At 70.0% G+C, this 110430-nt stretch carries 104 protein-coding genes and 2 tRNA genes (2 of these 106 cut by a window edge); 51 read left to right on the top strand and 55 right to left on the bottom strand.

The features are described from left to right. From V5F67_RS10455 to V5F67_RS10425, 7 genes are all read left to right on the top strand, one after another. Nucleotides 1-317 carry the 3' end of an ABC transporter permease gene (locus tag V5F67_RS10455; protein WP_394019462.1) on the top strand. The gene continues 505 nt to the left of window position 1, outside the view, so 317 of the gene's 822 nt are visible here — the last part of the coding sequence; the start codon falls outside the window, past its left edge; it ends in the stop codon at nt 315-317. After that, entirely contained in the window at nt 314-1396 is a 1083-nt protein-coding gene (locus tag V5F67_RS10450; RefSeq protein ID WP_394019464.1) for an ABC transporter ATP-binding protein, read from the top strand. Before V5F67_RS10455 ends, V5F67_RS10450 begins: the two co-directional genes overlap by 4 nt. Beyond that, the gene (locus V5F67_RS10445; RefSeq protein WP_394019466.1) at nt 1393-2886 is read left to right on the top strand and encodes an amidohydrolase family protein; all 1494 of its coding nucleotides are present in this window, start codon (nt 1393-1395) and stop codon (nt 2884-2886) included. The genes V5F67_RS10450 and V5F67_RS10445 overlap by 4 nt, the downstream gene beginning before the upstream one ends. Beyond that, complete coding sequence (locus V5F67_RS10440; RefSeq protein ID WP_394019468.1) at nt 2883-3353, top strand: GAF domain-containing protein; 471 nt, start codon at nt 2883-2885, stop codon at nt 3351-3353. The genes V5F67_RS10445 and V5F67_RS10440 overlap by 4 nt, the downstream gene beginning before the upstream one ends. A gap of 66 nt (nt 3354-3419) precedes the next feature. After that, nucleotides 3420-4652 carry an amidohydrolase family protein gene (locus V5F67_RS10435; RefSeq protein WP_394019470.1) on the top strand — a complete coding sequence of 411 codons (1233 nt, stop codon included), beginning with the start codon at nt 3420-3422 and terminating at the stop codon, nt 4650-4652. A gap of 10 nt (nt 4653-4662) precedes the next feature. Beyond that, nucleotides 4663-5892: an amidase gene (locus V5F67_RS10430; protein ID WP_394019472.1), complete on the top strand. Its 1230-nt coding sequence runs from the start codon at nt 4663-4665 to the stop codon at nt 5890-5892. Beyond that, nucleotides 5889-6719 (top strand): TetR family transcriptional regulator, encoded by an 831-nt coding sequence (locus V5F67_RS10425; RefSeq protein ID WP_394019474.1) that lies wholly within the window; start codon nt 5889-5891, stop codon nt 6717-6719. Before V5F67_RS10430 ends, V5F67_RS10425 begins: the two co-directional genes overlap by 4 nt. Nucleotides 6720-6778: 59 nt before the next feature. Here V5F67_RS10425 and V5F67_RS10420 read toward each other — a convergent pair. After that, nucleotides 6779-6863, bottom strand: a tRNA-Leu gene (locus V5F67_RS10420). Between the two features lie 241 nt (nt 6864-7104). Then, entirely contained in the window at nt 7105-7512 is a 408-nt protein-coding gene (locus V5F67_RS10415; protein WP_394019476.1) for a HesB/IscA family protein, read from the bottom strand. Between the two features lie 265 nt (nt 7513-7777). On the opposite strand from V5F67_RS10415, the gene V5F67_RS10410 reads away from it, so the two are divergent. Continuing rightward, nucleotides 7778-11434, top strand: a complete 3657-nt coding sequence (locus V5F67_RS10410; RefSeq protein WP_394019478.1) for a sensor domain-containing protein — start codon at nt 7778-7780, stop codon at nt 11432-11434. A gap of 110 nt (nt 11435-11544) precedes the next feature. Here the strand turns inward: V5F67_RS10410 and V5F67_RS10405 are convergent, their stop codons facing one another. The 7 genes from V5F67_RS10405 to V5F67_RS10375 all read right to left on the bottom strand — a co-directional run bounded on the left by V5F67_RS10405 (nt 11545) and on the right by V5F67_RS10375 (nt 19095). Then, on the bottom strand, nt 11545-11985 hold the full coding sequence (locus tag V5F67_RS10405; protein WP_394019480.1) for a VOC family protein: 441 nt from the start codon (nt 11983-11985) through the stop codon (nt 11545-11547). A gap of 7 nt (nt 11986-11992) precedes the next feature. Then, nucleotides 11993-12364 (bottom strand): SUF system Fe-S cluster assembly protein, encoded by a 372-nt coding sequence (locus V5F67_RS10400; RefSeq protein ID WP_394019482.1) that lies wholly within the window; start codon nt 12362-12364, stop codon nt 11993-11995. Further along, nucleotides 12361-13614 (bottom strand): cysteine desulfurase, encoded by a 1254-nt coding sequence (locus V5F67_RS10395; RefSeq protein WP_394019484.1) that lies wholly within the window; start codon nt 13612-13614, stop codon nt 12361-12363. The genes V5F67_RS10400 and V5F67_RS10395 overlap by 4 nt, the downstream gene beginning before the upstream one ends. A 395-nt stretch (nt 13615-14009) precedes the next feature. Beyond that, nucleotides 14010-15335, bottom strand: a complete 1326-nt coding sequence (sufD, locus tag V5F67_RS10390) for a Fe-S cluster assembly protein SufD (RefSeq protein ID WP_394019486.1) — start codon at nt 15333-15335, stop codon at nt 14010-14012. Between the two features lie 11 nt (nt 15336-15346). Further along, nucleotides 15347-16093: a Fe-S cluster assembly ATPase SufC gene (gene sufC / locus V5F67_RS10385; RefSeq protein ID WP_394019488.1), complete on the bottom strand. Its 747-nt coding sequence runs from the start codon at nt 16091-16093 to the stop codon at nt 15347-15349. Nucleotides 16094-16303: 210 nt separating this feature from the next. Next, nucleotides 16304-17782: a Fe-S cluster assembly protein SufB gene (gene sufB, locus V5F67_RS10380; protein ID WP_394019490.1), complete on the bottom strand. Its 1479-nt coding sequence runs from the start codon at nt 17780-17782 to the stop codon at nt 16304-16306. Between the two features lie 101 nt (nt 17783-17883). Beyond that, nucleotides 17884-19095 carry a cysteine desulfurase family protein gene (locus V5F67_RS10375; protein ID WP_394019492.1) on the bottom strand — a complete coding sequence of 404 codons (1212 nt, stop codon included), beginning with the start codon at nt 19093-19095 and terminating at the stop codon, nt 17884-17886. Between the two features lie 408 nt (nt 19096-19503). On the opposite strand from V5F67_RS10375, the gene V5F67_RS10370 reads away from it, so the two are divergent. After that, complete coding sequence (locus V5F67_RS10370; RefSeq protein ID WP_394019494.1) at nt 19504-20166, top strand: alpha/beta hydrolase; 663 nt, start codon at nt 19504-19506, stop codon at nt 20164-20166. A 347-nt stretch (nt 20167-20513) separates the two neighbouring features. Here V5F67_RS10370 and V5F67_RS10365 read toward each other — a convergent pair whose 3' ends face one another. Further along, complete coding sequence (locus V5F67_RS10365) at nt 20514-21746, bottom strand: class I SAM-dependent RNA methyltransferase (RefSeq protein ID WP_394019496.1); 1233 nt, start codon at nt 21744-21746, stop codon at nt 20514-20516. Next, nucleotides 21746-22504 (bottom strand): TlyA family RNA methyltransferase, encoded by a 759-nt coding sequence (locus V5F67_RS10360; RefSeq protein ID WP_394019498.1) that lies wholly within the window; start codon nt 22502-22504, stop codon nt 21746-21748. Before V5F67_RS10360 ends, V5F67_RS10365 begins: the two co-directional genes overlap by 1 nt. 360 nt (nt 22505-22864) lie before the next feature. On the opposite strand from V5F67_RS10360, the gene V5F67_RS10355 reads away from it, so the two are divergent. Both V5F67_RS10355 and V5F67_RS10350 read left to right on the top strand, forming a co-directional pair. Continuing rightward, nucleotides 22865-23368, top strand: a complete 504-nt coding sequence (locus V5F67_RS10355) for a hypothetical protein (RefSeq protein ID WP_394019500.1) — start codon at nt 22865-22867, stop codon at nt 23366-23368. Between the two features lie 142 nt (nt 23369-23510). Beyond that, nucleotides 23511-23972, top strand: a complete 462-nt coding sequence (locus V5F67_RS10350; protein WP_394019502.1) for a hypothetical protein — start codon at nt 23511-23513, stop codon at nt 23970-23972. A 145-nt stretch (nt 23973-24117) separates the two neighbouring features. Here V5F67_RS10350 and V5F67_RS10345 read toward each other — a convergent pair whose 3' ends face one another. The 6 genes from V5F67_RS10345 to urtA all read right to left on the bottom strand — a co-directional run bounded on the left by V5F67_RS10345 (nt 24118) and on the right by urtA (nt 31168). Continuing rightward, nucleotides 24118-24828, bottom strand: coding sequence for an urease accessory protein UreE (locus V5F67_RS10345; protein ID WP_394019504.1), 711 nt, complete (start codon nt 24826-24828; stop codon nt 24118-24120). 121 nt (nt 24829-24949) lie between these two features. After that, a complete protein-coding gene (urtE, locus tag V5F67_RS10340) occupies nt 24950-25645 on the bottom strand; it encodes an urea ABC transporter ATP-binding subunit UrtE (protein ID WP_394019506.1) in 696 nt (231 codons plus the stop codon). 171 nt (nt 25646-25816) lie between these two features. Continuing rightward, complete coding sequence (gene urtD / locus V5F67_RS10335) at nt 25817-26557, bottom strand: urea ABC transporter ATP-binding protein UrtD (protein ID WP_394019700.1); 741 nt, start codon at nt 26555-26557, stop codon at nt 25817-25819. Nucleotides 26558-26691: 134 nt separating this feature from the next. Then, nucleotides 26692-27819: an urea ABC transporter permease subunit UrtC gene (gene urtC, locus V5F67_RS10330; protein WP_394019508.1), complete on the bottom strand. Its 1128-nt coding sequence runs from the start codon at nt 27817-27819 to the stop codon at nt 26692-26694. 190 nt (nt 27820-28009) lie between these two features. Continuing rightward, nucleotides 28010-29665: an urea ABC transporter permease subunit UrtB gene (gene urtB / locus V5F67_RS10325; protein WP_394019510.1), complete on the bottom strand. Its 1656-nt coding sequence runs from the start codon at nt 29663-29665 to the stop codon at nt 28010-28012. A 264-nt stretch (nt 29666-29929) separates the two neighbouring features. After that, the gene (gene urtA / locus V5F67_RS10320) at nt 29930-31168 is read right to left on the bottom strand and encodes an urea ABC transporter substrate-binding protein (RefSeq protein ID WP_394019702.1); all 1239 of its coding nucleotides are present in this window, start codon (nt 31166-31168) and stop codon (nt 29930-29932) included. 889 nt (nt 31169-32057) lie between these two features. Here urtA and V5F67_RS10315 point away from each other — a divergent pair. Both V5F67_RS10315 and mgtE read left to right on the top strand, forming a co-directional pair. Beyond that, entirely contained in the window at nt 32058-32669 is a 612-nt protein-coding gene (locus tag V5F67_RS10315) for a carbonic anhydrase (protein ID WP_394019512.1), read from the top strand. Between the two features lie 404 nt (nt 32670-33073). After that, nucleotides 33074-34441, top strand: a complete 1368-nt coding sequence (gene mgtE / locus V5F67_RS10310; protein WP_394019514.1) for a magnesium transporter — start codon at nt 33074-33076, stop codon at nt 34439-34441. Nucleotides 34442-34449: 8 nt separating this feature from the next. Here mgtE and V5F67_RS10305 read toward each other — a convergent pair whose 3' ends face one another. From V5F67_RS10305 to aroC, 4 genes are all read right to left on the bottom strand, one after another. After that, a complete protein-coding gene (locus V5F67_RS10305) occupies nt 34450-34692 on the bottom strand; it encodes a hypothetical protein (protein ID WP_394019516.1) in 243 nt (80 codons plus the stop codon). 79 nt (nt 34693-34771) lie between these two features. After that, entirely contained in the window at nt 34772-36085 is a 1314-nt protein-coding gene (ribB, locus tag V5F67_RS10300) for a 3,4-dihydroxy-2-butanone-4-phosphate synthase (protein ID WP_394019518.1), read from the bottom strand. Between the two features lie 146 nt (nt 36086-36231). Beyond that, on the bottom strand, nt 36232-36621 hold the full coding sequence (locus V5F67_RS10295) for a PRC-barrel domain-containing protein (RefSeq protein ID WP_394019520.1): 390 nt from the start codon (nt 36619-36621) through the stop codon (nt 36232-36234). Between the two features lie 98 nt (nt 36622-36719). Further along, entirely contained in the window at nt 36720-37832 is a 1113-nt protein-coding gene (gene aroC, locus V5F67_RS10290) for a chorismate synthase (RefSeq protein ID WP_394019522.1), read from the bottom strand. 192 nt (nt 37833-38024) lie between these two features. Here aroC and V5F67_RS10285 point away from each other — a divergent pair, with 192 nt between their 5' ends. After that, nucleotides 38025-39338, top strand: coding sequence for a hemolysin family protein (locus V5F67_RS10285; RefSeq protein WP_394019524.1), 1314 nt, complete (start codon nt 38025-38027; stop codon nt 39336-39338). Nucleotides 39339-39422: 84 nt separating this feature from the next. Here V5F67_RS10285 and V5F67_RS10280 read toward each other — a convergent pair whose 3' ends face one another. The 4 genes from V5F67_RS10280 to fabI form a co-directional block, all read right to left on the bottom strand. After that, nucleotides 39423-40175 (bottom strand): hypothetical protein, encoded by a 753-nt coding sequence (locus V5F67_RS10280; RefSeq protein WP_394019526.1) that lies wholly within the window; start codon nt 40173-40175, stop codon nt 39423-39425. A gap of 381 nt (nt 40176-40556) precedes the next feature. After that, nucleotides 40557-41186 (bottom strand): histidine phosphatase family protein, encoded by a 630-nt coding sequence (locus tag V5F67_RS10275; RefSeq protein WP_394019528.1) that lies wholly within the window; start codon nt 41184-41186, stop codon nt 40557-40559. Between the two features lie 68 nt (nt 41187-41254). Continuing rightward, entirely contained in the window at nt 41255-41752 is a 498-nt protein-coding gene (locus tag V5F67_RS10270) for a hypothetical protein (protein ID WP_394019530.1), read from the bottom strand. A 77-nt stretch (nt 41753-41829) separates the two neighbouring features. Continuing rightward, complete coding sequence (fabI, locus tag V5F67_RS10265; protein ID WP_394019532.1) at nt 41830-42657, bottom strand: enoyl-ACP reductase FabI; 828 nt, start codon at nt 42655-42657, stop codon at nt 41830-41832. Nucleotides 42658-42809: 152 nt separating this feature from the next. On the opposite strand from fabI, the gene V5F67_RS10260 reads away from it, so the two are divergent. Further along, a tRNA-Pro gene (locus tag V5F67_RS10260) sits at nt 42810-42886 on the top strand. Between the two features lie 475 nt (nt 42887-43361). Next, entirely contained in the window at nt 43362-44177 is an 816-nt protein-coding gene (locus tag V5F67_RS10255) for a DUF1194 domain-containing protein (protein WP_394019534.1), read from the top strand. A gap of 19 nt (nt 44178-44196) precedes the next feature. Here the strand turns inward: V5F67_RS10255 and fni are convergent, their stop codons facing one another. Beyond that, the gene (gene fni, locus V5F67_RS10250; RefSeq protein ID WP_394019536.1) at nt 44197-45246 is read right to left on the bottom strand and encodes a type 2 isopentenyl-diphosphate Delta-isomerase; all 1050 of its coding nucleotides are present in this window, start codon (nt 45244-45246) and stop codon (nt 44197-44199) included. A gap of 199 nt (nt 45247-45445) precedes the next feature. On the opposite strand from fni, the gene V5F67_RS10245 reads away from it, so the two are divergent. From V5F67_RS10245 to V5F67_RS10230, 4 genes are all read left to right on the top strand, one after another. Continuing rightward, nucleotides 45446-46423: a polyprenyl synthetase family protein gene (locus V5F67_RS10245; RefSeq protein ID WP_394019539.1), complete on the top strand. Its 978-nt coding sequence runs from the start codon at nt 45446-45448 to the stop codon at nt 46421-46423. Continuing rightward, nucleotides 46420-47394, top strand: a complete 975-nt coding sequence (locus tag V5F67_RS10240) for an ABC transporter ATP-binding protein (RefSeq protein ID WP_394019541.1) — start codon at nt 46420-46422, stop codon at nt 47392-47394. The genes V5F67_RS10245 and V5F67_RS10240 overlap by 4 nt, the downstream gene beginning before the upstream one ends. Then, nucleotides 47391-48581 (top strand): ABC transporter permease, encoded by a 1191-nt coding sequence (locus V5F67_RS10235; protein ID WP_394019543.1) that lies wholly within the window; start codon nt 47391-47393, stop codon nt 48579-48581. Before V5F67_RS10240 ends, V5F67_RS10235 begins: the two co-directional genes overlap by 4 nt. 124 nt (nt 48582-48705) lie before the next feature. Further along, complete coding sequence (locus V5F67_RS10230; protein WP_394019545.1) at nt 48706-49215, top strand: sterol desaturase family protein; 510 nt, start codon at nt 48706-48708, stop codon at nt 49213-49215. A 3-nt stretch (nt 49216-49218) separates the two neighbouring features. Here the strand turns inward: V5F67_RS10230 and V5F67_RS10225 are convergent, their stop codons facing one another. From V5F67_RS10225 to crtY, 4 genes are read right to left on the bottom strand one after another with little or no spacing between them, the layout of a single operon-like run. After that, nucleotides 49219-50472 carry a glycosyltransferase gene (locus V5F67_RS10225; protein ID WP_394019547.1) on the bottom strand — a complete coding sequence of 418 codons (1254 nt, stop codon included), beginning with the start codon at nt 50470-50472 and terminating at the stop codon, nt 49219-49221. Continuing rightward, nucleotides 50469-51404 carry a phytoene/squalene synthase family protein gene (locus tag V5F67_RS10220; RefSeq protein ID WP_394019549.1) on the bottom strand — a complete coding sequence of 312 codons (936 nt, stop codon included), beginning with the start codon at nt 51402-51404 and terminating at the stop codon, nt 50469-50471. Before V5F67_RS10220 ends, V5F67_RS10225 begins: the two co-directional genes overlap by 4 nt. After that, nucleotides 51401-52918, bottom strand: a complete 1518-nt coding sequence (locus V5F67_RS10215) for a phytoene desaturase (protein ID WP_394019551.1) — start codon at nt 52916-52918, stop codon at nt 51401-51403. Before V5F67_RS10215 ends, V5F67_RS10220 begins: the two co-directional genes overlap by 4 nt. Next, nucleotides 52915-54072: a lycopene beta-cyclase CrtY gene (gene crtY, locus V5F67_RS10210; RefSeq protein ID WP_394019553.1), complete on the bottom strand. Its 1158-nt coding sequence runs from the start codon at nt 54070-54072 to the stop codon at nt 52915-52917. The genes V5F67_RS10215 and crtY overlap by 4 nt, the downstream gene beginning before the upstream one ends. A gap of 334 nt (nt 54073-54406) precedes the next feature. Here crtY and uxuA point away from each other — a divergent pair, with 334 nt between their 5' ends. From uxuA to V5F67_RS10185, 5 genes are all read left to right on the top strand, one after another. Next, nucleotides 54407-55627 (top strand): mannonate dehydratase, encoded by a 1221-nt coding sequence (uxuA, locus tag V5F67_RS10205; RefSeq protein WP_394019555.1) that lies wholly within the window; start codon nt 54407-54409, stop codon nt 55625-55627. Nucleotides 55628-55849: 222 nt separating this feature from the next. Beyond that, on the top strand, nt 55850-58480 hold the full coding sequence (pepN, locus tag V5F67_RS10200) for an aminopeptidase N (RefSeq protein ID WP_394019557.1): 2631 nt from the start codon (nt 55850-55852) through the stop codon (nt 58478-58480). Nucleotides 58481-58812: 332 nt separating this feature from the next. Then, nucleotides 58813-59739, top strand: coding sequence for an AAA family ATPase (locus tag V5F67_RS10195; RefSeq protein ID WP_394019559.1), 927 nt, complete (start codon nt 58813-58815; stop codon nt 59737-59739). A 76-nt stretch (nt 59740-59815) separates the two neighbouring features. Next, nucleotides 59816-60997 carry a vWA domain-containing protein gene (locus V5F67_RS10190; RefSeq protein ID WP_394019561.1) on the top strand — a complete coding sequence of 394 codons (1182 nt, stop codon included), beginning with the start codon at nt 59816-59818 and terminating at the stop codon, nt 60995-60997. A gap of 59 nt (nt 60998-61056) precedes the next feature. After that, nucleotides 61057-61251, top strand: a complete 195-nt coding sequence (locus V5F67_RS10185) for a hypothetical protein (protein ID WP_394019563.1) — start codon at nt 61057-61059, stop codon at nt 61249-61251. A gap of 81 nt (nt 61252-61332) precedes the next feature. Here V5F67_RS10185 and V5F67_RS10180 read toward each other — a convergent pair whose 3' ends face one another. The 7 genes from V5F67_RS10180 to V5F67_RS10150 form a co-directional block, all read right to left on the bottom strand. Beyond that, entirely contained in the window at nt 61333-62742 is a 1410-nt protein-coding gene (locus tag V5F67_RS10180) for an amidase (RefSeq protein ID WP_394019565.1), read from the bottom strand. 98 nt (nt 62743-62840) lie between these two features. After that, nucleotides 62841-63536, bottom strand: coding sequence for a cyclase family protein (locus tag V5F67_RS10175; protein ID WP_394019567.1), 696 nt, complete (start codon nt 63534-63536; stop codon nt 62841-62843). Nucleotides 63537-63580: 44 nt separating this feature from the next. Next, nucleotides 63581-64288 (bottom strand): ABC transporter ATP-binding protein, encoded by a 708-nt coding sequence (locus V5F67_RS10170; protein WP_394019704.1) that lies wholly within the window; start codon nt 64286-64288, stop codon nt 63581-63583. A 74-nt stretch (nt 64289-64362) separates the two neighbouring features. Beyond that, nucleotides 64363-66159 carry a branched-chain amino acid ABC transporter ATP-binding protein/permease gene (locus V5F67_RS10165; protein ID WP_394019569.1) on the bottom strand — a complete coding sequence of 599 codons (1797 nt, stop codon included), beginning with the start codon at nt 66157-66159 and terminating at the stop codon, nt 64363-64365. Next, nucleotides 66156-67031, bottom strand: a complete 876-nt coding sequence (locus V5F67_RS10160) for a branched-chain amino acid ABC transporter permease (protein WP_394019571.1) — start codon at nt 67029-67031, stop codon at nt 66156-66158. The genes V5F67_RS10165 and V5F67_RS10160 overlap by 4 nt, the downstream gene beginning before the upstream one ends. Nucleotides 67032-67155: 124 nt before the next feature. Further along, the gene (locus tag V5F67_RS10155; RefSeq protein ID WP_394019573.1) at nt 67156-68346 is read right to left on the bottom strand and encodes an ABC transporter substrate-binding protein; all 1191 of its coding nucleotides are present in this window, start codon (nt 68344-68346) and stop codon (nt 67156-67158) included. Between the two features lie 191 nt (nt 68347-68537). Continuing rightward, a complete protein-coding gene (locus V5F67_RS10150; protein ID WP_394019718.1) occupies nt 68538-68798 on the bottom strand; it encodes a hypothetical protein in 261 nt (86 codons plus the stop codon). Here V5F67_RS10150 and V5F67_RS10145 point away from each other — a divergent pair. Together V5F67_RS10145 and V5F67_RS10140 are read left to right on the top strand one after the other, a co-directional pair. Next, nucleotides 68679-69605: a LysR family transcriptional regulator gene (locus tag V5F67_RS10145; protein ID WP_394019706.1), complete on the top strand. Its 927-nt coding sequence runs from the start codon at nt 68679-68681 to the stop codon at nt 69603-69605. The two genes, V5F67_RS10150 and V5F67_RS10145, sit on opposite strands and share 120 nt — an antisense overlap. A gap of 97 nt (nt 69606-69702) precedes the next feature. Next, nucleotides 69703-70647, top strand: a complete 945-nt coding sequence (locus tag V5F67_RS10140) for a LysR family transcriptional regulator (protein ID WP_394019575.1) — start codon at nt 69703-69705, stop codon at nt 70645-70647. Nucleotides 70648-70669: 22 nt separating this feature from the next. Here the strand turns inward: V5F67_RS10140 and V5F67_RS10135 are convergent, their stop codons facing one another. From V5F67_RS10135 to V5F67_RS10120, 4 genes are read right to left on the bottom strand one after another with little or no spacing between them, the layout of a single operon-like run. Then, nucleotides 70670-71335, bottom strand: a complete 666-nt coding sequence (locus V5F67_RS10135; protein WP_394019577.1) for a nitrile hydratase subunit alpha — start codon at nt 71333-71335, stop codon at nt 70670-70672. 20 nt (nt 71336-71355) lie between these two features. Beyond that, complete coding sequence (locus V5F67_RS10130) at nt 71356-71658, bottom strand: SH3-like domain-containing protein (protein WP_394019579.1); 303 nt, start codon at nt 71656-71658, stop codon at nt 71356-71358. Next, complete coding sequence (locus V5F67_RS10125; RefSeq protein ID WP_394019581.1) at nt 71655-71984, bottom strand: nitrile hydratase; 330 nt, start codon at nt 71982-71984, stop codon at nt 71655-71657. Before V5F67_RS10125 ends, V5F67_RS10130 begins: the two co-directional genes overlap by 4 nt. Before the next feature lie 11 nt (nt 71985-71995). Further along, nucleotides 71996-73369: a CmpA/NrtA family ABC transporter substrate-binding protein gene (locus tag V5F67_RS10120; RefSeq protein ID WP_394019583.1), complete on the bottom strand. Its 1374-nt coding sequence runs from the start codon at nt 73367-73369 to the stop codon at nt 71996-71998. A 259-nt stretch (nt 73370-73628) separates the two neighbouring features. Here V5F67_RS10120 and V5F67_RS10115 point away from each other — a divergent pair, with 259 nt between their 5' ends. Beyond that, the gene (locus V5F67_RS10115; protein ID WP_394019585.1) at nt 73629-74630 is read left to right on the top strand and encodes a formamidase; all 1002 of its coding nucleotides are present in this window, start codon (nt 73629-73631) and stop codon (nt 74628-74630) included. Nucleotides 74631-74724: 94 nt separating this feature from the next. Continuing rightward, on the top strand, nt 74725-75825 hold the full coding sequence (locus tag V5F67_RS10110; protein WP_394019587.1) for an NAD(P)/FAD-dependent oxidoreductase: 1101 nt from the start codon (nt 74725-74727) through the stop codon (nt 75823-75825). Nucleotides 75826-75832: 7 nt separating this feature from the next. Here V5F67_RS10110 and V5F67_RS10105 read toward each other — a convergent pair whose 3' ends face one another. Next, nucleotides 75833-76726 carry a LysR substrate-binding domain-containing protein gene (locus tag V5F67_RS10105; RefSeq protein WP_394019589.1) on the bottom strand — a complete coding sequence of 298 codons (894 nt, stop codon included), beginning with the start codon at nt 76724-76726 and terminating at the stop codon, nt 75833-75835. A gap of 150 nt (nt 76727-76876) precedes the next feature. Between V5F67_RS10105 and V5F67_RS10100 the strand changes: the two genes are divergently transcribed. The 8 genes from V5F67_RS10100 to V5F67_RS10065 all read left to right on the top strand — a co-directional run bounded on the left by V5F67_RS10100 (nt 76877) and on the right by V5F67_RS10065 (nt 86252). Next, nucleotides 76877-77677, top strand: a complete 801-nt coding sequence (locus V5F67_RS10100) for a transporter substrate-binding domain-containing protein (protein WP_394019591.1) — start codon at nt 76877-76879, stop codon at nt 77675-77677. Nucleotides 77678-77732: 55 nt separating this feature from the next. Continuing rightward, complete coding sequence (locus V5F67_RS10095) at nt 77733-78395, top strand: amino acid ABC transporter permease (protein WP_394019593.1); 663 nt, start codon at nt 77733-77735, stop codon at nt 78393-78395. 3 nt (nt 78396-78398) lie between these two features. Next, complete coding sequence (locus V5F67_RS10090) at nt 78399-79049, top strand: amino acid ABC transporter permease (protein ID WP_394019595.1); 651 nt, start codon at nt 78399-78401, stop codon at nt 79047-79049. Continuing rightward, the gene (locus tag V5F67_RS10085; protein WP_394019597.1) at nt 79036-79764 is read left to right on the top strand and encodes an amino acid ABC transporter ATP-binding protein; all 729 of its coding nucleotides are present in this window, start codon (nt 79036-79038) and stop codon (nt 79762-79764) included. Before V5F67_RS10090 ends, V5F67_RS10085 begins: the two co-directional genes overlap by 14 nt. 14 nt (nt 79765-79778) lie before the next feature. Beyond that, nucleotides 79779-81164 (top strand): allantoate amidohydrolase, encoded by a 1386-nt coding sequence (locus V5F67_RS10080; RefSeq protein WP_509210649.1) that lies wholly within the window; start codon nt 79779-79781, stop codon nt 81162-81164. Continuing rightward, nucleotides 81161-82429 (top strand): M20/M25/M40 family metallo-hydrolase, encoded by a 1269-nt coding sequence (locus V5F67_RS10075; protein ID WP_394019599.1) that lies wholly within the window; start codon nt 81161-81163, stop codon nt 82427-82429. The genes V5F67_RS10080 and V5F67_RS10075 overlap by 4 nt, the downstream gene beginning before the upstream one ends. A gap of 125 nt (nt 82430-82554) precedes the next feature. After that, on the top strand, nt 82555-85191 hold the full coding sequence (locus V5F67_RS10070) for a LodA/GoxA family CTQ-dependent oxidase (RefSeq protein ID WP_394019601.1): 2637 nt from the start codon (nt 82555-82557) through the stop codon (nt 85189-85191). After that, nucleotides 85188-86252, top strand: coding sequence for a tryptophan 7-halogenase (locus V5F67_RS10065; RefSeq protein WP_509210648.1), 1065 nt, complete (start codon nt 85188-85190; stop codon nt 86250-86252). The genes V5F67_RS10070 and V5F67_RS10065 overlap by 4 nt, the downstream gene beginning before the upstream one ends. On the opposite strand, the gene V5F67_RS10060 is transcribed toward V5F67_RS10065, so the two are convergent. Further along, nucleotides 86237-86923 carry an outer membrane protein gene (locus V5F67_RS10060; protein WP_394019605.1) on the bottom strand — a complete coding sequence of 229 codons (687 nt, stop codon included), beginning with the start codon at nt 86921-86923 and terminating at the stop codon, nt 86237-86239. The two genes, V5F67_RS10065 and V5F67_RS10060, sit on opposite strands and share 16 nt — an antisense overlap. 207 nt (nt 86924-87130) lie before the next feature. On the opposite strand from V5F67_RS10060, the gene V5F67_RS10055 reads away from it, so the two are divergent. Next, nucleotides 87131-87529, top strand: coding sequence for a DUF930 domain-containing protein (locus V5F67_RS10055; RefSeq protein WP_394019607.1), 399 nt, complete (start codon nt 87131-87133; stop codon nt 87527-87529). 79 nt (nt 87530-87608) lie between these two features. Here V5F67_RS10055 and V5F67_RS10050 read toward each other — a convergent pair whose 3' ends face one another. Continuing rightward, nucleotides 87609-88499 carry an alpha/beta fold hydrolase gene (locus V5F67_RS10050; RefSeq protein ID WP_394019609.1) on the bottom strand — a complete coding sequence of 297 codons (891 nt, stop codon included), beginning with the start codon at nt 88497-88499 and terminating at the stop codon, nt 87609-87611. A gap of 295 nt (nt 88500-88794) precedes the next feature. Here V5F67_RS10050 and V5F67_RS10045 point away from each other — a divergent pair, with 295 nt between their 5' ends. Continuing rightward, on the top strand, nt 88795-89040 hold the full coding sequence (locus V5F67_RS10045; protein WP_394019611.1) for a hypothetical protein: 246 nt from the start codon (nt 88795-88797) through the stop codon (nt 89038-89040). 172 nt (nt 89041-89212) lie between these two features. On the opposite strand, the gene uvrB is transcribed toward V5F67_RS10045, so the two are convergent. Beyond that, entirely contained in the window at nt 89213-91813 is a 2601-nt protein-coding gene (uvrB, locus tag V5F67_RS10040; protein WP_394019613.1) for an excinuclease ABC subunit UvrB, read from the bottom strand. 139 nt (nt 91814-91952) lie between these two features. Between uvrB and V5F67_RS10035 the strand changes: the two genes are divergently transcribed. The 3 genes from V5F67_RS10035 (at nt 91953) to V5F67_RS10025 (ending at nt 93795) form a co-directional block, all read left to right on the top strand. Continuing rightward, nucleotides 91953-92216, top strand: a complete 264-nt coding sequence (locus V5F67_RS10035; RefSeq protein ID WP_394019615.1) for a hypothetical protein — start codon at nt 91953-91955, stop codon at nt 92214-92216. Between the two features lie 6 nt (nt 92217-92222). Then, the gene (locus V5F67_RS10030) at nt 92223-93146 is read left to right on the top strand and encodes a C1 family peptidase (protein WP_394019617.1); all 924 of its coding nucleotides are present in this window, start codon (nt 92223-92225) and stop codon (nt 93144-93146) included. A gap of 286 nt (nt 93147-93432) precedes the next feature. Then, nucleotides 93433-93795, top strand: a complete 363-nt coding sequence (locus V5F67_RS10025; protein ID WP_394019619.1) for a DMT family protein — start codon at nt 93433-93435, stop codon at nt 93793-93795. 22 nt (nt 93796-93817) lie between these two features. Here V5F67_RS10025 and V5F67_RS10020 read toward each other — a convergent pair whose 3' ends face one another. The 3 genes from V5F67_RS10020 to V5F67_RS10010 form a co-directional block, all read right to left on the bottom strand. Then, nucleotides 93818-94963: a PQQ-dependent sugar dehydrogenase gene (locus V5F67_RS10020; RefSeq protein ID WP_394019621.1), complete on the bottom strand. Its 1146-nt coding sequence runs from the start codon at nt 94961-94963 to the stop codon at nt 93818-93820. Beyond that, the gene (locus V5F67_RS10015; RefSeq protein ID WP_394019623.1) at nt 94963-95313 is read right to left on the bottom strand and encodes a hypothetical protein; all 351 of its coding nucleotides are present in this window, start codon (nt 95311-95313) and stop codon (nt 94963-94965) included. Before V5F67_RS10015 ends, V5F67_RS10020 begins: the two co-directional genes overlap by 1 nt. A 252-nt stretch (nt 95314-95565) precedes the next feature. Beyond that, nucleotides 95566-96201, bottom strand: a complete 636-nt coding sequence (locus V5F67_RS10010) for a glutathione S-transferase family protein (RefSeq protein WP_394019625.1) — start codon at nt 96199-96201, stop codon at nt 95566-95568. A gap of 358 nt (nt 96202-96559) precedes the next feature. On the opposite strand from V5F67_RS10010, the gene V5F67_RS10005 reads away from it, so the two are divergent. The 5 genes from V5F67_RS10005 (at nt 96560) to msrP (ending at nt 101197) form a co-directional block, all read left to right on the top strand. Beyond that, complete coding sequence (locus tag V5F67_RS10005) at nt 96560-97762, top strand: pyridoxal phosphate-dependent aminotransferase (protein WP_394019627.1); 1203 nt, start codon at nt 96560-96562, stop codon at nt 97760-97762. 130 nt (nt 97763-97892) lie between these two features. After that, the gene (locus V5F67_RS10000; RefSeq protein ID WP_394019629.1) at nt 97893-98366 is read left to right on the top strand and encodes a DUF992 domain-containing protein; all 474 of its coding nucleotides are present in this window, start codon (nt 97893-97895) and stop codon (nt 98364-98366) included. A gap of 212 nt (nt 98367-98578) precedes the next feature. Next, nucleotides 98579-99070: a DUF992 domain-containing protein gene (locus V5F67_RS09995; RefSeq protein ID WP_394019631.1), complete on the top strand. Its 492-nt coding sequence runs from the start codon at nt 98579-98581 to the stop codon at nt 99068-99070. A 547-nt stretch (nt 99071-99617) separates the two neighbouring features. Beyond that, nucleotides 99618-100115, top strand: a complete 498-nt coding sequence (locus tag V5F67_RS09990) for a DUF992 domain-containing protein (protein ID WP_394019633.1) — start codon at nt 99618-99620, stop codon at nt 100113-100115. Nucleotides 100116-100216: 101 nt separating this feature from the next. After that, the gene (gene msrP, locus V5F67_RS09985) at nt 100217-101197 is read left to right on the top strand and encodes a protein-methionine-sulfoxide reductase catalytic subunit MsrP (protein WP_394019635.1); all 981 of its coding nucleotides are present in this window, start codon (nt 100217-100219) and stop codon (nt 101195-101197) included. Between the two features lie 139 nt (nt 101198-101336). On the opposite strand, the gene V5F67_RS09980 is transcribed toward msrP, so the two are convergent. Next, nucleotides 101337-102305, bottom strand: coding sequence for a tripartite tricarboxylate transporter substrate-binding protein (locus V5F67_RS09980; RefSeq protein WP_394019710.1), 969 nt, complete (start codon nt 102303-102305; stop codon nt 101337-101339). 185 nt (nt 102306-102490) lie between these two features. Between V5F67_RS09980 and V5F67_RS09975 the strand changes: the two genes are divergently transcribed. Both V5F67_RS09975 and V5F67_RS09970 read left to right on the top strand, forming a co-directional pair. After that, nucleotides 102491-102778, top strand: a complete 288-nt coding sequence (locus tag V5F67_RS09975; RefSeq protein ID WP_394019637.1) for a UxaA family hydrolase — start codon at nt 102491-102493, stop codon at nt 102776-102778. Between the two features lie 9 nt (nt 102779-102787). Beyond that, nucleotides 102788-104068 carry a UxaA family hydrolase gene (locus V5F67_RS09970; protein ID WP_394019639.1) on the top strand — a complete coding sequence of 427 codons (1281 nt, stop codon included), beginning with the start codon at nt 102788-102790 and terminating at the stop codon, nt 104066-104068. A 54-nt stretch (nt 104069-104122) separates the two neighbouring features. Here the strand turns inward: V5F67_RS09970 and V5F67_RS09965 are convergent, their stop codons facing one another. The 4 genes from V5F67_RS09965 to V5F67_RS09950 form a co-directional block, all read right to left on the bottom strand. Then, complete coding sequence (locus V5F67_RS09965) at nt 104123-104605, bottom strand: RES family NAD+ phosphorylase (protein WP_394019641.1); 483 nt, start codon at nt 104603-104605, stop codon at nt 104123-104125. Then, complete coding sequence (locus V5F67_RS09960; protein ID WP_394019643.1) at nt 104602-105033, bottom strand: antitoxin Xre-like helix-turn-helix domain-containing protein; 432 nt, start codon at nt 105031-105033, stop codon at nt 104602-104604. Before V5F67_RS09960 ends, V5F67_RS09965 begins: the two co-directional genes overlap by 4 nt. Before the next feature lie 83 nt (nt 105034-105116). After that, the gene (locus V5F67_RS09955) at nt 105117-106121 is read right to left on the bottom strand and encodes an Ldh family oxidoreductase (RefSeq protein WP_394019645.1); all 1005 of its coding nucleotides are present in this window, start codon (nt 106119-106121) and stop codon (nt 105117-105119) included. Beyond that, complete coding sequence (locus tag V5F67_RS09950; RefSeq protein ID WP_394019712.1) at nt 106118-107029, bottom strand: hydroxyacid dehydrogenase; 912 nt, start codon at nt 107027-107029, stop codon at nt 106118-106120. Before V5F67_RS09950 ends, V5F67_RS09955 begins: the two co-directional genes overlap by 4 nt. 181 nt (nt 107030-107210) lie before the next feature. Between V5F67_RS09950 and V5F67_RS09945 the strand changes: the two genes are divergently transcribed. Continuing rightward, nucleotides 107211-108041, top strand: a complete 831-nt coding sequence (locus V5F67_RS09945; protein ID WP_394019647.1) for a GntR family transcriptional regulator — start codon at nt 107211-107213, stop codon at nt 108039-108041. 244 nt (nt 108042-108285) lie between these two features. After that, nucleotides 108286-108600 (top strand): divalent-cation tolerance protein CutA, encoded by a 315-nt coding sequence (gene cutA / locus V5F67_RS09940; RefSeq protein ID WP_394019649.1) that lies wholly within the window; start codon nt 108286-108288, stop codon nt 108598-108600. A gap of 4 nt (nt 108601-108604) precedes the next feature. Here the strand turns inward: cutA and V5F67_RS09935 are convergent, their stop codons facing one another. Beyond that, the gene (locus tag V5F67_RS09935; protein ID WP_394019651.1) at nt 108605-109393 is read right to left on the bottom strand and encodes an inositol monophosphatase family protein; all 789 of its coding nucleotides are present in this window, start codon (nt 109391-109393) and stop codon (nt 108605-108607) included. A gap of 137 nt (nt 109394-109530) precedes the next feature. After that, nucleotides 109531-110430: the 3' portion of a tetratricopeptide repeat protein gene (locus V5F67_RS09930; protein ID WP_394019653.1), read on the bottom strand. Its footprint extends 195 nt past the window's final position; 900 of the gene's 1095 nt are visible here — the last part of the coding sequence; its start codon lies off the right edge, out of view; it ends in the stop codon at nt 109531-109533.

Below are 110430 nucleotides of genomic sequence, written 5' to 3'. Positions count from 1 at the left end.
CGGCGCTGAGCCTCGGCGCGAAGCCCTGGCGCGCGCTGTGGCAGGTGACGCTGCCCTTGGCGCGCACCGGCATCATCGCCGGCGCGGTGTTCGGCTTCGTCACCTCGTTCGACGACGTGGGGGTGAGCCTGTTCCTCACCGACGCCTTCACCTTCACCCTGCCGGTCGCCATCCTCGCCCAGATGCGCGCCAACCTCGATCTCACCATCGCGGCCCTGTCGGTGATGTTCATCGTCGCCACCGTGCTCATCATCGTCATCCTCGACCGCGTCGCCGGGCTCGACGCCATCACCGGGCGCGGAGTGTACGGGCGATGATCCAGTCGGTTCTCGATCTCCAGCACGTCACCAAGCGCTTCGGCGACACGGCGGCGGTGGACAACGTGACCTTCGAGGTGGCGCGCGGCGAGATCGTCGCCTTGCTCGGCCCGAGCGGCTGCGGCAAGACCACGACGCTGCGCATGATCGCCGGCTTCGAGCAGCCGGACGAGGGGCGCGTCTTCATCTCCGGCGCCGACGTCGCCCGCAAGGCGCCCTACGAGCGCAATGTGGGCCTCGTGTTCCAGGACTACGCGCTGTTCCCGCACATGAGCGTGGCGCAGAACATCGCCTTCGGCATGAAGAACCGCGGCGTGCCGCGGGCCGAGATCGGCCCGCGCATCGCCGAGGTGCTGGAGCAGGTGCGCCTGCCGGGCATCGAGAAGCGGCGCCCGTCCCAGCTCTCCGGCGGCCAGCAGCAGCGCGTGGCGCTCGCCCGCGCGCTCGTCACCCGCCCGGACGTGATGCTGCTGGACGAGCCGCTCTCGAACCTCGACGCCAAGCTGCGCCTCCAGCTCCGGCACGAGATCCGCGCCATCCTCTCGACCTTCGACTGCACCTCCATCATCGTCACCCACGACCAGGAGGAGGCCATGGGCCTCGCCGACCGCATCGTGCTGATGAACAAAGGCCGCATCGAGCAGGTGGACACCCCGGCCGCGCTCTACCAGCGGCCGCAGACCCTGTTCGCCGCCGACTTCATCGGCCACGCCAACTGGCTGTCCGGCACGCTGGCGCGCCGGGCGGCGGAGGCGGGCATGGTGGAGACCAGGGTCGGCGGCGTCGCCGTGGCGCCGGGCGCGGTCGCGGACGGGCCGGTGACCTTGTGCATCCGCCCCGAGCGGCTCGCCCTCCTCGCCGAGGGCGCGGCGGCCGACACGCGGCTTCCGGCGGTGGTGGAGCGGCTCGACCCGGTGGGCGCGGACCTGCGCATCTGGTCGCGCCTCGGCGACGGCACGCTGGTGCAGTCGCTGGAGAAGAATGTGGGCCGCGAGCTGCCGGCGCCCGGCGCCGGCGTGACGCTCGGCTTCCGGGTGGCCGACTGCATCGTGCTGCCGGACGAGGGAGCCGGCCGATGAGCGCCCGTCCCCTCGCCATTCGCGGCGGCCTCGTCGGCTTCCCCGCCGAGGGCGCGGTGCGGGCGGCCGACCTGCTGGTGGTGGACGGGCGCATCGCCGACATCGCCGCGCCGGGCACGCCCTTCCCCGACGAGGCGGAGGCGATGGACGCCGCCGACCGCCTGATCATCCCCGGGCTGATCAACGCCCACACCCACAGCCACCTCGCCATCGCCAGGGGCGTCTCACGCTCCTGGACCCTGGAGCTGCACCTCCACAACGGGCCGTGGACCGGCGGCGGCCAGGCCTTCGCGGACCGGCACCTGCTCGCCCAGGCGAGCGCCGCCGAGATGCTGCTGAAGGGCTGCACCGCCTGCTACGACCTCGTGCTGGAGCTGCCGGCGCCGACGCCGGAGGGGCTCTACGCCACCGCCGCCGGCTATGCGGACGCCGGCATGCGCGCCGTGGTGGCGCCGATGATGGCCGACCGCACCTTCTGGCAGGCGATCCCCGGCCTGATGGCGGCGATCCCGCAAAGCCTGCGGCCGGCGGTGGAAGAGATCCGCCTGTCGAGCGCCGAGGCCGCGCTCGCCGCCTGCGGGCGGATGCTGGAGGCGTGGCCCCACGACCGCGCCTTCGTGCGCCCGGCGCTCGCCCCCACCATCCCGCACCATTGCTCGGACGATTTCTGGACCGGCTGCCGCGCGCTCGCCGATCGGCACGGCGCCGGCATCCACGCCCATCTCGCGGAATCGAAGATCCAGGCGCTCGTGGGCGTCGCGCGCTATGGCGAGAGCCTGACCGCCCATCTCGACCGGCTCGGCATCCTCGGGCCGGACTTCACCGCCGCCCACGGCATCTGGCTCGATGGCGACGACATCGCCTTGCTCGCCCGCCGGGGCGCCTCGGTGGCCCACAATCCGTCGAGCAACTTCCGGCTCGGCAGCGGCATCGCCCAGGTCCCGGCCATGCGCGCCGCCGGCATCAATGTCGGCATCGGCTCGGATGCCTGCAGCTGCTCGGACCACCAGAACCTGTTCGAGACCATGCGGCTCGCCTCGTACCTGTCGCGCACCGCCTCCTTCGATCCCGACGACTGGCTGACCCCTCAGGACGTGTTCGCCATGGCCACCACCGGCAGCGCCAAGGCGCTGGGCCTCGACGGCCTCACCGGCGACATCGAGACCGGCCTCGCCGCCGACCTCGTCTTCCTTGACCTTGGCACGGTGAACTTCACGCCGCTGAACGACGCGCTCTACCAGCTCGTCTTCGCCGAGGAGGGCCGCAGCGTGCGCCGGGTGATGGTCGGCGGGCGCGTGGTGGTGGAGGACGGCGCCCTCGTCACCATCGACTATCCCGCCTTGCGCACCCGCCTCAACGACCGGGCGCGCGAGATCTTCGCCGCCAACGGTCCGCGCCGGGAGGAGCTGGCGGCGCTCGAGCCGTTCGTGAAGCATTTCTGCGCCGGCCTCGCGGAGGGCCGGTTCGCCCTGGAGAGAGAGACGGCATGACGGCGAGGAGTTTCGCGGCAGCGTTCGAGCCCATTCTGAGCACGCTCATGGACCGCACCGGCGCCATGCGCTGCACCGTGCGCATGGATTTCCCGGCCCTCGGCCTCAGCGTGAACGTGCCCTGCGCCGAGGTGCTGGCGCTCGGCGCCGCCTCCATGATGGAGAGCCGCTCGGTGGACCACCGCCGCGCCCGCACCGTGCGCTGGGTCGAGGCCAGCCGCCGCACGCTGGTGCAGGGCGACGTGTTCGCCGACCCCGCCCTCGCCCCGCCGCCGGCCTTGGTGCGCCAGTTCGGCACCACGGCGCAGATGGTGGCCCCGCTCATCGGCACCGACGGCTATCTGCTGGGCTGGGTCTCGGCCCATTTCGCCGGCGGCCCGCGCGACTTCGGACCGGGCGAGATCGCCGCCATCGAGGCGGCGAGCGTCGCCGTGCTCGCCGTGCCCGGCATGCCGCTCGACATCTGACATGATCCGCCTCCCCTTCCCCCCGGCCGCGGTCCGGCCGCCTAGCGCCGCCAGGAGCCCCGATCCATGGACCTGATCGTCAAGCACGCCCGCCTGCCCCACGATCCGGGGCGCCAGGTGGACATCGGCATCGAGGGCGGCCGCTTCGCCGCCATCGAGCCGTCGCTGGCCGCCGACGCCGAGGTGCTGGACGTCGCCGGCCGCCTGGTCTCCCCGGGCTTCGTCGAGACCCACATCCACCTCGACAAGTCCTGCATCCTGGAGCGCTGCCACGCCCAGCGCGGCGACCTCGCCGAGGCCATCGGCGAGGTGGCGAAGGCCAAGGCCAAGTTCACGCCGGAGGACGTCTACGAACGCGGCAAGCGCACGCTGGAGAAGTGCATCCTCAACGGCACGACCCGCATGCGCACCCAGCTGGAGGTGGACCCCGGCATCGGGCTGCGGGGCCTGGAGGGCATCCTGCCGCTGATCGACGAATACAAGTGGGCCATCGACATCGAGATCTGCGTGTTCCCGCAGGAGGGTCTGCTCAACAATCCCGGCACCGACGACCTGATGGTGGAGGCGCTGAAGCGCGGCGCCCGCGTGGTGGGCGCGGCGCCCTACACGGATTCCAGCCCGCACGGCCAGATCGACCGGGTGTTCGAGATGGCGCGCGAATTCGATGCCGACATCGACATGCATCTCGACTTCGGCCCCACCGCCGAGACGCTCGACCTCGACTATGTCTGCGCGCTCGCGAACACGTATCGCTGGGGCGGGCGCACCGCCATCGGCCACGTCACCAAGCTCGCGGCCGCTGGGCCGGAGCGCTTCAGGGCGGCGGCGCAGTGCATGTGCGACGCCGGCGTCGCGCTCACCGTGCTGCCCTCCACGGACCTGTTCCTGATGGGCCGCGATGCGGAGGCGAACCAGCCGCGCGGCGTCACCCACACCCACAAGCTGCTGCACCACGGCGTGAACTGCTCGCTCTCCACCAACAACGTGCTGAACCCGTTCACGCCGTTCGGCGACTGCTCGCTGATCCGGATGGCGAACCTCAACGCCAACATCTGCCATATCGGCGCCACCTCGGACATCCGCGAGTGCTTCAACATGATCACCGAGCGCTCGGCGCGGCTCCTCAATGCCCGCGACTACGGCCTGGAGGTGGGCAAGGCGGCGGACTTCGTGGTGCTGGACTGCCAGACGCCGGAAGCCGCCGTCGCCGAGCTCGCCCCGGTGCTGTTCGCCTACAAGCGCGGGCGCCGCACCGTGACCCGCCCGGCGGCGTCCCTGCATCGCCCGACTTCGCACTGAGCACGCCCGGATGACCGACAGCACCCTGCCCTTCTTCCGCCCGCCGGCCGATCCCTACGGCGCCTTCTGCCTGGACAATCACGTGGCGGTGGCGGCGACCGCGCCAGGCCCGCTCGAAGGCCTCTCCTTCGCCATCAAGGACGTGTTCGACGTCGCCGGCAGCCGCACCGGCTTCGGCCATCCGCGATGGCTCGCCACCCACGGCCCGGCCGCCGAGACGGCGCCGGCGGTGAGCGCGCTGCTCGATGCCGGCGCGGACCTCGTCGGGCGCACCATCAGCGACGAGCTGTGCTACTCCATCGCCGGCGAGAACCTGCACTACGGCACGCCCACCAACCCGCGGGCGCCGGACCGCATTCCCGGCGGCTCCTCCTCGGGCTCCGCGGTGGCGGTGGCGGGGGGCATGGCCGACTTCGCCATCGGCACCGACTGCGGCGGCTCGGTGCGGGTGCCGGCGGCCTATTGCGGCATCTACGGCATCCGCCCCAGCCACGGCCGGATCTCGCTCGACGGCATCTCGCGCTTCGCCCCGCGCTTCGACACGGTGGGCTGGTTCGCGCGCGATCCCGGCATCCTTCGGCGCGTGGGCGAGGTGCTGCTCGGCGCCGGGCGCGGCGGCGGCTTCACCCGACTGGTGATCGCCACGGACGCCTTCGCGCGCTGCGACGAGGCCACCCGCGCGGCGCTGGAGGGCGCCGTCGCGCGCCTCGCGGCGCTCTTTCCGTCCCGCGCCGCCACCGATCTGTGCCCCGGCGACCTCGCGGCGTGGTTCGAGACCTTTCGCCTCATCCAGGCGGGCGAGATCTGGGCCTCGCTCGGGGCGTGGATCGAGGCGGAGCGGCCGGTGTTCGGCGACGGCGTCGGCGAGCGCTTCGCCACCGCCGCGAAGGTGGACCCGGCCGTTTCCGGGGCCGCCCGCGTCCGCGGCGAAGCCATCGCGGAGACGCTCGCCGCGCGCATCGGCGAAGGCGATCTCGTGGTGATGCCCACCACGCCCGGCCCGGCGCCGCTGCGCACCACCTCTTCGCGCGAGGTGGAGACCGACTACCGGCGCCGCGCCATGGAGATGCTCTGCGTCGCCGGCCTCGGCCGCCTGCCCCAGGTCACGCTGCCGGCCGGCGCGGTGGACGGCGCGCCGGTGGGATTGTCGATCCTCGCCCGGCGCGGCAAGGATATGGACCTCTTGGATATCGCGGCGCGGGCCGGCTTCGGCGTCCCGGCGCCGCCGGAGCGCCGATGAAAGCCGGAAAACCAGAGCGCACACCCGCGCTGAAGCGCGCGGCCAAGCCGAGGGCGTCCGACGCCCGCAAGGACGCCGGCACGCCCATGGCCGCCGCCGCGCGGCCCGAGCCCGCGAACGGCGCCCGGCAGAAACGCATCGCGACCCCCCCGGCCGCGCCCCCGGCTGCGATGCCGGCGCAGGCCGCGCCCGCGCGACCGCCCGCCCGGCGCAACGCCGCAGCGACGCGCCAGCGCATCCTCGAGGCGGCCATGGCGGAGTTCTCCGACCACGGCTTCAGCGGCAGCCGCATCGACCGCATCTGCGCCACCGCCGACGTGAACGTGGGGATGATCTACCACTACTTCGGCAACAAGGACGATCTCTACCTCGCGGCGCTGGAAGCGTCGTACCGGATCATCCGCGACCTGGAGCAGACGCTCGACGTGAACGGGCTCGACCCGGCCACGGCGATGCGGCGGCTGATCGAGATGACCTTCGACTTCCTCGCCGGCGATCCGCACTTCGTGCGCCTGATCATGAACGAGAACCTGATGATGGGGCGCACCGCGCGCCGCTCGCAGACCATCCCGCATCTGACGCAGCCGCTGCTCTCCTCGCTGCGCACCATCCTGAAGCGCGGCCAGGCGGCGAAGGTGTTCCACAAGGATATCGACGCCGAGAACGTCTATGTCTCGATCCTCGGGCTCAGCTTCATCCACGTCTCCAACCGCCACACGCTCGGCACCATGTTCCAGCACGACTTCGCCGCGCCGGCGTGGCTCGCCCGGCGGCGGGCGATCGTGGTGGACATCATGGCGAGCTACCTGGCGGCCGACCAGGGCTGAGCGGGCGGCCCCCGGCCAAGAGCGGCCGGCACGGGCCTGGTCGATATTGACGATGTCTCTGGTGCGGACGGCGGGACTCGAACCCGCATGCCTTGCGGCGCAAGATTTTAAGTCTCGTGCGTCTACCGGTTTCGCCACGTCCGCGCCGATGGGGCGGTGTCTGAGCCACGCGCCCGAATCCGGTGAACCATACCGGAGCAACGCCCGCGATCAATGCGGAAGAGTAACAAATTACCATGCACCGCAACCGGAACGTGATGCGTCGCGCTGCGCCGCAACACCGGATCGGAACGCGGTGGCCATCGGCGCGTCCGGTCGGCCGTGCCGCCGCGACGGAACCGGCGCGGGTTTCAAATCCCGGTGAGGACGCCCGGCGCGCCGCGCCTCAGGACACGGCCTCGCCGCCATCGCGCGCGGCGGCGGGCGTGATGGCGACCGATTCGCCGCAGCCGCAGGCTGAGGTCTGGTTCGGGTTGTTGAACACGAATTGAGCGGACATCTTGTCCGCCTTGTAGTCCATCTCGGTGCCGAGAAGGAACAGCACCGCCTTCGGATCGACGATGACCTTCACGCCCTTGTCCTCCACCACTTCATCGCCCGGGGCGATCTCGGCCGCGTAGTCCATGGTGTAGGACATGCCCGCGCAGCCGCCGTTCTTCACGCCGACCCGGACCGCGGCGATGGGCTCGCGCGCACGGGACATGATCTGGCGGATGCGCGCGGCAGCGGCGTCGGTGATGCGCATCACCGGGGGGCGGGCTCGGGCCGGCCTGACGCTGGAAGCAGCGTTCATGTCTGAAAGCCTCCGACGGTTCCGGCCGAGGCCGGATGGTCTTATTATCCCCTAAATGGATGACGACGGACCCTTTCACAAGGCGTTCCATGGCATCCGGCCATGCCGCGCCCTGTCGCCGGTCGCTTGACCAAGGCCAATGCGACCAGGATAAGTTCACCATAGCGGTATTATAATATTTCAGATTTTATGGTTTGAAAGGAAAAATGGCTAGAACGCGCCGGTAAGCCTCTGGCCCACCACAGTCCCACGAACGGACGACGCCGTGACTCCCCAGGCCTTCATCATCCGCGCGACACTCGCCTATGCGATGGGCGCGCTTGGCTGGGTGTACCTGTCGGACTGGCTGATCGAGAAGGTCGGCGGCGCGTCCGAGCTCGCCGCCTTGTCCACCTTCAAGGGCATCGCCTTCGTCGCCATCACCACCGCCCTGCTCGCCATGGCGCTGGCGCGGGTGGCGGCCATGGCGCGGAACGATCGGCGGGGTGCGCAGCCGTTCGGCCTGCTGCCGACCGCGGCGATCATCCTCGCCATCGTCGCCCCCACACTGATCGTCGGCGCCCTTGTGTACAACTCCGCATCGCGGGCGCTGATGCGAGAGAGAGAGGCCGACCTCAAGGCCACCATGGACCTGCAGATCGAGGCGCTCACACGGCACCGGCAGGAGAGCCTCACCTCCGCGTCCGCGCTCGCCGGCAGCGCCTTCATCCGCGACATCGTCGCCGACCTCCTGGCGCCGCATGCCCCCGGCAGTGACAAGCACCTGCGCGCGGTCCTCAGCGACGCCGCGCAAACCCTCGGCTTCGGCGCCGTGGAGCTGTGGAGCGCCGAGGGCCGCCGGCTGCTGCGGGAAGGCGACGACTGGCCGCCGCGCGACGCGGTTCGCAACCTGATCGCCCGGGCGCAAGGGTCCGAGGGGATCATGGTCGTCGTTCGTGACCGGAGCCGGGACCGCTACGGCTATGTGGTTTCGGTCGCCGGCGCCGATGGCGCAAGGGCGCAGGCATCGCTCTATCTGGAGATGGATCCCGCAAGGTTCCTCTATCCCTATCTGGCGCGACCGGTGACGATCGGCGCCGCCACCCAGTCGTTCCTTGCACGCAAGGAGGCCGACGGCGTCTGGTACTTCGGTTCGGTGCAGGCCGATGTTTCAGGTCCCTTGCTGACGCGGCCGCTGCCGGCCGATCTCGCCGCGCTCGCCGACGATGCCCAGCGCGCGCCCGGGATCGCCGCGGTAACCGGAACCTCTCGAAACGACATGCTCGCGGTCGCCAGGACGATCCCCCTCTGGCAGAGCGTCATCATCGCCACCATGAAGCACCGGCAGGCGCTGGGCGGCGCACGCGGGCTGATGCTGTTCGCCAGCCTGACAACCGCGGCCGTGATGGTGGTGGCGGTCGCCATCGGGCTCCTGTTCGCCGAGCGCCAGAAGCTGCGGGCGGCGCTGCGCGAGGTGGATCAGGCGCGCGCGCTCGCTTCCGCGGAGGAGCGATTCCGGGCCACCTTCGAGCAGGCGGCCGTCGGCATCATCCACATCGCGCTCGACGGCCGGATCTTACGCGCGAACCAGACCTTCTGCGCCTTCGTCGGCTACAGCCGCGAGGAGCTCCTGGGGCAGCACTACACCTTCCTCACCTACCCCGCCGACCAGGCGAAGGACGCGCGCGACATCGCCGCGCTGTCCGAAGGCCAGACCACCAACATCAAGGAAAGCGAGAAGCGTTTCCGCCGCAAGGACGGCTCCGATATCTGGCTCGATTGCTCGGTCTCGCTGGCGCGCGAGGATGACGGCGCGCCGAGCTACCTCATCGTGGTGTCGCAGGATGCCTCGGAACGACGGGCCGCATCGCGCGCCCTGAAGGAGAGCGAGGAGCGGTTCGAGCTCGCCGTGCGCGCCACCGAGCAGGGCGTCTGGGACATCGACCTCGTCACCGGTCAAAGCTACGTATCCCGTCGCTGGAGGGAAATGCTCGGGATTTCGCCGGACGCGCCGGTGGACCTGCGGACCCTGTGGCAGGACCGGGCGCACCCGGCTGACGCGCACCGCATGGCGGGGCTCTGGCAGGATGCGCTGGCCACCGACGGCGCCACATTCGCCGCCGAATACCGCATGCGCCACGAGGACGGGTCCTACCACGACTTCGTCTCGCAGGGCTTCGCCATCCGCGGCCCCTCGGGCGCGCCTGCGCGCATCGTCGGGCTGACCGAGGACATCACCGAGCGAAGGCAGACCGAGCGCCGCATCCAGCTCGCGGGCGCCGTGTTCTCCGGCACCGACGAAGGCATCGTCGTGACCGACGCCAAGGGGGTCATCTCCGCCGTCAATCCAGCCTTCACGGCCATCACCGGCTACGAGGAGGCGGAGGCGGTCGGAAAAAGCATGCGCCTGCTGCAGTCGGGCCGCCACGACCGCAATTTCTTCCGCCAGATGTGGGAGGAAATTCGCGCCGCCGGCTCCTGGCGCGGCGAGATCTGGAACCGGCGCAAGGACGGCGAGGTGTTCCTCCAGCATCTCATCATCAGCACGGTGCCCAGCGGCAACGGCGACGCGCCCCGCTACGTGGGGGTGTTCCACGACATCACCCAGGCGCGGCGCTCGCAATCGGAGCTCGACCGGCTGACCCACTACGACGTGCTCACCGGCCTGCCGAACCGCTCGCTGCTGTTCTCCCTCATCGACCATGCGGTGAGCCGCTCCAAGGCGCGCTGCGCCGTACTGTTCATCGACCTCGACCACTTCAAGACCATCAACGAGACCCTCGGCCTGACCTCCGGCGATGCCATGCTGCAGGCCGTCGGGCAGCGCCTGCGCTCCAGGCTGTCCGCCGACACCACGATCGGGCGCTATGGCGGCGACGAGTTCGTGGTTCTGCTCGAGAACATCAAGGGGTCCGAGGACGCCGCGGCCGAGGCCACGCGCATCATCGACGCCTTCACCGATCCGTTCACGGAGCCCGGAGGCGAGGACATCTATCTCGGCGCCAGCGTCGGCATCAGCCTGTTCCCGGACGACGACCCGGACGGAGGCCAGCTGCTCCAGCACGCCGGGTCCGCCTTGTTCCAGGCCAAGGCGAACGGGCGCGGGACCTACAGCTTCTATACCGGCGCCATGACGGCGGCCGCGCGGGCCCGGGTGGGCATGGAGGCGGAGCTGCGCCGCGCCCTCACCCGCGAGGAGCTGGTCGTCTACTTCCAGCCCATCATCTCGCTGTCCACCGGCCTGCTCACCGGCGCCGAGGCCCTGGTGCGCTGGATGAGCCCGCGCGGCCTCGTGACGCCGGACCAGTTCATTCCCGTGGCCGAGGAGACCGGCCTGATCGTGCCGCTCGGCGAGTACGTCGCCCAGCGCGCCTGCCGCCAGGTGGTGCAATGGGACGCCGAGGGCGTGACCTGCGGCACCATCTCGGTCAACCTCTCCCCGCGCCAGTTCAAGCAGGCGGACCTGTGCGCGCATTACGCCCAGATCCTGCGGGAGACCGGCCTCTCCCCGGAGCGCCTGGAGGTGGAGATCACCGAGAGCCTGCTCATCACCGAGGGGGTGGAGGCGAAGACCAAGCTCAATGAGCTCGCGGCGCTGGGGGTGAGGGTGGCGGTGGACGACTTTGGCACCGGCTACTCCTCGCTCTCCTACCTCAAGCGCTTTCCGATCGGAAAGCTCAAGATCGACAAGAGCTTCGTGCGCGACCTGCCAGGCTCGGCGGTGGACGGGGAGATCGTGCGCGCGGTCATCGCCATCGGCCGGGCGCTCAATCTCGCCATTCTCGCCGAGGGCGTGGAGACCGAGGCGCAGCGCGACTTCCTGAAGGAGAACGGCTGCGCCCTCGGCCAGGGCTTCCTCTGGAGCCGTCCGGTGCCGGCGGACAGCTTCGCGGCGTTCGCGCGCGCGCTGAGCCAGGACGGCGGCGCCCCGCCCGCCGCGTAGAGTCCGCGCCGCAGGCGCGGATGCCTTGGCCTCGGCGCCTCCCCCGGCCCGCGACCCGGATGCACCCGGACGAACCAGGGCATGACATCGCCCATGATGCGATGGCCGCCTCAGTAATTGGCCCAGAGGCCCGGCGTCGCGATCTCGGCGAGGTTGCCGTCCGGGTCGCGGAAATAGAGGCTGGTGCCACCCTTGGGCCAGCGCGCCTCGCCTTCGATGGCGACGCCGTGGGCGGCGAGATGCGCGCGCCAGCGGTCGATATCCGCCGCCGCCGCCGCGAAGGCGAAGTGCAGCCGGCCCGCCCCGTCATGGGGCGGGATGGTGCCGAACGGCATGGCGATGGTCTCGTGCGTGCTGCCGCGCTTGAACAGCAGCAGCACCGTCGCCCCCACCGGATAGGCGATGAAGCGCTCGTCCGCGAGCATGGGGACAAGGCCCATCACGCCTTCGTAGAAGGCGGCGGCGCGGGCGAGGTCGTCCACATAGAGGCCGGTCTCCAGCACACCGCCGAGCGGCGGCGCGGCATGGGCATCCGGCCCCGGCCCGCTCACCGGCGGCTCACCACAGATTGAGGGTGGCGCGCGCCTCTTCCGACATGCGGCCCTGGTCCCACGGGGGATCGAAGGTGATGTCCACCTTCACGTCGGCGACGCCGGGAACGGCGGCGACCGCGCTCTCCACCATGCCGGGAAGCTCGGCGGCGGCGGGGCAGTTGGGGGTGGTGAGCGTCATCTCCACCGCCACGGTGCGGTCGTCGGCGATGTCCACCTTGTAGATCAGGCCGAGCTCGTAGATGTCCACCGGGATCTCGGGATCGTAGACGCTCTTCAGCGCGCCGACGATCTCGTCGGTCAGGCGCGTGAGCTCCGCGTCCGGAATGGCGGAGGAGATCTTCGGCAAATGCGCCGTATCGGTCGCGTTATCGGTCATGCAAATAAATCCTGCGCCTTGACGAGGGCGTCGGCAAGCCGGTCCACCTCGGCGCGCGTGTTGTAGAGCGCGAACGACGCGCGGCAGGTGGCCGTTGCTCCATATCGTGCCAAAAGCGGCTGGGCGCAATGGGTTCCCGCGCGCACCGCGACGCCGTAGCGGTCCAGCACCGTGGCGACGTCGTGCGGATGGGCCCCCTTCATCTCGAACGAGACGATGGCGCCCTTGTCCGGAGCGCGCCCGACAATGCGCAGGGAATTGAGCGCTCCCAAGCGTTCCTGGGCATAGAGCGCGAGGTCGTGCTCGTGCGCGGCGATGGCCTCGCGGCCGACGGCGGTGACATAGTCCATCGCCGCGCCGAGGCCGATGGCCTGGACGATTGGAGGCGTTCCAGCCTCGAACCTGTGCGGCGGAACGCCGTAGGTGACGGTATCTTCCGTCACCTCGCGGATCATCTCGCCGCCGCCCTCATAGGGCGGCATCCCGGCGAGCAGGTGGTGCTTGCCGTAGAGCAGGCCGATGCCGGTGGGGCCGTAGAGCTTGTGGCCGGTGACGGCATAGAAGTCGACGTCGAGGTCCCGCACGTCCACCGGCATGTGGACGATGGCCTGGCAGCCGTCCACCAGCACCTTGGCGCCCACCGCATGGGCCGCCTGGACGATCTCCTTCACCGGCGTCACCGTGCCGAGCACGTTCGACATGTGGGTGATGGCGACGATCCGGGTGCGCTCGGTGAGCAGCGCCTTGAAGGCGTCGAGGTCGAAGCTGTCGTCCTCGCGCAGCGGCGCCCACTTGATCACCGCGCCCTTCCTCTCGCGCAGGAAATGCCAGGGCACGATGTTGGAATGGTGCTCCATGATGGAGAGCACGATCTCGTCGCCCGGCCGGATCGACTGGCCGAGCGAGTTGGCGACGAGGTTGATGGAGCCGGTGCCCGAGCGGGTGAAGATGACCTCGTCCGCCGAGCCCGCGTTCAGGAACGCGCGGGCGGTCTCGCGGGCGTGCTCGAACGCTTCCGTCGCGGCGTTGGCGAGATAGTGCAGGCCCCGGTGGACGTTGGAATATTCGCTCTCATAGGCGCGGGCGATGCGCTCGATCACCTGGCGCGGCTTCTGGGCCGAGGCGGCGTTGTCGAGATAGGTGAGCGGGTGGCCGTTCACGGTCATCGCGAGGGCGGGAAAGTCCGCGCGCACCGCCGCGACGTCGTAGGCACCGGTGGCCGGATGGGAAGCGATGCGGGTGGCGGTCATGGGTGGTCCTCGATCAGCGTGCTTCAGTCGTAAACGCCCTCTCCCGTCTCGGAAAGGATCGGGAGGATAACGCCCCTCGCTACCGTCGCCCTCCGGCTCGACCGGACGGCCCGTGGTCCTCGGGCCTTCCCGGCCCGCCCGTGGATGCTCCGGTCGAGCCGGAGCATGACGGCGGCGGGGCGTCGGCCTTTCCCCTCTCCCCCACGGGGAGAGGGATGGGGTGAGGGGGAAGGACGGCGGAGGGCTTGCGGGCACGAGGTTTTCCCGCGTGCCGTTCCCTTCATTGCCGTCGCCCTCCGGCTCGACCGGAGGGCCTATGTCCCTCCCTCGGGCCAGGCCCAGCCCGTGGATGCTCCGGTCAAGCCGGAGCATGACGGGGGTTGGGACCGAGCCCCTCAGCCCACCTTGCCGAGCCGCTCGACGATGCGCGCCATCAGCGCCTCGCGCAGCGGCTCCTGCTCCACATATTCCACCGCCTCGCCCACGAACGCCTGCACCAGCAGCACCTGAGCCTCCGCGCGCGGGATGCCGCGGGAGAGCAGGTAGAACAGAAGGTCGTCGTCGAGCGCCCCGGCGGTGGCGCCGTGGCCGCACTGGACATCGTCGGCGAAGATCTCCAGCTCCGGCTTGTTGTCCATCTGCGCGAACTCGCCGAGCAGCAGCGACTGGCTCATCATGCGCCCGTCGGTCTTCTGCGCGTCGGGACGCACGATGATCTTGCCCTGGAACACGCCGTGGCTCTCGTCCTTGAGCACGGTCTTGAACAGCTCGCGGCTCTCGCAATGGGGCACCGCGTGGTCCATCACCATGGTCACGTCGCCGTGCTGGCGGTTGGCGAGCAGGTTCACGCCGCGGATGCCGGCATGGCTGCCGGAGCCCGAGAACCGGCCATAGAGGCTGAGGCGGGCGGTGGCGGCGCCGGTGGCGAGCTGGAAGGCGTGGAAGGCCACGTCGCGGCCCATGTCCACCACCAGCGTGCCGAGATGGAGCGCCTTGTCGCCCTCCTCCTGCACCCGGATCAGGTCCACATGGGCGCCGTCGCCCAGGTAGAACTCGCTCGCGGCGTTGGCCTGGTAGGCGATGCCGTCCGGCCCCTGGTGGCTCTCGATGAAGGCCACCTGCGCGCCCTCCTCCACCACCACCAGCGCGCGGGTGAAGGTGGCGAGCGGCGCGTCCGCGGTGAAGACGTGGGCGATGTGGATCGGCGTCTCCACCTTGGCGCCGGCGGCGACGTGGACCACCAGCCCCTCGTGCAGCATGGCGGTGTTGAGCGCCAGAGCCGCGTCGTAGCGCTGCGGCGCCAGCGCGCCGATGCGCTCCAGCAGCGGGCTGCCGGAAGCGAGCGCGGCGGCGAGCGGCACGGCGGAGACGCCGGCCGGGAGCCTGCCGAGATGGGAGGCGCCGCGCGCGTAGCCGCCATTCACGAACAGCACGCGCTCGGCGCCGGGGAAGGCGATGGCGCGCAGGCTCGCCTCCGCCTCGGCGGCGGCGGTGACCTCGCCGGCGAGCGGCGGCGCCTCGCGCACGGCGGCGCGCAGGTCGGTGTACTTCCACTCCTCCACCCGGCGGGTGGGAAGGCCGTGCTCGGCGAAGGCGGCGGCGGCGGCGCGGCGCAGCTCGCTGATGCGGCCCGCCGTGGGCTCGGCGGCGATGCGCGCCTCGGCCGCCTTGGCGAAGGCCTCCTCGCCGGCCGTGCGCAGGGTGCGGATCTCGGTGTTCATCTCGCCCGCCTTCACGCCGCGTCGCCATAGGCGGCGTAGCCGGAAGCCTCCAGCTCCAGCGCCAGCTCCTTGCCGCCCGAGCGCACGATGCGGCCCTGGTGCATCACGTGCACCACGTCCGGCACGATATGGTCGAGCAGGCGCTGGTAATGGGTGATGACCAGCATGGCGCGCTTCGGCGAGCGCAGCGCGTTCACGCCCTGGGCGACGACCTTGAGCGCGTCGATGTCGAGGCCGGAATCGGTCTCGTCGAGGATGCAGAGCTTCGGCTCCAGGATCGACATCTGGAGGATCTCGTTGCGCTTCTTCTCGCCGCCGGAGAAGCCCACGTTCACGCCGCGCCGGAGCATCTCCTGGGAGATGCCGAGGGCCCCGGCCTTGTCCTTCACGAGGCGCAGGAAGTCGGGGGTGGAGATTTCCGCTTCCCCGCGCGCCTTGCGCTGGGCGTTCAGCGCCGTGCGCAGGAACGTCATGTTGGCGACGCCGGGAATCTCGATCGGGTACTGGAAGGCGAGGAAGAGGCCCGCGGCCGCGCGCGCGTCGGGCTCCATGGCGAGCAGGTCCTCGCCGTCGAGGGTGGCGGTGCCGTCCGTGACCTCGTAGTCGTCCTTGCCGGCGAGCACGTAGGAGAGCGTGGACTTGCCGGAGCCGTTCGGCCCCATGATGGCGTGCACCTCGCCGGCATTGATGGTGAGGTCCAGGCCCTTGAGGATCTCGCGGTCGTCGATGCGGGCGTGCAGGTTGCGGATGTCGAGCATGTCTTCGTGTTCCGTTGGTGCGCCGGCCGGGCCGGGCGTAAATTCCGCGGCGCCGGCGCTGACGCGCCTTCGCCGCTTGTCGCTCCCGTCATGCCCGGCCTCGTGCCGGGCATCCACGCCTTTGGGCTCGCGCAACGCTCTGGATGCTGCGCCGAGCCGCAGGCCGTGGATGGCCGGGTCGAGCCCGGCCATGACGGCGTGGGAATGAGGTCAGCCGACGCTGCCCTCCAGGCTCACGGCGATGAGCTTCTGCGCCTCCACGGCGAACTCCATGGGCAGCTGCTGGAGCACGTCCTTGACGAAGCCGTTGACGATGAGGGCCACCGCCTCCTCGTCGGAGAGACCGCGCTGGAGGCAGTAGAACATCTGGTCCTCGGAGATCTTCGAGGTGGTGGCCTCGTGCTCGAACTGGGCCGAGGAATTGTTCGCCTCGATGTAGGGCACGGTGTGGGCGCCGCACTTGTCGCCGATCAGCAGCGAGTCGCAATTGGTGAAGTTGCGCGCGCCGCTCGCCTTGCGGTGGGCGGAGACGAGGCCCCGGTAGGTGTTCTCCGAGTGGCCGGCGGCGATGCCCTTGGAGATGATCCGGCTCGCGGTGTTCTTGCCGAGATGGATCATCTTGGTGCCCGAATCCACCTGCTGGTGGCCGTTCGAGATGGCGATGGAATAGAACTCGCCCTGGGAATTGTCGCCGCGCAGGATGCAGCTCGGATACTTCCAGGTGATGGCCGAGCCGGTCTCCACCTGGGTCCAGGAGATCTTGGAATTGTCGCCCCGGCAGTCGCCGCGCTTGGTGACGAAATTGTAGATGCCGCCCTTGCCCTCGGCGTCGCCCGGATACCAGTTCTGGACCGTGGAGTACTTGATCTCCGCATCCTTCAGCGCGATCAGCTCGACCACCGCCGCGTGCAGCTGGTTCTCGTCGCGCTGGGGCGCGGTGCAGCCTTCGAGATAGCTCACATAGGCGCCCTCGTCGGCGATGATGAGGGTGCGCTCGAACTGGCCGGTGTTCTTCTCGTTGATGCGGAAGTAGGTGGACAGCTCCATCGGGCAGCGCACGCCCTTCGGCACGTAGACGAACGAGCCGTCGGAGAACACCGCGCTGTTGAGCGTGGCGTAGAAGTTGTCCGACACCGGCACCACCGAGCCGAGATACTGGCGCACCAGCTCGGGGTGCTCGCGGATCGCCTCCGAGATCGAGCAGAAGATGACGCCGGCCTTCGCCAGCTCGGCCTTGAAGGTGGTGGCGACCGAGACCGAATCGAACACCGCGTCCACCGCCACCTTGGAGCCGCCCGAGCTCTCGATGCCGAGCAGCGCGTCGCGCTCGCGCAGCGGGATGCCGAGCTTCTCGTAGGTCTTGAGGATCTCGGGGTCGATCTCGTCGATGGACTTCGGCCCCGCCTTGGCCTTCGGGGCGGCGTAGTAATAGAGGTCCTGGAAGTCGATCCTGGGATAGCTCACCCGCGCCCAGGTGGGCTCGCGCATGGTGAGCCAGCGCCGGAAGGCGTCGAGGCGCCATTCCAGCATCCATTCGGGCTCGTTCTTCTTGGCGGAGATGAAGCGCACCGTGCCTTCGTCGAGGCCCTTCGGCGCCTTCTCGGATTCGATGTCGGTGGTGAAACCGTACTTGTACTGATCGACGTCGATCGCGCGGACGCGCTCGACGGTCTCCTGGACCGCAGGCATCTTCTCGTCTCCTCTCCCGCGCGGGGTCAAGGCCCGCGGGTCAAGTCCCACTCCGCCCCTGAAAGGCGGAAATCCATGTCACCCGCCCGGCCGGGCGGGCCTCACGCCGCGCGGACCGGGCGACCGCCGGTCTGCGGCACGGCCTTCTGAAGGGCGTCCACGACGCGCGCCACATCCTCTTCGGTGGACGACCAGCCGAGGGACAGGCGCACGGTGCCGGACGCCAGATCCCCGTCGACGCCCATGGCGGTCAGGACGTGGGACGCGCCCACCTTCCCCGAGGCGCAGGCCGATCCGGCACTGACACTTACGTAGGAAAGGTCGAGGGCGATCACCAGGGTTTCGGCCTTCGCGCCGGAAAAAGCAATAAGGCTGGTGTTGGGAATCCGCGCCGCGCCGGAACCCACCACCACCGCGCCGGGAATGCGGGCGGCGATCTCCGCCTCCATCCGGTCGCGCAGGCCGGCGAGGCGCTCGCGCTCGCCGCCGGTCTCGTAGCCGGCGCGCGCCGCCTCCGCCGCCGCGCCGAAGCCGGCGATGAGCGCGACCGCCTCGGTGCCGCCGCGCTGCCCGCGCTCCTGGCCGCCGCCGGTCATGAGCGGCGTGACGCGGCTGTCCGCATGCCCGGCGATGAGCGCGCCGATGCCCTGCGGGCCGCCCAGCTTGTGGGCGGACAAAGCGAGGAAATCCACCGCCAGCGTGCCCATGTGGAACGGCATGCGGCCCGCCACCTGCACCGCGTCGCACACCAGCACGCCGTCATGGGTGTGGACCAGGCGCGCCGCCTCGGTCACGGGCTGGAGCACGCCGGTCTCGTTGTTGGCCGCCATGAGCGCCACCATGGCGCGGCGGCCGGCCCCCGCATGGCGCTGGAGCGCCGCATCGAGGGCGTCGAGGTCGATGCGCCCGTCGCGGCCCACGGCAATGGTCTCCAGCGCCCCGGCGGGAAAGCGGTGGCCGCGCGTCACGGCGGGATGCTCCACCGCGCTCGCCAGCAGCACGTCGCAGGGCATCGGCCGGCCGGCCACCTCCACCTGCGGATGCAGGACGGTGGCCAGCGCCTCGGTGGCGCCGGAGGTGAAGGTCACCTGGCGCGCCATGGCGCCCGCCAGCGCCGCCACCTGGCCCCGCGCCCGCTCGACGCGCGCGCGCGCCGCGCGCCCCGGCCCGTGCACGGACGAGGCGTTGCCGCCGGCGTCGAGCGCCTCGACGATGGCGGCCCGCGCCTCCGGCCGCAGGGGGCTCGACGCATTGTGATCGAGATAGGCGCGCGCCGCCTTGGCGCCGGCCGCGTTCATGCCGGCGGCGCTCATCGCGGCAGCCGTCCGCACCCGGACGCGGGGCGGCGCCGAGGGTTGCATTTGCCGGCGATCTCGGTCATAGGTCAAACTCCACCCGTTCCCGCAATGCAGCGCCCTTCGGTTTGCGCAGCCGGCGGGAATAGATTAGAATTATTCTAAATTGATAAGGCGCGTCGTGCTCTAAGTCAAGTCATTACCGCCGCTCCGTCAAGCCTCGGACCGGTCGGCGACAGGACTTTCGGGCGGACGCGGGCCCCATGGTTCTTTCGCGGGGAGAGCGATCCGTGCCCCAAGCCGCCTCTGCCTCCCTGTCCAGAGGACAAGCCCCGCGGCACCGGCCGGGCGACGCCCGCATCCGCGGCGTCCTCGCTCACCTCCCGTCCGCAGGCGCGCGGCACTTTCAAGAGGTTGTCCAGACCCATGCCTGAAGTGATCTTCCCCGGTGAGAAGGGGCGGCTCGAAGGCCGCTATCAGCCCGCCAAGAGCCGCAACGCGCCGATCGCGGTAATCCTGCACCCGCACCCGCAGTTCGGCGGGACCATGAACAACCCGGTGGTCTACAACCTCTACTACCAGTTCGTGAATCGCGGCTTCTCGGTGCTGCGCTTCAACTTCCGCGGCGTCGGCCGCTCCCAGGGCTCGTTCGACCACGGCCAGGGCGAGCTGTCGGACGCCGCCGCCGCGCTCGACTGGGCGCAGTCGGTGAATCCGGACGCGCGCGCCTGCTGGATCGCCGGCTTCTCGTTCGGCGCCTGGATCGGCATGCAGCTGCTCATGCGCCGGCCGGAGGTCGAGGGCTTCATCTCGGTGGCGGCGCCCGCGAACCTCTACGACTTCTCGTTCCTCGCCCCCTGCCCGTCCTCCGGCCTGTTCGTGCACGGCGACAAGGACGCGGTGGTTCCCACCTCGGCGGTGGCGACGCTGGTGGAGAAGCTGAAGACCCAGAAGGGCATCGTCATCGAGCAGCAGGTGGTGCCCGGCGCCAACCACTTCTTCGACGGCAAGACCGACGAATTGATGGAAGTGGTGGGCACCTATCTCGACAAGCGCCTCCCCGGCGCCCGCACCGACAGCGCCGCCTGAGCAAGGCGGCGCTGGGCGCATGACGGCCGCTTCCGCGCCCTGTCCGCACACCCGCCGTCGCCCTCCGGCTTGACCGGAGGGCCCAGGGGCCTTTCCGCAAGCACCCGCGCCGCGTGGATGCTCCGGTCAAGCCGGAGCATGACGGCGGTTGGGGGCGGTTGGAGGCGGTTGGAGGCGGTTGGAGGCGTGGATGCTCCGGTCGAGCCGGAGCATCACGGCGGTTTGGGACATGACGGCGGTTGAAGGATAACGACGGTTGAAAAATACCGGCGGCTGGGAGCGTGGAGGCTTCCGGAGAGCCGGGGCATGATTGCGCTCGGCGCCGGGCGCCGGCCGGCCCGCGCCTCCTACCGCTCGAAGACCCCCACCAGCTCCACGTGCGGGCTGTAGCGGAACTGGTCGAGCGGCGTGACCCCGCCGAGCCGGAACCCGCCATCGATCAGTGCCCGCGCGTCGCGCGCGAAGGTGGTGGCGCTGCACGACACATAGACCACGCGCCCCACCTTCGCCGCCGCAAGCTGGCGCGCCTGCGCCTCGGCTCCCTGGCGCGGCGGATCGATGACCACGGCGTCGAAGGCCGAAAGCTCCTCCGGCAGCAGCGGGCGCCGGAACAGGTCGCGCGCCTCGCCCTCCACGCCCTTCAGCCCCGCCGTGGCGCGCGCCGCCTTGAGCAACGCCGCCACCGCCGGCGCATTGCCCTCCACCGCATGCACCCGCGCGCCCTCCGCGAGGCGCAGCGCGAAGGTGCCGATGCCGGCGAACAGGTCCGCCACCCGCTTCGCCCCCGCCACCCCGTCGGCCACGGCGGCGGCAAGGCGCGCCTCGCCCTCGGCGGTGGCCTGGAGGAAGGCGGCCGGCGGCAGCTCCACCCGCGCCCGGCCCATCATCAGCACCGGCGCCACGCGCTGGAGCACCAGCTCGCCATGGCGGGTGACGCGGGCGAGGCCGAAGCGCTCGGCGAGCTGCGCCAGATCCATGAGCAGCGCCGGCGGCAGCGGCCCGGAGCCGCGCACGTCGAGGTCGAGCCCGGTGGCGCTGGCGATGACCTGGATGTCGAGCGGCTTGTTGCGCGGCGCCAGCGCCTGCGCCACCGCCCGCGCCGCCGGCAGGGCCTGGGCGAGGTCCGGCGCCAGAACCGGGCATTCGGCGAGATCCACCATGGCGTGCGACTTGCGCTCGGCGAAGCCCACCACGGTCTTCGCGCCATTCTTGGCGCCATATTGCCGGGCATGGAAGATGACGCGCCGCCGGCCCGCCCCATGGGCGTCCGCCACCGGCGCCACATCGGCGGCGATCCGCTCGCGCGACAGCGCCTCGGCGACGAGGCCGCGCTTCCAGGCGAGATAGGGCGCAAGCTCCCAGTGCTGGAGCAGGCAGCCGCCGCAGCGGCCGAAATGGCGGCAGGCCGGCGCCGCCCGCTCCGGGCTCGCCTCCAGCACCGCGTCGAGCCGCGCCCGCTCGCCCTCGATGGTGGCGGCGACGCGCTCGCCCGGCAGCGCGTAGGGCACGAAGAGCGGGCCGGACGGCCCCTCGGCGACGGCGTCGCCCTGGGCGCCCATGCGGGTGAGGCGCAGCTCCATCACAAGCGCTCCGCGCCGAGCAGGAACTCGCGGTTGCCGTCGCCGCCGGCGATGGGCGACGGCACGAGGCCGAGCCCGCGCCAGCCCAGGGTCTCCACCAGCGCCAGCGCCCTGGCGCACACCTCCTCGTGCACCGCCGCATCGCGCACCACGCCTTTCTTGAGCGCGGCGCGGCCGGCCTCGAACTGCGGCTTCACCAGCGCCACCAGCCGCGCGCGGGGCGCGGCGAAGGCGAGCGCGGGCGGCAGAACCAGGGCCAGCGAGATGAAGCTCGCGTCCACCACCACCAGATCGACGGGCGGCAGCGCACCGGCGGCGAGGGCGCGGATGTCGGTTCCCTCCAGCGAGGTGACAGCCGGATGCCTCCGGAGGCGGGCATGAAGCTGGTCGCGCCCCACGTCCACGGCGAACACATGGGCGGCGCCCCGGCGCAGCAGCAGCTCGGTGAAGCCGCCGGTGGAGGCGCCCACATCGAGCGCCGCCTGCCCGGCGGGGTCGATGGCGAAGGCGTCGAGGGCCGCCTCCAGCTTGAGCGCCCCGCGCGAGACGAAGTCGTGCGCCGCCTGCGCCGCGATCTCCGCGTCCGGCGCCACCTCGGTGGCGGGCTTGGTGACGACGACGCCGGACACCCGCACCAGCCCCTGGGCGATGGCGGCCTGGGCGCGGGCGCGGCTCTCGAACAGGCCGCGCTCCACCAGGAGGCGATCAAGGCGCTGGCGCGCGGAACTCGGGGGATGGATCGGGAATGCGTTCGTCATCGTCGGGAGGCCCGCGCCGGGGCTGGTTCAGTCCAAAGGTCGCTGCGGGACCGGGCCGCGAGCCATCGCGGAAGCCCGTCGCGAGCCGGTCCGGGCCGTGATATGCGATGCGGGTGGGTGGCGCAAACCATCTGCCGATTCCCGTCCGGGCGCCGGCATGGTACCACCCCTGAGTGCGGGCGGCCGGCATCCTGTGGGGGGATGCAATGGTCCACGCCCGCATTGCCCGCGTATCCGAACCAGGGCAGCGCCCGATCAGATCGCCCCGATCCGACCGGCGCGCGCCCGGGAATATCTTACGGGAAGGCCATCCGGACCGATCCGGGTCCGGCCTGAACCCGTTCTTCGGCTGGAGACCCCATGCGCCGCGCCTTCCTCCTCGGCCTGCTTTTTTCATTGGCCGTGCTCGATCATTCCGCAGCCGCCCCGGCCAAGCCCGCAGCCAAGCCCGCCGCTGCCGACGCCCGGACCTGGGCCATCGTCAAGGCCGAGGATTCCTACGTCATGCGCTACGGCGCCTCGCGCGTGCCCGACCCGCTGTTCGCGGTCGCCTGCCAGCCGGCCGCCGCGCTGCTCCAGTTCACCGTCGACGTGCCCGCCGGCCGCATCAAGGCGGGCGACGGCGTCGCGGTCTCGCTGGCGGCGGGCAAGCGGCGCATGCAGCTCGCCGCCACCGCCTTCCGCGGCGCCGGCGACCGGCTGGTGGTGGAGGCGGCGGTGACGCTGGAGGCCAACGTGCTCGATCTCTTCGCCTCCGGCGACCAGCTCACCGTGTCCATGGACGGCACCCGGGAGGCCATTCCGCTCGCGGGCGCCAAGGCCAAGCTCGCGGACTTCCGGCGCGCCTGCCTCGGCGCATCCTGACGCCCGCGCGCCTGTGGACGATGCCGGTGGAGGGCGCTTCTCCTGCCTGCGGGACGCCTTAATATGCGCGCCGATGCAATTTAGGAAATGCCGCACGGCGGCTACATGCCCGCCGACGTGCGCATCACAGGAAGATCATCCCATGACCCGCCTGCTTTTCCCGCTGCTTGCCTTGCTCGCCCTCACCTTGCCGGCGGCGGCCCAGCAGAAGATGACCTGGCATGCCTCCGAGACCGACCAGGGCGGCGCGCTGGTGTTCGGCGTGCCGGAGACCGAGGAAGTGGCCATCTTCTTCCTCTGCGACAAGGGCTCCGAGGACATCATCGTCCAGCCCATGATCGGCACCAAGGGCCTCGCCAAGGACGCCGCCGCCCGCGCCATCCTCACCGCCGGCGCGGTGAGCCGCACCTTCACCGGCAAGGCGGTGGCGGACGAGGACGGCGGCGCCATCAACGTGGAGGCCAAGGGCAAGATGGCCGACCTCAAGGCCCTGGCGAAGGGCAAGCAGCTCACCATCGAGACCAAGGGCGCCAAGCGCCAGATCACCCTCGACGGCGCCGCCGCCGCGGTGGCGCAGTTCGAGGCCGCCTGCAAGGCCAAGTAGACCGGTTCAGAGGCCGGTTCAGGCCGGCCCGGCGCAAATCGGGGCGGATCGGCAGCGATCCCGGCCGCGCCCAAGGCGGCCGCTCCGTTCCGCTAGGGCGGTCGCCTGCGGCCCGAGGCGAGCGCCCGCCCACCGGCCGCGACGCTCAGTCGTGCTTGTGCCCGTGATGATGGCCCTCGCCGTGGTGCTCGTGCCCGCAGCCGCCCCCGTGCTCATGCGCGTGCTCGTGAGCACGGGCGGCCGAGCCGTGGTCATGTGAATGCCCGTGCTCATGGTGATGCCCGTGCTCATGGCCGTGCTCATGGCCGCAGCCGCAGCCATCCCCGTGCGCATGGCCACGATGATCGTGGTCATGATGAGAATGGTCATGATGCCCATGGTCGTGGTGGCCGTGGTCGTGGTGGCCGTGGGCATGCGCCTCGGCCGCCTCGAAGGCGCCCTTCTCCGGGCGGAACGGCCGCCGCACCTCCTGAACCGCCGCGCCGAGGCCGCGCACCAGCTCGGCGACGGCGCCGTCGCGCGCCACGTAGACCGCGCCCTCGGCGATCTCGACCGGAACATGGCGGCCGCCCAGATGCCAGGCCGCCTTCAGGAGCCGCGCCGGGCTCGGCGAGGTCACCTCCAGGAGGTCCTCCGCCGCCGCCCTGACGCGCACCAGGCGCCCGTCCTCCAGCCTCACCGCATCGCCGTCGTCGAGCAGGGCCGCCTTGTCGAGATCGAGCACGATCCGGAGGCCTCCGGCGGTGGTGAAGGCGAAGCTGCGGCCGTAGCGGGCGCGATGGTCGAGGACCACTTCGTCCGCGACCTTGTCGTCCTTGACGGCGGGGCGGCGGACCATGGCGATGGCGCGGTTCATGTGACTGTCCCTCAAGCTCTCTCGGGCGCCGGGCGGGGTCGGCGCGTGCCGACAGGACTAGAGCAGGATTTCCCTTCGCGCCATGGTGTCGTCCCGGTGGTCCGGCAACGCCTCCGCCGCCTCAGATCGCCATCAGGCGGCGCACCTCGTCGCCGTCGAGGCCGCTCCGGTCGCCCTTGGCCACCACCTCGCCGCGCTCCATGAGGATGAAGCTGTCGGCCAGTTCCTTGGCGAAGTCGAAATACTGCTCCACCAGCACGATGGCCATGTCGCCGCGGTCGCGCAGATAGGCGATGGCACGGCCGATGTCCTTGATAATAGAGGGCTGGATGCCCTCGGTCGGCTCGTCCAGAACCAGAAGGCGCGGCCTCGTGGTGAGCGCGCGGCCGATGGCGAGCTGCTGCTGCTGGCCGCCGGAGAGGTCGCCGCCGCGCCGCTTCAGCATGGAGTTCAGCACCGGGAAGAGCTGGAACACCTCCTCCGGCACGTACTTCTCCTTCGCGGGCAGGCGGGCGAAGCCGGTCTCCAGGTTCTCCTTCACGGTGAGGAGGGGAAACACCTCGCGCCCCTGCGGCACGAAGCCGATGCCCAGCGCCGCGCGCTCCACCGTGGGCAGGCGGGAAATCTCCTTTCCGTCCAGCATGATCGAGCCGCCGGCGATGGGCCGCTGGCCGACGATGGCGCGCAGCAGCGAGGTCTTGCCGACGCCGTTGCGCCCGAGCACGCAGGTGACCTCGCCGGTCCTCGCCTCCACCGAGACCTTCTTGAGAATCTGGGCGGCGCCGTAATAGAGGTCGAGATTGTCCACCTTCAGCATGGCGCGCGCTCCTCCGGGCACAGGGCACCATTCCCTCTCCCCCACGGGGAGAGGGCCAGGGTGAGGGGCCAGAAAGGCGGGGAATCGTGCGCGACGCCCAGGCGGCGCGCCCCCTCACCCCATCCCTCTCCCCGTGGGGGAGAGGGAGCCACCTCGCGTCCCGTCATTCCCTCACCTCCCGAGATAGACTTCGATGACACGCTCGTTGGCGCTCACCTGGTCGAGCGAGCCCTCGGCGAGCACCGAGCCCTCGTGCAGCACCGTCACCTTCACGTCGAGGTCGCGCACGAACTGCATGTCGTGCTCCACCACCACCACGGCGCGGGTCTTGGCGATCTCCTTGAGCAGCACCGCCGTGTCCGCCGTCTCCTGGTCGGTCATGCCTGCGGCGGGCTCGTCCACCAGCAGCAGGCGCGGCTCCTGGGCCAGCAGCATGCCGATCTCCAGCCACTGCTTCTGGCCGTGGGAGAGCTCGGAGGCGCTGCGCTTCCTGTGGTCGGTCATGCGGATGCGCTCCAGGAGCTCGTCCGTCCGCTCGCGCTCGAAGGGGGTGCGCTGCCAGTAGAAGTTCGCGAACGGCGCGCGGCTCTCCTTGATGGCCAGCAGCAGGTTGTCCTCCACCGTGTGCATGTCGAACACGGTCGGGGTCTGGAACTTGCGGCCGATGCCGAGCTGGGCGATGGCCGCCTCGTCGAGGCGGGTGAGGTCGTTGACGCCGGCGAACAGCGCGACGCCCTCATTGGGCCGCGTCTTGCCGGTGATGACGTCCATCATGGTGGTCTTGCCGGCGCCGTTGGGGCCGATGATGGCGCGCATCTCCGCCTCGTCGATGGCGAGCGACAAGGCGTTGAGCGCCCGGAAGCCGTCGAACGAGACCGTGATGTTGTCGAGATAGAGCAGCGCCGACGTCATGGCGAGCGGGTCGCGCACGCGGTTCTGCGCGCGCGCCACGTCGGCAAGCTCCGCCTCCAGCGAGTAGACGCCGGGCGACTTCACCGCATAGGGATCGGCGGAGGAGATGGGCAGATGCGGGGACGCCATGGCGCTCACTCCGCCGGCTCGGGACGGGGGACGGGCGGCGCGGCCGCCGCCCTGCGGCGCGCCCAGATGCTGGACCACAGGCCGAGCACGCCCTTGGGCAGGAACAGCGTCACCACCACGAACAGCGCGCCGAGCGCATAGAGCCACGCCTCCGGCAGGGCGCCGGTGAACCAGGTCTTGCCGGCGTTGACGATCACCGCGCCGAGCGCCGCGCCCACCAGCGTGCCGCGCCCGCCCACCGCCACCCAGATCACCATCTCGATGGACTGGGCGGGGGCGAACTCGGACGGGTTGATGATGCCCACCTGCGGCACGTAGAGCGCCCCGGCGACGCCCGCCAGCATGGCCGAGAGCACCCAGGCGACGAGCTTGTAGTTCTCCACCCGGTAGCCGAGGAACCGCGTGCGGCTCTCCGCGTCGCGCACCGCCACCAGCACCTTGCCGTATTTGGAGGTGACCACCGCCCGGCACAGGACGTAGCCGCCGGCGAGCGCCGCCACGGTGGCGAGGAACAGCGCCATGCGGGTGGAGGCCGCCTGCACCGGGAAGCCGAGGATGTCCTTGAAGTCGGTGAGGCCGTTGTTGCCGCCGAAGCCCATGTCGTTGCGGAAGAAGGCCAGCATCAGCGCGAACGTCATGGCCTGGGTGATGATGGAGAGGTACACGCCCGTCACCCGCGAGCGGAAGGCGAACCAGCCGAACACGAAGGCGAGCGCGCCGGGCACCAGCAGCACCATCAGCATGGCGAACGGGAACATGTCGAAGCCCCACCAGAACCAGGGCAGCTCCTTGTAGTTCAGGAACACCATGAAGTCGGGCAGCACCGGGTTGCCGTAGACCCCGCGCGCGCCGATCTGGCGCATCAGGTACATGCCCATGGCATAGCCGCCGAGCGCGAAGAAGGCGCCGTGGCCGAGCGAGAGCACGCCGCAATAGCCCCACACCAGGTCCACCGAGACCGCGAGCAGCGCGAAGGCGAGATACTTGCCCAACAGCGGGATCATGTAGTCCGGCACGTGGAAGGGGTTGCCGGGCGGAACCAGCAGGTTCAGCACCGGCACCAGCACCGCCACGGCGAGCAGCACCACGAGGAACACCGCCCCGGTGCGGTCGATGATGCGCGCGCCGGTCATGTGCGGATGCTCCCTTCTGCCTCAGCCGCCCCGAGGGAGGCGTCATGCCCGGTCTTGTCCCGGCCATCCGCGCCGAGCCGGCAGCGCGACGCCCGATCGAATGCGCCCGGCCGCGGGGCGTGGATGGCCGGGACAAGTCCGGCCATGACGGCCGCCGACGCTCGGTGCCGCAGGGAGGGGTGAGCGCCCCTCACGATTCCACCGCCCGGCCCTTGAGCGCGAACAGGCCGCGCGGGCGCTTCTGGATGAACAGGATGATGAAGACCAGGAGCAGAATCTTGCCCAGCACCGCGCCGGCCACCGGCTCCAGGAGCTTGTTGGCGACGCCCAGCGTGAAGGCGCCCACCAGCGTGCCCCAGAGGTTCCCCACCCCGCCAAACACCACCACCATGAAGCTGTCGATGATGTAGCCCTGGCCGAGGTTCGGGCTCACATTGTCGATCTGCGACAGCGCCACCCCGGCGATGCCGGCGATGCCGGAGCCGAGCCCGAAGGTGAGGGCATCGATGCGGCCGGTGCGGATGCCCATGGCCGCCGCCATGCGCCGGTTCTGCGTCACCGCCCGCACATAGAGGCCGAGCGAGGTGCGTTTCAGGATCAGCAGCAAGGCGAAGAACACCATGAGCGAGAAGACGATGATCCACAGGCGGTTGTAGGTGATGGACATCTGCCCCACCTGGAACGCGCCGCTCATCCAGGAGGGGGCGCCCACCTCCTGGTTGGTGGGGCCGAACACGGTGCGCACCGCCTGCTGCAGGATCAGCGACACGCCCCAGGTGGCGAGCAGGGTCTCCAGCGGGCGCCCGTAGAGGAAGCGGATGACCGTGCGCTCGATCAGGATGCCGACGAGGCCGGTGAAGACGAAGGCCAGCGGCAGGGCGATGGTGAGCGACCAGTCGAACAGCCAGGGCGCCGAATTGCGGATGATCTCCTGCACCACGAAGGTGGTGTAGGCGCCGAGCATCACCATCTCGCCATGGGCCATGTTGATGACGCCCATGACGCCGAAGGTGATGGCGAGGCCGATGGCGGCGAGCAGCAGCACGGAGCCGAGCGAGAGGCCGTACCAGATATTCTGCGCCACGTTCCAGAAGGCGAGGTTGCGCTCGACCGCGGCGATGCCGGCCGCGGCCGCCGCCTTCACCGGCGCAGGCGCGTCGGCGGGCACCGCGCGCAGCATGGCGAGGGATTCCTGGTCGCCACGGGCGGCGATGCGCTTGACCGCCGCGAGCCGGTCGGCCTCCGAGGCGGAGGGCGCGTTGATGAGGATGGCGGCGCGGGCGTCCTCGAACGCCGCCTTCACGTCCGGCACCTGCTCCTTGGCGATGGCGGTGTCGAGCGTCTCCAGAGCCGCGGCATCGCGCGACTTGAACACCGCGGCGGCGGCGGCGCGGCGCTTGCCGGCGTCGGGGTTGAGCAGCGAGAGCGCACCGGACGCCGCCTCGATGGCCCGGCGCACGCGGTTGTTGGCGCGCACCGCAGTGAGGGCGGCGGGCGGTCTCGCGACGGCGGCGCCGGTGGCAGCGTCGGTCACGGCGCCGGACGGCGTGCGGATGAATACCGCCTTGGTGGAGGGATCGAACACCAGCCGGCCCTCGGCCAGCGCCGCGACGATGGCCGCCGCCTGGTCCGAGCCGGTGGCGGAGAGCGCCGCGAGCGCATCCGCCGTGTCGCCGTAGCTGTCATTGGCGAACTTCGCGACGATCGGCGCGAGGTCGGCGCCCTGGGCGCGGGCGGGCGCCGGGCCGACGGCCGCGAGGATGAGAAGGAGCGCCGGGAGAAGAAGCGGCAGCAGGAACAGGCGGCGGCGAAGCTGCGGGGACATCTTCATGGGCAGCATCTTCATGGGATCTCGGGCGTCCTTGATCGCGCGGCGGGAGAGCTGCCGCCGGAGCGGCGGAGGGACGCGGACTTGCGGAACGGGCACGTCCTCCGGGGATCGGGCCCTGCCGCACGCCGGGCGCGGCAGGGGATCGGGTCCAACCGGCCGCGCCGGGCACGGCGACGTCTCGGGAAAGCCGGCCGGCGGTCCCTCGGATGAACCCGGCGGCGTTCGTGCCGCCGGATGTCCTCGGGTGCGGGTCAGGCCCGGCTGGTCACGCCACAGCCCTCACTTGGCGGCGGTGGCGCCCAGGCACTTCTTCTGGACGGTGTCGTAGTTGCCGCAATTGTACTTCACCCAGTCGGCCTCCAGGGTCTTGGAGCCGTCGAGGAAGTCCGACCAGGCGTCGCCCGGCACCAGCTCCTTGGTCTTCCACACCACGTCGAACTGGCCGTCGCCCTCGATCTCGCCGATGAAGACCGGCTTGGTGATGTGGTGGTTCGGGAGCATCTCGGAGATGCCGCCGGTGAGGTTGGCCTGCTTGATGCCCGGCAGCGCCGCGATCACCTTGTCCGGATCGGTCGTGCCGGCCTTCTCCACCGCCTTCACCCACATGTTGAAGCCGATGTAATGGGCCTCCATGGGATCGTTGGTGACGCGCTTCTTGTCCTTGGTGAAGGCGTGCCACTTGTCGATGAACGCCTTGTTCTCGGGCGTGTCGATGGACATGAAGTAGTTCCAGGCGGCCAGATGGCCCACCAGCGGCTTGGTGTCGATGCCGGCGAGCTCTTCCTCGCCCACCGAGAACGCCACCACCGGAATGTCGGTAGCCTTGATGCCCTGGTTCGCCAGCTCCTTGTAGAACGGCACGTTGGCGTCACCGTTGATGGTGGAGACCACGGCGGTCTTCTTGCCCTGCGAGCCGAACTTCTTGATGTCGGCGACGATGGTCTGCCAGTCGGAATGACCGAATGGCGTGTAGTTGATCATGATGTCCTCGGCCTTCACGCCGCGGGACTTCAGGTAGGCCTCCAGGATCTTGTTGGTGGTGCGCGGGTAGACGTAGTCGGTCCCCGCGAGCACCCAGCGCTCGACCTTCTCGTCGTTGGCGAGATAGTCCACCGCCGGGATCGCCTGCTGGTTCGGCGCGGCGCCGGTGTAGAACACGTTGCGCTCGCTCTCCTCTCCCTCGTACTGGACCGGGTAGAAGAGGATGTTGTTCAGCTCCTTGAACACCGGCAGCACCGACTTGCGCGACACCGAGGTCCAGCAGCCGAACACCGCCGCCACCTTGTCCTTGGTGATCAGCTCGCGCGCCTTCTCGGCGAACAGCGGCCAGTTGGACGCGGGGTCCACCACCACGGCCTCGAGCTTCTTGCCCAGGAGGCCGCCCTTCTTGTTCTGCTCCTCGATGAGCATGAGCATCGCGTCCTTCAGCGTGGTCTCGCTGATGGCCATGGTGCCCGACAGTGAATGCAGGATGCCGACCTTGATGGTCTCCTGCGCCTTGGCCGCGCCGATCCCCATCGTCCCTGCGATGACGGCGGCGGCAGCAAGCGCCCCCACTCCCTTGGTCGCCTGTCCCAGCAAACCGAGCATTCGCTCTCTCCCCTGTTGTGCGGCCGGTGCGACCCAGCCCGCGGCAGAGGTGAGCAAGCCGCGTGCCACCCGCCCGGGGGCGGCCCGGCAAACGTCCGCCCCGGCGCGCACCGAAAGGGGGCGCAAGGAAGAAGATGCTTGGCTGACGTTGCGAAAAGAACCGATTCCGCAGCCTGGAACGCCGGAGTCAGCCCACAAATTGCATATAAATTAGTCATACTCGACGATCGAGGGGGTCAGCAGGTCGATTTCTGGGCATCACGCCCATCCGAATTGTGTGCAATCGCCCGCGAACTGGTCTGCGCATAATCAGGGCATAGCAGGCCGTGAAGGCTGTCTCCGATCAGGATCGTTAAGCGGAAACGCGGCCGTGAAGTGATGGCGCCTTCGTCCGCGCCGTTCACTTTGCACACTTTCAAGGCAGAGATTGTCGAAAGCCGGCCCGGCGGGGAGCGCGGCTGCGCGCTCCCGCATTGGCGATATTCATCCGGGCGCTATGGCACGTCAGAGAACGTTGAAGAGATAGAGCAGGACGATCACAGAAAGAGGAACGCCCATGATCCACAAGAGCAAACCGCGCATGTGTCTTCCTCCTGAAGCATGATGAAGACTGAACTCCTCTTCATTTCGAGACGTTCCGAAGCTTGAGCGAAAGAAATTCTTCTGCCCTTCGGGAACCTTGAGCGCATCCGCTACCAAGAGCTGGACCGCAACGCCCGAACCGGCATGCCCGAACCTGCGGACGAGGCGTGATCGACGCTTGACGCCGGCAACAAACTCCCCTTTCCCTGCTGCGCCGCAAAACGAGGGGACGCCCGTGGACGATCTGATCTCCGGCTACAGACGGTTTCGTGAGTTGGCCTGGCCTGAGCGCAAGCAGACCTTCGAGCGCCTCGCCGCACGCGGACAGAGCCCGCAGACCATGGTCATCGCCTGCTCGGACAGCCGCGTCGACCCGCAGATGATCTTCGATGCCGGTCCGGGCGAGATGTTCATCGTGCGCAACGTGGCGAACCTCGTGCCGCCCTATCTGCCAGACGCCAACTATCACGGCACCTCGGCCGCCATCGAGTTCGCGGTGCGGGTCCTGAAGGTGAACCACGTGGTGGTGCTCGGCCACGCCCAGTGCGGCGGCGTCCAGGCGCTGCTCGACGGCGCCCCGCCCGGCGCGGAAGACTTCGTCGCCGGCTGGATGACGATCGCCGAGCCGGCGCGGCGCCTGGCGCAGGACGCGAACCTGCCGCCGGAAGAGCGCCAGCGCTTCTGCGAGCATTGCTGCGTGAAGCTCTCGCTCTCCAACCTCGGCAGCTTCCCCTGGGTGTCCGAGCGTGTGGCCGAGGGGGCGCTGCAGCTCCACGGCGCCTATTTCGGCGTCGCCACCGGCCGGCTCGAACTGCTCGGACCCGACGGCGCGTTCGAACCCGTCTAGAGCGCGATCCGATCAAGTTGAACCAATTTGATCGGTGAATCGCCCTCTAACTTAATGATGGAGCGCGGGCCGGAAGAGCTCCCACGCCCCGCCTTGCGCACCGATAGCCTCATCGCGAGTCGATCGGCCGGGATAGGTCATCAAGGGCGACGCGGCCGGCGCCCCGGTGTATGGGAAGTCGGCCGGCGCCGGCCGCCGAAGCCCATGCCCGCCGGGCCGTCGCGTCCGGGGCGGAATCCGGCTCCGGATCGCGTTAATCCTGTCATGACCTTGGGACATATCAACCTGGACCTTCGCGATCCGGCACGCTGGGCGGAGGCTTCGTCGGAGGATGGCACGGGACCCGCGCGCGGGGCGCGGCGCCCCCGTCAAACGCGGCCGTGCAAGCGGCAAGGAGAACCGAGATGAACGTCGACCGGATCCTCCAGGCCACCGAGCCGTCCGCCCTCGCCTCCAGCCTCGGCCGGGAGCACGTCGCCGACATCGTCGAGTTCCTGAATGGAAAGAGCGTCGAGGAGGCAACCGAGATCGTCGCCCACATGCCGCTGCAATGGGGCGTGGAGGTGCTGGACCAGCCTCCCTTCCGCAACGCCTGCGAGGTGATCGAGACATTGCCCGAGGAGAAGGCGGCGGCGTTCCTCGAAGGGATGTCCTCCGACCGCGCGGCGGACGTGCTGCGCTGGATCGAGGAGCCGAAGAAATCCGCCCTGCGCGAGGGCCTCACGGCGGAGGCGCGGGCGGCCATCGACCACCTGCTCACCTATCCCGAGGACTCGGCGGGCGCGCTGATGACCACCGAGTTCGTCTCGGTGCCCTCCGACTGGAGCGTGAAGCAGACCCTCGACCACATCCGCGAGGTGGAGCGCACCCGCGAGACCGTCTACGCCATCTACGTCCTCGACCCGGCGAGCCGGCGCCTGACAAACGTCGTGACGCTGCGGCGCCTGATCTTCGGGGCGCCGGACGACAACATCCTGACGGTGGCACAGCCCTACGCCCCCATCACGGTCGCCCCCAACGCCACCCGCGAGGACGTGGCCCGCACCATCCGCAAGTACGATCTGCTCGCCGTTCCGGTGGTGGACACCACCGGGCACGTGCTGGGCATCGCCACCGTGGACGACGTGATCGACGCCATCATCACGGAGCAGACCGAGGACGTGCAGCGCATGGGCGGCATGGAGGCCATCGACGAGCCCTATCTCGACATCGGCTTCTTCCAGATGATCAAGAAGCGCGCCGGCTGGCTGTGCGTGCTGTTCCTCTCCGAAATGCTCACCACCTCGGCCATGCAGGTGTTCGCCGACGAGCTGGAGAAGGCCATCGTGCTGGCGCTCTTCATCCCCCTCGTCATGAGCTCGGGCGGCAATTCCGGCTCGCAGGCCACCTCGCTCATCATCCGCGCGCTGGCGCTGCAGGAGGTGAGGCTGCGCGACTGGTGGCGCGTGGCGGTGCGCGAACTGCCGACCGGCATCGTGCTCGGGGCCATCCTCGGCGTCATCGGCATCATCCGCATCGCCGTCTGGCAGGAGGCCGGCATCTTCGATTACGGCGAGTACTGGAAGCTGCTCGCCGCCACCATCGGCGCGGCGCTGATCGGCATCGTCACCTTCGGCTCGCTCGCCGGCTCGCTGCTGCCGTTCGCGCTGAAGCGGCTCGGCTTCGATCCCGCCACGGCCTCGGCGCCGTTCATCGCCACGCTGGTCGACGTGACCGGCATCGTCATCTACTTCTCGGTGGCGTGGATGTTCCTCCACGGCACCATCCTGTGAGGGGCCCCTCAGGCAAGCCGGCGCTCGGCGATGAAGCGCATCAGCGCGCCATAGCCGCCCTCCCCTTCCGCCGGCGCGGCGCGCGCCTCGCTCGCGAGCGCCTCGGGCGGGATGTGGAAGCCGCGGGCGGCGAGGAAGTCGAGCGCCTCGCGCTGGTCGGAGAAGCCGCCCACCGCCAGTTCCAGCGCTTCCGACAGACCGGTATTGCCGGAGGCGTCGGCCTTCAGGCGGTCGAGGTCCGAGTGGCTCATGAAACGTCTCCCTGCGTCGGCCAGCCTTCAGGGAAAACGGCGGCGCGGCCGGGAGGGTTCCCTTGCCGACCGCAAGGGCTCACGCCTCCAGCGTCTCGGTCTCGACGATCTCGATGCCGAAGCCGGCGAGGCCCACATAGGTCCGCGCCTTGGAGGCGAGCAGGCGAATCGACTGGATGCCGAGGTCGCGCAGGATCTGGGCGCCGAGGCCGACCTCGCGCCACTGGCGGTCGCGGGCAAGCTCGCTCGCGCTCTTCTCGCCCGGCCCCATGGCGGAGGGCGGCACGCCCATGGTGCCGTCGCGCAGATAGACCAGGACGCCGCGCCCCTCGTCGCGGATGCGCTCCAGCGACTTCTGGATCACCTTGCCGCCGGTGAAAACGTCGGTGATGGGATCGGCGCGATGCAGGCGCACCAGCACCTTCTCGCCGTCGCCGATGCGCCCATGCACCAGAGCGAGATGGTTCACGGTGTCGAACGGGGTGACATAGGAGAAGCCGTGCAGCTCGCCGATGGAGGTGGGCACCGGGAAGTCCGCCGCCCGCGTCACCAGCTTCTCGCGCGCCTGGCGGTAGGCGATGAGGTCGGCCACCGAGATGCGCAGAAGATTGTGCTTGTCGGCGAAGGCGGCCACCTGCGGCCCGCGCTGGACCGTGCCGTCGTCGTTCACCAGCTCGGCGATCACGCCCACCGGCGGCACGCCGGAGAGCCGGCACAGATCCACCGCCGCCTCGGTGTGGCCGGAGCGGATCAGCACCCCGCCCTCCTTGGCGATCAGCGGGAAGACATGGCCCGGCCGCACGAAGTCGGCGGCGCCCATGTTGGGATTGGCGAGCGCGCGCACGGTGTTGGTGCGCTCCTCGGCGGAGATGCCGGTGGTGGTGCCGTGCTTCAGGTCCACCGAGATGGTGAAGGCGGTGCCCATGGGCGCGTCGTTGTTCGACACCATGGGATCTAGCCGCAGGCGCCGCGCCTCGGAGGGCGGCAGCGGCGTGCAGACGATGCCCGAGGTGTTGCGGATGATGAAGGCCATCTTCTCCGGCGTCGCCAGCGAGGCGGCGACGATGAGATCGCCCTCGTTCTCCCGGTCGTCGTCGTCAGTGACGACGATGATCTCGCCGCGGGCGAAGGCTTCGATGGCGGACTGGACGCGGGCCTGGGTGGTGTCGGTCACGGGCAAACCTCGGATGAGCGGCGGCACGGATACGCCGAGGAAGTCGTTCGGGGTGACCTGGTGGCCGGTGGCCTCGGCGATCTTCTCGGCGGTCTCGCGGGAGATCCAGGCGCGGTCGTCGTTGCACAGCGCCGTGACGGAGGCGGGCGAGAGCCCCACCTGCCGCGCGAAGGCGCTGCGCTTGGTGCCGGTCGACGTGAGCCAGTCCGCGAGCTTCATGCGGGGAGCATAGACGGCGCTAATTTCAGTGACAATGAAATTTAAGGCACATTCGCTATGAATAAAAATCATCGTAAAGCCAAGCAAAAACAACGGGCGGAGCCGGCATGCCTGCGGGCCCCGCCCGCCGCGACGACCCGAGGACGTCACATCACCGAGCGCCAGTAGGGCGGCACGCCGTAATAGTCGTGGATGCGCTGGCCGTTCTCGCGCGACCAGTCATACTCCTCGTTGGCGCCATACTTCGGCGCCTTCTCCACCTGCTCCTTGGTGATCGAGACGCGGAAGCCGCCCAGGCCCTCGTCGTAGGTCAGCATGGACCAGGGCACGGGGTAGTAGTCCGTGCCGATGCCGAGGAAGCCGCCGAAGCTCAGCACGGCGTAGGACACCTGCCCGCTCTCCTTCTCCAGGATCAGCCGCTCCACCGAGCCGATATGCTCGCCGCGCGGGTCATAGACGGAGGTCCCCACCACCATGTCGCTGGCGACGAGGGAGTGGGTCTCCTTGATGTTGGGATTGCGCACGTCGGTATGCATGAAGCTGTCTCCTCCGCGTGGTTGCCATGCGGGGAAAACGAGCCGGAGGCGCGGGCGTTCCCGCCGCGCCACGGAAAATATCAAAGCGTAGCCTTGGCTTAGACCTCGAATGGCCACCGCACGAAGCCACCCACCTGGCCGCGATGGCGCAGGAGGTGGTCGGCGAGCACGCACCACATCATGGCCTCGCCCACCGGCACGGCGCGGATGCCGACGCAAGGGTCGTGGCGGCCCTTGGTGGCGATCTCGGTCTCCTGGCCGAGCCGGTCCACCGTGCGGCGCGGCGTGAGGATGGAGGAGGTAGGCTTCACAGCGAAGCGCACCACCACCGGCGCCCCGGTGGAGATGCCCCCGAGGATGCCACCCGCATGGTTGGAGAGGAAGTGCGGGCGCCCCTCATTGCCGAGGCGCATCTCGTCGGCATTCTCCTCGCCGGTGAGGCGGGCGGTGGCGAAGCCGTCGCCGATCTCCACGCCCTTCACCGCGTTGATGCTCATCATGGCGCCCGCGAGGTCGGCGTCGAGCTTGCCGTAGACCGGCGCGCCGAGGCCCGCGGGCACGCCTTCGGCCACCACCTCCACCACCGCGCCGATGGAGGAGCCGGCCTTGCGGACGCGGTCGAGCTCGGCCTCCCACAGCGGCACCGTGCCGGCGTCGGGACAGAAGAAGGCATTGTTCGGCACCTCGTTCCAGTCCCAGCGGGCGCGGTCCACCGCGATGTCGCCGATCTGAACCAGCGCCCCGCGCACCGTGGCTTCCGGCAGCACCTTGGCCGCCACCGCGCCGGCCGCCACCCGCGCCGCGGTCTCGCGCGCCGAGGAGCGGCCACCGCCGCGATGGTCCCTGAGGCCATACTTGATGTCGTAGGTGAAGTCCGCATGGCCCGGCCGGTAGGCGCCGGCGATGGCGGCATAGTCCTTGGACCTCTGGTCCACGTTCTCGATCAGGAGCGCGATCGGCGTGCCGGTGGCGACGAGGCCACCCTCCGGATGGTCGATGACCCCCGAGAGCACCTTCACCTCGTCCGGCTCGCGGCGCTGGGTGGTGAAGCGCGACTGGCCGGGCCGGCGCCGGTCGAGCGCGGCCTGGATGTCATCGCGCGTGAAGCGCACGCCGGGCGGGCAGCCGTCCACCACGCAACCGAGGGCCACCCCGTGGCTCTCGCCGAAGGTGGTGAAGCGGAACATCTGGCCGAAAGTGTTGAACGACATGGCGGACGCGATCCCGTGACGCAGGCTCAATAGGACGAGGCGCGCGCCCATGCAAACCGCATGACCGCGGCATCGGCGGCCCCGGCCGCGGGACCACCTGCGGGCTCCGCTACCATTCATCCGACCTTCCCATCGCGCAGAACCCTTGGTCTGTGCTATGGAGAACGCTGACGGAGACCAATTGCCCCCGCCATGCCCTTTCTCGAAATCCTCATCGTTCTCGTCCTGGTGTTGCTGAACGCCGTTCTCGCCGCCGCCGAGCTATCCATCGTCTCATCCCGCCCTGCCCGCCTCAAATCCATGGCGGAGAAGGGAAAAAGCGGAGCCCGCGCGGCGCTTCACCTGGCCGCCGATCCGGGACGCTTCCTGTCCACGGTGCAGATCGGCATCACCCTCATCGGCATCCTGGCCGGTGCCTTCTCCGGCGCCAGCCTCGGCACCCAGCTCGGCGACGCGCTGCGCGAAGCCGGCATGCCCGCTGGCGCCGCCGCCGCGGTGGGCTATACGGTGGTGGTGGCCGCCATCACCTATGTCTCGCTGATCGTCGGCGAGCTCGTGCCCAAGCGGCTGGCGCTGCAGAATCCCGAGCCCCTCGCCTGCCTCGTGGCGCCGCTGATGATGACCCTCTCGAAGGTGTCGGCCCCGGCGGTCTGGCTGCTCGATGCTTCGACCCGGCTGTCGCTGCGCCTCCTGGGCGCGGGCGGCGACCGGTCGAGCGGCGTCACCGACGAGGAGATCCGCGCCATCATCACCGAGGCCGAATCCGCCGGCGTCATCGATCCCGCCGAGCGGCGCATGATATCGGGCGTGATGCGCCTCGCCGACCGTCCCGTGACGGCGATCATGACGCCGCGCACGGATGTGGAATGGGTGGACATCTCGAAGTCCGCCGAGGAGGTGCGCGCCGAGTTGCTGGAGACGCCGCACAGCCGCCTGCCCGCGTGCGAGGGCTCGCCCGAGGAGACCATCGGCGTGATCCAGGCCAAGCGCCTGCTCAACGCCTATCTCAAGGGCGAGACCCCGGACCCGCGCGACTTCGTGGAGACCGTGCCCTTCCTCGTGGAGGGCGTCGGCGCGCTCGAGGCCATGCGCATCCTGCGCGGGGCCGACGTGCCTATGGGCATCGTCGTGGACGAGTACGGCGACATGTCCGGCATCGTCACCGGCTACGACCTCCTGGCTGCCATCACCGGCTCGGTGGCCACCGAGACCCACGTCGCGCGCAACGTGGTGGAGCGGCAGGACGGCTCGTTCCTGGTGGCCGGCGACACCCCCATCGACGAGCTGCGCGAGCTGCTGGACGTGGACCTGCCGCTGGAGGAGGGCTTCCACACGGTCGCCGGCTTCGCGCTCTCGCGCATGAAGGAGCTGCCGGAAGAGGGCGCGGTGTTCGATGCGCTCGGCTGGCGCTTCGAGATCGTCGACATGGACGGCCGGCGCATCGACAAAATGCTGGTGTCGCGCCCGCACATCCTGCACCGGCAGAAGGTCGCGGAGGGCAGCTGAGGCCGTCGCAGTGGCCGGCGGCGGCTGCCGCCCGCCCCCCTCGAAGCGGCGCGCCCCCTGCTCCGTCCCGCCTTCGGGTTCGGCTCAGTTGCGCCGCGCCAGCGAGCGCAGGAAGCCTTGATATTCGTCGGTCAGTTCCATGTCGACGCCGGGCGCCATGCGCAGCAGCAGGTTGGCGACGAACGGCTCGTCGTTGCGCGCGTCGGCCAGCACTTCCCGCAGCACCGGCAGGTTGTCCTCGATATGGGCGAGGAAGGAGACTCCCTTCTCCTCGGTCTCGCTCCAGCGGGCACGGGTCCACAGCGCGAGCGGATACATGATCTCGTGCACGAAGTTGGATTTCCGCGCCTTCTCGAAGAAGCGCAGGCCCGTGTTCCAGTTCTCCCGCGCCCGCATGGGCGGCGGCGGGATGTCGCCCGTCAACATCTTCTTGCCGGCCTGGCCGACGAAGTCGTCGAGCGTGGTCGGCGCATCGATGGCGGCGCGGAAGTGCCAGAGGCCGAACGAGCCCGGAAAGTCGGGGCCGAAGCGGTCCTTCAGCACCCCCTCCACCTGGTCCACGGCCGCGCGCTCGCCCTTCAGGGCCGCGGTCATGCAGAAGGCGAACACGGCGTCGTTGCCGACCTCGTGCACCACGCCGCCCTTCAGCTGCGCCGGCGTGAGCGCCGGCGTCCGCCCATCCGCCGGCACCTCGGCGTCGCCGGCCCGCAGCGCGGAGATGAAGGCCGTGATCTCCAGCCAGCCCATGTAGTTGGAGACGAACGCCACCGGGTCCACATGGACGATGGCGAGGTTAAGGGGAACCTTGCGGTTCCGAAGTTCCGTCATGTCGGTCATGGCGTGTCCCGAAGCCCACGAATCTGCGCCGCGAGCGCCGATTCCGTCGCGTTCGCGACAGGAGCGGCGCCCGTTCGGGGACACGGAGCAAGAGGGGTGCCAGGGGCACGGGACGCAGCCGGCGCGCCACATCTGCCGGCCGGGAGGCCTCAAGGGAGGGCGCCTCCCCTCGCCCCTTGGGGGTGTCCGGAGCGCCGTCGCCGCTCGCCCCGTCGCCCTCCGGCTTGACCGGAGGGCCCATGAACCGCGCCGCATGCCAGTGGACGGGATGGATGCTCCGGTCAAGCCGGGGCATGACGGCCAGGACGAAACGGCGAGCGCCGGGGCTCCGGGCACCTCCCGCAAGGGGAAGGGCTCCGCGCGGAGATCATGGGCGAAGGCTCAGTCGGCGACCTTGAAGGCGCCGCCGGCCACCACATAGACCGCGCCCTGGCGTACCGGCAGCAGCGCCGCCTCGCCCTCGGGCATGCCGGCGAGCACGTGGAGCGCAGCGCGCACGACGCCGCCATGGGTCACCACCACTGCGTCGCCGGGCAGGTCGGCGATCGCCTTCTCCACGCGGGCGCACAGATCAAGGTAGCTCTCCCCGCCCGGCGGCTGGAAGCGCCAGGGGTCGAGGTCACGCCGGCGCACGCCGTCATGGTCGCGGCGGCGCAATTCGGGCCAGGTCTGGCCCTCCCAGCGGCCGAAGGAGAGTTCCGCGAGGCGCATGTCGCTGTCGAACGCGCTCGCCGGCAGGTCGAGCGTGGTGCGCAGGATGCGCATGGTCTCCACCGCCCGCGACAGCGGGCTCGACACATAGCCGAGCCCCGAGACGTCGCCCACCAGCTGGTTCAGGACCCGGCCGACCTGCGCCGCCTGGATGCGGCCGAGCGCGTTCAGCGGCACGTCGCGCCGGCCCTGGAGGCGGCCGGCCACGTTCCAGTCGGTCTCGCCGTGGCGCACGAAGAACAGCCTGCGGCCTTCCCCGGCCGCGACACCGGCCGGCTGCGCGCGGGTCTCCTCGTTCATGCCGCGCTCCTCGGCGCGCCGAAGCGGAGGGCGGGGGCCGCTCGCAGGGCAAGCGGCGCGCGCGCCTCTCACCGGCCGGAGACCGAAACCACGTGGTCGTACCACGCGCCCATGGTCGGATAGGTGACGCGCAGCGTCACCTTGTCGCCCGGCGCCGACGGCCCCTTGTAGCGGACGACCACGCCCTTGAGCGTGCGCCCCATGCAGGGGTTCATGGCGCCGCCGTCCCGGCCGGTGGCGACGAAGCTGCCGTAGCCCATGGTGACGCGGCCACGGGGCGGCGCCGAAAGCACCTTGATGGTGGGCACCTGGGTCTGCTGGCAATTGTAGTCGGTGGTGCCGGCGGCAAAGATGGCACCCCTGGTGCCGGCGCCGCTGCCGGTCATGTAGGTGATGCCGTAATAGCTCGGCGTCACATAGTCCGGAAAGAAGGCGCCGCCCGAGCCGAACACCCGGTCGCGCAGGGGATATTCCTGCAGGGTCGGCAGACTCTGCGCGGCCGCTCCGGTGGCGGATGCGGCGCAGAGCGCGAGAACGGCGAAGGCACGGCGGCAGGCAACCAGCATGATCGATCTCCTCATCGCACGCCCTGAAACACGCGCATCCCGTCCGCGACCGGTGGCGGCTGCCGCGGGGCAGCCGGTCAATCGCGCACCAGAGCGAGGTCCGGCGCGTCGGGGTGCTTCATGCCGACGATATGGTATCCGGCGTCCACATGGTGCACCTCGCCGGTCACACCGCGGGACAAATCGGACAGGAGATAGACCCCGGTGTCGCCCACCTCGTCGGTGGTGACGGTGCGGCGCAGCGGCGAGTTCAGCTCGTTCCACTTCAGGATGTAGCGGAAGTCGCCGATGCCAGAGGCGGCCAGCGTCTTGATCGGGCCGGCGGAGATGGCGTTGACGCGGATCGCCTTGGGGCCGAGGTCGGCAGCCAGATAGCGCACCGAAGCCTCCAGCGCCGACTTGGCGACACCCATCACGTTGTAGTGGGGCATCCACTTCTCGGCGCCGTAATAGGTGAGCGTCAGGAGCGAGCCGCCGTTCGGCATCAGCTTCTCCGCCCGCTGGGCGATGGCGGTGAACGAGAAGCAGGAGATCAGCATGGTCTTGGAGAAATTGTCGGCGGTCGTGTCCACGTAGCGCCCGTCCAGCTCGTCCTTGTTGGAGAAGGCGATGCAGTGGACGACGAAGTCGATGGTGCCGAAGAGCTTCTCCGTCTCGGCGAAGACGGCGTCCATGGTCTCGGGCTCGGTCACGTCGCAATGGCCCACCAGCGACCCGCCAAGCTCGGCGGCGAGCGGCTCCACGCGCTTCTTCAGCGCCTCGCCCTGATAGGTGAGGGCGATCTCGGCGCCGTGGGCGCGCAGCTGCTTGGCAATGCCGAAAGCGATGGATCGGTTGTTGGCGACGCCCAGGATCAGCCCGCGCTTGCCCTTCATGAGACCGCTCGCGAAACCGTCCGTCGCCATGTGCCTGCACTCCGAAATCCCAAGGCGTTGACGCCGCGCGGCGCACCGGCGGCGGGCTTCCTATGGCATGGGGCCATCCCCCGTTCAAGCGAAGCCGCTTCGGAAGCCCTTGCTTCGGTGAAGGGGCGCGTGCTAGAGGCAGCCGCCTGGATCGGAGTGTAGCGCAGTCTGGTAGCGCACCACGTTCGGGACGTGGGGGTCGCAGGTTCAAATCCTGCCACTCCGACCATTCGGGCTCCTGCCCCATTCGGGCATTCGCGAAGCCCGGCCACCCCACAAATGTCCCCCTATGCCTGCACGCGCGGCGGCGACGGCTTACTCAACGGCGCCTTCCCCGCATGGCCGCCCCGTCAGGTGCGAATCGCGGGAACGAATCGGGGCCGGAGGTGACCTTCCAACCGATTCGGCACCCTGCCGCGACCATTGGTTTCATGCTCCACCCCACCACCCCTTACGCGAGCACCGCCAAGGCGCCGGACCGCGACTTTTTGCACTGCTTTAATTTTGTGCAGTGTCATGAAGACCAAGGTCTTGCACCAGAAGGCGGGTCGCGCCCGGGCCCGGCCTTCCCGCGAAGCGATGCTGCGTTGCAGCGCGACGCATGAAAACAAAAGAGGCGGCTAACCGCTTTGTCGCCTGAAGTGTTGGTGACACCATTCTCGCGACGCGATGTCGCGCCTTTCCGGCTCGGAAGGGAGAAAGGAATGTCGAACGCCAAGATTTGGTTGGGCGCACTCCTGGCAGGAGCTCTGCTCCAGGGCTCGGCGGGCGCCGCATCACCGCGGGACCTGGAGGTGGACGTGGAGCTGGTCCTCGCCGTGGACGTCTCCTATTCCATGGACGTGGAGGAGCAGGCGCTCCAGCGCGAAGGCTATGCCAGCGCCCTCACCTCCCGCGAGTTCCTCGACGCCCTCAGGCAGGGCCTCAACGGGCGCATCGCCATCGCCTACATCGAATGGGCGGGCGAGAACGAGCAGCAGATCGTCGTCAACTGGCGGGTGGTCGACGGTCCCGAGACCGCCCAGGCCTATGCCGACGCCATCCGGGAGGCGCCGCTGCGGCGGGTCTACCGGACCTCCATCTCCAGCGCCCTGCTCTACAGTGCCGATCAGTTCGACCTGAACGGCTATGCCGGCGTGCGCCGCGTCATCGACGTGTCGGGCGACGGGGTCAACAACCAGGGCCCGCCCGTGGCCCTCGCCCGCGATTCGGTGGTGAAGCGCGGCATCACCATCAACGGCCTGCCGCTGCTGCTGAAGCGCTCCGCCTCCTCGGCCATCGATGTGCCGGAGCTGGATTTCTACTATGAGGACTGCGTGATCGGCGGACCCGGCGCGTTCGTCATCCCGGTCCAGCATCGCGAGGAGTTCGCGCGCGCCATCAAGACCAAGCTGGTGCTGGAGGTGGCGGGCGTGCGGGTGCCGGATGCGGCCGGCCCGATCCGCCGCGTGGCGGATGCCGCCCCGCGCATCTCCTGCACCATCGGCGAGAAGATCTGGATGGAGCACTGGAGCAACTGAGCCGACGGGCGGCGCCGGCTCAGGGCTCCGCCCGCTCCAACGGCACGCGCCGCAGCGCCGAAAGGTCCCGCGCGCCGGTGGCGAAGCAAGCCACCGCGAGCTGGCGGATGACGACGGTGAAATGGTCCACCACCGCCTCGGTGGACCGGAGCGCCGCCTCCAGGGTTCCCGCCGCCTGGGCCGCGAGGTCGGCGCCGAGGCGGATGGCTTTCGCCATGTCGACGCCATGGCGCACGCCGCCGGAGGCGATCAGCGGCACATCGGGGCAGGCCCCGCGCACCGCCGCGAGGGAGGCGACGGTGGGGATGCCCCAGTCGGCGAACGCCTCGGCCACGGCCTTCGAGGCGCCGATGCCGCGCTCACCCTCCACCAGCGCCCAGTTGGTGCCGCCCGCGCCCGCCACGTCCAGAGCCGCGATGCCAGCGTCCTGAAGCGCCCGCGCCACCGCGCCGGAGAGACCGAAGCCAACCTCCTTGGCGATCACCGGCACCTCCAGCGCCCGCGTGAGGGCGGCGATGGCGCCGAGCGCGCCGCGCCAGTCCCGGTCGCCCTCGGGCTGGATCGCCTCCTGGAGCGGGTTGATGTGAAGGATGAGCCCGTCGGCACCGATCATCTCCACCGCGCGCCGCGCCTCGTCGACGCCGTAGCCCTTCACGAACTGGGCGACGCCCAGATTGGCAAAAAGCGCCACGTCCGGCGCACGCCGCCTCAGATCGCGCGTCAGACCCGCCGCCCCCTGCCGCTCGATGGCGATGCGCTGCGAGCCGACGCCGAGCGCCAGCCCCAGCGCCTGCGCCGCCTCGGCGAGATGGGCGTTGATGCGCTCGGACTGCGCCGGCCCGCCGGTCATGGAGGAGATCAGCACCGGCGCCCTCAGCGGGCGGCCCAGGAAGGTGGTGGAGAGGTCCACCTCGTCCAGCGAGATTTCCGGCAGCGCGCAATGGACGAGCCGCACGGCGTCGAAGCCGGCCGAAACCCGCGAGCGGGCGCGGGCGCCGTCGAGCACGATGTCGATATGGTCCTGCTTGCGCTTCTGCGCGTCGGCACCCTCATCGTTGCGGCTGTTCATGGGCAATGAGCGCTCCGAATGGAGGGAGGTACTTGAGGCCGCGCCACCGTCGGGCCGGCTGTGCCCGTAAGGTCACGGTGCGGCGCCCGCGTGCGCCCGCCCCTAGCGCCAATGTCTAGGGGGTGATCTAAAGGCATTCAAGACAACGTATTGTTCGAGCATCTGACTTCGGCCGGGCGCCAAAGAGGGGCGAGCGTTCATGAGCCATAATGGAAGCCGGGATGCGCTGCCCGCACACCCGGTGGAGGAGACGCCGGCAGCCGACGATGCGGACAACCTGGTCCTGCGCTCGCGGGACCTGTCCTACCTGCGTGCGGTGATCGAGCGCCGGCTGGGCCTGCTCGTCCCCACCGGAGCGGCCCATCCCGCCGTGCTCCACGCCGCCATGCGCCACATCATGCTGGCACCCGGCAAGCGCCTGCGGCCGCTGCTCGCCATCGCCGGCGTGCTCCAGCTCGACGGGTCGGAGCAGCAGGTGCTGGATTTCGGCTGCGCCCTGGAGATGGTGCACGCCTCCTCGCTCATCATGGACGACCTGCCGTGCATGGACGACGCGAAGGTGCGCCGCTCCCAGCCCACGACCCATGTGCAGTATGGCGAGGACGTGGCCATGCTGGCCGCGGTCGCCCTGCTCTCGCGCGCCTTCGGCGTCGCCGGCGCGGCCCCCGGCGTGCCGGACCGGGTGCGGCTCGACGCGGTGGCGGTCCTCTCCCTGTCGGTGGGCTCGCTCGGCTTGTGCGGGGGCCAGTTCGACGACCTCCACCCGACACCCGGCCGCACCGTCGCCGCCACCGAGGACGTGAACCGCCGCAAGACCGGCGTCCTGTTCACCGCCGCCGCTGAGATCGCCGGCCACGTGGCGGGCGCCGACGACGCGCAGTCAGGACAGCTGCGGGCCTTCGCCTCCCATGTGGGGCGCGCCTACCAGATCCTCGACGACATCCTCGACGCCTCCGCCTCCGCCGCCGCGCTCGGCAAGGACGTGGGCAAGGACGCCCACAAGGTCACCGTCATCGCCTCGCTCGGCGCCCCGAGGGCGCGCAAGCTGCTCGCCGAGCACTTGGCGGGCGCGCTCCAAGCCTCTAAAGACCTCGGACCCAACCGGGAGGGCCAGGAGCCTCTGCGCGATTTCATGGATGCCGCCTTCGGTGAACTGATGGGGCCGCTGGCGCCGTGAGCGCCGCGCTCCAGGACGATGCCCGCCGAACCGACCGTGCCGAAGCCCCGCCGCTCCTGATGGAGGGTCTCAGCGCGGGCTTCGGCGCGCGCATGGTGCTGACCGGCGTGAGCCTCGCCGTGGCCGCCGGCGCCGTCACCGTGCTCCTCGGCCCCAACGGCGCCGGCAAGACCACGCTGCTGCGCGCCGTCTGCGGGCGGCTCGAAGCCCGGCACGGCACGGTGCGCATCTGCGGTGTCGACGCCGAGGAGGCCGCGGCCCGCCGCCTGATCGGCCTCGCGCCACAGGAGATCGCGCTCTACCGGCCGCTCACCATCCGCGAGAACCTGGAGACCTTCGCCCGCCTCGCCGGCGTGCCCTGGCGCGGGCTCTCCGCCCGTGTCGGGGAGGTGATGGCGCGGGCGGGCATCGCCGAGCGCGCCGGCGAGCGCATCGACCGCCTTTCCGGCGGCTGGCAGCGGCGCGCCAATGTCGCCGCCGCCTTGGTGGGCGCCCCGCGCCTCCTGGTGCTGGACGAGCCCACGGTCGGCATCGACGCCCAGGCGCGCGAGGACCTCGCCGCTCTGGTCCAGCGCCTCGCCGCGGACGGGCTCGCCATCCTGCTCGTCACCCACGACTTTGCCTTCGCGGAGCGGGTGGCGGACCGGGCGGCGATCCTGAAGGCCGGCCGCCTCATCCTGGAGGGCGGCCTTGCGGACCTTCTGGCCGCCCGGTTCAAGGGCCGCCGCATGGCCGAGGTGACCTTCGGCACGGTGCCCGACGGCGCCCGCAAGGCCGCGCTGGCGACCCTGGGGCTGGCGCCGGCGGACGAGCCCGATCTCTATTGCGGCCTCGTCGCCGACGATCCCCACGCGGCCGCCGCCCTCATCGCCGCGCTGGACGCCATGGGCGCCGCGCCCCGCGCTTTGGCGCTCAAGGCGGCGGGGCTCGAGGCCCTCTACGCGCTCGCCATGCGGGAGGCCGCGCCATGATCCTCGCCATCATGCGCGCCCAGGCGCTGACCACCGCGCGCGACCGCGGGGCGCTGATCATGACCTTCGTGCTGCCGCCGCTGCTGTTCCTGCTGTTTGCCTCGATCTTCTCCGGCGCCGGCGGCGACACGGCGCGGGTGACGGTGGCGGCGGCCCGCGCCGTGGACGCGCCGGCCGCCGACGCGCTCATCGCCGCGCTCGCGGCGGCGCCGGACCTCGATGTCAGCGTGATCCCCGAAGACGAGGTCGCCAAGCGCGTCGCCGACGGCGCCGCCGACGTGGGCCTGATCGTCCGCGGCGATCCCGCCGCTGCCACCGAGAGGCCGCCGTTGGTGGTGTTGTCCGATCCCGGCCGGGCGGTCGCCGGCTCGCTGCTGCTGGCGCGCCTAAACGAGGTGCTGGGCCATGAGCTGCCCGGCATCGCCATGCGCCGGGTGGCGGCGCAGATCCAGGTTCTGGTGGGCGCGTTCACGCCCGAGCAGAAGGACCGCCTGGAGCAGTCCGTCGCCAAGGCCAGGGAGCTGGTGGAGGGCGGCGGCGCCGACCTGGTGGAGCGCCGGCCGGTGGCCCGCCTGAAGGATGCGCCGACCATCACCTATTATGCCGGCGCCATCGCCATGCTGTTCCTGCTGTTCACCGCCGTGCTCGGCGCCGCGAGCCTCGTGGACGAGCGCCGCTCCGGCGTGTTCGACCGGGTGGTGATGGCGAAGGGGGGCCTTCTCGCCCTCGTCACCGGCAAGATGGCGTTCCTGGTGCTCCAGGGGCTTGCCCTCTCGGCGGTTCTGCTGGCGGTGGCGCAGATCGCCTACGGCGTGCCGGCGCTCGCCCATGGAGCGACCCTCGCCGTGGTGTCGCTGGCCGCTGCTGCTGCGGCGGCGGGAATCGCCTTGCCCATCGCCGCCGCCGCCCAGACGCGCCACCAGGCGCAGACGCTCTCCACCTTCGCGGTGCTGCTGGTGTCTGCGGTGGGCGGCTCCATGGTGCCGCGCTTCCTGATGCCGCACTGGCTGCAGCAGGCGGGCGCGCTCACGCCCACCGCCTGGGGCATCGAAGCGTTCCAAGGTGCGCTCTGGCGAGGAGATTCGCTCGCCGCGCTTTTGCCTTCGCTGGCCGCGCTCCTTATATTCGCAGTTGCGGGATGGGTGCTCGCGGTGGCTCTGGTGCACCGTTCCGTGCGGCTCGGCTGAGGCCGGGCCGAATTGATCTGGAGCAGGGCCGCGCTCGCGCGCGGCGCTAGACTTCAGCACCTATGCCATCGTCCGCCGCGCGCTTGGAAGCAGCTCGGCGGGCTACGGCCGTGAGAACAAGGTCATGACCATCCTCGTCAACGTCCTCATCGTCGTCGCGACCGTCGCCGCCATGGAAGGCGTCGCCTGGGCGGCGCACAAATACGTCATGCACGGCTTCGGCTGGGGCTGGCACAAGTCGCACCACGAGCCGCGCGAGGGCGCGTTCGAGCGCAACGACCTCTACGCGGTGCTGTTCGCGGTGCTGGCCATCATCCTGATCTATCTCGGCCGCAACGACGGCGGCACGATCCTGTGGATCGGCGTCGGGATGACGGTTTACGGCTTCCTCTATTTCTTCGTCCATGACGGGCTGACCCACCAGCGGTGGCCGTTCCGCTACGTGCCGCGCCAGGGCTACCTGAAGCGCCTTGTCCAGGCGCACCGGCTGCACCATGCGGTGGAGGGCAAGGATGGCTGCGTCTCCTTCGGCTTCCTCTACGCCCCCTCGGTGCCGGCGCTGAAGGCCAAGCTCAAGAGGCTGCACGGCGGCAGCCTGAAGAATTCGGACATCAACTCGGAAGCGGCGGAATAGCGGTCAGCGGCTGCCGACCGCGCCTTCGATCAGGTCCGCAGCAGCCGAGACGCCGCCGCCCTGCACCATCGCCGCCGCCACGCGCCGCGCCGCCGCTCCAAATGCGGGATCGCCGAGCACCGCGCCGAGCGCGTCCCGCAGGCGGCGCCGGCTCAGCTTGCCGGCCGGAACCACTTTCGCCACGCCGTGATAAGCGAGCCGCGACGCGGTCGCCGGCTGCTCGAAGGCGATGGGCACAGCCACCAGCGGCACGCCGGCCGCCATGGCGTCCAGCACCGTGTTCATGCCGCAATGGAGCACCGCCGCCTTGCAGCGCCCCAGCACCTCCCCCTGGGGCACGAAGGCGCGCACCTCGCCTAGCGCCTCGAGCCGCTTCACCTCATGCGGCGCCAGCAGCCCGCCATGGGCGATCAGCAGCCGCACGCCGAGATCGCGCGCGCCTTCCGCCACCTTCAGGAAGATGTCCGCCCGCGCCCCCTGGAGCGTTCCGAGCGAGCAGAACACCAGCGGCCGCCCGTCATCCGGCCCAAGGTCGAGCGGCTCCACCGGCACCGGGCTCGCCCCGTCTCGCCATGGGCTGCCGTAATGAAACGTCGCCGGCAGCTCCCTGCGCGGAAAGTCCAGCGCCTGCGGCACCTGCGAGACCGTGAGCAGCGGCGAGAAGCCCTGGCCGGCGAACGGATCGAGGCCGAACGCCGCGCCATGGCGCATCAGCACCTTGCGCATGGGGCGCATCAGAAGGTCGGTGACCTGGTAACCGCCCTTGTTCATGACGAGGCCCTTCTCGCTCAGGTCGTAGGGCCAGGGCACGAAGGGCGGCGGCACGGTGGGCTCGCGGTTGAGCGGCAGCGCGGTGGCGGTGGAGATGAAGGGAATGCCGAGAGCGCGCGCCACGAGGCCGCCCGCCGCCTCGGTCTGGTCGGCGATCATCGCCTGCGCACCGATCTCCCGCAGCGCGCCCGGCAGGTCGCGGCACAGCATGTCGGTCTGGGCGGCGGTGGCGTGCAGCGTGCCGAGCAGCCCGAACAGGCCGGTGGGCTTGGCGAGCCGGTCCACATAGGCCTTCAGCGCGCCCGGCGGATAGTCGCGCGCGCCCACCGCGTGGAAGCCGGCGCCCTTCCCGTCCACGAGGCGGGCGGCATCCGCCATGTGCAGGAAGGTGACGCGGTGGCCGCGCCGGCCGAGCTCGCGCGCCAGCACGAGGAGCGGGTTGAAATGGCCCGGCAGCGGCGGGGCGACGACGGCGAAATGGGTCATGAGGGCCGCGTCCACAGATGGGAGGGCCGGGCGGGCGCCGGTCCGGCGAACCGCGAGCCCACCGCCTCGGCGACGCCGCCGGCGAGCAGGCGCAGCTTCTCGGCCTTCGAGGTCGAGGCCCGCGCGCCCCACGCGTTGGGGCCTTGGGCGCGCACCTTGGTGCCGATGGCGCGGTAGACCGCGCGCGCCGTGGCGATGGCGCAGGCGGAGCGCAGGGGCAAAGCGCGGATGCCGATCAGCGCCTGGTCGTAATAGGGCTCGGCCACGTCGAGCAGGCGCGCCACAACGGCCGCGACCTTCTCCCGGTTCTCCGGCGCCGCCACGCGATCCTCCGGCACGCCCGCTGCGGCGAGGAAGTCCGCCGGCAGATAGAGCCGGCCGATGCCGGCATCCTCGACCACGTCGCGCGAGATGTTGGTGAGCTGGAAGGCGAGGCCGAGGTCGCTCGCCCGGTCCAGCACCACCTCGTCGCGCGCGCCCATGATGAGCGCCATCATCACGCCGACGACGCCCGCCACGTGGTAGCAATAGGTCAGCGTGTCATCGATGCTCTGATAGCGCCGCTCCTCCACGTCCATGCGGAAGCCCTCAAGCAGCTGGAGGGGATAACGCTCGGGAATGTCGTTGCGCCGGACCACCTCGGCGAAGGCGGCGAAAGCGGGGTGGGCGGAGGGCGCGCCGCGATAGGCGCTGCGCGTCTCCTCATAGAGCGCGTCGAGCCGCTCGGCGGGCGTTCCGGCAGCCTCCGCGCGGCCCATGCCCAGAACCTGCCCGTCCACCACGTCGTCGCAGTGGCGGCACCAGGCATAGAGCATCACCGCATCGGCACGGGTGCGGGCGTCGAACAGGCGCGCGGCGGCGGCGAAGCTCTTCGAGCCCTGGGCGATGGATTCCTCGCTCGCGGCGAGAACCATGCCATCGGCTCCGCTCACGCCTGCCCCCCCGCAAAGTCGGCGACGATCAGCGAGGCGGTGGCCTTGGCCGAGCCCACCACGCCCGGCACTCCCGCTCCCGGATGGGTGCCCGCGCCGGTGATGTAGAGGTTGGCGATCCTGTCGTCGCGATTGTGCGGGCGGAACCACGCCGACTGGGTGAGGATCGGCTCCACAGAGAAGGCCGAGCCCAGATGCGCGTTCAGCTCGTCGCGGAAGCCGAACGGGGTCAGCATGCGGCTCGTCACCAGGGCATCCGAGAGGCCGGGCAAAAGGCGCCGTTCCAGGGACGCGAGGATGCGGTCGCGATAGCGCGGCGCTTCCTTGTCCCAGTCGATCCCGGCCTTGCCCAGGTGCGGCACCGGCGAGAGCACGTAGAAGGCTGTGCAGCCGTCCGGCGCCAGGCTCTTGTCGGTGACGGTGGGGGCATGGAGATAGAGCGAGAAGTCCTCCGGCACCTGCGGCCCGCTGAAGATCTCGTTCACGAGGCCCTTGTAGCGCGGGCCGAACAGCACCGTGTGGTGCTGGAGATGGTCCCAGGTGCGGTTGGCACCGAAATAGGTCACGAACAGCGACATGGAATGGCGCTTGGCCGCGAGGCTCTTGCCGTAGGAGCGCCCGCGCGCGCTGCCGCGCATCAGGGTCCGGTAGGTGTGGACCACGTCGGCATTGGAGGCGACGAGGTCGAAGGGCAGCGCCTCGCCGCCCTCAAGCCGCACGCCGGTGGCGCGCTCGCCCTCGACGACAATCTCGTCCACCGGGGTCGAGAGCCGGATGGTGCCGCCGATGTCCTCGAACAGGCGCACCATGCCCTTCACGAGCGCCCCGGTGCCGCCGCGCGGGAAGAACACGCCCCATTTGCGCTCCAGCGCGTGGATGAGGGCGTAGATGGAGGAGGTGGAGAAGGGATTGCCGCCCACCAGCAGCGAATGGAACGAGAAGGCCTCGCGCAGGTGCTCGTTCTCGATGAATTTCGAGACCATGGAATAGACCGAGCGCCAGGCCTGGAGCCTCATCAGGTTCGGGCCGGCCTTCACCATGTCCGAGACATGCAGGAACGGCACAGCGCCGAGCTTGAGATAGCCCTCCTCGAACACCGCGGTGGAATAGGCGAGGAAGCGCCGATAGCCCTCCACGTCCTGCGGCGAGAAGGCGGCGATCTGGGCGTCGAGCGCCGCCTGGTCGTTGACGTAGTCGAACTGCGCGCCGTCCTCCCACAGCAGGCGGTAGAAGGGCGAGACCGGGATCAGCTCCACATAGTCCTCAAGCCGCTTGCCGGCCGCCGCGAACACCTCTTCGAGGCAGGTGGGATCGGTGATGACGGTGGGACCGCCATCGAAGGTGAAGCCGTCCTGCTCGTAGACATAGGCACGCCCGCCCGGCTTGTCGCGCTTCTCGAACACGGTGGTCGCGAAGCCGGCGGCCTGGAGACGGATGGCGAGGGCAAGGCCGCCGAAGCCGGAGCCGATGACGGCGGCGCGGCGGGCGGCAGGGCGGGCGGGATCGGGTTTCATGCGGAACTCGGTGAACCTCTGGTCTCGGTAAGGCAGCGCATGGCGCGCCACAAAGGTACGGGCGGGCGGCCCGTGAGGATGCGTGCCTGGTCCGTCAAAGTGAGCCGGGCGGCATAGAAGCGGGCGATGAGACCGGGCGAGAGGCGGTAGAAGCGCTCAAGAATGCGGTAGCGGTGCGCCGGCTCGGCGGCGCGGAACAGCATGCGGTTGAGCAGGCGGAAGAAGCCGCGGCTCTCCCACCTCCTCACGGCGAAATCCCGCATCGCCGCGGCCAGCGCCGGGCCGGAGAGGTCCGGCAGGGTCGAGACGTGGTCGGCGAGCGCCACCGCGTCCGGCAGCGAGTAGCCCGTGGTGGGATGGAACAGCGCCGCCCGGAGCCCCGCGCGGGCGACGCCCTGCGGCCCGTCGTCCAGGAAGGCGGCGATGTCGCCGCCCAGCGCGATGGGCAGGACCCCCTCCTCCTCCCGCACCACCTGCCCGCGCCAGCCCATGCCGGCGGCATAGGCGATCACCCTTGCGCGCACGGCCTCGGCGGAAAGCTCCGGTCCATCGGCGTAATAGGTGTCCTCCACCAGCAGGGTATCGGGATCGAGCGGCAGCACGTAGACGAAGCGGTAGCCGTCGAGCTGCGTCACCCGCGCATCCATGATGATGGGCCGGGTGAGGCGATGGGGCTTCTCCAGGCGCAGTTCCAGGCCGACGAACTTCTGCCAGCTGAGGTCGAGGTGCCGGCTCGGCGCCGCGCCGCGGCCGTCGATCACGGCGCGGGCGTCAAGGCGCCCGCCGTCCTCCAGCACCACATGGTCCGCCGCCACCGTCGCCACCCGGACCCCGGTGCGGATGCATTCGCCGAGGCGCCCGCTCAGAACCGACGCGAGGCGTGCCGAGGAGATGCTGGCATAGTCGCCGGGAAGCCTCCGCGAGTGGCCGGGGAAATGCACGTCGGTGCCGCGCCAGGAGGCGGCGAGGAACGGGGCCAGGAAATCCGCATTGGCGGCATCGACGTCGCTGCCGTGGAACGACCAGGTGTGGTTGCCGCCGAGCGCCTCCCCCGCCTCCAGGACCTGGATGCGCAGCTGCGGCCGCCGCTCCGCGAGCCGCGCGGCGATCAGGCCGTTGGCGAGGCCGCCGCCCACCAGAAGGATGTCGTCCATCGCCGCCGATCCGAACCGCCGATTGCATGGCGCCGCGGGAGGCGCGCCTGCCCGAGCCAATAGCCGGTTCGGCCCGCCGGTGCCACCACCCAAACGGCGGAGCCGGCGGACCGGGCCTGTTTGAGCTCTCCCGCGCCTCCTCCTGCTCATGCCTCCCCGCGCGGGCGCCGCTGTTCCCGCCGGGGAGAGGGAATGCCGCGCTCCGGCATCCGCTGACTGCGGACCAGCCACGTCTTTTGACACCGCGCGAGAGCTACCATACCAGTTCCGCTTAGAGCGGGCGGCCCTCGGCGGTGCCGGGAGCCGCGGCGGATCGGGAAGCGGGAGCAAGGGCATGCGGCAGACCTGGCGCTGGTTCGGCCCGAAGGACATCGTCCGGCTCTCCGCCGTCCGGCAGGCGGGGGCGGACGGGGTGGTGAGCGCGCTGCACCACATCCCCACCGGCGCGGTGTGGACCCGCCCCGAGATCGCCCGGCGCAAGCGCGAGGTCGCGTTCCACGCCGACGGCGCGCCCACCGGCCTGACCTGGGACGTGGTCGAGAGCCTTCCCGTCTCCGAGGACATCAAGCGCCAGACCGGCGACGTCCGTGCCCACCTCGCCAACTACAAGGCCTCGCTGGAAGCGCTCGCGGCGGAGGGGCTGGCCACCGTCTGCTACAATTTCATGCCGGTGCTGGACTGGACCCGCACCGATCTCGCCTTCCGCGTCGACCATGGCGGGCGGACCATGCGCTTCGACCTCGCCGACTTCGCCGCCTTCGACCTCTTCATCCTGCAACGCCCCGGCGCGCCCGAGGATTTCGGCGCGGCCCTGAAGGACGAGGCGGCGCGGCGCTTTTCGGCCATGGACGATCAGGCCAGAACCGCCCTCGCCCGCAACCTCAGCGCCGGCCTTCCCGGCGCGGCGGACGGCTGGACGCTCGACGGCCTGCGCGGCCAGCTGGCGCTTTATGACAGCCTGTCGGCCAAGCGGCTGCGCGCCCATCTCGTGGATTTCCTCGCCGAAGTGGTGCCGACGGCGGAGAAGCTCGGCATCCGCCTGTGCTGCCATCCGGACGACCCGCCATTCCCGCTGCTCGGCCTGCCGCGCATCGTCTCGACGGAAGCCGACTACCGCTTCTTCCTCGATGCGGTGCCGAGCCCGGCGAACGGCGTCACGCTGTGCTCGGGCTCGCTCGGGGTCCGGCCCGACAACGACCTGCCGGGCATGGCCGAGCGGCTCGGTCCGCGCATCCATTTCGTGCACCTGCGCAATGTCCGCCGTGAGGGCATCGCGGACGGCATCCGCGCCTCGTTCCACGAGGACGAGCACCTGAAGGGCGTCACCGACATGGTGGCCACCATCGCCGCCCTTCTGAGGGAGGAGTCACGCCGCCGCGCCGAGGGCCGCGCGGACGCGCAGATCCCGTTCCGGCCCGACCACGGCCAGGACATCCTCGACGACATCGGCCGCGGCGGCCAGCCGGGATATCCCGCCATCGGCCGGCTCAAGGGCCTCGCCGAGCTGCGCGGCATCATGACCGCGCTGGAGCACCCGGGGGTCCGCTGCGGCTGAGGGCAGCGGGAAAGACGGGTGGCCACCGCTCGGTCAGCGGCCGAAAGGGGCGGCGGGACAGGCGCCGCCGCGTCTGCTCCCGGCACCTGCCGCAGAGACATGCCCCCGGGCAGAAGCAGGCGCCGTCAGGCGGCTTTCTTCCGCCAAGGTCGCGCTCTACTCTGCCCGCCGATCGCGGCGCGCGCCGCAGACCGTTCCAGAGACCGTTCCAGGAGCGCCCCGATGCGTGATGCCGAGCCCCAAGCCGTCCGCCTTGCCGACTACCGCCCCCCGGAGTGGCTGGTGGATACCGTGGATCTCGACGTCGCCCTCCATCCCACCCAGACCCGCGTCACCGCCAGGCTCGCGTTGCGCCGCAATCCCGAGGGCACGCCGGACGCGCCGGTGATCCTGGAGGGGGACGGCCTCACTTTGGTGCGCCTCGCCCTCGACGGCGCCCCGCTCGCCGGCTCCAGCTTCGAGGCGAGCCCGGAGCGCCTCGCCCTGCGCCATCCGCCGTCCGATGCCTTCACGCTGGAGATCGAGACCCTGGTGGACCCCACCGCCAACACCCAGCTGATGGGCCTCTACCGCACCTCGAACAATTACTGCACCCAGTGCGAGCCCGAGGGCTTCCGCCGCATCACCTATTTCCCCGACCGGCCGGACGTGCTCGCGGTGTACACCACGCGCATCGAGGCGGAACTGGACGAGGCGCCGGTGCTGCTCGGCAACGGCAACCTCGTGTCCTCCGGACCGGTGCTCGGCGCCTCGCGGCACTTCGCGGTGTGGCACGACCCGTGGCCGAAGCCCTCCTATCTGTTCGCGCTGGTGGGCGGGAAGCTCGCCAAGGTCTCGGACAGCTTCACCACCGCCTCCGGGCGGCAGGTGGAGCTCGGCATCTATGTGGAGGAGGGCAAGGAGGCGCGCGCCGGCTACGCCATGGACGCGCTGAAGCGCTCCATGCGCTGGGACGAGGAGGCGTTCGGCCGCGAGTACGACCTCGACGTGTTCAACATCGTCGCCGTCTCCGACTTCAACATGGGAGCGATGGAGAACAAGGGCCTCAACGTCTTCAACGACAAGTACGTTCTCGCCTCGCCGCAGACCGCCACCGACGCCGACTATTCCGGCATCGAGGGCGTGATCGCCCACGAATACTTCCACAACTGGACCGGCAACCGCATCACCTGCCGCGACTGGTTCCAGCTGTGCCTGAAGGAGGGGCTGACCGTCTTCCGCGACCAGGAGTTCTCCTCCGACCAGCGCTCGCGGCCGGTGAAGCGCATCTCCGACGTGCGGATGCTGAAGGCGGCGCAGTTCACCGAGGATTCGGGCCCCCTCGCCCATCCCGTGCGGCCGGAAACCTATCGCGAGATCAACAACTTCTACACCGCCACCGTGTACGAGAAGGGTTCCGAGGTGGTCCGCATGCTGAAGACCCTCCTGGGCGAGGAGGGCTTCCGGAAGGGCATGGACCTCTATTTCGAGCGCCATGACGGCGAGGCCGCCACCATCGAGGACTTCCTCGCCTCGTTCGCCGACGCCACCGGACACGACCTCTCCCAGTTCGCGCTCTGGTATTCGCAGTCGGGCACGCCGACGCTGGAGGTGAAGGGTGCCTGGGACGAGGCCGCCGGCACCTACCGCCTCGACGTGAAGCAGTCCGTGCCGCCGACGCCCGGGCAGAGCGAAAAGAAGCCCATGGTGATCCCGCTCGCCCTCGGCCTCGTGGGTCCGGATGGGGCCGACATGCCGCTGATGCTCGGCAACACGCCCGTGGAGCGCGGCGTGGTGGAGGTGACGCAGAAGGAGCAGAGCTTCCTCTTCACCGGCCTCGACGCCAAGCCCGTGCCCTCGCTCAATCGCGGCTTCTCGGCGCCGGTGAACCTCAAGAGCGACCTCACGCCCGAGGACCGCGTGTTCCTCGCCGCCCATGACGGCGACCCCTTCAACCGCTTCGACGCGCTCCAGGGCCTCGCGCTCGGCCTGCTCACCAGGGCCGCCCGCGGCGGCGCTGCCGACGGCGAAGCGGCGCTCATCGATGCCGCCGGACGGCTCCTGGCCGACGCCGCGCTCGATCCCGCCTTCAAGGCGCAGGCGCTGGCGCTGCCCGGCGAAGGCGAGATCGCCCGCGAGCTGGGCAGCGACGTCGATCCAGACGCGGTGTTCGCCGTCCGCAAGGCGCTGCGGCTCAAGCTGGGCGCGGCGCTCGCCGGGCCGCTGGCCGAGACCTATGCCGCGCTCGGCACCGCCGCCCCGTTCACGCCCGATGCCGCCTCGGCCGGACGGCGCGCGCTGCGCAACCTCGCGCTGGACTATCTCGCCGTGTCCGGCTCCGACGAGGGTGTCGCGCGCGCCCAGGCCCAGTTCGCTGCGGCCGACAACATGACCGACCGCATGGCCGCCCTCGCCGTGCTCGCCCAGCACGACCGGCCCGAGCGGGCGGCGGCGCTCGACGCCTTCTATGCCCGCTTCGAGCGCGATGCCCTGGTGATCGACAAGTGGTTCACCCTCCAGGCGCAGATCCCCGAGGCCGGGACGCTGGAGCGGGTCAAGGCGCTGATGCTGCATCCGGCCTTCTCCATGGGCAACCCGAACCGGGTTCGCGCGCTCGTGGGCGCGTTCGCGGCCACCAACCCGACCCAGTTCAACCGTGCCGATGGGGCAGGCCACGCCTTCCTCGCCGACGTAGTTCTGAGCCTCGACGCCAAGAACCCGCAGGTGGCCTCGCGCCTGCTCTCGGCATTCAAGACCTGGCGCCAGCTGGAGCCGGGCCGCCGGGGCCACGCGGAAGCGGCACTGCGCCGCGTCGCCGACACGCCCGGACTGTCACCCGACGTCGCCGACATCGCCACCCGCAGCCTCGGCTGAGATGGGCGGCCTCGCGGAGGCGCCGCTACCCTCGAGGCTCCCTGTCCCCTTGTGGGGCAGGGTGAAGGTGTGAGGGTGGAGCGAGAGCACCCCATCTCACCCCGTCGCCCTCCGGCTTGACCGGAGGGCCCATGGAGCATGCGCCATCTGCAACCGCGAGGATGGATGCTCCGGTCAAGCCGGAGCATGACGGAGGGAAACGGCAGGCGCTCCGCCCCATCCCCCGCCCTCCGCACAGGGAGAGGGGTTCCCGGAGGAGCCAAATGCCTGTACGCGCCGAGCCGTCGCCCCGCCCCTTTCCCATCTGCCGCCGGCCGCTCTAGATTTGCCCCATGAGCACGCTGCCGCGCACCCCCCTGCCCGCCTCCATCGACGCCGCCGCCGACCTGCTGCTGAAGGCCGGCTACGTGGCCGACCGCGCGCTTGCCACCGTGGTGTTCCTGGCGCTGCGCATGGGCCGGCCGCTGCTGCTGGAGGGCGAGGCCGGAGTGGGCAAGACCGAGGTGGCGAAGACGCTGGCCGCGGCGCTCGGACGCCGCCTCATCCGGCTCCAATGCTACGAGGGCCTGGACCTGTCCGCCGCGGTCTATGACTGGAACTATGCCGGGCAGATGATCGCCATCCGCCTCGCCGAGGCCGCCGGCGAGCGCGACAGGGATGCCATCGCCACCGACGTGTTCTCCGAGCGCTATCTGCTGCGCCGGCCGCTGCTCGACGCGCTGGAGCCCCAGGCCGAGGGGCCGCCGGTGCTGCTGGTGGACGAGCTCGACCGCACCGACGAGGCATTCGAGGCGTTCCTTCTGGAGGTGCTCTCCGACTTCCAGGTGACGATCCCGGAGCTTGGCACGGTGAAGGCGGCGGCGCCGCCCATCGTCGTCCTCACCTCCAACCGCACGCGCGAGATCCACGACGCGCTGAAGCGGCGCTGCCTCTACCACTGGGTGGACTATCCCGACGCCGCGCGCGAGCTCGCCATCCTGCGCACCCGCCTTCCCGGCATGCCGGCGCGGCTCTCGGCGCAGGTGGTGGGCTTCGTGGAGGCGCTGCGCCGGGAGGACCTGTTCAAGGTGCCGGGCGTCGCCGAGACGCTGGACTGGGCCTCGGCGCTGGTGGAGCTGGACGCGGTGGCGCTCGATCCCGGCACGGTGGGCGACACGCTCGGCGTGCTGCTCAAGTACCAGGACGACATCGCCCGGACCTCCGCGCCGGTTATCGAGCGCCTCGTCGCCGAGGCGCGCACGCGGGCCGAGGCGCTGTGAGGGGCCCCCCGGATGCTCCCTTCCCCTTACGGGGAGCGCGCTCCAGGGGAATGGGAGCCGCCGCGGAGACCGGCCCATGAGCGGTCGCCTCGCCGACAACATCGCCTTCTTCGGCCGTGCGCTGCGGGCTGCCGGCATGAGCGTCGGGCCGGGGCGCATCGTCGATGCGGTGAAGGCGGTGGAGGCGGCCGGCATCGGCACCCGGGACGACGTCTACTGGACCCTCCACGCCGTCCTCGTCTCGCGCCACGAGGACAGCATTGTGTTCGACCAGGCGTTCCGCCTGTTCTGGAAGAAGCGCGGCCACCAGGAGCGGCTGATCGCCATGCTCTCCCCCGCCGCCCTGCCGGCCCGCGAGGAGAAGCGCGAGAGCGTGATGCGGCGGGTCGAGGAGGCGCTGTTCTCCGGCGTCGGCGCGGAGAAGCGGCGCGAAGAGCCGCCGCGCCTGGAGGCGGAGGCGCGCCTCCTCGCCTCCAGCGACGACGTGCTGCGCACCAAGGATTTCGCGCAGATGTCGGCCACCGAGCTCGCCGAGGCGCGCCGGCGCATCGCCGCGCTCAGGATGCCCGACGACCGCGCCCGCACCCGCCGCCTCGCCGCCGACCCGCGCGGGCGGCGCATCGACCTGCGCGCCTCGCTGCGCGCCGGCCTCGCCTCCGGCGGCGACCTCGTGCCGCTGAAGCGCCGCGGCCCGGCCGAGAAGCCGCCGCCGGTGGTGGCGCTGGTCGACATCTCCGGCTCCATGGCCGACTATTCGCGCCCGATCCTGCATTTCCTCCATGCGCTCGGGGCGAGGCGGAGGGTATCGACCTTCCTGTTCGGCACCCGCCTCACCAACGTCACCCGCGCGCTCGCCCGGCGCGACCCGGACGCCGCCCTCGCCGCCGTGGCTGAGGCGGCGCGGGACTGGTCCGGCGGCACCCGCATCGCCACCTCGCTCCGGGCGTTCAACAAGGACTGGTCGCGCCGCGTGATGGCGCAGAACCCGGTGGTGCTGCTGTTCACGGACGGGCTGGAGCGGGACGTGGACGACACGCTCGCCGCCGAGATGGCGCGCCTCAGGCGCTCGTGCCGGCGCCTCGTCTGGCTCAACCCGCTCTTGAGCTATGACGGCTTCGAGCCGCGCGCCCGCGGCATCGCCGCCATGCTGCCGCAGGTGGATGAGTTCCGCCCGGTGCACGACCTGAAGAGCCTCGAAGACCTCGTCGCTGCCCTCTCGGATGCGCCGCGCCCGGCGCGGCGGCGCCTCGCGGCCTGAAACCCTGCGCCGCCCTGGGGCGTTTCCCCTTCGACACCACAGCCACGAAGGAGAACACCATGCGGGAGCCGCAGGAAATCCGCGACGAGCGCGACTTTCACGCCCCCGACGCGCGCGGGCCGGCCGGCGAGCCGGTAGAGCCCGCCGCCAAGGCGCGCCAGGGCATCGGCTCGGGACGCGTGCTCACGGTTCTGGTCGCCGGCATCGTCCTGGTGATGGCGGCGTTCGCCCTCAGCTATATGGGCGCGGTGTAGGCCGCGCTCCGGCGGGACGCCCCGGCCTCCTTCAGCGACGTGAAGGGCAGGCGCAGCTCAGGCCGGCGCGAGGCGACCGGTTCACGCTCCCAGGGCCGGCGGGCGATTGTAGCCGGGCGGCATGGTGCGCTCGAAGGCACAGGCGGCGCGCACCACGTCGTCCTCGCAGCAGGCGCGCCCGACGATCTGCAGGCCGATGGGCATGCCGGCGCTGGAGACGCCCGCGCACACCGCGCCCGCCGGCTGGCCGGTGAGGTTGAAGGGATAGGTGTAGAACACCCACGAGACGAGGTTCCGGTCCTCCAGGCCCGCCGGCAGGTTGCGTCCGGCCTCCAGCGCGCTGACCGGCACGACCGGCGAGATCAGCAGGTCGTAGGTCTCGAAGAACAGACGCATCCTCTCGCGCAAGGCGTAGCGCTCGAACACGCTGGCATAGTAGCTCCGCATCTCCTGGGACAGCGCCGGCATGAGGATGTCGGCCACCGCCGGATCGAGAAGCTCGCGCTGGTTTTCCAACACGTTGCGCAGCCGGGTGCCGACCCCGGCATAGAATTCGGCGGTCCAAAGATCGGCGGGATCGGTGTCGAAGACAGCCTCCACCCGCTCCACCTGGCAGCCCAGCGCCTCGAACGCCAGGGCCGCCCGGTCGCAGGCCTCCACCACCTCGGGCTCGGGGCGGGCATAGCCGAAGGTGGGGCTGTAGGCGACGCGCATGCCGGCCATCGAGGCGCGGGCCGCGCCCATCATGTCGGGCACCGGACCGGCGACGCCGAACGGGTCGCGCCGGTCGTGGCCGGCGACCGCCGAGAACAGCAGCGCCGCATCCTCCATGGAGCGGGCGATGGGGCCCACGTGGGCCAGCGTCGGCGTCGCCGAAGTGGGCCAGACCGGCACCCGGCCGAACTGGCCCTTCAACCCCGAAAGCCCCGACAGCGCGCAGGGAATCCGGATCGATCCGCCGCCATCCGTGCCCAGCGCGAACGGCGTGATGCCGGCGGCGACCGAGGCCGCCGCGCCGGCGCTGGAGCCGCCCGGCGTCATGGCGAGGTTCCAGGGATTGCGGGTGATGCCTGTGAGCGGGCTGTCGCCGATGGGCTTGCAGCCGAACTCGCTGGTGGTGGTCTTGCCGACGAGGATGGCACCGGCGGCCTTCGCCCGCTCCACCGCGGGAGCGTCCACCTCGGCGACGTTGCCGGCCATGGCGCGCGAGCCGGACGCGTAGCGCACCCCCTTCACGGCCATCAGGTCCTTGGCGGAGAACGGCAAGCCGTGCAGCACCCCGAGCGGGGCGCCCGCCATCACCGCGTCCTCGGCGACGCGGGCGGCGGCCATGGCCTCCTCCTCCAGGATCACGAAGAAGGCGTTCAGCGTCTCCTGCGTCGCGATCGCCCGGTCGAGCGCGCGGCGCGTCAGCTCCACCGGCGAGACCTCGCGCCGCGCCACGAGGGCGCGCAGGGCGACGGCGCTCATGGTGTCGAATTCGGCGGACATGGCTTCCCCGCTTGGCTTTCGGGACCGGCGCCGGACGATCGGCAGAGACCATCCGGCGCCCCCCATACGTCTCGGTCAGGGCTTGAGACGTATCCGGATCAGTTCAGGATCGCGAAGGCGCGCACCGGCGAGCCCGAGCCGCCCTTGAACTTCAGCGGCGCGCCGAAGAACTGGAACTCACCCTTGCCGATCAGCGCCTCCAGGTTCACCAGCCACTCCCAGTGGCTCATGCCGAGCTCGCGGCACAGGCGGTGCTGGGCGAAGATGTTGTCGGTGGGCTTGTCGGTGGAGGGGCCTTCAACCCCGTGCATCTTCGAGCCGCGCTCGTAGAGCCACTTGGTGGCCTCGACCGTGAGCAGCGGATTCTTCCACACCGAATCGAGGGTGGGATAGTTGCGCGCGTGGAAGCCGGTGCACAGGAGCACGATGTGCCCGTCCACCTTCACGCCGGCGGCGGCCTCGGCCTTGTCCATGTCCTCGGCGGTGATATCGCCGAGGTCCGGGATGTGGCGCAGGTCGAAGCACACGGCCTTGCCCATGAACATGTCGAGCGGCATCTCGTCGATGGGCGCGCCGTCCGGCTTCACGTGGCGGAACGCGTCCACGTGGGTGCCGACATGGTCCAGCATGGCGATGAAGTTGGTCTGGAAGGTCATGGCGTCGCCCTCGACGCCGAGGCCGAACGCCTTCGAGCTCTCATGGCTCAGATGGGTGGTGATGACCGGCCGCTGGAACAGCTTGTGGGCGGGCATGTTGTCTTCGATGAGAAGGCTGAGATCGATGACTTTGGACATGACGTCTCCTTGACGTGTCTGGTCTTGCACAGAGAAAGATCGGCTCAGGCGGCGGGCTTCTTCTTGCCGAGGAAGGCCTCCATCACCTCCGGATCGCGCGCGAGCGCGGCGCTCGGCCCCTGCCGCGCCACGCGCCCGTTGGCGATCACGTAGGCATGGTCGGCGATGGCGAGCGCGTAGGAGGCGAGCTGCTCCACCAGGAGGATGGTGAGGCCGGCCTTGTTCAGGTCCGAAAGCACCCGCATGAGCTGGTCGACGATCTTGGGCGCGAGACCCAGCGAGAGCTCGTCGATGACGAGCAGCTCGGGCTCCGCCATCAGGCCGCGGGCGATGGCGAGCATCTGCTGCTCGCCGCCGGACATGGAGCCGGCCTGCTGGGCGAGGCGCTCCTTGAGACGCGGGAACAGCTCCAGCACCTTCTCCAGGGTCTGCCGCGCCCGCGCGCCCTTGAGGCCGCCATGGACGTAGGCGCCGAGGGTGAGATTGTCCTCCACGCTCTGGTCCGGGAAGATCATGCGCCCTTCCGGCACCATGACGAGGCCGCGCGCCACCTTGGCATAGGCCGGCAGGCGGGTGGTATCCTCGCCGCGGAACAGCACCTGGCCTCCCGAGGGCGTCACGAGCCCGGTCGCGCCCTTCATGGTGGAGGATTTGCCGGCGCCGTTGTTGCCGATGACCGCCACCAGCTCACCGCGCCGCACCGTGAGCGAGACGTCGCGCACCGCCACCGCCGCGCCGTAGCGCAGCTCCATGGACCTGATGTCGAGCAGGATCTCGGCCTCGCCGGCGGCGGGCTGGGTATCGGTGGCGCTCATGTCGGTGGCGCTCATGGGGTGGCCTCCGCGGCGGCGGCGTGCTCCAGCGAGGTGCCGAAATAGGCCTCGATCACGCGCGGGTCGTCCTGCACCACGGCCGGCGTGTCGGAAGCGATGATCTGCCCGTAGTCGAGCACGGTGACGGTGTCGGCCACCGCCATGATGAGCTCCACATGGTGCTCGATGAGCAGCACCGAGACACCGAGCGCGGCGATGCGGCGGATCATCTCCTCGAGCGCGTCGATCTCCTGGGTGGTGAGGCCGGCGGCCGGCTCGTCCAGCAGCAGCAGGCGCGGCTTGGCCGCCAGCGCGCGGGCGATCTCCAGCCGCCGCTGGAGGCCGAAGGGCAGGAACCGCGCCTCCTCGTTGGCGTAGTCCTGAAGGTCGACGAAGGCGAGGAGCCCGATGGCGGCGCGGCGGCACTCCTCCTCCTGCCGCCGCATGGCCGGCGTGCGCAGCAGCGCGGCGGCAAGGCCGTAGCCGAGGCGCTGCTGGTAGCCGACCATCACGTTCTGGAGCACCGTCAGCTCGCCGAACAGCTCGGTGTTCTGGAACGTGCGCGACAGGCCGAGGCGGGCGATCTCGTGGGAGGTCTTGCCGGCGAGCTGGACGCCGTCGATCTCGAACGCGCCCTCGGTGGGCCGGTAGAAGCCGGAGATGGTGTTGACGAAGGTGGACTTGCCGGCGCCGTTCGGCCCGATCAGGGCATGCACCTCGCCCGGCTTCACGCGCAGCGAGGCCTTGTTGAGCGCGGTGAGGCCGCCGAACCGCACGGTCAGCTCACGCGCCACCAGCTCCGAGCGCTGGGCGTGGGGATCGAGCCGTAGCGTCTCCTCGGCCGGGATGCCCTCCTTCGCGCTCACGGCGCGCGGGACGGGTCTGAGCTTCTTCAGGGCGAAGGCGAGCGAGCCCATGATGCCGCGCGGCATCACGAACATCACCGTCAGCAGCAGCGCGCCGTAGGCGAACTTCTGCCACACCGCGAACTGCTGCAGGTATTCCGGCAGGTAGGTGAGGATATAGGCGCCGAGGATCGGCCCGAAGGTGGAGGCCGCGCCGCCGAGGATCACCATCAACAGGAAGCGCACGCTGTCGGAGAAGGTGAAGATGTCGGGCGAGATGTAGGAGTTCAGGAAGGCGTAGAAGGTGCCCGCGAGCCCCGCCGTCACCGCGGCGGCGACGAAGGCGAGGGTGCGCATGCCGGTCGCGTCCACGCCCAGCGCGCGGGCCGCGGTCTCGCTCTGCGACACCGCCAGCATGGCGCGCCCGTAGCGGGAGACCTTGAGATTGTGCGCGGCGGCGGCGGCGAGGAACAGCACCACCGCCAGCAGGCCGTAATAAGCGTAGCCCGAGAGGCGCACGCCGAACACGTTCGGCGCGGGAATGGAGGTGATGCCGGTGGTGCCCCCGGTCATGGACTGCCACTCGATGGCGACGTTCTCGACGATGAGGCCGAAGGCGATGGTCACCACCGCCAGATAGACCCCGCGCACCCGCACCGTGGGATAGGCGAGCAGCACGCCGAAGAAGCCGGCGACCAGCGCCGCGACCAATGCCGACGACACCATGTCGAAGCCGAGCCGGGTGGCGAGGATCGCCCCGGTATAGGAGCCCAGCGCGAACACGCCGGCCTGGCCGAGCGAGACGAGGCCGGTGAGGCCCACCAGCACGTTCAGCCCCACGGCGATGATGCCGTAGATGAGGAACAGCATGAACAGGCGCAGCTCGTACTCGTTGTTCGAGGCGAGCGGCACGGCGATCAGGATCGCCGCCAGCGCCAGGAAGCCGAGGGTGGTGAGGTGTCTCATACCTTCATCACCTCGCGCTTGCCGAACAGGCCCTGCGGGAACACGAGCAGGGTCAGGATCATCACCGAGAAGCCGACGATCTCGCGCGCGGCGGTGGAGATGTAGCCCTCCACGAACTTCTCCATCACGCCGTAGGCGAGCCCGGTGAGCACCACGCCCGGCGCCGAGGTGATGCCGCCGATGATGGCCACCGCGAAGCCCTTCAGCCCCGGCAGCACGCCCATGGTGGAGGAGGCCTGGACCACGGGGGCGACCAGCACGCCGGCGGCGGCCCCGAGCAGGCCCGCGAGGGCGAAGGAGAAGGCCACGACCCGGTAGACGTTGATGCCCATGAGCGCGGCGGCGCTGCCGTTATGGGCCACGGCGCGCATGGCGCGGCCGATCAGGGTGTGGTGCTGCATGAGGCGCAGCCCGATCATGGCGATGACCGCCACCACCGGGATCACCAGCTCCTGCGGATAGACGCCGGCGCCGAGGATCTGGATCGAGGAGGCGATGCCGGGCGAGGGCAGCGGCAGCGCGTAGCCCTGGGTCTGGATGGTGGCGACGCTCTCCACCATGATGCCGATGGCGATGGTGGTGAGCATCCAGCCCACCGAGCCGTGCTGGCCGAGGAAGGGCCGCACCGCGACGCGCTCCAGCACCACCCCGAACAGGCCGCCGACAAGGATGGCGAGGAGGCAGGCGAGCGCCAGCGGCAGGCCGGCGGCAAGGAAGTAGACGGCGAGCAGGCCGCCGATCATCAGGGTATCGCCATGGGCGAAGTTCACCGCCTTGGCGGACGACCACATGATGTGGAAGCCGAGCGCCACCAGGGCATAGATGCCGCCGATGGCGAGGCCGGAAAGGATATATTGCACCACCGTGCTCATGGCGGATGGCCCGTCTGGTCAGGGGTGGGCCCGGCGCGGACGCAGGGCTGACGGCTTGAACGTCAAAACGGCTTGAACGTCGAGGATGCGAGGGGAACGGGCACCGGGCCCGCCCCCGTGGCGCTCACTTGTCGTAGGGCGAGCCCTTGAAGGGGATCAGCTTGCCCTCGTGCCAGACGGTCAGCAGGTAGTATTGCGGCAGCAGGGCGTCCTGGCGCTCCGGGTCCTTCTTGTCGAAGGCCGGCTTGTAGGGGGCGACAAGGCCGTCGCGGCTGACCTGGTAGAGCGCCGCCTGCACCTTCTTCCAGTCGTAGGCGCCGGCGATCTTGATGGCGTCGGCCAGGAGGTACACCGCGTCATAGGCGTCGGCGATGCCGGAGGCGGCCTTGATGTCCCTCGGATCCTTGATGCCGGTCTTCGCCTCGATGGCGGCAAGCACCTTCTTGCCGGTCGCGCTCTGCTCGGTCTGGAACGAGTAGGTCTGCATCACCCGCACGCCGTTGGCGAGCGGCCCGGCGAGTTCGCCGAGATTGCCGGAGATGCCCCAGGCGCCGATGATGGTGGGCTTCCAGCCCGCCTTGTCCATCGAGCGCAGGATCTGGTTGCCCTCGCGGTCGATGGCCCAGAAGATCGCCACGTCCGCCCCCGCGTCGCGGGCACGGATGACCTGGGGCGTCATGTCCTGGTCGTTCCAGTTGAAGGTCTCGGCGGCCACCAGTTCCTTGCCCTTGGCGGCGAGCGCGGACTTCACGTCGGGCAGGGCGCCGTTGCCCCAGCCGGTGTTCTCGTAGAAGAAGGCGATCTTGCCGTTCTTCGAGACCTTGAGCGCCTCGTCCACCAGGAAGCGGGCCACCCACTTGTCCTTGGCGGAGATGCGGAACATGAAGTTCGGGTCGCGCCCGTTCTCGATCGCCTTGGTGTTGGCCGCCCACACGCCCATGTAGGGAATGCCGATCTCATGGATCGGGTCCACCTGGGCGAGCGCCACGGTGGAGTGGAAGCCGCCGAGCACGGCGATGCACTTGTCGGCGAGCGCGATGCGGCGCGTGTTGTCGACGCCGCGCGGCGGGGCGCCGGCGTCGTCGTACTGGATCAGCTTGAGCTTCTTGCCCAAAACGCCGCCGGCGGCGTTGATCTCGTCGATGGCGATCTCGGCGCCGAGCTTGATCGCCAGGCCCGAGAACGCGGCCGGGCCGGTGACGGCCACGGAATTGCCGATGCAGGGCTCCTGCTGGGCGAAGGCGCCGGTGGCCGAAAGGCCGAGCACCACCGTCGCGGCCAGGAGCCGGCCGCGCAACGAAGTCTCTGGAAGCATGTTGTTTTCTCCTGTCGTCTACAGGATGAGCGGGGTCGATGACGCCCAAAAATCACGAGCAGGGAAAAGCTAGATTGAGGCTCGGGCAATCGGCAAAGATTAATTTCCAATCAAAGATATCGGAATATCCTATGTCATATAACAATAGGCAATACCGATGCGGTGATGACATTAATAACATATTGATAATACTAATTTTTCACATTTTGAATGCCCATAGCTTGTGCATATGGCGATTTATCATGCAGTTTGACAATCGCTCCTGATCCGGCGAACGTTCCTCGCCGGAAGGACTGGTCATGGAAATCCGGCAGCTCAAATACTTCGTCCAGATCGCGGAAAGCGGGAATTTTTCTCGGGCAGCCGAAATCCTCCGGATTGCCCAGCCCTCGCTCAGCCAGCAGATGAAGAATCTGGAGGAGGAGCTCGGCGTCGACCTGCTGCTGCGCCATGCCCGCGGCGTCACCCCGACCGAGCTCGGCCAGCAGCTTTACGACCACGCCCGCCGCATCCTCCAGGAGGTGGACCGGGCCAAGGACGTGGTCAGGTCCCGGTCCCGCAATCCCTCGGGCAAGGTCTCGGTCGGCCTGCCCACCTCGGCCTGTCGCGGGCTCGGCCTGCCGCTCATCTCGGCGCTCGCCGAGCGGCAGCCCAACATCACGCTGCACGTGGTGGAGGCGATGACCGGCTATCTCGACGACTTCCTCCAGCACGGCCGGCTCGATGTCGCCCTGCTCTACGACCACAAGGCGTTCGAGCACGTGGCCTGGACCGAGATGATGGTGGAGGACTTGATGCTGTTCGTCCCGCCCCATCATCCGCTCGCCAAGGCCGAGGCGGTGACGTTCCGCGAGATGTTCGACCTGCCGGTGGTGCTGCCGGGCGCCCCGAACGTGATGCGCACCGTGATCGAGCAGTTCGCCGCCCGGCACGACGTGGTGCCCGCCGCCATGGCCTGCGACAGCCTGCCCACCATCTCCCGCCTGGTGCAGTCCGGCCGCGCGCTCGGCGTCATGCCGCACTTCGCCTTCCTCGACGAGATGGCGCGGGGCGAGATGGTGGCGATCCCCATCGTCGAGCCGACGCCCTCCTGGCGGCTCTCGGTGGTGGTCTCCCAGCGCACCATGAACCCGCGCGGCGCCGAGGCGGTGGCCGAGGTGATGGCGGACGTGATCGCCGCCATGGTCGAAAGCGGGGAATGGCGCGCCAAGCTCACCGGCGAGAAGGCCCGCGCCGAGCCGCGGGCGGCGGCCCGCTGAGCCGGTCGGCGCTCGCCCTCGGCGCCGGCGCGGCGGCTGGCGCGGAGCTTGCCTGCATCTGCCACGGTCGGGCCACTCAAACCGCGGCGGAGGCATCGTGAGCCTTTATCTGAAGCAGCTGCGCTATCTGGTGGCGCTGGCGCGGCACCGGCATTTCGGCCGGGCGGCGGCGGAGTGCCAGATCAGCCAGCCGGCCCTGTCGCAAGCACTGAGACAGCTGGAGCACGCCTTCCAGGTCCCGATCGTCGACCGGCACAATCAGGGATTCGAGGGCTTCACGCCCCAGGGCGCGCTGGTGCTGGACTTCGCCCGCCGCACCCTGGACGGCTTCGCCCACTTGAACCAGGAGCTGCTCAGCGCCGGGAGCTCGCTCTCCGGGCACATACGGCTCGGCGTCATCCCGGTCGCCATGCCCGGCATCTCGATCATCACCACCGCCTTCAACCAGCTGTTTCCGGATGTCAGCGTGTCGGTTTCCTCGCTCAATTTCTCGGCGCTCAAGGCCGGGCTCGAGAATTTCGACGTGGACATCGGCATCAACTATCTCGACCACGGCGCTTCGACCGGGCTGCGGCCCTACTTCCTCTATGATGAATCCTACTATCTCATCGCCCCCGCGGACCATCCGGTCGCCGAGCAGGAAACCGTGACCTGGACCGAGGCGGGACGCCTGCCTTTGTGCATGCTGACGCCGGACATGCAAAACCGGCGCATCCTCGACCGGGTTTTCGCCAGCGTCGGCGCCTCGCCGCGCACGGTGATCGAGACCAATTGCGCGCTCGCTTTGTGCTCCCACGTGCGGCCGGGGCACTGGTTCGCTGTGGTGCCCAACACCTTCTTCCTGATGGTGGGCGAATGGAGCGAGACCCGCGCCATCCGCCTGGTGGAGCCCTCCATCACCAACTCCATCGGCATCATGGTGCTGGAGCGCGAGCCCCAGCCGCCGGCCGTCCGCGCCTTCCTGGAGGTGGCGGAAGACATCTCCATGGCCAAGGAGCTGATGCGCTACGCTCCCGCCCACGCCCGCCCCGCCCGCGCCTGAGGGCGCGGCGGCGCCCGCCGACTCAGGACGGCGACAACACTGCGACACCGATCATGCAATCGCGCGTCACCAGCGCGGCCAGGGCCTCTTCCTTCAGCCCCTCGGTACCGGCTGGGCGCTGCGGCAGGACCAGATAGCGCATGTCGGCGTTGGAATCGTGCACCACCACCCGGATGGCGGACGGCAGCTCCAGCCCGAACTCCTTCAGCACCGCCCGCGGCTCGCGCACCACCCGCGCCCGGTAGGCCTTGCTGATGTACCAGGCCGGCGGCTGCCCCAGGATCGAACGCGGATAGCACGAGCACAGGGTGCAGCAGACGAGGTTATGGGTGTCGCCGTCATTCTCCACCACGATGAGCTGCGCCTCCCCCACACCGATGCCCAGTTCCGCGGCGGCGGATTTGCCGTTGTCGAGCAGACGCGCCCTATAGGCGGCGTCGGTCCAGGCGCGGGCGACGATCTTCGCGCCGAGGTGCACGCCGGGCGCCTCGATGCGCTCGATCTCGCGCCTGATCTCCTGGGGCGCCACAAGGTTGCGCTCCACCAGCAGCGCCTGGAGCGCCGCGACCCTGATCTGCCCCTCGATGTTGCCGGCCTCGTCCTCCACCACCAGCGGCTCGTGGGGCTCGTGGCCGTGGTCGTGCCCATGGTCATGGTCGTGGTCGTGCCCGTGACCGTCGTGGGTCATGATGCCTCTCTCCCTTCAGGTCAGGGGGCCGGCGCCGGCTCGGCGGCGGTCAGCCAGTGGTCGTAGATCTCGATCGCGACCATGTCGTCGGCGGCGCCGTCATAGTCGGGCCACAGCTCGGTCATCGCGAAGCCCACCCGGTAGAGCGGCACCACGGGACCGCACACGCGGCCTATCGCGAGATCTTCGGGGTTCAGGAACATGCCGGCGCGGTGCAGCACCGTGCCCACATGGTGGCGCACATAGAAGGGGGTGCGCACGTGGCCCGGCTTGCCGAGGTCGAGCACCCGCACCTTGTCGCCGGCGTCGAAGCGCGGCTTCATGGGGCGCATTCGGGCGCCGGCTCCCACTGCGCCCGCGCCTTCGCCACCGCGTCCTCGTATTCCTCGCGCGTGAAGACCCCCTTCTCAACCAGGATGTCGAGCATGGCCTCGAGGCGGCGCCGGTAGAAGGAATAGGCCCGGTACTTCTCCTCGCCGAAGGATTCGAAGCCGCGCCTGAGCTCGTCCAGCGACATCATGCGGCGGGTGCCGTCGCCGAGGACGTTGCGGATCGCCTCCACCTGCTTCTCCCACTGCAGCCAGGGCAATTCGACGATGGGAATGTCGCCGGCGCTCGCGCCGCCGATGTCGTGATAGCCGCGGGTCATTCTCGCCTCCCTCACGCGCGCCGGATCGCGAAGCTGTCCACATAGGCCTGGGGCTGCGACGGATCGAACACCTTGCCGAGGATCGTGTGCTTGATCGACGCCGACGCCGGTGCGGCGAGGCCCATCTCCTTCATGCGCTTGGTGGCATCGGTGGCGAGGAACACCTGCTGGGCGACCGCCTGGTAGTCCACGTCCTTCGGCACCATGTCCCAGCGCCGCAGCTGGGTGAGCAGCCAGACCGCGGTTGAGGTGTAGGGGAAGGGCTTGAAGCCGATGCGGTTCGGCTCGCTCACCACCTGGCCTAGGCCGTCGGCGTAGCGGCCCACCAGCACCTGCTCCAGCACCGTCTGCGGCTGGTTGAGATAGGCGGCGGGCGCGAGCAGCTCCGCCACCTTCTTGCGGTTCTCCTGCTTGTCGGCGAACTCCGTCGCGCGAACGACCGCCCGGAACATGGCACCGTAGCTGTTGGGCGCCTCGGTCACGAACTTGTCGGTGACCGAGACCACGCAGCACGGATGATCCATGAAGATGTCGCGCGTCAGCATGTGCAGGAAGCCGACGCCCTCGAACACCGCCCGCTGGCCCCAGGGCTCGGCGAACAGCATGCCGTCGAGATTGCCGGCCGCCATGTTCGCCACCGAATCCGGCGGCGGGAACACGCGCAGCTCCACGTCCTTGTCCGGGTCGAGGCCGTGCTCGGCGAGATAGTAGCGCAGCAGCATGGCATGCATGGAATGCTGGTGCGGGATGCCGAACTTGAAGCCCTTCCAGTCGTTCGGGTCGCGCCGGTCCTTGTGCTTCACGTGCAGCGTGATGGCGTTGCCGTTCACGTTCTGCACCGAGGAGACGTAGGTGCGCATGGCCGGGCCGCCGACGCCCATGGTCATGGTGAGCGGCATGGCGAGCACCAGGTGGGTGGCGTCGAACTCGGTCGCCGCCAGCTTGTCGCGCACGATCGCCCAGCCGGGCGTGCGTGCCAGCGTCACGCTCTCCAGCCCCTCCTTGCCGTATTCGCCCATGGCGTGGGCCAGCAGCAGCGGCACGGTGCAGGTGATCGGCACGTAGCCGATATTGAGCTTGGTCTTCTCGGGCTTGGCTGTTTCCTGGGCGATCGCCTTGGCGGTGCCGAGCGGGAACAGCTGGGCGATGGCGGCAAGCGCGGTCGCCGCCCCCACCGACTGGAGGAAGGCGCGGCGCTGCATGGGGTTGGGGATCATGGCGTTGAGCACCGCCGTCTCCACCACCCGGTCGACGTAGTTCTCGGTGCCCTCGTAGGCATCCGCGCCCATGGCCGGGCCGAGCGTGTCGCGATGCTGGCCCATGGCGCCACGGCAGCCGCAGGCGCAATCGGGTCGAAGGCGGCGCGGTCGATGGTCCTCGGTCATGGTCTGGCTCCCCTCGGCTGGCCACGGAATGCGACCCGTTTTGCAACCCCCATGCCAAAGGGGATGATGCGGCCTGCATCGTCGGAATATCAGCCTAAATAAGTTCTGCTTATCGCGCATTCAAATCGCAGCGCATCGATCATGGGCGTGCAGAAGATTACATTTTAATCTGTCTGACACTTGAGATTTTGCGCATTTTATTTGCGATCCGCGCGGGCAAAACGCGGCCCGGAGCGGCAGCTGGACTATGGAGAGCGCCATGAACGGACTCGGCGGGTTGAACAAATCAGACCAGGGCGTGGTCCTCGGCATGGTGCAGCTGCAGTTGCCGAACGTTGTCACCCCGGCCGATCTGAAGGCCCAGACCGAGAAGATCGTCGCCATGGTGGGCAAGGCGCGCCGCAACCTCGGCACCATGGACCTCGTGGTATTTCCCGAATATTCGCTGCATGGCCTGTCCATGGACATCAACCCGGACATCATGTGCCGGGTGGACGGGCCGGAGGTGGCCGCCTTCAAGCAGGCCTGCATCGACAACAGGATCTGGGGCTGCTTCTCCATCATGGAGCTGAACCCCGGCGGCATGCCCTACAACACCGGCCTCATCATCGACGACCAGGGCGAGATTCGCCTCAACTACAGGAAGCTCCACCCCTGGGTGCCGGTGGAGCCGTGGGAGCCGGGCAATTTCGGCATCCCGGTCATCGAGGGGCCGAAGGGCGCGAAGATCGCGCTCATCATCTGCCATGACGGCATGTTCCCGGAGATGGCCCGCGAGTGCGCCTACAAGGGCGCCGAGATCATGATCCGCACCGCCGGCTACACGGCGCCGATCCGCGCCTCCTGGCGCTTCACCAACCAGGCGAACGCGTTCCAGAACCTGATGGTGACGGCGAACGTGTGCATGTGCGGCTCGGACGGCTCGTTCGATTCCATGGGCGAGGGCATGATCGTGGACTTCGACGGCACCATCCTCGCCCACGGCGAGACCGGGCGGGCGGACGAGATCATCACCGCCGAGGTGCGCCCGGACCTGGTGCGCGAGGCGCGGCGCATATGGGGGGTGGAGAACAACATCTACCAGCTCGGCCACCGCGGCTACGTGGCCGTGAAGGGCGGCGCGCAGGACTGCCCCTACACCTTCATGCGGGACATGGTGGCCGGAAAATACCGCCTGCCCTGGGAAGACGAGGTGCGCGTGACCGACGGCACCAGCTGCGGCTTTCCGGCGCCGACCCGCCTCTATGGCGGCGGCGCCTGAGGAGCGGCTTCGCCCGGCTTCGCGACCGCCCCGATCGCATGTAGGTTGCCGCGCCCGGCGCAGGCGCGCCGGCGAATGCGGGCATGTGAGCGCGATGGATCAGGTCGATTGCTTGGTGGTGGGCGCGGGCGTGGTGGGGCTCGCGGTGGCGCGGGCGCTCGCCCTTTCGGGGCGCGAGGTGGTGGTGATCGAGGCGGCGGACGCCATCGGCACCGGCATCTCGTCGCGCAACTCCGAGGTGATCCACGCCGGCATCTATTACGAGCCGGACAGCCTGAAGGCGAAGCTGTGCGTGAGGGGCCGCGACGCGCTCTACGCCTTCTGCGCCAGCCACGGCGTCGCCCACGCCCGGCTCGGCAAGCTGATCGTCGCCGCCAGCGCCGGCGAGGTCGCCTACCTGGAGAAGCTGGCGGCCAACGCCGCTGCCTGCGGCGTCGACGACCTGCGCCTCCTGGACGGCGCGGAGGCGCGGGCGCTGGAGCCGGCGCTCTCGGTGCATGCGGCGCTGCTCTCCCCCTCCACCGGCATCGTCGACAGCCACGGCTACATGCTGGCGCTGCAGGGCGACTTGGAAGCGGCCGGCGGCATGCTGGCCCTGTCCGCGCCGTTCGTGGCGGCGGAGGAGGTGGCCGGCGGCCTGCGCGTGCGCACCGGCGGTCCCGAGCCGATGACGCTCGACTGCCGCCTGCTGGTGAATGCCGCCGGCCTCGACGCCCCCTCGGTCGCAGGCGCCATCCACGGCATGCCAGGGGATCTCGTGCCCGAGCAGACCCTGGCCAAGGGCAACTATTTCACCTGCACCCGGAAGGTGCCGTTCCGCCACCTCATCTACCCGGTGCCCGAGCCGGGCGGGCTCGGCACGCACCTGACGCTGGACCTCGCCGGCCAGGGCCGCTTCGGCCCCGACGTGGAATGGGTGAGCGCGCGACGCTACGAGGTGGACCCCGCGCGCCGCGGCTCCATGCTGTCCTCGATCCGCCGCTACTGGCCGCAAGTGGAGGCCGAGGACCTCATCCCCGGCTATGCCGGCATCCGGCCGAAGATCCCCGGCATCGCCGGCAAGGCTCCGGACTTCCTGATCCAGGGGCCGCGGGCGCATGGCGTGGCTGGGCTCATCAACCTGTTCGGCATCGAATCGCCGGGGCTGACCAGCGCGCTGGCGATCGCCGAGGAGGTCGCGGCCCTTCCTGCCTGAGGCGGCTTCAGCCTGCGCGCCCCTCCGCCGCCGCCATATCTCGGCGCCAGCGCAGGAATTCATGCACGGCGGGCGAGGGCTCGTGGCGGCGGTAGATCATGTAGACGTCCGCCACAAGCTTCGGCGCCACCGGCCGGAACACCACGTCGGCGCTGGTGAAGGCCTCGGTGGAGGCCGGCACCAGCGAGACCCCGAAGCCGGAGGCGATCAGGCTCGGGATCGACTGGCTGTCCACCACCTGCTGCGAGACCTTCGGCAGGAAGCCCGCCTCGACGCAGCTCTGGCCGAGATAGCGCGCGAACTCCGATGAATCGGGGTGCAGCATCACGTGCTCGTCCTCGGAAAGGTCGGCCAGCGCCACCTCCCGGCGACGCGCGAGGCGGTGGTCACGCGGCAGGATCACCGAGATGCCCTCGTGCCAGGCGAGCGTGCTGGCCAATTCCGCGTGGTGGGCGACCGAGCGGTTGAAGCTGATGTCGGTGCGGTGTTCCAGAACGCCCTGCACCTGGAGCGCAGGCGCCTGCTCGTAGATCACGGTGCGCACATCCGGCGCATGGCGGCGGTAGGCGGCGAGCCACTGCGCGAGGCCGCCGCGCAGGATGGTGCCGGTGGCGCCGATCTCGATCTTGCCCGAGCGTCCGGCGCCGATGGCCCTGACCTGCTGGCGCGCCCGCTCCGCCTGGTCGATGAGAGCCCGCGCCTGCACCTGCAGCTCAAGGCCCGCCGCGGTCAGCTCCACCCGGCGGCTGGTGCGGGTGAAGAGCCTGGTGTCGAGCTCCGCCTCCAGCTGCGCGATCTGCTGGGAGAGCGGCGGCTGGGAGATGTGGAGCCGCTCCGCCGCGCGGGTGAAGGACAGTTCCTCGGCCACGGCGGTGAAATAGCGGAGCTGCCGCAGATCCATATGTATTCCAGATAAATCTAGTTTAACGATATATTGGACGTATTCCTGAATCCGCGCAACTCTCAGCCCAACGGCCGGGCATCTGGCATCCCATTTGCTGCTTGTCCGAGACCGCCCTTCCAGAACCGGGCACCATAAGGAAAACCTTCCATGAGCAAGTTCAATGCCTTGCGCCTCGGCGCCGTCGCCGCCGCCTCGCTTGCCGGCGCCTTCCTTGCAACCCTCGCCCCCGCCGCCGCGGATGCTCTGGCGGACATCGAGAAGGCGAAGGTCATCAAGATCGCGGTGCCGCAGGACTTCGCCCCGTTCGGCTCGGCCGGGCTCGACCTGAAGCCCCAGGGCTACGACATCGACATGGCCAACTACATCGGCAAGGCCTTGGGCGTGAAGGTCGAGATCGTGCCGGTGACGAGCGCGAACCGGATCCCCTATTTGCAGACCAAGAAGGTCGACCTCGTCATCTCCAGCCTCGGCAAGAACGCCGAGCGCGAGAAGGTGATCGACTTCTCCGTGCCCTACGCCCCGTTCTTCTCCGGCGTCTACGGCATTGCCGGGGAGAAGATCGCCAGCGCGGACGCCCTCGCCAACAAGACGGTCGGCGCCACGCGCGGCGCCATCGAGGAGCAGGAGCTCACCAAGCTCGCTCCCGCCTCGGCCACCATCAAGCGCTACGAGGACAACAACGCCACCATCTCCGCCTTCATCTCCGGCCAGGTGGACCTGATCGCCACCGGCAACACGGTGGCGGCGGTGATCGCCGAGAAGAGCGCCTCCAGGAAGCCGGAGCTGAAGTTCGTGATCAAGGACAGCCCCTGCTATGTGGGCCTCAACAAGGACGAGCCGGCGCTGCTCGCCAAGGTCAACGAGATCATCGCCAAGGCCAAGACGGACGGCACGCTGGAGCAGTTCTCCCAGAAGTGGCTGAAGCAGCCGCTGCCGGCGACCTTCTGAGCCGCGCCGCACCAGCGCCTAGATAGCGCCAAGTCAGCGCTCCGGGGGGCAGGCCATGCTCTACCAGCTCAACTTCGGCGACCTCCTGCCCTACTGGCAGGTGCTCGCCCGCGGGCTCCTCTTCACCGTGGTGCTGACCCTGGTCTCCACCGTCGCCGGCGTCTTCGTCGGCACGGCCGGGGCCTGGGCGCGGACCTTCGGGCCGAAATGGGCCGGAACCTGCGTCAGCATCTATGTGGAGCTGATCCGCAACACGCCGTTCATCGTGCAGCTCTTCTTCATCTTCTTCGGGCTGCCGGCCATCGGCGTGAAGATGGGGGAGGCGGAAGCCGCCTTCCTCGCCATGACCATCAATCTCGGCGCCTATTCCACCGAGATCATCCGCGCCGGCATCAATGCGGTGCCGCACGGACACCTGGAGGCCGGCGCCTCGCTCGCCATGAGCCGGTGGGAGATCTTCCGCCACATCGTGCTGAACCAGGCCTTCAGGAAGGTCTATCCGGCGCTCTCCTCGCAGATCGTCATCGTCATGCTCGGCTCGGCGGTGGTGTCGCAGATCTCGGCGGAGGACCTGACCTACGCCGCCAACTACATCCAGTCGCGGAACTTCCGCGCCTTCGAGGTCTATCTGGTGGTGACGGGCATCTATCTGCTGCTCGCCATCGCCCTGCGCGCCCTCCTGCGCGGCATCGGCCGCGCCGTCTTTCCGAAGGGGTGAGCCATGGTTGAATTCACCTTCGGCGTGATCCTGGAGAACCTGCTCCTCGCCACGCGCTGGACCATCCTCCTGTCTCTCATCGCCTTCGTGCTGGGCGGCATCGTCGGCCTCGCCGTGCTGTTCGCGCGGGTCTCACACAGTCGGGCGCTGCGCATCGCCACCATGGGCTACATCGAGCTGTTCCAGGGCACGCCGCTGCTGATGCAGCTGTTCCTGTTCTTCTTCGGCGTCGCCCTGTTCGGCCTGGAAGTGAGCCCCTGGGTCGCCGCCTCGCTGGCGCTGACCTTCTGGACCTCGGCCTTCCTCGCCGAGATCTGGCGCGGCTGCGTGGAGGCGATCCCGAAGGGCCAATGGGAGGCCTCCGAGAGCCTCGCCATGACCTACACCGAGCAGATGCGCCACGTGATCCTGCCCCAGGCCCTGCGTATCGCCGTCGCCCCGACCGTCGGCTTCTCGGTGCAGGTCGTCAAGGGCACGGCGCTTGCCTCGGTGATCGGCTTCGTGGAGCTGACCAAGGCCGGCACCATGCTCAACAACGCCACCTTCCGCCCGTTCCTCGTCTACACGCTGGTGGCGCTGATCTACTTCGCCCTTTGCTTCCCCTTGTCCTGGTATTCCAAACGCCTGGAGGGCCGCCTCAATGTCGCTCGTTAGCATCAAGGACGTGCGCAAGAGCTATGGCGCGAACGAGGTGCTCAAGGGCGTCTCGCTCGACATCAAGCGCGGCGACGTGGTCGCCATCATCGGCCGCTCGGGCTCCGGCAAGTCGACGCTCCTGCGCTGCATCAACGGCCTGGAGACCTTCCAGTCCGGCTCCATCGCGGTGGACGGCATGGCGGTGGGCGACGGCAAGACCGACCTGCGCACCCTGCGCCGCCACGTGGGCATGGTGTTCCAGCAGTTCAACCTGTTCCCGCACCTCACCGCAGGCGAGAACATCATGCTCGCGCCCACCGTGGTGGCGAAGGAGCAGAAGGGCGAGGCGCGGGCCATGGCCGAGAGCCTGCTGGAGAAGGTCGGCCTCACCGGCAAGTTCGATGCCTATCCGAGCCAGCTCTCCGGCGGACAGCAGCAGCGCGTCGCCATCGCCCGCTCGCTCGCCATGCGGCCGACAGTCCTGCTCTGCGACGAGATCACCTCCGCCCTCGATCCGGAGCTGGTGAACGAGGTGCTGCGCGTGGTGGAGCAGCTCGCCAGCGAGGGCATGACGCTGATCCTCGTCACCCACGAGATGCGCTTTGCCCGCGATGTCGGCACCAAGCTCGTCTTCATGCACCACGGCCTGGTGCACGAGGAGGGCGACCCCAAGGCGCTGTTCGCCAATCCCGGCACGCCCGAGCTCGCCCAGTTCGTGGGCGGCATCCACTGACCGAGGCACCATCAATGACACGGGAAGAGGACGCGATCATGGAGCGCGCGCAGCCGGCCGTTCCGGCCAAGGTGGCGGCGGCGATGGCCGCGCGCATCGTCCGCCGGATCGAGGAGCTGGCGCAGGTGTCGGAGACGGACGGCGCGCTCACCCGCGTCGCCTTCTCCCCCGAGCATGCCCGCGCGGCCGACCTCCTCGTCGCCTGGATGCGGGAGGCGGGCATGCGCGCCCGCATGGACGAGATCGGCAACGTGATCGGTCGCTATGAGGGCATGACGGAGGGACTGCCCGCCCTCATGGTGGGCTCGCACTACGACACCGTGCGCGACGCCGGCAGATGGGACGGCCCGCTCGGCGTCGTCACCGCCATCGAGTGCGTCGCCGCCCTCGCCGCGCGCGGGACGCGCCTGCCCTACGCGCTGGAGGTGGTGGCCTTCGCCGACGAGGAGGGCACGCGCTTCTCCTCCACTTTGCTCGGCAGCCGGGCGGTGGCGGGCACCTTCGACGAAGGCGCGCTGGAGGCGAAGGACAAGGACGGCGTCACCGCGCGCGCCGCCATGGAGGCGTTCGGCCTCGACCCGCGCCGCATCCGCCGCGCCGCGCGCAGGCGCGAGGATGTGCTCGCCTATCTGGAGCTGCACATCGAGCAGGGCCCGGTGCTGGAGGCGGAGGACATTCCCGTCGGCGTCGTCACCGCCATCAGCGGAGCGAGCCGTTTCCTCGTCGAGCTGAACGGCATGGCGGGCCATGCGGGCACGGTGCCCATGGGGCTCCGGCGCGACGCGCTCGCCGGCGCCGCCGAATGCGTGCTGGCGGTGGAGGACCTGTGCCGCGCCGGCGTCGGCGTGGTGGGCACGGTGGGCCAGATCACGGCCGAGCCCGGTGCCGCCAACGTCATTCCCGGCCGGGCGCGCTTCTCCATCGACATCCGCGCCCCGGACGACGCCCAGCGCCGCGAGACCGTCTCCGACGTGGTGGACGCCATCGACGAGATCGCCTCCCGCCGGAAGCTCAAGGCGCGCATCACCAAGACCCACGAGAACGGCACCGCCCAGTGCGCCCCATGGCTGCGTGCCCAGCTCGGCGCCGCCATCGCCGCCGCCGGCCACCGCGTGCTGGAGCTGCCGAGCGGCGCCGGACATGACGGGATGGCGATGATCGACCTCACCGACATCGCCATGCTGTTCGTGCGCTGCAAGGGCGGGGTCAGCCACCATCCGAGCGAGCACGTGGACGAGAAGGACGTCGCGGCTGGCGCGCAGGCTCTCCTCTATGCCATGGAGAACTTCGTCGCGCCGGGCGCCGGGCCAGCCCCGGCAGGCAAGGTCAAGTCCGAGCCGAAGCTCAAGGCCGCGCCGCGCCGGACGCCGTCTGGCAACGCCAACCCGAGGAAGTCATGAGCGCCCTCCCCGCCTCTCCCGGTGACATGCGCGTGCGAGAGCCTATCCTCGCCTTCCTCGACGCCGCCCGCGCGGCCGAGGTCGCGTTCCTCGCCGAGTTGGTGAAGGTGCCCTCCGACAATCCCCCTGGCGACTGCGCCCCCCATGCGGGCCGGGCGGCGGAACTGCTGGAGGCGCTCGGCTTCACGGTGGAGCGCCACGCGGTGCCGCCGACGCGGGTGCGCGAGGGCGGCATGGAGAGCGTCACCAACCTCGTGATCCGCGAGCGCTTCGGACCCGGCCCGGTGGTGGCGCTCAACGCCCATGGCGACGTGGTGCCTCCGGGCCTCGGCTGGAGCGTCGATCCCTATGGCGCGCAGGTGAAGGACGGGGTGATGTACGGACGCGGCGTCGCGGTCTCCAAGTCCGACTTCGCCACCTACACCTATGCCCTGCTGGCGCTGAAGGCGGCGGCGCAGGCCGGCGCACGCTTCGCCGGCACGGTGGAGCTGCACTTCACCTATGACGAGGAGATCGGCGGCCTGCTCGGTCCCGGCTGGCTGCTGGAACAGGGCATCACCAGGCCGGACTATGTCGTGTCCGCCGGCTTCGCCTACGACATCGTCACCGCCCACAACGGCTGCCTGCACCTCCAGGCCGAAATTCTCGGCCGCTCGGCGCACGCCGCCATGCCGGACACCGGCGCCGATGCGCTGGAGGCGGCGACCGCCGTGCTCGACGCGCTCTACGCGCTCAGGCGCTGGCTCAGGGCGAAGCCCTCGGCGGTCCCCGGCATCGGCGCGCCGGGGCTGACGGTGGGTCTCATCTCCGGCGGCATCAACACCAATGTGGTGCCGGACAAGGTGACCCTGCGCATCGACCGCCGCATCACCCCGGAGGAGGACCCAGGCGCGGCGGAGGCCCAGCTTTCCGAGACCATCACCGATGCCCTTGCGGGCTTCGAGGGCATCTCCTGCCGGCTCACCCGCATCCTGCTGGCGACGCCGTTCGTGCCCATGCCGGGGCAGGAGCGGCTCGTCGGCGCGATCCAGAAGGCGGCCACGGGCATCCTGGCGGAGCCCGTGGGCACCAAGGGCGTGCCGATCTACACCGACGCGCGCCTCTATTCGGCGGCCGGCATCCCGACCGTGCTCTACGGCGCCGGCCCGCGCACGCTGCTGGAGGCCAACGGCCACCGCGCCGACGAGAGACTGAAGCTCGACGATCTCGACAAGGCGACCCGCGTGGTGGCGCTGGCGCTCGCCGACCTGCTCTCGCCTGCCTGAGCACGGCGCCGGACGGCATGAGATTTCTTCGGGTTTCAACGCGCCGGCAAATTGAACTAGCTTCCCTTCCGTCGGCGGGGCTGCCTGATCTGAGGCGGCGCGTGAGACGAAAAAGGGGGGGCAGGATGGGTGCGTTGCTTTCGCGCCGCGCGTTCGTCGCGGGGCTGGCCGCAGGTGTTGCGGGCGCCGGCACGGCCGAGGCGGCAACGCCGGCCGACCTGAAGCGCATCCACCGGGTGGCGATCCATCCCGCCATCGGTATCGCCCGCGTCGGCAACAGCGACGACGCCTTCTTCTTCGGCCCCGAGATACCGGGCGGGGTGCCGCGCGGACCGTTCAAGGACCAGGCCGGCGCCATGGCCAAGCAGGCGGCGCGCTTCCGCCTCTACGGCTACGACGCCCAGGGCCGCGTGGTGGCCGAGCTCACCGCCAGGGAGGCGGACATCACCTGGTCGGTGGCGGTCGCCAACACCAAGGCCCTCTGGTATGGCGTCGACGTCGCCTTCGACCTGCCCGGCGCACCGGCGGCGGACCGGCGCAATACCGCCATCGCCGACCGCTCAACCCTTGCCATCGTCGCCGCGCCCCGCACCCTGGCGGGGCCGGGCGCGCGCCCCCGCCCGCTCGACGGCGGCAGCTTCAGGGGCAGGCCGATCACCCTCGGCGAGGTGATGACCGACGCGGACGGCCGTCTCGTGGTTCTGGGCGGCGCCGGCGGCGCCTATGCCAGCGACGGCGCTCCGCCCATGAGCGGCTATGCCGACAATGACGGCTGGGCCGACGACACCTGCGACGGCCCGGTGGACGCCAGCGTGAGGATCGGTGACCGCGTGTTCCAGGCCGAGCCCGCCTGGGTGGTCAGCGTCGGCCCCAATTACGCGCCCGCGGTGGCAAGCGGCCTCGTCTCGCTCCACGACGTGGTGGATTCGGCGCTGGTGAGTGCGGGCATGCGCCGCGCCCCGGCCACCGAGTTCGAGCGCCATGTCTGGCCGGTGTTCGAGCGCATGGCAGACCTGCAATGGGTCAATGAGGGGTTCTTCCAGAAATACGGCTTCGGCAGCGCGCGCGACTTCTCGAGCGTCGCCTGGCGCGCGCGCCTCGCCGACGGCTCGGCCGGCAATGCGCCTTTGCGGGCCGAGATGCTGGCCCTGTTCCGCGACCCGGCCTTCACCCGCGTCGAGCCGGACCTCGAACCGCAGCTCTACGGCGACAAGGTCGTTCTGCCGCCGGATGCGGTCGAGCCGCGCCAGTGGCTGGCACTCACGCCGCTGCAGTACCGCCACCTGACGGCCTGGGCCGAGGGTCGCTTCACCCGCGCTCCGGAGCGGCCGCGCAACCGCCTGGAGGACCACGCGCTGGCGGACCAGCCGGCGGCGCTCGACCGCGCGGCGATGGAGGCAAGCCTCGGCGGGCCGTTCCATCCCGGCATCGAGTTTCCCTGGATCGCCCGCGTCGCCTGGATCTGGACCCCGGAGATGCGGCTGAGGTCCGCCGTCCGGACGCCGGACCTGACCGACTACGGCGCCGTTCTCACCGCTCCGAGGGCACTGTCGAGATCCGGCCCGCTGTCCCGCCTCGGACCGGGCGGCATCACCCAGTGGATGGGCCTGCCCTGGCACGCGGACTGGTCGAGCTGCCGCTCCGGCTATGAGAGCGCGGTCTCGCCGATCCTGCCCGCCTTCTGGCCGGCGCGCGTGCCCACCACGGTGCTCGCCGAGGCGGACTACAAGGTGGTGATGGACACCGCCCGCTCGATCGAGGAGCGCCGCGCCGCCTTCGCGCGCCGGCGCGACTGGGAGCGCTTCATCAGCGCCCCCACCCGCCCGCCGGTGCTCGCGGCCATGGCGCAGGAATGGCATCGGCTCGGCCTGGTGCAGGACCGGCCCGGCCCGGCGGAGGGCCCGTTCCCCGCCAGCATGAAGGTCGAGACCCTGGTGGGATTCGCGCGCGAGCCCGAGGTCGCCTACGGCGCCAACACGCTCTACCCGCAGATCGGCACCTTCCCGCTCGCGGTGGCAAATTCCGACGACAACAGCCTGCGCCTCGTCGCCGCCGACGGCGAGGTCTCGCAGATGCGTCTCACCGCGCCCCTGGAGCGGCCCGAGGGCATGACGCGCAATCTCGACGGCAACCTGTACGTCTGCTGCATGAACGGCAACGTGGTGCGCCGGGTGACGCCGGAGGGCGAGGTGACGCCGTTCGCGGAGGGCTTCTCCTCCCCCGCGGGCATCGCCGGCGACCGCGCCGGCAACCTCTATGTGGCGAATTTCGTGGAGAAGGGCTTCATCAGCGTCATCACGCCCGACGGGAAGAGCCGCGTGCTGGTGCCGCCCGAGGCCGGGCTCGCCTTTCCCATCGGCATCGTCGTTACGCCGGATGGCGCGCTCCTGGTGAGCTGGGGCGGCGCCTCGGTGGCGCGCATCGACATCGCCACCGGCAAGGTGATCGACCTGCACTGGCTCACCGATTTCCACAATCCGCGCCAGATGGCCTACGACACCTCCTACCGCCTCTATGTGGCGGACCAGATGAACAACGCGGTGCGCCGCTTCGACCTCATGGGCGTGCCGATCCCGCTGATCCTGCGCGGGGCGACGCTGACCATGCCGTTCGGGCTGGTGTTCGACGTGAAGGGCGACCTCTACGCCTCGCAGACGCGCGGCACCCTCATCAAGCGGGTCCAGCTCAAGGGCGAGGTCGGCATGGTCTCCGACTTCGCGGACGGGCTGCCCAATCCCGGCGGCGTCGTCTTCATCGGATGACCGCCTGCGGCCTCCTGGTCGCGGGCGCGGGGCCCGCCGGCGCCGCGGCGGCTATCACCGCGGCCCGGCGCGGCTGTGACGTGATCCTGCTGCACGATCCGCGCCCCGGCCATGGCTGGGCCGGCGAGAGCCTGCCGCCGGGCCTGGCGGACCTGGTCGCGGCGGTGTTCGGCCCCGGGATTCTGGACGGCCACCTGCCCGCTTTCGGCACCCGCGCCGCCTGGGGCGGCGAGGCGCTGGAGGAGACCGATTTCCTGACGAACCCGCTCGGCGGCGGGCTGCTGCTCGACCGCAACCGCTTCGACGCCGCGGCGCGGGCCGCGGCCTTGGCTGCGGGCGTGCGGCTGGCGGAGGGACGGGCGGGCACGATCAGCGGCGCGGAAGGGTCGTGGCGGCTCGCGCTCGCGGACGGGGCGGAGATCGCCGCGCGCTTCGTCATCGACTCCACCGGGCGCCCGGCGGCGGTGGCCCGCCAGCTCGGCGCCGGGCGGGCGGCCGCCGATCGGCAGGTGGCCATCGTCGCCGCCTTCGCCGACGCGGGCGACGCCTTCCGGGGCACCAGCATCGAGGCGGTCGAGCAAGGCTGGTGGTACACGACGCCACTGCCGGGCGGACGACGGGTCCTTGCCTTCCTCACCGACGCCGACCTCTGGCAGGCGCGGACGCGGGACTGGGCTGTCCTTCTGGGCGAGACGCGGCACATGGCGCGCTGCGCCGGCCCTGCCGCCTTGGCCGCCAATCCACGCGTCAGCCCCGCCGAAACCGCAAGCGCGCGCCTGCTCCATGGCCCGGGCTGGCTCGCCGCCGGCGACGCGGCCATGACCTTCGATCCCCTGTCCTCGCAGGGCATCGCAGCCGCCGTGCTCATGGGATCGCGCGCCGGAGCCGCGGTGGCGGACGCGCTCCGGGACGGGAGCGCGCCGGACCTTGCGCCATGGGCCGAGGACTACCGGACGCTGGGGGCGGAGACGATGGACCTGCGCACCTATTACGCCCGCCTGGAGCGGCGCTGGCCCGATGCGCCCTTCTGGGCGCGGCGCGCCGCTCAGCGCAAGGCGTAGCGCACGCCGAGCCGCACCTGGTGCGCGGACAGGCCCTCCACCTCCAGCGGGATGCTGCCCGCCGGCATGGGCGCCGAGGCCGAGCCCAGATTCACGTAGCGATAGCCGAGATCGAGGCTGAGCGCGGACGAAAAGGAATAGCTCACGCCCGCCGAGAGCGAGTAGGCGAAGTTCCAGCTGTTGCCCTGTGCGTAGCCCAACGGAGCGTCCAGCGAGACGATGCCGAAGCCGAGGCCGCCGCCGATATAGGGGGTGAAGCCCGCCAGCGTTCCCACGTCCCAATAGAGGCTCGCCATGCCGACGGTGGCGCTCGCGCCCACGTCGCCGGCGACGGTCGCGGTGCTGCCGAGGGCGAAATAGTCGATGGTGCCCTCGACCCGGAACGGTCCGGAGAAATCGTAGCCGAAGCCGCCGCCGAACGACCAGCCGGAGCCATAGTCGGGGCTGGGGTTGAGCGGCGCGGCGGCCGACGTCACGGCACCTGAGCGCGGGGCCACGTAGCCGACGTCGCCGCGCAGATACCAGCCGCTCTCCGGCGCCTCGCCGACCTCGGGCGAAGGCAGCGAGAAATCGCCTGCCTTGCCCAGGCGAGGCGCGGGGTCCGCGGCGAGAGCCGCCGCGGCCGAGGCCGCGAGCGCCGCTGCGCTGAGAGGCAGAACCTTACGCCACATCACGGGACAACCCATGTTTTCACCGATCACGGGCCGCAGGTTGCCACGGGATGCTTAAGCAGCGATTAACCCTGACAAGGGGTTAAGATGAAACGGCGCGCACGCTCCCAAGGCCTGCCCGAGCGGCAGCCGCCTCCGGTCCCATCCTCGCCACGAAGCCGCCTAGAATTCGCGGCCATGGATCAGCCTGATTCGGGAGCGGCCCTGATGCCAGGAATCTTCCGCGCGGCCGTGGCCCTGGTGCCCGCCGTCTTCCTTCTCGCCAGCCCGGCCGGCGCCGGGGCGCATCGCGACGACATGATGCTTCACGTGGACATGGCGACCCGCGTAGAGCAGCGCTGCAACGCGCGCGCCATGGGCCAGCTCGGCCGCGAGCAGAAGGGCATGCGGCCGGAGGAGGTTGTGGCCTATGCCTTCGCCGACCCCAAGCTCGGCAAGGAGAGCATCTCCGCGCCGGGTGCCGCGATCCGCAGCCGCGGCCACTGGTACCACCTCGCCTATCAGTGCCGCACCAGCACCGACGGGATGGAGGTGGAGGACTTCCGCTACCAGCTCGGCGCCGAGGTGCCGCGCGACCAGTGGGAGGCGCACAGCCTCGTGGAATGAGCGGGAGCCGGGCAGCCGCTCCCCTCCGGCTCGGTGCCGAGCATCAGGTGGGAGCCCTTCTGGCGATGGCGCCCCGCGATCAGCCGGCGAAGAACGCGACCAGCCGGGGGATCACCTGGCCTGGGGCCTCGTCCATCAGCCAATGGCCAGAGCCTTCGATAATCACGCCTTCCACGTTCTCCGCGGCGAGGCGCCCTTGGGCGATGAGAAACGGGCCCGAGGCCCTCTCCCCCGTCAGCACCAGCATGGGCATGGTCAGCTTCGTCCTGGCGAAGCCGGCGAAATCGGCCGCGTCACGCTCGAAGGCACGGAACACCTCGAAACCTGCCTGCATGCCCCCCGGCTGCGCATAGGCGGCGGCATAGAGCTGGCGATCCGCTTCGGACACCGACTTGTCGGGATCGGCGGCGAAATCGTTCCAGAAATGCTCCAGGTAGATGCGCTCGCGTCCCGCCACCAGCGCCAGAGCGGTCTTGCCGTAGAAATGGAAATGCCAAAGGTCGCGCAGCAGCCAGACCGTGGTCCAATCCCCCACGCCCGGCAGGAACGCGTCCAGCAGCGCGATGCGGCTCACCTCGGCCGGAAACTGGGCGGCGAGCGCATAGGCGACCATCAGCCCGATATCGTGCCCCGAGACGCCGTAGCGCTCGTGGCCGAGCGAGGCCATCAGGGCATGGACATCGCGCGCCATGGTCTTCTTGTCGTAGCCCCCGTCGGGCTTCGCGCTGTCGCCGAAGCCGCGCAGATCGGGCGCGATCACCTCATGGGTCTTGGCGAGCTCGGCGATCAGCGGACGCCACATGTGGCTGGTCTGGGCATAGCCGTGCAGCAGCAGCACCGGCGATCCGGCGCCGCTGGTGAGATAGTGCAGGCGCACGCCATCGAGATCCGCGAAGCGGCTGGCGACGACTGGGCCTGCGGCGGGGGCACCCTCGGGCAACGCGGAGAATACGGGCGAGAGGATGGGCATGTCGCTCTCCTTTGTCCGCGGCGAAAGCCAAGTTTGTCCGCGGCGAAAGCGATGCGCCGAGGCCGCAGTCTTCGACGAGCGAACCATAGGCCCATCCCGGCGGCGCAGCCATGGGCAAAGCACGATTCCCAAGCCCAGGGCATCTCCCCTAGCGTTAGGCGCGCGCTGGCTTTCCGGCTATTCTCCGTGTCCGGATTCCGCAACCCCGACCGCCGGCACATGGGCCATTCTCATGCAGCACCACCCCGATGCCCCACCCCCGGCGGACGCCGGATCACCCGCCCCGACAGGCAAGATGCACAAGCGCGGCAAGGCCGCCTCGGGCGCCGTGGCGGCGGGGGCGGGCACCCTCGGCGCCGGCGCCATCGGCGCCTTCGCCCTGGGCGCGCTGGCGGTGGGGGCGCTCGCCATCGGCGCCCTGGCCATCGGCCGCCTCAGCATCGGCCGGGCGCGCATCAGGCGGCTGGAGATCGAGGAGCTGGCGGTGGGCCGGGTGGTGCGGCTGCCGCGGGACGGCGGCCGCCACGGACGGAGGTTCTGACCGGGGCGTCGGTCCCGCGCCCCAACGCCCCCCGCAGCGTCATGCCCCGGCTTGTCCGGGGCATCCACCATGCCGCCCGCGCCGCGCCTGACGACCAAAAGCCATTCCGGCCGCACGTGGACCCTCCGGACAGGCCGGAGGGTGACGGCGCGCGTTGGCGCCCCCAGCCCCCCTACCCCTTGGTCCGCCGCCCGCCCTTCCTGAACCCCTTGGTGCCGGGATCGGGCCGCGGGCCGGGGCGGAAGGCATCCTCGCTCAGGGGCACGGCCCGGTCGGTGCCCGGTCCCATGTCGTCGAGCGAGGGCTTGTGGGCGCGCGGCGCGTACATGGGCATCTCCGGCGCGGAACCGCGCGGAGCGGCGCGGCCTTCCGGCGCGCCGGGGTTGGCGCCTGTCTTGGCTCCCCGCCCCTTCGCCTTGCCGGCCGCCTCCTTCGGCGGCTCATTGGCGGCGCGGCCGTATTTGCGCGGGCCGCGGAAGCCGCCGGTCCTGTCCTCCACCGCCTCCTGGCGCGCCAGCGGATCGTCGGAGACCGCGAGCTCGGTCGCCTCCAGCCGGCGGATCTCGTCGCGCAGGCGCGCGGCGGTCTCGAAGTCGAGGTCGGCGGCGGCGGCGCGCATGCGCTTCTCCAGGTCCGCCATGACGGTCTTGAGATTGTGCCCGAACGCCGCCCCCTCCTCCGCGAGGCCTGCGTCCACCTGCACGTGGTCGCGCTCGTAGACCGAGTTGAGGATGTCGCCGATGGCCTTCTTCACGCTCTCCGGCGTGATGCCGTGGGCTTCGTTGTAGGCCATCTGCTTCTCGCGGCGGCGGGAGGTCTCCGCCATGGCGCGCTCCATGGAGCCCGTCACCTGGTCGGCATAGAGGATCACCCGGCCGTCCACGTTGCGGGCGGCGCGGCCGATGGTCTGCACCAGCGACGTCTCGGATCTGAGGAAGCCTTCCTTGTCGGCGTCGAGGATCGCCACCAGCCCGCACTCGGGAATGTCGAGGCCCTCGCGCAGCAGGTTGATGCCGATCAGCACGTCGAAGGCGCCGAGGCGCAGGTCGCGGATGATCTCGATGCGCTCGATGGTGTCGATGTCCGAATGCATGTAGCGCACGCGGATGCCGTTCTCGTGCAGGTATTCAGTGAGGTCCTCGGCCATGCGCTTGGTGAGCACGGTGACCAGCGTCCGGTAGCCCTTCGCCGCCACCTGCCGCACCTCGCCCAGCAGGTCGTCCACCTGGGTGCGCGCCGGCCTCACGTCCACCGGCGGGTCGATGAGGCCCGTGGGGCGGATCACCTGCTCCACGAACACGCCGCCGGTCTGGTCCATCTCCCACGAGCCGGGGGTGGCGGAGACATGGACGGTCTGCGGCCGCATGGCCTCCCATTCCTCGAAGCGCAGCGGGCGGTTGTCCATGCAGGACGGCAGGCGGAAGCCGTATTCCGCCAGCGTCGCCTTGCGGCGGAAGTCGCCGCGATACATGGCGCCGATCTGCGGCACGGTGACGTGGCTCTCGTCGATGAAGACCAAGGCGTTGTCGGGCACGTACTCGAACAAAGTCGGCGGCGGCTCGCCGGGCTTGCGGCCGGTGAGCCAGCGCGAATAGTTCTCGATGCCGGCGCAGGAGCCGGTCGCCTCCATCATCTCCAGGTCGTAGCGGGTGCGCTGCTCGAGGCGCTGGGCCTCCAGCAGGCGGCCCATGCGGTAGAGCTCGTCGAGCCGCACCTTCAGTTCGGCCTTGATGCCGGAGAGCGCCTGGATCAGCGTCGGGCGCGGGGTGACATAGTGCGAGGCGGCGTAGACGCGCACGCTCTTCATGTCGCCGCTCTTGTGGCCGGTGAGCGGGTCGAACTCGGAGATGCTCTCCACCTCGTCGCCGAACAGCGAGACGCGCCAGGCGCGGTCCTCATAGTGGGCGGGGAAGATCTCGATGCTGTCGCCGCGCACCCGGAAGGTGCCGCGGGCGAAGTCCGACTGGATGCGCTTGTACTGGAGCGCCACCAGATCGGCGAGGAGCTGGCGCTGGTTCACGCGCTCGCCCACCTTGATGTCGAAGGTCATGGCCGAATAGGTCTCGACCGAGCCGATGCCGTAGATGCACGACACCGAGGCGACGATGATCACGTCGTCCCGCTCCAGCAGCGCGCGGGTCGCCGCATGGCGCATGCGGTCGATCTGCTCGTTGATGGAGGATTCCTTCTCGATATAGGTGTCCGTCCGGGGAACGTAGGCCTCTGGCTGGTAATAGTCGTAGTAGGAGACGAAGTATTCCACCGCATTGTCGGGGAAGAAGCTCTTGAACTCGCCGTAGAGCTGCGCCGCCAGCGTCTTGTTGGGCGCCATGACGATAGCGGGACGCTGGAGCGTCTCGATCACCTTGGCCATGGTGAAGGTCTTGCCCGAGCCGGTGACGCCGAGCAGCACCTGGTCGCGCTCGCCCGCGCTCGCCTGCGCGCACAGTTCGGAGATGGCCTGGGGCTGGTCGCCGGAGGGCTGGAAGTCGCTCTTCATGGTGAAGGCGACGCCGCCCTCGGACTTCTCCGGGCGCGGCGGCCGGTGGGGCACCCAGACCTGGCCGTTGACCTCGGGCCGCCCGTCCTCGATCAGCCGCGAGAGCGCCTGCACGGTGGCGGACGCCCCGCCGGCGGCGAGGTCGAGGGAGAGGTCCGCGGGGTCGAGCCCCAGGGACTTGGCGAGTGCGGGATCGAGCGCCTGCTGGGGCGCCGGCTCGAAGTGGCGCTGGGAGCGCTCACCGAGCTTGCCGGGACGGGATGCTTTGGCCATGGCGCCAATATGGGGCCTGCCCGCTCCGACAGGAAGATGCAGCGCAAAGTTGAGCATTGCTTGATACACATCTTAATGATTGCAGATTTGAGTTATGCGCCCTATGGTTGTGGTGTCCACAGCGTTTGGGAGGGGGCACATGACCATCACGGCGCAAGAGGGAGCGAAGATCATCCTCGATGCGGTCGCGGAGGCGGCGACGCAGGAGAAAGCGGCGGCGACCACCATGGCGGGCGCTGGAGCGGGCAATGATTTCTGTGGCATCTGGCCCAAGGCCAAGCCGCTGCTGGAAGTGGCGAGCACGGTCCTCGTCTTCATCCCCGGAGCCGGAACGGTCGCCGGGCCCGTTTTGACCGGCCTCATCAAGATCGGCGACCAGATCTACGCCGAAACCTGCCGGTGACCCGCCATGATCGACATTGCCGAACTGAAGGCAGAGATCGAGGCGCAAAACCTCAGCTGGACGCCTCTTGAGAAGCCGATCTTCAACATTGCGGAAGGTGGGGGCGGCCCCGGAGCCTTCCTCGGCGTCGTCATGGATCCACAGGTCGCCATGGCCCAAGTTACGCTGGCGCGCGCAGTGGAATCGGCGGCGTTCGCCGCCCTTCCCAAACCACCACGTGCCATCGACTGGCGTCGTGCCAGAGAGCAATCGAACTTCCTAACACCCATCCGCAACCAAGGCGCATGTGGCGCGTGTGTAGCCTTCGCCACAGTCGCAGTCGTCGAAAGCCGCCTTGCAATTGAGCATGGCGAGACTGACCCCGACCTTGACCTGTCGGAAGCCGGTCTTTTCTTCGGCGCAGGTCGAGCGTGCGCTCAAGGATGGTGGCCAGAGAACGCCATGGGTTACGCACGCACAAAGGGTCTCGGGAGCGAGGCGGAGTTCCCCTATCCGGGCAGAGATTTCGCAGCGATTCCCGTCAAACCCGTGGCCTGGGTGACCGGGTGGGAAAACGCCGGCACATCCGATCACCGCCGCAAGGCTATCGCCTATCGTGGCCCCGTCGTGGCGGTCATCGAGGTAAAAGAAGACTTCCTTTACTATCGAAGCGGCATCTACAAATGGGCCACAGGCCCATTCGTTGGTTGGCACGCGATCGCCGTCGTCGGCTATGACGATGACCGCCAAGCTTGGATCATCAAAAACAGCTGGGGCCGCGAGTGGGGCGACGACGGCTTCGGATACATCGCCTATGGTGCCTGCGAAATTGAGAAGAATGTCTTTTGGGACCCCTATGTCACCGCAGTCCTCGCCGCCGCCAGGCCCGCCACCGCCAGCCTTGTTGCTGAACGGCCCAAGCCAAAACGCAACACTCCCCGTAAGAGGTGAGTCCATTTTGGTCGCTCTTCCGTATGAGGGGCTCACACCTCATCGCTGGACACTGCGGCCGACCGCGGCCGCTGTAACCACTGGCCAGCGTCGGATTGCGGCTACTTCGGGGGCGGCCGGCGCCGGAGGCCATGAAGAGATCACCGTGCTGATCCGTGCGCCCCTGTCGGAGCTTGTCTTCGACCTTGCCGCGCCGCGCGGAGCGCCGGTGTTAACGCGCCGGCTGCATTTCACTTGATCCGTGTTATCAGGAGGCACTGTTCCGTCTTCCGGACCCCGCCCCCCCATGCCCTCGCTCTCCGCCCTGCTGCCGCCGCATGTCGCGCCCATCGTCATGCTGGTCGCCTCGAACGTCTTCATGACCTTCGCCTGGTACGGCCACCTCAAGTACAAGTCGGCGCCGATCCTGGTCGCCGTCCTGGCGAGCTGGGGCATCGCCTTCTTTGAATACTGCCTCGCGGTGCCCGCCAACCGCATCGGCTCGCAGGTCTATTCCACGGCCCAGCTCAAGACCATGCAGGAGGTCATCACCCTCCTGGTCTTCGCCGGCTTCTCGGTGCTCTATCTGAAAGAGCCGCTGGGCTGGAACCACGCGGTGGGGTTCGCCCTGATCGCGGGCGGCGCCTACTTCATCTTCCACGAGTTCTGAGCAGCGCGGACCACGGCGGGCCTCAGCGCGCCGGCACCACGCGCAGGATGCGGCCGTCCTCGGCGTCGATGGCGAGCCAGAGGGCGCCATCCGGCCCCTGGCGCACGTCGCGCACCCGCGCATCGAGATCCAGGCGCTCCTCGCCGGTCACCTTGCCGTCGGCGATCTTCAGCATCACCAGCGCCTGGGCGGCAAGGCCGCCCGTGAACAAATTCCCCTTGAAGGCGGGTATGAGGTCTGCGGTGTAGAAGTCGGCGCCGGACGGCGCGATGGAGGGATCCCAGTAGAACAGCGGCTGCTCCATCCCGGCCTTGGCCGTGCCCTCGCCGATCTTCGCTCCGGAATAGTGCCGGCCGTAGCTGATGACCGGCCAGCCGTAGTTCCGACCCGCCTCCGGCCGGTTCACCTCGTCGCCGCCGCGCGCGCCGTGCTCGATGGTCCAGAGCGCGCCGGTGGACGGCTCCAGCGCCGCGCCCTGCACATTGCGGTGGCCGTAGCTGAAGATTTCCGGCCGGGCGCCGGGGGCGTCCCGGAACGGATTGTCGGCCGGGATCGAGCCGTCGGAATTGATCCGCACCACCTTGCCGATGGTGGTGGAGAGATCTTGCGCCCGTTCCGAGAGGGAATACCGGTCGCCCAAGGTCACGAACAGCGTGCCGTCCCGGGCGAAGACGAGGCGCGAGCCGAAATGCTGGCCGCTCGCATGGACCGGCTCCTGCCGGAAGATCACCTGCAGGCCGTCCAGCCGAGGCGCCACGGCATCCAGCCGGCCGCGCGCGACCGCGGTCGCGGCGCCGCCCGGCCGCGGCTCGGCATAGCTCAGATAGACCAGCCGGTTGGATGAGAAATCGGGATCGATGGCGACATCGAGGAGCCCGCCCTGGCTCACGGCGAAGACTTTCGGCATTCCGTCCACGGGACGCGACAGCCGCCCCTCGTGATCGACGATGCGCAGACGCCCGGGACGCTCGGTGACGAGCAGACGTCCGTCCGGAAGGAAGGCCATGCCCCAGGGATGCTCAAGTCCCTGGGCGAACGGCACCACCCGCACGCTGTCCCCCGCGAATTGGACCGGCGCGCCGGTTTCCGGCGCGCCGCTGGTGTGGCCGAGCGTCAGCGCAAGTCCGGCAACGACAAGGGAAGGAAGGGCAAGCGGCCGTCCGGCCATCAGCGCCGGCGGCGCTCGGTGACGCGGGCCACCGACCGCCGACGCGCGGCAAGGCCCGCCAGCACGCCGCCGCCGATCAGCGCCACGCCCAGAAGAGCCGCCGGGCCGGAGACGCCCTGCACCGCGTTCAGGCCTGCGGCCACCGCGCGATCCACGCTGAGCACGAAGGCCACCGCGCCGATGGCACACATGAGCGCGAGCGTCAGCGCCGCCTGGGTCACCGCGTCCCCCGCCTTATGGGCGCGCACCGCGCGGGCGAGAACCTGGGGATCGGCGGCCGAAAGCGGCGGACGCACGGAGAAGCCGGCATGACCGAGAACACGGGAATCGAGGTCGAAAGGCTCCGACATGATGCACTCGCTCGATAGTCTGGCCGATCCGGTGGGCATTCACCCCGCGAATCAACCGATTCAACGTGTAAAGGGTGGCGTTCAACTGTGGCCCCACGGCGGACAACCATGGCGATATCGTGACGAATGGTCACGGTATCGCGATTCCCTGCCGCGCATCAGCCAGTTGGATGCTTCGCCCTCCACCCTCGCTTCGCCGATCAACCTGCGCCCGAGTCAAAAGGTTCCCGCGGAAAAATGCGGCGCCCGCGTTCAGGCCGCGGCACCGTCCGGCCGCCACGCCATGTCCACGTGCCCCGGATCGGCGGCCACGCGGGCGAGCCAGGCGCGGATGGCGGGGAAGCCGGCAAGCGAGAAGTCGCCCTCCTCCGCCACGTGGGTGTGGGCATAGAGCGCGATGTCGGCGATGGTCAGCCGCGGCCCGACGAAGAAGCCGCATCCGTCCGGGCGGCCTTCGAGATGGCGCTCCATGACCTTCAAGGCGCCGTAGCCTTCCTCCATCCAGCGGTCGACGTCGTGGGTGCGCAGGTCGCGGCCGCCGCGCACCTGCCGCAGCCAGAAGCGGGCGGCGGCGATGCCGGGCTCGTGGCTGTTCTGCTCGAAGAACATCCAGCGCAGGGCCTCCGCCTTCTCCAGCGGCGCCTGCGGCAGATAGGCGGTGCCCTCGGCGAGATAGAACAGGATGGCATTGGATTCGGCGAGGAAATGCCCGTCCACATCGAGCAGCGGCACCCGGCCTTCCACGTTCTTGGCCAGGAATTCGGGGGTGCGGTTCTCGCCGGCGAAGATGTCCACCTCCACGAGGCGGAACGGCCGGCCGAGCTTCGCGAGCATCAGCCGCACCTTGTAGGAATTGCCGGACGACCTGGTGGAATAAAGCGTCAGCACGGCTGGTCCAGTCCTGTGATCCGGGACTGCCGCCGCGCGCATGCGGCCCGGCGGAAGCCCCTGCCCTGTCTAGCCGAGCCCGGCCGAGGTTTCACCCGGCCATTCGGCCAAGCCGCAGCGTGGTCCCGGCCTGATCCCGCAGCGGTCCCGCCGCGGTCCCGGCAGCGACGTTTCATCACCGTCCGCGAACGCCGCCATCGCGCATCCTTGCTTGTTCGCGGCGCCGGCCTCCATTAGTGTCCGCGCGCCCCGGCCCATGGGCCGCGCGGCGCAACGTGCCACCATCCGCCCACAGACCGCAGCCGAACCCGCCCGCGCGGCGGCGCCGCGGCGAGGGCGCGTCCGGAGTCCCAAGGCCATGAGCCTCATCTCGTCGGCGCTGAAGCGCATCAAGCCGTCCCCCACCATGGCCATCACCGGCAAGGCCAAGGAGCTGAAGGCGGCGGGGCGCGACGTGATCGCGCTGTCGGCCGGCGAGCCCGACTTCGACACCCCCGAGAACATCAAGGAGGCGGCCATCGCCGCCATCCGCCGCGGCGAGACCAAGTACACCGCCGTCGACGGCATCCCGGAGCTGAAGGCGGCGGTCTGCGCCAAGTTCAAGCGCGAGAACGGGCTCGACTACAAGCCCTCGCAGGTGACGGTGGGCACCGGCGGCAAGCAGGTGCTGTTCAACGCGCTGGTGGCCACCCTCGATCCCGGCGACGAGGTGATCGTCCCGGCGCCCTACTGGGTGAGCTATCCCGACATCGTCGAGTTCTGCGGCGCCAAGCCGGTGCCGGTGCTGACCCGGCTCGAGGACAATTTCAAGCTCCGCCCCGAGGTGCTGGAGGCGGCCATCACGCCCAAGACCAAGTGGCTGATCTTCAACTCGCCCTCCAACCCCTCGGGCGCCGCCTACACCTATGACGAGCTCAAGGCGATCACCGACGTGCTGGTGAAGCACCCGCAGGTGTGGATCCTGTCGGACGACATGTACGAGCACCTCGTCTACGACGACTTCAAGTTCTACACCCCGGCCCAGATCGAGCCGCGGCTCTATGACCGCACGCTGACCATGAACGGCGTGTCGAAGGCCTATTGCATGACCGGCTGGCGCATCGGCTACGGCGCCGGCCCGGAGCCGCTCATCAAGGCCATGGGGGCGCTTCAGTCGCACTCCACGTCCAACCCCTCCTCCATCGCCCAGTGGGCGGCGGTCGAGGCGCTGAACGGTCCGCAGGACTTCATCCCGGTGAACAACAAGGTGTTCAAGGAGCGCCGCGACCTCGTGGTGTCCATGCTGAACCAGGCCAAGGGCCTCACCTGCCCGAAGCCCGAAGGCGCCTTCTATGTGTTCCCGTCCTGCGCGGGCGCCATCGGCAAGACCACGCCCGCCGGCGTGAAGATCGAGACCGACGAGGTCTTCGCCGCCCAGCTGCTGGAGGTGGAAGGCGTCGCGGTGGTACACGGCTCCGCGTTCGGGCTCGGCCCGGCGTTCCGCATCTCCTATGCCACCGCCACATCTGACCTTGAGGAAGCCTGCACACGTATTCAGCGCTTCTGCGGCGATCTGAGCTGAAGTTGCCACTAGACCAAAGAAAAGGAACTTGTGGCGCACACAAGCGTTGGCGTCGCGTTGGAGTCGGGCTAAGGCTTCGCCGTCGTCAGCGCTGGTCTCAGAACCCGCTTCCCATAGGAGGAACGACACAATGAAGACTGTCCTCAAGGCCGGGCTTGCCGCCGCCGCCCTGGTCGCCCTCGGCGCCATGCCCGCTTCCGCCCAGACCCGCGTCCAGGTCGGCCAGCTGGTCTGCAACGTCGCGCCGAACGTGAGCTTCGTCATCGGCTCGGTGCGCGATATGACCTGCAGCTTCCGTCCGTCGGTCAAGGGTGCGAAGGCTGGCTCCTATCGCGGCACGGTCCGGCGCTTCGGCCTCGACGTCGGCGTGAGCGGCAAGGGTGTGCTGGTGTGGGGCGTGTTCGCTCCCTCCGCGAAGGTCCCGAGCGGCGCGCTGCGCGGCACCTATGTGGGCGCCTCCGGCAACGCCACCATCGGCGTCGGCCTCGGCGCGAACGTGCTCGTGGGCGGCTCGCGCAACACCTTCGCCCTTCAGCCCCTGTCCGTGGAAGGCCAGACCGGCCTGAACCTCGCGCTCGGCGTTTCCGACCTGACCCTGCGCTGATTCGGAATCGCGGCGGCTCCCTTGGGAGGCGCCGCGCGCCCGGCGCAGCCGCGAGCGCGCCCCCACGGGGGCGCGTTTGCATTTCCGGGCCTTGGCGATCAAGGGGTTCGCAACCCTGTCATCGGCCGCGCCCACCCTATCCGCGCACCGCTGTTGCGCCGGAGCGGCGGGCGACGTACCAGTCACTCTGGTCTTCAGTTTTGGGGGAACCCATGCGCACGTCCTTTGCCAGCCTTGCCGCCCTCGCTTTCGTCTCGGTCGCCGCCGCAACCCCTGCCGCCGCCCAGTCAGCCAAGGTCCAGGCGGGCGTCCTGGTCTGCAGCGTCGCCCCGTCCGTGGGCTTCGTCCTCGGCTCCATCCGCGAGATGAGCTGCGAGCTGCGCACCGCCCAGGTGCAGCCCTACAATCTGCTGGCCCGCTACAAGGGCACCGTGAGCCGCTTCGGCATCGACATCGGCGTCAGCACCGGAGGCACGCTGGGCTGGGCGGTGTTCGCGCCCACCGCGTCTATCGCGCCCGGCAACATCTCGGGCAGCTACGTGGGCGTCTCGGCCGACGCGGCCTGGGCCATCGGCGGCGGCGCTAACGTGCTGCTCGGCGGCTCCAACAGCACCATCGCGCTGCAGCCCCTGTCGCTGGAAGGCGTCACCGGCGCCATGATCGCGGCCGGCGTCGCCGACATGAAGCTCACCCTCGTGCCCTGAGGCGCGGCCGGGCGCATCGCCGATCGCGTGCCGCTGACGGCGCCGCCCCCCGGGGCCGGCGCCGTTTTTCGTTCCCGCCGCCGGATATCCCGGCGCAAGGCGCGCCCGGCGGCGCCTGTCTCTGCCGCCGTCAGCCGGCTTGAGTCCGTCTAATGTCGCCCGGACCAAGCTCCCTCCCCCTCCTGCGGGGGAGGGCTGGGGAGCGGGCCAGGGGAGGATTGGGGAGGGAGCGAGTGCGGTGGAGAAATCACCCGCCTCCCGCATGTTCGCGCGATTGCCCCCTGCCCTCCCTCGCAAGCGGGGAGGGTTCCGTTTGGCCGCGGATCGCTGACGCTCTGATTCAAACGGACCCACCACCCGTCAGCCGTTGCAATGGCGCGCCCGAAGGCGGACAAGGAATGCGGCGAATCGTGCTTCGGAGCCCGGTTTGCCCGGGGGCGTGACGGGCCGGGGCGGGCCTTCCGCGTCGGCCCCTTTCAGACGGCGGTGCCATGCGCCGCCGCGATCAGTCGCGTCCTCCGAGGGGCAAGCTCCGGAGGGTTGCCACATGCGAGGCCTGCTCCCGCTTCTGTCCCTCGGGTCGGCGCTGACGCTCGCGGGCACCGTGAACGCCTCCGGCCCCACCATGCCGCAGGTCTCCGCCGGCCTTCTGGAATGCCGCGGGGCGTTCGCCACCGGCTACGGCTTCGGCTCCACGCGCAAGGTGCAGTGCGAGTTCCGGCCCTCGATCGGCATGAACCACTATTATTCCGGCACGCTCGATCGGGTCGGCCTCGACTTCGGCGTGTCCGACCAGGGCAGCATGCTGTGGGCGGTGCTCGCCACCTCGCCGAACCTCGATCCCGGGGCGCTGGCGGGAACCTATGTGGGGCTCTCCACCGGCTTCGCCCTCGGCCCCGGCTTCTCGGCCAACATGCTCGCCGCCCAGGATGCGGGCCGGCAGGTGACGCTCCAGCCGCTCAGCATCTCCGCCGACAGCGGGCTGAGCCTGTCGTTCGCCGGGGCGACGCTGAAGCTGGAGCCTTCCGCGACGGCACCCCAATAGGCCGAAAGCTTCGTCACACTGCCTTGAGCCGCCACACGGGCCTTTGACTTGCCGATCCGCGCCCGCAACCAGATGGTTGCCGCCGGTTCGGAGGACGAGGCATGCATATTCGACGCAAGCGCGGCTGGGAAATCCCGGAATCGGCGGCGACACCCGAGGCGGCCTATCTGTCCCGCCGCGAGGCCATGGGCGCCGGCATCGGCGCCGGCGCGGCGCTGTTCGCCTCCTCGCTCCTCGCCGGTCCCGCCGCGGCCCAGCGCGTGTCGGACGTGCCCGACCCTTCCGCCGGCCTCTACCCCGCCGGGCGCAACGAGGCCTATGCGCTCGACCGGGCGGTGACGCCGGAGGCCCGCTCCAGCACGGTCAACAACTACTACGAGTTCAGCTACGGCAAGAACGTCGCCCCCTCCATGACGCGCTTCCAGCGCCGCCCCTGGACCGTGAAGGTGGACGGGCTGGTGGAGAAGCCGTTCGAGATCGGCATCGACGACTTGCTGAAGAAGGTGGCGCTGGAGGAGAGGCTCTACCGCCACCGCTGCGTCGAGGCTTGGTCCATGGCGGTGCCGTGGACCGGCTTTCCCATGGCGGACCTCGTCGCGCTCGCCGCGCCCATGGCCTCGGCGAAGTACATCCAGCTGGAATCGTTCGTCGATCCCAAGGTGGCGCCGAACCAGCGCGACTTCCGCTATCCCTGGCCCTATGTGGAGGGGTTGACCATCGAGGAGGCGCGCAACGAGCTCGCCTTCCTCGTCACCGGCGTCTACGGCAAGCCGGCGCCGAGCCAGTTCGGCGCGCCGCTGCGCATCGCGCTGCCGTGGAAGTACGGCTTCAAGTCGGCGAAGGGCATCGTCCGCTTCACCTTCACCGACACGCAGCCGGTGAGCTTCTGGGAAGCGGTGCAGGCCTCCGAATACGGCTTCTGGGCCAATGTGAACCCCAAGGTCCCGCATCCGCGCTGGAGCCAGGCGAGCGAGGAGGACATCGCCACCGGCGATCGCCGGCCGACGCTGCTCTACAACGGCTATGGCGACTACGTGGCCGACCTCTACAAGGGGCTGGAGACAAAGAAGATCTGGTACTGAGCCGCCGGCCGGAGCGAGAAGGGCACCGGAAGCGAAAAGGGCCCCGAGGCGGCCTGCGCCCCGGAGCCCTCCCAGCCCTGACCGGACAGCTTTTGCGCGGGCCGGCGCCGGCCGGCCAACGCTTCAGTGGATCGGCGCCTCAGTTGATCGGCTTGGTGATCACCGACTTCCAGACCGCCACCTCGGCCGCGAAGCGCGCGCCGTGGGCGTCGGGTCCGCGCTCGGACGGCGGGAACACGCTCGTCCCCACGTCGGCGAAGCGCTTGACGATGGCCTCGTCCGACAGCGCCTTCTGCAGCGCGCCGTTGAGCTTGCCGATGGCCTCCGCCGGGGTGCCCTTGGGCGCGTAGAGGCCGTGCCAGATCACGAAATCGAAGCCCTTCAGGCCCGCCTGCTCCAGGGTCGGGATGTCCTTCAGCACCGCGAGGCGCTCCTTGGAGGTGACCGCGAACGCCTTGACGGTTCCGGCCTGGATCTGCGGCACGGCGGTGGTGGACTGGTCGCACAGGAGGTCCACCTGGCCGCCCATGAGGTCGTTCATGGCCGGGCCCGTGCCGCGATAGCCCACCTCGGTGAGGGTCACGCCCAGCGCCTTCTGCAGCAGCAGGCCGCACAGATGCGCGTTCGAGCCGACGCCGGCATGGGCGATGGTGGTCTTGGTGCCGTTCTCCTTCACCATCTTCAAGAGCTCGGCGATATTGTTCGCCGGATAGTCCTTCTTCGAGAGCAGCACCATCGGGCCGTAATTGATGAGGCCGACGGGTGCGAAGGCGTTGGTGGTCTCGTAGCTGAGATTGCCGTAGAGCGCCGCGCTGGCGGCGAGCGCCACGTGGTGGATGAGGATGGTGTAGCCGTCCGGCGACGCCTTCGCGAGGCGCGCCGCGCCCGCCGTGCCGCCTGCCCCGGCGACGTTCTCGATCACCACCTGCTGGCCGAGGCTTCCCGTCATGGATTGCCCGAGCAGGCGGGCGATGGCGTCGCTGGGGCCGCCGGCGGCGAACGGCACGATCAGCGTGATCGGCCGCGACGGGAAGGTCTGCGCCTCAACCCCCGCCGTCGCCAATGCGAGCCCTGCGGCGACGGCCGCGAGCCATTTCCCGAAACGCATCATGGTCCTCTCCTTGCTGGCGTTTTCCTCCCGCGGCGGCCGTGCCTTGCGCCGGCCGTTCCGCGAGTTCCCGTGAGCCTTTCGACCGTAGGGCGCTTGACACGCCTCTCCGACTAACTCATCTATCCTATATCTTATAGAAGACTTGCTCGGAGAGGGCAAGTCACGGAGGCGAGGAGGCCCGTGTGACTGCGCCGCAGCTGCTGGTTCATGAGAAGAAGGACACCGTGGGTGTCGTGGTGGTGGAGGGCCTGAAGGCCGGCACCGACATGCTGTGCGTGGTGACGCACGACAATTCCGCCTTCAACCTGACGTCGAAGATGGACGTGCCCATCGGCCACAAGATCGCGCTCGTCGACATCAAGTCCGGCGACACCATCTGGAAGTACGGCCAGGACATCGGCATCGCCAAGGCCGACATCGCCAAGGGCGAGCACGTCCACGTCCATAATGCCAAGACCAAGCGCTGGTGAGGGGTGAAAATGTCCGAGATCGCCATGTTCCACGCCCAGAGCGCCGCCAACCCGTTCCAGGGCGGCGCGCCCGACCAGCTGGTCACGAAGGCCACCCCCGCCGCGCGCGCGTCGAAGGACCACGCCAAGGCCACCTTCCGCGGCTGGCGCCGTGAGAACGGCCGCGTCGGCGTGCGCAACCACGTCGTGCTGCTGCCGCTCGACGACCTCTCCAACGCCGCCTGCGAGGCCGTGGCCGCGCACGTGAAGGGCACCATGGCCCTGCCCCACGCCTATGGCCGCCTCCAGTTCGGCGCCGACCTCGACCTGTTCTTCCGCACCCTGATCGGCATCGGCTCGAACCCGAACGTCGCCGCGGTGGTGGTGATCGGCATCGAGGACCAGTGGACCAACATCGTGGTCGAGGGCATCGCCAGGACCGGCAAGCCGGTGGTGGGCTTCGGCATCGAGGGCAACGGCGACATCGCCACCATCGCCAAGGCCTCCTACGAGGCCAAGCGCTTCGTGCAGTGGGCGGGCGAGCTGCCGCAGGAGATCTGCCCGATCTCCGACCTGTGGATATCCACCAAGTGCGGCGAGAGCGACACCACCACGGGCCTCTCCTCCTGCCCGACCGTCGGCAACATGTACGACAAGCTGATCCCGAAGGGCATCTACGGCGTGTTCGGCGAGACCTCCGAGATCACCGGCGCCGAGCATTTGTGCAAGGCGCGCGCGGCGAGCCCCGAGGTCGCCGAGAAGTGGTTCAAGATGTGGAAGTCCTACCAGGACGACGTGATCGAGGCCCACAAGACCAACGACCTCTCCGACAGCCAGCCCACCAAGGGCAACATCGCCGGCGGCCTCACCACCATCGAGGAGAAGGCGCTCGGCAACCTGGAGAAGATCGGCCGCGCGTGCCGCTACATCGACGCGCTGGAGCCCGCCGAGGCGCCGGCCAAGGGTCCCGGCCTCTATTACATGGACACCTCCTCCGCGGCCGCCGAGTGCGTGACGCTGATGGCGGCGGCGGGCTACGTGATCCACACCTTCCCCACCGGGCAGGGCAACGTGATCGGCAACCCCATCGTCCCGGTGATCAAGATCTCCGGCAACCCGCGCACGGTGCGCACCATGGGCGAGCACATCGACGTCGACGTGTCCGGCGTCCTGCGCCGCGACATGACCATCCCGGAGGCCGGCGACGCGCTCATCGACATGATCGTGCGCACCGCCAACGGCCGCCTCACGGCGGCGGAGGCCCTCGGCCACCGCGAGTTCGTGATGACGAAGCTCTACCGCAGCGCGTGACACTCCGGCCGGACGGGCGGCGATGCCCGTCCGGCTCCCTCCCCGGTCGCGATCCTACGATCCGAACAGGCGCCGATCCCAGAATACCGGCTGATGGAGGCTCGCCTCGATCAGCCCGAATTCGGGATGGGCGGGATTGATCAGGATGTTGCTGTCGAGCCGCGCGACTACGCTCGGCACCAGCAGGATGGCGCTGCGCTTCTCCAGGCACCAGCGCGCGCCGAAAGCCTTGCTGACGGTTGCCGGCATGGCGTCCCACCCCGGCAGACTCGGCGGCGCGAACACCTCGTACGAAAGCCCCCGCGGCAGGGTGATCGATACGTAATGCTGGTTGGGCGGCAGCCGCCCGCTGCCGCGCACCAGCTTCTCCAGCAACGCGGTGGAATAGTGCTCGCTCGCATAGATAAGCGGGCTGGCGATGGTGTTCCACCGTCCCGGCGACAGGGTCGAGCCGGTCGCGTCGAAGATCGGATAGTCGCCGTCGGGATCGCCGATCCTGAACCCCACCAGCGTGCGATCCAGGATCCGAGCTGTCACGCCGCGGTGCCGTACTTCAAGCCGGCGAGGACATCGAGGACCAGTTCGGCGCCGATCTCGCCGCGCAGGACGACATCGATCGGCCGCTCGTCCTGGAGCATGGGATGCGCGCGAAACAGAAAATCGCGCGCCTCCGCCTCGCTGCGCCAGACCTCCAGCGCCAGGCTCCAGACACGGGCAAGGCGCGCGAGCCGCGTGCCTTCGTCGGCCGAGAGGCGGTGGGATGCCTTGCGCCGCTCATAGGTCGCCTTTGCCACCAGACGGTACTTGAACCGGGCGTCGTCGGGCGCGAGAAGCCGCGACATCCGATCCAGCGCCGCAAGCGGCAGCCCGTCCTCGATCTCGTCCATGAGATCGAAGGGCGAACGTGGCACAGCGTCCGCGCCGGGAAGTCCCAGCACATCGGCGATATGCGCAAACGCAGGCATCGTGATCACCTTTCCAGATGAGGCTGAAAATAGCCCCACCTGAGACGAAGCACAACGCCCTTCGCGACGGACCGGCTTTCGGCCTATCGCTCGGCCCGCCGCCGCAACTCCTCCAGCAGCGCCGCCGGCACCGAGATCCCCTCCCCCGCCGCCTTCGCCCGCGCGGCGAGGCGCCGGTCGCCGGGAAGGCGGGTGCCCTCCTGGCCGAGGATGGCGCCGAGCAGGGTCTCCAGCCGGGCCGAAAAGTCCGGGCCGCCGAGCCGCGCCGGGTCCATCACCAGGAACAGGTGGCCGATGCGCGGCGCCGGCCCGTCGGCGGTGAAGAAGGAGGAGGCCTCGAAGCCGAACTGGCCGCCGGTGAGCGCGGCGGCGAGGATCTCCACCATCAGCACCAGGGCCGCGCCCTTGGCGTCGCCGATGGGCAGCATGGTGCCTTCCAGCGCCGCCTTGGGATCGGTGGTGGGCCGGCCCTCGGGATCGAGCGCCCAGTCGTCGGGGATCGGGTTGCCGCGCTGGGCGGCGACCATGATCTTGCCGCGCGCCACCTTGCTCAGCGAGGCGTCGATGACGAGCGGCGCGGCGCCTGCGCGCGGCACCGCGAAGGCGATGGGATTGGTGCCGAACACCCCCGCCGCCCCGCCCCAGGGAGCGATCGCGGACGGCGAGTTGGAGAAGGCGAGGCCGGCAAGCGCGCGCGCCGCGAGCTTTTCCACGTGGTGGCCCATGGCGCCCGCATGGTGCGAGGCATGGACCGCGACGCCGGCGATGCCGGTCTTCGCCACCCGCTCGGCCGCCGCATCCAGCCCGGCGGCGATGGCGGGAAAGGCGAAGCCGGCGCCCGCATCGACCCGCAGCGTCGCCTCGGCGGTCCAGAGGAGCGCCGGCACGGCGGCGCCCGCCACCTTGCCGCTCTTCACCTGGTCGGCATAGGCCGGCAGGCGCGACAGGCCATGGCTGGCGATGCCGTCCGCCTCGGCCGCGACCAGGGCATCGGCGACGGCAGCGGCGTTGTCCGGGCTGGTGCCGGCGGCAACCAGGACGGCGCGGGCGAGGTCGCGCGCCTCGGAAAGCGTCAGGTGGGCGGTCATGCGGCGGCGCGCTCCTTCAGCACGCGGGCGACGGCCTCGGCCACCGCCGCGCTCACGCGGACATTGGATTCTTCCGTCACCCCGGCGATGTGGGGGGTGAGAATGAGGTTCGGCGCGCCCTTGAGCGGCCCGCCGCCCGGCAGCGGCTCGCGCTCGAACACGTCGAGCATGGCGCCGCCGAGCCGGCCCGCCTTCAGGGCCTCGGCCAGCGCCGCCTCGTCCACCACGCCGCCGCGCGCGGCGTTGATGAGCACGGCGTCCTTGCGCATGCCGGCGAGCGCCGCGGCGCCGATGAGGCCGCGCGTGGCGTCGGTCAGCGGCACATGGAGGCTCACCGCATCGGCCCGCGCCAGGAGATCGGCGAGCGGCAGGGGCGTCGCCTGGAGCTGCGCGAACACCGGGTGGTCGTCCGGCAGGAACGGGTCGTGCGCGAGGATGCGCATGCCGAGCGCGGAGGCGCGGCGCGCGGTCTCGCGGGCGATGGCGCCGAAGCCGACAAGGCCCAGCGCCCGGCCCGACGCCTCGCGCCCCATGAGGCGGGTGCGCGGCCAGGCGCCGTCCGCCATCTCGGCGGAGGCATGATAGGCGCCGCGCAGCAGCATCAGCACGCCGCAGACGACGTATTCGGCCACCGAGAGGTCGTTGGCGCCGGTGGCCGGGCGCACGGCGATGCCGCGCGCCTCGCAGGCGGCGACGTCGATATTGTCGAGGCCGACGCCGAGGCGCCCCACCACCTCGAGGCGCGGCGCCCTCTCCAGCAGCGCGGGGCGCACCTGGGTGCGGTTGCGCACGATCAGCGCCCGCGCCGACCCGATGAGCGCGGCCAGATCGTCCGGCCGGTCCACCAGCGCCGGATCGTAGGCGACCTCGTGCTGCGCGCGCAGCGTGTCGAGCGCGCTCCCGTCCATGAACTCGGTGACGACGATCTCGGGCAATGTCCTCTCCCCGGCTGCCGCGGCCTGGCGCCCGATGGGGCGGGCTGGCGCGCGTGAATTCTGATGTTATATATAAGATATATGACTTTCTCCACGCGATCCCGCAAGCCGGATTCGGGGGTGGCGGAGAATCTGCTTATAAGTCGGAGCGTTGATGGATCGACGGGGCACCAGCGTGGCAAGGACCAAGGCAGCCGATGCGGGCGCCGGCCGGCCGAAGAGCGCCGATCCCGCGCGGGCGCGCGGGCGCGCCCTTCCCGCCGCCGCCGAGGCCGACGGCCTCGCCTCCAAGCCGCTCTACCGCCAGGTGCGCGAGGCGCTGATCCGCCGCATGGTGGAAGGCGTCTGGGCGCCCGGCGCGCCGCTGCCGAGCGAGATGCAGCTCGCGGCCGAGCTGCGCGTCAGCCAGGGCACGGTGCGCAAGGCGCTGGACGAGATGGCGGCGGAGAACCTCGTGGTGCGCCGCCAGGGCCGCGGCACCTTCGTCGCGCGCCATGACGAGGACCGCATCCTGTTCCAGTTCTTCAAGCTGGTGTCGGACGACGGCGTGCGCCGCTTCCCCGAGAGCCGGGTGCTCTCCATCGCCAAGGGCAAGGCGACCGAGGCCGAGGCGCAGGCGCTGGCGCTGGCGCGCGGCGCGCGGGTGATCCGCATCCGCCGGGTGCGCGCGCTCGACGGCGCGCCGATCCTGGTGGAGGACCTCGCCCTGCCCGAGACGCTGTTTCCCGGCCTCGTCGAGGCGGGGGTGCCGAACAACGTCTACGGCCTCTACGCGGCGCGCTACGGCGTCACCGTGGCGCGGGCGCGCGAGAAGCTGAAGGCGGTGGCGGCGCCGGCCGAGGACGCGGCGGTGCTGGGCGTGCCGGCCGGCACCCCGGCGCTGCTCATCGACCGCCTCGCCTTCTCGCTCGAGGAGCAGCCGGTGGAATGGCGCGTGAGCCTCTGCCTCACCGGCACCATGCACTATCTCTCCGACCTCACCTGAGCGGGGCAGGCGCCGGCGTCCGGGCGCCACGCGGAACCCTCTCCCGCGTGCGGGGAGAGCAGGGTGGGGGCATCGGCGCCCGAAAGCCGAACGCAGCTTCAGCCCGCACCGACCTGCCCCCTCCCCCGCCCTCCCCCGCACGTGGGAGAGGGCGTTTGGCCCGGGCATTTCGAACTGGCCCGGTGCCGCGCGAGCGGGCACGTTGGCGGCTCCGGCCCAGCAGCCGCCGTTTCCGGAGCCCGCCATGGACCATCGCCTCGTCTACACCACCTTCCCCGACCATGCCGCCGCCGAGGAGGCGGCGCGCAGCCTGCTGGACCAGCGGCTCGTCGCCTGCACCAACATCCTGCCGGGCATGGTCTCGCTCTATCGCTGGGAGGGGAGGACCGAGCGCGCCGAGGAGGTGGTGATGCTCTTGAAAACCACCGCCGCCCGCGCCGATGAGGTGGCCGCGGCGGTGGCGGGACTTCACCCCTACGAGGTGCCCGCCATCCTGGTGCTGCCCGTGGAAGGCGGCGGCGCGCCGTTCCTCGCCTGGATCGCCGCCGAGACGGCGTGACCCCTCAGGCGGCCTTCAGCAGGCGGCAGAGATCGCGGCGGATCAGCTCGTTGCCGGCGATCACGTGGCCCTTGTCGAGGATCTTGTCGCCGTCGTCCATGTCCGAGACATAGCCGCCCGCCTCGCGCACCAGGATCAGGCCGGCCGCCATGTCCCAGGCCGCAAGGTTGCGCTCCCAGAAGGCGTCGAAGCGGCCGGCGGCCACCCAGGCGAGGTCGAGCGCCGCCGAGCCGGTGCGCCTGAGGCCCGCCACCCGGGTCTGCACCGCCTCCAGCTCGCGGTTGAACTGCGCGTGGTCGCCGCGGCCCATGTGCGGCAGGCCGCAACACACCACCGCGTCGGCGAGCTTCTTGCGGGCGGCGACGCGGATGCGCCGGTCGTTCAGGAACGCGCCCTGGCCATGCTCGGCGACGAACATCTCGTCCGCCACCGGATTGTAGATCACCCCCGCCACCGGCGTGCCGTTCCTCACCAGCGCCACCGAGATGGCGAACATGGGGATGCCGTGCAGGAAGTTGGTGGTGCCGTCGAGCGGGTCCACCACCCATTCGTTGGCGGGATCGGTCCCCTCCACCCGGCCGCGCTCCTCCATCAGGAAGCCGAAGCCGGGACGCGCCTTGGACAGCTCGGCGAACAGCACGTCCTCGGCCTTGCGGTCGGCGGCGGAGACGAAGTCGGCGGGTCCCTTCATGGACACCTGGAGCTGCTCCACCTCCCCGAAATCGCGTGCCAGCGCGCGGCCGGCCTTGCGCACGGCCTGGACCATGACGGTCATGAGGGGGGTACGGATCATCGCGAAAGGGTTCCCGGAATTGGCCGTGCGGGCGCCCACTTGCGGGGCGCGCTTCGGCTGGGCAGGCGTGAAGTCGGCGCGTGTGTGCCCGCCCCGTGCGGCGCCGTCAAGGCAGCCGGCCGCGAAGTCCGGCGCCGTCAGCCGCCCCATTTGCGCGCGAGCGCTTCGGCCTTCTGGCGGTCGGCATCGCTCAGCTTCGCCACCATGTCGTCCAGCATGGGGTCGCCGAGGCCCTTGTTCTTCGCCACCAGGTGCCAGCCGGCCGCCGCGATCTTGTCCTGGCCGGTGCCCCGGCCGGCCGAGAGCAGGCGCGCATAGCGGTTCTGGGCGATGGCGTTGCCGGAGAGCGCCGCGCGGCGGAACAGGGCGGCGGCCGCCGCCTCGTCCTTCGGCACGCCGACGCCGTTGAACAGCATGATGGCGAACTCCACCTGCGCGGTGACGTGGCCGAGCCGCGCCGCCTTGGCCATCAGCTTGGCGGCGCGGGCATTGTCCTTGTCGACGCCGCTGCCTTCCTTCACCAGGACGGCGAGGGCGTAGACCGCGTCCTCCAGGTCGTAGCCGCTCGCCACCTCGAACCAGTGCGCGGCTTCCGGCACGTCCTTCGGCACGGTGCGCCCCTGGAGATAGAGCAGGCCGAGATTGTAGGCCGCGGCGCCGCTCCCCTTGTCCGCCGCCGCCCGGAACAGGCGCGCGGCCTCCGCCTCGTCCGGCTTCTGGCCCTGGCCGGTGAGCGCCATCAGGCCGAGCGCGAACAGGGCGTCCGACGAGCCGGCGTCGGCGGCCTTCTTGTACCATTCACGCGACTTCCTGACGTCCTGCGGCACGCCGAAGCCGCGCCCGTAGAGCTCGCCCAGCAGCGTCATGGCCGCGGGGTCGTTCCCGGCGCTGACGCGCTTCTGCGCCTCGGAATAGGCGGTCAGGAAATAGCCGCGCTGATAGGCGCCGTAGGCGAGATCGCCGCCGCCCTCCGGCGCCGGCTCCGGCGGCTTCTGGGGCTCGGCCTTGGCACCCGGTTTCGCACCCGGCTTGGCCCC

The organism is Xanthobacter pseudotagetidis (assembly GCF_043194795.2).
GTDB lineage: Bacteria > Pseudomonadota > Alphaproteobacteria > Rhizobiales > Xanthobacteraceae > Xanthobacter > Xanthobacter tagetidis_A.
This window is presented reverse-complemented; position numbering and strand designations above follow the sequence as displayed.

Excerpts from the sequence above, each read along its gene's own strand:
- V5F67_RS10100 (WP_394019591.1), top strand. The coding sequence starts at position 76,877 with ATGAGCAAGTTCAATGCCTTGCGCCTCGGCGCCGTCGCCGCCGCCTCG.
- V5F67_RS10105 (WP_394019589.1), bottom strand. The coding sequence starts at position 76,726 with ATGGATCTGCGGCAGCTCCGCTATTTCACCGCCGTGGCCGAGGAACTG.
- V5F67_RS10170 (WP_394019704.1), bottom strand. The coding sequence starts at position 64,288 with ATGGAGCTGCGCTACGGCGCGGCGGTGGCGGTGCGCGACGTCTCGCTC.
- sufB (WP_394019490.1), bottom strand. The coding sequence starts at position 17,782 with ATGCCTGCGGTCCAGGAGACCGTCGAGCGCGTCCGCGCGATCGACGTC.
- V5F67_RS10430 (WP_394019472.1), top strand. The coding sequence starts at position 4,663 with ATGACCGACAGCACCCTGCCCTTCTTCCGCCCGCCGGCCGATCCCTAC.
- sufC (WP_394019488.1), bottom strand. The coding sequence starts at position 16,093 with ATGCTCGACATCCGCAACCTGCACGCCCGCATCGACGACCGCGAGATC.
- mgtE (WP_394019514.1), top strand. The coding sequence starts at position 33,074 with ATGAACGTCGACCGGATCCTCCAGGCCACCGAGCCGTCCGCCCTCGCC.
- V5F67_RS10120 (WP_394019583.1), bottom strand. The coding sequence starts at position 73,369 with ATGACCGAGGACCATCGACCGCGCCGCCTTCGACCCGATTGCGCCTGC.
- V5F67_RS10050 (WP_394019609.1), bottom strand. The coding sequence starts at position 88,499 with ATGCCCATCCTCTCGCCCGTATTCTCCGCGTTGCCCGAGGGTGCCCCC.
- V5F67_RS10060 (WP_394019605.1), bottom strand. The coding sequence starts at position 86,923 with ATGTGGCGTAAGGTTCTGCCTCTCAGCGCAGCGGCGCTCGCGGCCTCG.
- V5F67_RS10445 (WP_394019466.1), top strand. The coding sequence starts at position 1,393 with ATGAGCGCCCGTCCCCTCGCCATTCGCGGCGGCCTCGTCGGCTTCCCC.
- urtC (WP_394019508.1), bottom strand. The coding sequence starts at position 27,819 with ATGACCGGCGCGCGCATCATCGACCGCACCGGGGCGGTGTTCCTCGTG.
- V5F67_RS10110 (WP_394019587.1), top strand. The coding sequence starts at position 74,725 with ATGGATCAGGTCGATTGCTTGGTGGTGGGCGCGGGCGTGGTGGGGCTC.
- V5F67_RS10125 (WP_394019581.1), bottom strand. The coding sequence starts at position 71,984 with ATGACCCGCGGCTATCACGACATCGGCGGCGCGAGCGCCGGCGACATT.
- V5F67_RS10075 (WP_394019599.1), top strand. The coding sequence starts at position 81,161 with ATGAGCGCCCTCCCCGCCTCTCCCGGTGACATGCGCGTGCGAGAGCCT.
- pepN (WP_394019557.1), top strand. The coding sequence starts at position 55,850 with ATGCGTGATGCCGAGCCCCAAGCCGTCCGCCTTGCCGACTACCGCCCC.
- V5F67_RS10085 (WP_394019597.1), top strand. The coding sequence starts at position 79,036 with ATGTCGCTCGTTAGCATCAAGGACGTGCGCAAGAGCTATGGCGCGAAC.
- ribB (WP_394019518.1), bottom strand. The coding sequence starts at position 36,085 with ATGAAGCTCGCGGACTGGCTCACGTCGACCGGCACCAAGCGCAGCGCC.
- V5F67_RS09980 (WP_394019710.1), bottom strand. The coding sequence starts at position 102,305 with ATGCGTTTCGGGAAATGGCTCGCGGCCGTCGCCGCAGGGCTCGCATTG.
- V5F67_RS09990 (WP_394019633.1), top strand. The coding sequence starts at position 99,618 with ATGCGAGGCCTGCTCCCGCTTCTGTCCCTCGGGTCGGCGCTGACGCTC.
- V5F67_RS10370 (WP_394019494.1), top strand. The coding sequence starts at position 19,504 with ATGCCTGAAGTGATCTTCCCCGGTGAGAAGGGGCGGCTCGAAGGCCGC.
- V5F67_RS09945 (WP_394019647.1), top strand. The coding sequence starts at position 107,211 with ATGGATCGACGGGGCACCAGCGTGGCAAGGACCAAGGCAGCCGATGCG.
- V5F67_RS10255 (WP_394019534.1), top strand. The coding sequence starts at position 43,362 with ATGTCGAACGCCAAGATTTGGTTGGGCGCACTCCTGGCAGGAGCTCTG.
- V5F67_RS10215 (WP_394019551.1), bottom strand. The coding sequence starts at position 52,918 with ATGAAACCCGATCCCGCCCGCCCTGCCGCCCGCCGCGCCGCCGTCATC.
- V5F67_RS10415 (WP_394019476.1), bottom strand. The coding sequence starts at position 7,512 with ATGAACGCTGCTTCCAGCGTCAGGCCGGCCCGAGCCCGCCCCCCGGTG.
- V5F67_RS10185 (WP_394019563.1), top strand. The coding sequence starts at position 61,057 with ATGCGGGAGCCGCAGGAAATCCGCGACGAGCGCGACTTTCACGCCCCC.
- msrP (WP_394019635.1), top strand. The coding sequence starts at position 100,217 with ATGCATATTCGACGCAAGCGCGGCTGGGAAATCCCGGAATCGGCGGCG.
- V5F67_RS10350 (WP_394019502.1), top strand. The coding sequence starts at position 23,511 with ATGACCCGCCTGCTTTTCCCGCTGCTTGCCTTGCTCGCCCTCACCTTG.
- V5F67_RS09970 (WP_394019639.1), top strand. The coding sequence starts at position 102,788 with ATGTCCGAGATCGCCATGTTCCACGCCCAGAGCGCCGCCAACCCGTTC.
- V5F67_RS10160 (WP_394019571.1), bottom strand. The coding sequence starts at position 67,031 with ATGAGCACGGTGGTGCAATATATCCTTTCCGGCCTCGCCATCGGCGGC.
- V5F67_RS10180 (WP_394019565.1), bottom strand. The coding sequence starts at position 62,742 with ATGTCCGCCGAATTCGACACCATGAGCGCCGTCGCCCTGCGCGCCCTC.
- V5F67_RS10130 (WP_394019579.1), bottom strand. The coding sequence starts at position 71,658 with ATGAAGCCGCGCTTCGACGCCGGCGACAAGGTGCGGGTGCTCGACCTC.
- V5F67_RS10065 (WP_509210648.1), top strand. The coding sequence starts at position 85,188 with ATGACCGCCTGCGGCCTCCTGGTCGCGGGCGCGGGGCCCGCCGGCGCC.
- V5F67_RS10165 (WP_394019569.1), bottom strand. The coding sequence starts at position 66,159 with ATGAGACACCTCACCACCCTCGGCTTCCTGGCGCTGGCGGCGATCCTG.
- uxuA (WP_394019555.1), top strand. The coding sequence starts at position 54,407 with ATGCGGCAGACCTGGCGCTGGTTCGGCCCGAAGGACATCGTCCGGCTC.
- V5F67_RS10175 (WP_394019567.1), bottom strand. The coding sequence starts at position 63,536 with ATGTCCAAAGTCATCGATCTCAGCCTTCTCATCGAAGACAACATGCCC.
- V5F67_RS10025 (WP_394019619.1), top strand. The coding sequence starts at position 93,433 with ATGCCCTCGCTCTCCGCCCTGCTGCCGCCGCATGTCGCGCCCATCGTC.
- V5F67_RS10400 (WP_394019482.1), bottom strand. The coding sequence starts at position 12,364 with ATGACCGATAACGCGACCGATACGGCGCATTTGCCGAAGATCTCCTCC.
- fni (WP_394019536.1), bottom strand. The coding sequence starts at position 45,246 with ATGAACAGCCGCAACGATGAGGGTGCCGACGCGCAGAAGCGCAAGCAG.
- V5F67_RS10270 (WP_394019530.1), bottom strand. The coding sequence starts at position 41,752 with ATGCTGGTTGCCTGCCGCCGTGCCTTCGCCGTTCTCGCGCTCTGCGCC.
- urtB (WP_394019510.1), bottom strand. The coding sequence starts at position 29,665 with ATGAAGATGCTGCCCATGAAGATGTCCCCGCAGCTTCGCCGCCGCCTG.
- V5F67_RS10295 (WP_394019520.1), bottom strand. The coding sequence starts at position 36,621 with ATGCATACCGACGTGCGCAATCCCAACATCAAGGAGACCCACTCCCTC.
- V5F67_RS10230 (WP_394019545.1), top strand. The coding sequence starts at position 48,706 with ATGACCATCCTCGTCAACGTCCTCATCGTCGTCGCGACCGTCGCCGCC.
- V5F67_RS10245 (WP_394019539.1), top strand. The coding sequence starts at position 45,446 with ATGAGCCATAATGGAAGCCGGGATGCGCTGCCCGCACACCCGGTGGAG.
- V5F67_RS10360 (WP_394019498.1), bottom strand. The coding sequence starts at position 22,504 with ATGACGAACGCATTCCCGATCCATCCCCCGAGTTCCGCGCGCCAGCGC.
- V5F67_RS09935 (WP_394019651.1), bottom strand. The coding sequence starts at position 109,393 with ATGATCCGTACCCCCCTCATGACCGTCATGGTCCAGGCCGTGCGCAAG.
- V5F67_RS10345 (WP_394019504.1), bottom strand. The coding sequence starts at position 24,828 with ATGAACCGCGCCATCGCCATGGTCCGCCGCCCCGCCGTCAAGGACGAC.
- urtD (WP_394019700.1), bottom strand. The coding sequence starts at position 26,557 with ATGACGTCGGCGCTGCTCTATCTCGACAACATCACGGTCTCGTTCGAC.
- V5F67_RS10045 (WP_394019611.1), top strand. The coding sequence starts at position 88,795 with ATGCACAAGCGCGGCAAGGCCGCCTCGGGCGCCGTGGCGGCGGGGGCG.
- V5F67_RS09995 (WP_394019631.1), top strand. The coding sequence starts at position 98,579 with ATGCGCACGTCCTTTGCCAGCCTTGCCGCCCTCGCTTTCGTCTCGGTC.
- V5F67_RS10225 (WP_394019547.1), bottom strand. The coding sequence starts at position 50,472 with ATGACCCATTTCGCCGTCGTCGCCCCGCCGCTGCCGGGCCATTTCAAC.
- urtE (WP_394019506.1), bottom strand. The coding sequence starts at position 25,645 with ATGCTGAAGGTGGACAATCTCGACCTCTATTACGGCGCCGCCCAGATT.
- V5F67_RS10055 (WP_394019607.1), top strand. The coding sequence starts at position 87,131 with ATGCCAGGAATCTTCCGCGCGGCCGTGGCCCTGGTGCCCGCCGTCTTC.
- crtY (WP_394019553.1), bottom strand. The coding sequence starts at position 54,072 with ATGGACGACATCCTTCTGGTGGGCGGCGGCCTCGCCAACGGCCTGATC.
- V5F67_RS10135 (WP_394019577.1), bottom strand. The coding sequence starts at position 71,335 with ATGACCCACGACGGTCACGGGCACGACCACGACCATGACCATGGGCAC.
- V5F67_RS10435 (WP_394019470.1), top strand. The coding sequence starts at position 3,420 with ATGGACCTGATCGTCAAGCACGCCCGCCTGCCCCACGATCCGGGGCGC.
- V5F67_RS10000 (WP_394019629.1), top strand. The coding sequence starts at position 97,893 with ATGAAGACTGTCCTCAAGGCCGGGCTTGCCGCCGCCGCCCTGGTCGCC.
- cutA (WP_394019649.1), top strand. The coding sequence starts at position 108,286 with ATGGACCATCGCCTCGTCTACACCACCTTCCCCGACCATGCCGCCGCC.
- V5F67_RS10355 (WP_394019500.1), top strand. The coding sequence starts at position 22,865 with ATGCGCCGCGCCTTCCTCCTCGGCCTGCTTTTTTCATTGGCCGTGCTC.
- V5F67_RS10090 (WP_394019595.1), top strand. The coding sequence starts at position 78,399 with ATGGTTGAATTCACCTTCGGCGTGATCCTGGAGAACCTGCTCCTCGCC.
- V5F67_RS10155 (WP_394019573.1), bottom strand. The coding sequence starts at position 68,346 with ATGCTTCCAGAGACTTCGTTGCGCGGCCGGCTCCTGGCCGCGACGGTG.
- V5F67_RS10450 (WP_394019464.1), top strand. The coding sequence starts at position 314 with ATGATCCAGTCGGTTCTCGATCTCCAGCACGTCACCAAGCGCTTCGGC.
- V5F67_RS09950 (WP_394019712.1), bottom strand. The coding sequence starts at position 107,029 with ATGGACGGGAGCGCGCTCGACACGCTGCGCGCGCAGCACGAGGTCGCC.
- V5F67_RS10305 (WP_394019516.1), bottom strand. The coding sequence starts at position 34,692 with ATGAGCCACTCGGACCTCGACCGCCTGAAGGCCGACGCCTCCGGCAAT.
- V5F67_RS10425 (WP_394019474.1), top strand. The coding sequence starts at position 5,889 with ATGAAAGCCGGAAAACCAGAGCGCACACCCGCGCTGAAGCGCGCGGCC.
- V5F67_RS10080 (WP_509210649.1), top strand. The coding sequence starts at position 79,779 with ATGACACGGGAAGAGGACGCGATCATGGAGCGCGCGCAGCCGGCCGTT.
- V5F67_RS10365 (WP_394019496.1), bottom strand. The coding sequence starts at position 21,746 with ATGGAGCTGCGCCTCACCCGCATGGGCGCCCAGGGCGACGCCGTCGCC.
- V5F67_RS10195 (WP_394019559.1), top strand. The coding sequence starts at position 58,813 with ATGAGCACGCTGCCGCGCACCCCCCTGCCCGCCTCCATCGACGCCGCC.
- V5F67_RS10150 (WP_394019718.1), bottom strand. The coding sequence starts at position 68,798 with ATGGCGCAGCAGCAGGTCGACGCCGAGCTCCTCCTCCAGATTCTTCAT.
- V5F67_RS10190 (WP_394019561.1), top strand. The coding sequence starts at position 59,816 with ATGAGCGGTCGCCTCGCCGACAACATCGCCTTCTTCGGCCGTGCGCTG.
- V5F67_RS09955 (WP_394019645.1), bottom strand. The coding sequence starts at position 106,121 with ATGACCGCCCACCTGACGCTTTCCGAGGCGCGCGACCTCGCCCGCGCC.
- V5F67_RS10115 (WP_394019585.1), top strand. The coding sequence starts at position 73,629 with ATGAACGGACTCGGCGGGTTGAACAAATCAGACCAGGGCGTGGTCCTC.
- V5F67_RS10095 (WP_394019593.1), top strand. The coding sequence starts at position 77,733 with ATGCTCTACCAGCTCAACTTCGGCGACCTCCTGCCCTACTGGCAGGTG.
- V5F67_RS10440 (WP_394019468.1), top strand. The coding sequence starts at position 2,883 with ATGACGGCGAGGAGTTTCGCGGCAGCGTTCGAGCCCATTCTGAGCACG.
- V5F67_RS10235 (WP_394019543.1), top strand. The coding sequence starts at position 47,391 with ATGATCCTCGCCATCATGCGCGCCCAGGCGCTGACCACCGCGCGCGAC.
- V5F67_RS10035 (WP_394019615.1), top strand. The coding sequence starts at position 91,953 with ATGACCATCACGGCGCAAGAGGGAGCGAAGATCATCCTCGATGCGGTC.
- V5F67_RS10285 (WP_394019524.1), top strand. The coding sequence starts at position 38,025 with ATGCCCTTTCTCGAAATCCTCATCGTTCTCGTCCTGGTGTTGCTGAAC.
- sufD (WP_394019486.1), bottom strand. The coding sequence starts at position 15,335 with ATGAACACCGAGATCCGCACCCTGCGCACGGCCGGCGAGGAGGCCTTC.
- V5F67_RS10015 (WP_394019623.1), bottom strand. The coding sequence starts at position 95,313 with ATGTCGGAGCCTTTCGACCTCGATTCCCGTGTTCTCGGTCATGCCGGC.
- V5F67_RS10275 (WP_394019528.1), bottom strand. The coding sequence starts at position 41,186 with ATGAACGAGGAGACCCGCGCGCAGCCGGCCGGTGTCGCGGCCGGGGAA.
- V5F67_RS10395 (WP_394019484.1), bottom strand. The coding sequence starts at position 13,614 with ATGACCGCCACCCGCATCGCTTCCCATCCGGCCACCGGTGCCTACGAC.
- urtA (WP_394019702.1), bottom strand. The coding sequence starts at position 31,168 with ATGGGGATCGGCGCGGCCAAGGCGCAGGAGACCATCAAGGTCGGCATC.
- V5F67_RS10280 (WP_394019526.1), bottom strand. The coding sequence starts at position 40,175 with ATGACCGACATGACGGAACTTCGGAACCGCAAGGTTCCCCTTAACCTC.
- aroC (WP_394019522.1), bottom strand. The coding sequence starts at position 37,832 with ATGTCGTTCAACACTTTCGGCCAGATGTTCCGCTTCACCACCTTCGGC.
- V5F67_RS10030 (WP_394019617.1), top strand. The coding sequence starts at position 92,223 with ATGATCGACATTGCCGAACTGAAGGCAGAGATCGAGGCGCAAAACCTC.
- V5F67_RS09960 (WP_394019643.1), bottom strand. The coding sequence starts at position 105,033 with ATGCCTGCGTTTGCGCATATCGCCGATGTGCTGGGACTTCCCGGCGCG.
- V5F67_RS10020 (WP_394019621.1), bottom strand. The coding sequence starts at position 94,963 with ATGGCCGGACGGCCGCTTGCCCTTCCTTCCCTTGTCGTTGCCGGACTT.
- V5F67_RS10070 (WP_394019601.1), top strand. The coding sequence starts at position 82,555 with ATGGGTGCGTTGCTTTCGCGCCGCGCGTTCGTCGCGGGGCTGGCCGCA.
- V5F67_RS10005 (WP_394019627.1), top strand. The coding sequence starts at position 96,560 with ATGAGCCTCATCTCGTCGGCGCTGAAGCGCATCAAGCCGTCCCCCACC.
- V5F67_RS10375 (WP_394019492.1), bottom strand. The coding sequence starts at position 19,095 with ATGAGCGCCGCCGGCATGAACGCGGCCGGCGCCAAGGCGGCGCGCGCC.
- uvrB (WP_394019613.1), bottom strand. The coding sequence starts at position 91,813 with ATGGCCAAAGCATCCCGTCCCGGCAAGCTCGGTGAGCGCTCCCAGCGC.
- fabI (WP_394019532.1), bottom strand. The coding sequence starts at position 42,657 with ATGGCGACGGACGGTTTCGCGAGCGGTCTCATGAAGGGCAAGCGCGGG.